This window comes from Paenibacillus sp. 37 (assembly GCF_008386395.1).
Taxonomy (GTDB): domain Bacteria; phylum Bacillota; class Bacilli; order Paenibacillales; family Paenibacillaceae; genus Paenibacillus; species Paenibacillus amylolyticus_B.
Genome location: NZ_CP043761.1, coordinates 1,499,459 through 1,614,801 on the forward strand (window position 1 = coordinate 1,499,459; position 115,343 = coordinate 1,614,801).

General features: G+C 46.6%; 105 protein-coding genes, 5 tRNA genes and 2 other annotated features (2 of these 112 running past the window's edge). Of the genes, 79 read left to right on the top strand and 31 right to left on the bottom strand.

Annotated elements, in window-relative coordinates; translation table 11 throughout:
- From galU to F0220_RS06700, 24 genes are all read left to right on the top strand, one after another.
- A protein-coding gene (galU, locus tag F0220_RS06585) for a UTP--glucose-1-phosphate uridylyltransferase GalU (protein WP_036611572.1) crosses the window boundary here: on the top strand, window positions 1–287 show its 3' end. It extends 616 nt beyond the left edge of the window; only the last 287 of its 903 coding nucleotides appear in the window; its start codon lies beyond the left edge, outside the window; the stop codon is at window positions 285–287.
- Window positions 284–982: a sugar transferase gene (locus F0220_RS06590; protein WP_036668903.1), complete on the top strand. Its 699-nt coding sequence runs from the start codon at window positions 284–286 to the stop codon at window positions 980–982. Before galU ends, F0220_RS06590 begins: the two co-directional genes overlap by 4 nt.
- A gap of 34 nt (window positions 983–1,016) precedes the next feature.
- Complete coding sequence (locus tag F0220_RS06595) at window positions 1,017–2,393, top strand: O-antigen ligase family protein (protein WP_091015441.1); 1,377 nt, start codon at window positions 1,017–1,019, stop codon at window positions 2,391–2,393.
- The gene (gene pssD, locus F0220_RS06600; protein ID WP_036611329.1) at window positions 2,390–2,848 is read left to right on the top strand and encodes a PssD/Cps14F family polysaccharide biosynthesis glycosyltransferase; all 459 of its coding nucleotides are present in this window, start codon (window positions 2,390–2,392) and stop codon (window positions 2,846–2,848) included. Before F0220_RS06595 ends, pssD begins: the two co-directional genes overlap by 4 nt.
- The gene (gene pssE / locus F0220_RS06605) at window positions 2,845–3,324 is read left to right on the top strand and encodes a PssE/Cps14G family polysaccharide biosynthesis glycosyltransferase (protein WP_105597656.1); all 480 of its coding nucleotides are present in this window, start codon (window positions 2,845–2,847) and stop codon (window positions 3,322–3,324) included. Before pssD ends, pssE begins: the two co-directional genes overlap by 4 nt.
- A gap of 37 nt (window positions 3,325–3,361) precedes the next feature.
- A complete protein-coding gene (locus F0220_RS06610) occupies window positions 3,362–4,429 on the top strand; it encodes a glycosyltransferase family 4 protein (RefSeq protein WP_149846361.1) in 1,068 nt (355 codons plus the stop codon).
- Between the two features lie 21 nt (window positions 4,430–4,450).
- Entirely contained in the window at window positions 4,451–5,395 is a 945-nt protein-coding gene (locus F0220_RS06615; protein WP_091015437.1) for a glycosyltransferase family 2 protein, read from the top strand.
- 11 nt (window positions 5,396–5,406) lie between these two features.
- Window positions 5,407–6,429, top strand: coding sequence for a glycosyltransferase (locus F0220_RS06620; RefSeq protein ID WP_105597658.1), 1,023 nt, complete (start codon window positions 5,407–5,409; stop codon window positions 6,427–6,429).
- Between the two features lie 43 nt (window positions 6,430–6,472).
- A complete protein-coding gene (locus F0220_RS06625; RefSeq protein ID WP_223199864.1) occupies window positions 6,473–7,378 on the top strand; it encodes a glycosyltransferase in 906 nt (301 codons plus the stop codon).
- Window positions 7,375–8,763 (top strand): lipopolysaccharide biosynthesis protein, encoded by a 1,389-nt coding sequence (locus tag F0220_RS06630; RefSeq protein ID WP_223199865.1) that lies wholly within the window; start codon window positions 7,375–7,377, stop codon window positions 8,761–8,763. Before F0220_RS06625 ends, F0220_RS06630 begins: the two co-directional genes overlap by 4 nt.
- Window positions 8,750–9,778 (top strand): polysaccharide pyruvyl transferase family protein, encoded by a 1,029-nt coding sequence (locus F0220_RS06635; RefSeq protein WP_091015431.1) that lies wholly within the window; start codon window positions 8,750–8,752, stop codon window positions 9,776–9,778. Before F0220_RS06630 ends, F0220_RS06635 begins: the two co-directional genes overlap by 14 nt.
- Entirely contained in the window at window positions 9,775–11,157 is a 1,383-nt protein-coding gene (locus F0220_RS06640; RefSeq protein ID WP_105597661.1) for a sugar phosphate nucleotidyltransferase, read from the top strand. The genes F0220_RS06635 and F0220_RS06640 overlap by 4 nt, the downstream gene beginning before the upstream one ends.
- A gap of 32 nt (window positions 11,158–11,189) precedes the next feature.
- Window positions 11,190–12,521: a UDP-glucose dehydrogenase family protein gene (locus F0220_RS06645; protein WP_105597662.1), complete on the top strand. Its 1,332-nt coding sequence runs from the start codon at window positions 11,190–11,192 to the stop codon at window positions 12,519–12,521.
- A 13-nt stretch (window positions 12,522–12,534) separates the two neighbouring features.
- A complete protein-coding gene (locus F0220_RS06650) occupies window positions 12,535–13,455 on the top strand; it encodes an LCP family glycopolymer transferase (protein ID WP_105597663.1) in 921 nt (306 codons plus the stop codon).
- Between the two features lie 39 nt (window positions 13,456–13,494).
- Complete coding sequence (locus tag F0220_RS06655) at window positions 13,495–15,636, top strand: WD40/YVTN/BNR-like repeat-containing protein (RefSeq protein WP_146117130.1); 2,142 nt, start codon at window positions 13,495–13,497, stop codon at window positions 15,634–15,636.
- A 10-nt stretch (window positions 15,637–15,646) separates the two neighbouring features.
- Window positions 15,647–16,231 (top strand): VanZ family protein, encoded by a 585-nt coding sequence (locus F0220_RS06660; RefSeq protein ID WP_105597665.1) that lies wholly within the window; start codon window positions 15,647–15,649, stop codon window positions 16,229–16,231.
- Window positions 16,232–16,315: 84 nt separating this feature from the next.
- A complete protein-coding gene (locus F0220_RS06665) occupies window positions 16,316–16,837 on the top strand; it encodes a hypothetical protein (RefSeq protein ID WP_105597666.1) in 522 nt (173 codons plus the stop codon).
- A 323-nt stretch (window positions 16,838–17,160) separates the two neighbouring features.
- Window positions 17,161–17,340: a hypothetical protein gene (locus F0220_RS06670; protein WP_036668929.1), complete on the top strand. Its 180-nt coding sequence runs from the start codon at window positions 17,161–17,163 to the stop codon at window positions 17,338–17,340.
- A 32-nt stretch (window positions 17,341–17,372) separates the two neighbouring features.
- Complete coding sequence (locus tag F0220_RS06675; protein WP_105597667.1) at window positions 17,373–18,281, top strand: ABC transporter ATP-binding protein; 909 nt, start codon at window positions 17,373–17,375, stop codon at window positions 18,279–18,281.
- On the top strand, window positions 18,274–19,065 hold the full coding sequence (locus F0220_RS06680; protein WP_105597668.1) for an ABC transporter permease: 792 nt from the start codon (window positions 18,274–18,276) through the stop codon (window positions 19,063–19,065). Before F0220_RS06675 ends, F0220_RS06680 begins: the two co-directional genes overlap by 8 nt.
- A gap of 176 nt (window positions 19,066–19,241) precedes the next feature.
- Window positions 19,242–20,315, top strand: coding sequence for an AI-2E family transporter (locus F0220_RS06685; protein WP_105597669.1), 1,074 nt, complete (start codon window positions 19,242–19,244; stop codon window positions 20,313–20,315).
- Between the two features lie 216 nt (window positions 20,316–20,531).
- Entirely contained in the window at window positions 20,532–20,927 is a 396-nt protein-coding gene (locus F0220_RS06690; protein ID WP_076291512.1) for a GntR family transcriptional regulator, read from the top strand.
- 23 nt (window positions 20,928–20,950) lie between these two features.
- Window positions 20,951–22,051 carry a DUF1648 domain-containing protein gene (locus tag F0220_RS06695; protein ID WP_105597670.1) on the top strand — a complete coding sequence of 367 codons (1,101 nt, stop codon included), beginning with the start codon at window positions 20,951–20,953 and terminating at the stop codon, window positions 22,049–22,051.
- 58 nt (window positions 22,052–22,109) lie between these two features.
- On the top strand, window positions 22,110–23,699 hold the full coding sequence (locus tag F0220_RS06700; protein WP_105597671.1) for an alpha/beta hydrolase family protein: 1,590 nt from the start codon (window positions 22,110–22,112) through the stop codon (window positions 23,697–23,699).
- A 125-nt stretch (window positions 23,700–23,824) separates the two neighbouring features.
- Here F0220_RS06700 and F0220_RS06705 read toward each other — a convergent pair whose 3' ends face one another.
- Window positions 23,825–25,183 carry a hemolysin family protein gene (locus F0220_RS06705; protein ID WP_076209623.1) on the bottom strand — a complete coding sequence of 453 codons (1,359 nt, stop codon included), beginning with the start codon at window positions 25,181–25,183 and terminating at the stop codon, window positions 23,825–23,827.
- Window positions 25,184–25,559: 376 nt separating this feature from the next.
- On the opposite strand from F0220_RS06705, the gene cls reads away from it, so the two are divergent.
- Window positions 25,560–26,999, top strand: coding sequence for a cardiolipin synthase (cls, locus tag F0220_RS06710; RefSeq protein ID WP_105597672.1), 1,440 nt, complete (start codon window positions 25,560–25,562; stop codon window positions 26,997–26,999).
- 348 nt (window positions 27,000–27,347) lie between these two features.
- Window positions 27,348–28,259: a YitT family protein gene (locus tag F0220_RS06715; RefSeq protein WP_036668942.1), complete on the top strand. Its 912-nt coding sequence runs from the start codon at window positions 27,348–27,350 to the stop codon at window positions 28,257–28,259.
- A gap of 55 nt (window positions 28,260–28,314) precedes the next feature.
- Here F0220_RS06715 and ligD read toward each other — a convergent pair whose 3' ends face one another.
- From ligD to F0220_RS06740, 5 genes are all read right to left on the bottom strand, one after another.
- Window positions 28,315–29,205: a non-homologous end-joining DNA ligase gene (gene ligD, locus F0220_RS06720; RefSeq protein WP_105597673.1), complete on the bottom strand. Its 891-nt coding sequence runs from the start codon at window positions 29,203–29,205 to the stop codon at window positions 28,315–28,317.
- Between the two features lie 39 nt (window positions 29,206–29,244).
- Window positions 29,245–30,195: an ATP-dependent DNA ligase gene (locus tag F0220_RS06725; protein WP_105597674.1), complete on the bottom strand. Its 951-nt coding sequence runs from the start codon at window positions 30,193–30,195 to the stop codon at window positions 29,245–29,247.
- Window positions 30,196–30,248: 53 nt separating this feature from the next.
- Window positions 30,249–31,346 (bottom strand): GerAB/ArcD/ProY family transporter, encoded by a 1,098-nt coding sequence (locus tag F0220_RS06730; protein WP_179198473.1) that lies wholly within the window; start codon window positions 31,344–31,346, stop codon window positions 30,249–30,251.
- Window positions 31,347–31,523: 177 nt separating this feature from the next.
- Complete coding sequence (locus tag F0220_RS06735; RefSeq protein WP_105597675.1) at window positions 31,524–32,393, bottom strand: VOC family protein; 870 nt, start codon at window positions 32,391–32,393, stop codon at window positions 31,524–31,526.
- Window positions 32,394–32,709: 316 nt separating this feature from the next.
- Window positions 32,710–33,624, bottom strand: coding sequence for a non-homologous end joining protein Ku (locus tag F0220_RS06740; protein WP_017690092.1), 915 nt, complete (start codon window positions 33,622–33,624; stop codon window positions 32,710–32,712).
- 248 nt (window positions 33,625–33,872) lie between these two features.
- Between F0220_RS06740 and F0220_RS06745 the strand changes: the two genes are divergently transcribed.
- From F0220_RS06745 to F0220_RS06775, 7 genes are all read left to right on the top strand, one after another.
- A complete protein-coding gene (locus F0220_RS06745) occupies window positions 33,873–34,169 on the top strand; it encodes a hypothetical protein (RefSeq protein WP_091015398.1) in 297 nt (98 codons plus the stop codon).
- Window positions 34,170–34,173: 4 nt separating this feature from the next.
- On the top strand, window positions 34,174–34,350 hold the full coding sequence (locus F0220_RS06750) for an H-type small acid-soluble spore protein (protein WP_026081228.1): 177 nt from the start codon (window positions 34,174–34,176) through the stop codon (window positions 34,348–34,350).
- A 266-nt stretch (window positions 34,351–34,616) separates the two neighbouring features.
- Window positions 34,617–35,099 carry a tRNA (adenosine(37)-N6)-threonylcarbamoyltransferase complex ATPase subunit type 1 TsaE gene (gene tsaE, locus F0220_RS06755; RefSeq protein ID WP_091015397.1) on the top strand — a complete coding sequence of 161 codons (483 nt, stop codon included), beginning with the start codon at window positions 34,617–34,619 and terminating at the stop codon, window positions 35,097–35,099.
- Window positions 35,099–35,950, top strand: a complete 852-nt coding sequence (tsaB, locus tag F0220_RS06760) for a tRNA (adenosine(37)-N6)-threonylcarbamoyltransferase complex dimerization subunit type 1 TsaB (protein ID WP_374954364.1) — start codon at window positions 35,099–35,101, stop codon at window positions 35,948–35,950. Before tsaE ends, tsaB begins: the two co-directional genes overlap by 1 nt.
- A gap of 238 nt (window positions 35,951–36,188) precedes the next feature.
- Window positions 36,189–36,710 carry a ribosomal protein S18-alanine N-acetyltransferase gene (rimI, locus tag F0220_RS06765; RefSeq protein WP_036668955.1) on the top strand — a complete coding sequence of 174 codons (522 nt, stop codon included), beginning with the start codon at window positions 36,189–36,191 and terminating at the stop codon, window positions 36,708–36,710.
- Window positions 36,707–37,762: a tRNA (adenosine(37)-N6)-threonylcarbamoyltransferase complex transferase subunit TsaD gene (tsaD, locus tag F0220_RS06770; protein ID WP_036611272.1), complete on the top strand. Its 1,056-nt coding sequence runs from the start codon at window positions 36,707–36,709 to the stop codon at window positions 37,760–37,762. Before rimI ends, tsaD begins: the two co-directional genes overlap by 4 nt.
- Before the next feature lie 323 nt (window positions 37,763–38,085).
- Window positions 38,086–38,444: a binding site (T-box leader), on the top strand.
- Window positions 38,445–38,511: 67 nt separating this feature from the next.
- Window positions 38,512–38,848 (top strand) — a binding site (T-box leader).
- Between the two features lie 332 nt (window positions 38,849–39,180).
- Window positions 39,181–40,740, top strand: coding sequence for a 2-isopropylmalate synthase (locus tag F0220_RS06775; RefSeq protein WP_105597677.1), 1,560 nt, complete (start codon window positions 39,181–39,183; stop codon window positions 40,738–40,740).
- Between the two features lie 651 nt (window positions 40,741–41,391).
- Here F0220_RS06775 and F0220_RS06780 read toward each other — a convergent pair.
- Window positions 41,392–43,350 (bottom strand): ABC-F family ATP-binding cassette domain-containing protein, encoded by a 1,959-nt coding sequence (locus F0220_RS06780; protein WP_105597678.1) that lies wholly within the window; start codon window positions 43,348–43,350, stop codon window positions 41,392–41,394.
- Window positions 43,351–43,629: 279 nt separating this feature from the next.
- Between F0220_RS06780 and F0220_RS06785 the strand changes: the two genes are divergently transcribed.
- From F0220_RS06785 to F0220_RS06830, 10 genes are all read left to right on the top strand, one after another.
- Window positions 43,630–44,268 carry a 5-formyltetrahydrofolate cyclo-ligase gene (locus F0220_RS06785; protein ID WP_105597679.1) on the top strand — a complete coding sequence of 213 codons (639 nt, stop codon included), beginning with the start codon at window positions 43,630–43,632 and terminating at the stop codon, window positions 44,266–44,268.
- Window positions 44,269–44,295: 27 nt separating this feature from the next.
- Complete coding sequence (gene moaC / locus F0220_RS06790) at window positions 44,296–44,787, top strand: cyclic pyranopterin monophosphate synthase MoaC (RefSeq protein ID WP_308737321.1); 492 nt, start codon at window positions 44,296–44,298, stop codon at window positions 44,785–44,787.
- A 37-nt stretch (window positions 44,788–44,824) separates the two neighbouring features.
- Window positions 44,825–45,310, top strand: coding sequence for a MogA/MoaB family molybdenum cofactor biosynthesis protein (locus F0220_RS06795; RefSeq protein WP_017690080.1), 486 nt, complete (start codon window positions 44,825–44,827; stop codon window positions 45,308–45,310).
- A gap of 208 nt (window positions 45,311–45,518) precedes the next feature.
- Window positions 45,519–45,767, top strand: a complete 249-nt coding sequence (gene tatA, locus F0220_RS06800; RefSeq protein WP_036668966.1) for a twin-arginine translocase TatA/TatE family subunit — start codon at window positions 45,519–45,521, stop codon at window positions 45,765–45,767.
- A gap of 78 nt (window positions 45,768–45,845) precedes the next feature.
- A complete protein-coding gene (tatC, locus tag F0220_RS06805; protein WP_091015386.1) occupies window positions 45,846–46,628 on the top strand; it encodes a twin-arginine translocase subunit TatC in 783 nt (260 codons plus the stop codon).
- A 400-nt stretch (window positions 46,629–47,028) separates the two neighbouring features.
- Window positions 47,029–47,310, top strand: a complete 282-nt coding sequence (gene groES, locus F0220_RS06810) for a co-chaperone GroES (protein ID WP_017690077.1) — start codon at window positions 47,029–47,031, stop codon at window positions 47,308–47,310.
- Between the two features lie 83 nt (window positions 47,311–47,393).
- Window positions 47,394–49,028, top strand: coding sequence for a chaperonin GroEL (gene groL / locus F0220_RS06815; RefSeq protein WP_036611259.1), 1,635 nt, complete (start codon window positions 47,394–47,396; stop codon window positions 49,026–49,028).
- A 204-nt stretch (window positions 49,029–49,232) separates the two neighbouring features.
- Window positions 49,233–49,670 (top strand): hypothetical protein, encoded by a 438-nt coding sequence (locus F0220_RS06820; protein ID WP_105597680.1) that lies wholly within the window; start codon window positions 49,233–49,235, stop codon window positions 49,668–49,670.
- A 113-nt stretch (window positions 49,671–49,783) separates the two neighbouring features.
- Window positions 49,784–50,026: a hypothetical protein gene (locus tag F0220_RS06825; protein ID WP_223199867.1), complete on the top strand. Its 243-nt coding sequence runs from the start codon at window positions 49,784–49,786 to the stop codon at window positions 50,024–50,026.
- Between the two features lie 132 nt (window positions 50,027–50,158).
- Window positions 50,159–50,506, top strand: coding sequence for a hypothetical protein (locus tag F0220_RS06830; RefSeq protein ID WP_105597682.1), 348 nt, complete (start codon window positions 50,159–50,161; stop codon window positions 50,504–50,506).
- Window positions 50,507–50,632: 126 nt separating this feature from the next.
- Here the strand turns inward: F0220_RS06830 and F0220_RS06835 are convergent, their stop codons facing one another.
- On the bottom strand, window positions 50,633–51,157 hold the full coding sequence (locus F0220_RS06835; RefSeq protein WP_181156151.1) for a hypothetical protein: 525 nt from the start codon (window positions 51,155–51,157) through the stop codon (window positions 50,633–50,635).
- Window positions 51,158–51,472: 315 nt separating this feature from the next.
- Window positions 51,473–54,592 carry a beta-galactosidase, LacZ type gene (locus tag F0220_RS06840; RefSeq protein ID WP_105597684.1) on the bottom strand — a complete coding sequence of 1,040 codons (3,120 nt, stop codon included), beginning with the start codon at window positions 54,590–54,592 and terminating at the stop codon, window positions 51,473–51,475.
- 93 nt (window positions 54,593–54,685) lie between these two features.
- Here F0220_RS06840 and F0220_RS06845 point away from each other — a divergent pair, with 93 nt between their 5' ends.
- From F0220_RS06845 to F0220_RS06900, 12 genes are all read left to right on the top strand, one after another.
- Entirely contained in the window at window positions 54,686–55,552 is an 867-nt protein-coding gene (locus tag F0220_RS06845) for a helix-turn-helix transcriptional regulator (RefSeq protein ID WP_223199868.1), read from the top strand.
- 240 nt (window positions 55,553–55,792) lie between these two features.
- A complete protein-coding gene (locus F0220_RS06850; RefSeq protein ID WP_105597686.1) occupies window positions 55,793–56,728 on the top strand; it encodes a helix-turn-helix domain-containing protein in 936 nt (311 codons plus the stop codon).
- A gap of 27 nt (window positions 56,729–56,755) precedes the next feature.
- Window positions 56,756–57,244: a DinB family protein gene (locus F0220_RS06855; RefSeq protein WP_105597687.1), complete on the top strand. Its 489-nt coding sequence runs from the start codon at window positions 56,756–56,758 to the stop codon at window positions 57,242–57,244.
- Window positions 57,245–57,433: 189 nt separating this feature from the next.
- The gene (locus tag F0220_RS06860) at window positions 57,434–57,721 is read left to right on the top strand and encodes a hypothetical protein (RefSeq protein WP_105597688.1); all 288 of its coding nucleotides are present in this window, start codon (window positions 57,434–57,436) and stop codon (window positions 57,719–57,721) included.
- Between the two features lie 172 nt (window positions 57,722–57,893).
- Window positions 57,894–58,586 (top strand): MORN repeat-containing protein, encoded by a 693-nt coding sequence (locus F0220_RS06865; RefSeq protein ID WP_105597689.1) that lies wholly within the window; start codon window positions 57,894–57,896, stop codon window positions 58,584–58,586.
- Window positions 58,587–58,705: 119 nt separating this feature from the next.
- Entirely contained in the window at window positions 58,706–59,230 is a 525-nt protein-coding gene (locus F0220_RS06870; RefSeq protein ID WP_091015365.1) for a GNAT family N-acetyltransferase, read from the top strand.
- 384 nt (window positions 59,231–59,614) lie between these two features.
- Window positions 59,615–60,460: a rhamnulose-1-phosphate aldolase gene (gene rhaD, locus F0220_RS06875; protein ID WP_105597690.1), complete on the top strand. Its 846-nt coding sequence runs from the start codon at window positions 59,615–59,617 to the stop codon at window positions 60,458–60,460.
- 326 nt (window positions 60,461–60,786) lie between these two features.
- Window positions 60,787–62,604, top strand: coding sequence for an APC family permease (locus F0220_RS06880; protein WP_091015362.1), 1,818 nt, complete (start codon window positions 60,787–60,789; stop codon window positions 62,602–62,604).
- Window positions 62,605–62,948: 344 nt separating this feature from the next.
- On the top strand, window positions 62,949–63,911 hold the full coding sequence (locus F0220_RS06885; protein ID WP_091015361.1) for a carbohydrate ABC transporter permease: 963 nt from the start codon (window positions 62,949–62,951) through the stop codon (window positions 63,909–63,911).
- Window positions 63,908–64,729, top strand: coding sequence for a carbohydrate ABC transporter permease (locus F0220_RS06890; RefSeq protein ID WP_091015359.1), 822 nt, complete (start codon window positions 63,908–63,910; stop codon window positions 64,727–64,729). Before F0220_RS06885 ends, F0220_RS06890 begins: the two co-directional genes overlap by 4 nt.
- A 350-nt stretch (window positions 64,730–65,079) precedes the next feature.
- Window positions 65,080–66,459, top strand: a complete 1,380-nt coding sequence (locus F0220_RS06895; protein WP_223199869.1) for an ABC transporter substrate-binding protein — start codon at window positions 65,080–65,082, stop codon at window positions 66,457–66,459.
- A gap of 580 nt (window positions 66,460–67,039) precedes the next feature.
- Window positions 67,040–67,252, top strand: coding sequence for an immunity 17 family protein (locus F0220_RS06900; protein ID WP_047842001.1), 213 nt, complete (start codon window positions 67,040–67,042; stop codon window positions 67,250–67,252).
- A gap of 252 nt (window positions 67,253–67,504) precedes the next feature.
- Here the strand turns inward: F0220_RS06900 and F0220_RS06905 are convergent, their stop codons facing one another.
- Both F0220_RS06905 and F0220_RS06910 read right to left on the bottom strand, forming a co-directional pair.
- On the bottom strand, window positions 67,505–70,093 hold the full coding sequence (locus tag F0220_RS06905; RefSeq protein WP_105597691.1) for a glycine betaine ABC transporter substrate-binding protein: 2,589 nt from the start codon (window positions 70,091–70,093) through the stop codon (window positions 67,505–67,507).
- Window positions 70,059–71,288: a quaternary amine ABC transporter ATP-binding protein gene (locus tag F0220_RS06910; protein ID WP_105597692.1), complete on the bottom strand. Its 1,230-nt coding sequence runs from the start codon at window positions 71,286–71,288 to the stop codon at window positions 70,059–70,061. The genes F0220_RS06905 and F0220_RS06910 overlap by 35 nt, the downstream gene beginning before the upstream one ends.
- Before the next feature lie 501 nt (window positions 71,289–71,789).
- On the opposite strand from F0220_RS06910, the gene F0220_RS06915 reads away from it, so the two are divergent.
- Entirely contained in the window at window positions 71,790–72,365 is a 576-nt protein-coding gene (locus F0220_RS06915; protein ID WP_105597693.1) for a GbsR/MarR family transcriptional regulator, read from the top strand.
- 127 nt (window positions 72,366–72,492) lie between these two features.
- Here the strand turns inward: F0220_RS06915 and F0220_RS06920 are convergent, their stop codons facing one another.
- On the bottom strand, window positions 72,493–74,124 hold the full coding sequence (locus F0220_RS06920; protein WP_223199870.1) for a helix-turn-helix domain-containing protein: 1,632 nt from the start codon (window positions 74,122–74,124) through the stop codon (window positions 72,493–72,495).
- Window positions 74,125–74,310: 186 nt separating this feature from the next.
- Entirely contained in the window at window positions 74,311–75,597 is a 1,287-nt protein-coding gene (locus F0220_RS06925) for a DUF5050 domain-containing protein (RefSeq protein WP_105597695.1), read from the bottom strand.
- A gap of 243 nt (window positions 75,598–75,840) precedes the next feature.
- Here F0220_RS06925 and F0220_RS06930 point away from each other — a divergent pair, with 243 nt between their 5' ends.
- Window positions 75,841–76,854 carry a Gfo/Idh/MocA family oxidoreductase gene (locus F0220_RS06930; RefSeq protein ID WP_149846363.1) on the top strand — a complete coding sequence of 338 codons (1,014 nt, stop codon included), beginning with the start codon at window positions 75,841–75,843 and terminating at the stop codon, window positions 76,852–76,854.
- A 32-nt stretch (window positions 76,855–76,886) separates the two neighbouring features.
- Complete coding sequence (locus F0220_RS06935; protein WP_188310557.1) at window positions 76,887–77,873, top strand: Gfo/Idh/MocA family protein; 987 nt, start codon at window positions 76,887–76,889, stop codon at window positions 77,871–77,873.
- Window positions 77,874–77,876: 3 nt separating this feature from the next.
- Here the strand turns inward: F0220_RS06935 and F0220_RS06940 are convergent, their stop codons facing one another.
- From F0220_RS06940 to F0220_RS06950, 3 genes are read right to left on the bottom strand one after another with little or no spacing between them, the layout of a single operon-like run.
- The gene (locus F0220_RS06940) at window positions 77,877–78,803 is read right to left on the bottom strand and encodes a MurR/RpiR family transcriptional regulator (protein ID WP_223199871.1); all 927 of its coding nucleotides are present in this window, start codon (window positions 78,801–78,803) and stop codon (window positions 77,877–77,879) included.
- Window positions 78,804–78,808: 5 nt separating this feature from the next.
- Window positions 78,809–79,642 carry an ABC transporter permease subunit gene (locus F0220_RS06945; RefSeq protein WP_091015342.1) on the bottom strand — a complete coding sequence of 278 codons (834 nt, stop codon included), beginning with the start codon at window positions 79,640–79,642 and terminating at the stop codon, window positions 78,809–78,811.
- On the bottom strand, window positions 79,635–80,540 hold the full coding sequence (locus F0220_RS06950) for an ABC transporter ATP-binding protein (RefSeq protein ID WP_091015341.1): 906 nt from the start codon (window positions 80,538–80,540) through the stop codon (window positions 79,635–79,637). The genes F0220_RS06945 and F0220_RS06950 overlap by 8 nt, the downstream gene beginning before the upstream one ends.
- Window positions 80,541–80,984: 444 nt before the next feature.
- Here F0220_RS06950 and F0220_RS06955 point away from each other — a divergent pair, with 444 nt between their 5' ends.
- Both F0220_RS06955 and F0220_RS06960 read left to right on the top strand, forming a co-directional pair.
- Window positions 80,985–82,820, top strand: coding sequence for an HSP90 family protein (locus F0220_RS06955; RefSeq protein ID WP_149846365.1), 1,836 nt, complete (start codon window positions 80,985–80,987; stop codon window positions 82,818–82,820).
- A complete protein-coding gene (locus tag F0220_RS06960; protein ID WP_091015337.1) occupies window positions 82,820–83,875 on the top strand; it encodes a hypothetical protein in 1,056 nt (351 codons plus the stop codon). The genes F0220_RS06955 and F0220_RS06960 overlap by 1 nt, the downstream gene beginning before the upstream one ends.
- 157 nt (window positions 83,876–84,032) lie before the next feature.
- On the opposite strand, the gene F0220_RS06965 is transcribed toward F0220_RS06960, so the two are convergent.
- The 4 genes from F0220_RS06965 to F0220_RS06980 form a co-directional block, all read right to left on the bottom strand.
- Window positions 84,033–86,243, bottom strand: coding sequence for a serine hydrolase domain-containing protein (locus F0220_RS06965; RefSeq protein WP_149846366.1), 2,211 nt, complete (start codon window positions 86,241–86,243; stop codon window positions 84,033–84,035).
- Window positions 86,244–86,293: 50 nt separating this feature from the next.
- Window positions 86,294–87,064, bottom strand: a complete 771-nt coding sequence (locus tag F0220_RS06970; RefSeq protein ID WP_149846367.1) for a DUF3169 family protein — start codon at window positions 87,062–87,064, stop codon at window positions 86,294–86,296.
- 1 nt (window position 87,065) lies between these two features.
- Window positions 87,066–87,275 carry a helix-turn-helix transcriptional regulator gene (locus tag F0220_RS06975; protein WP_017690042.1) on the bottom strand — a complete coding sequence of 70 codons (210 nt, stop codon included), beginning with the start codon at window positions 87,273–87,275 and terminating at the stop codon, window positions 87,066–87,068.
- A 174-nt stretch (window positions 87,276–87,449) separates the two neighbouring features.
- Window positions 87,450–88,700 carry an MFS transporter gene (locus F0220_RS06980; RefSeq protein WP_188310526.1) on the bottom strand — a complete coding sequence of 417 codons (1,251 nt, stop codon included), beginning with the start codon at window positions 88,698–88,700 and terminating at the stop codon, window positions 87,450–87,452.
- A gap of 123 nt (window positions 88,701–88,823) precedes the next feature.
- Between F0220_RS06980 and F0220_RS06985 the strand changes: the two genes are divergently transcribed.
- The 7 genes from F0220_RS06985 (at window position 88,824) to F0220_RS07015 (ending at window position 99,726) form a co-directional block, all read left to right on the top strand.
- Window positions 88,824–90,707 (top strand): ABC transporter substrate-binding protein, encoded by a 1,884-nt coding sequence (locus F0220_RS06985; protein ID WP_149846369.1) that lies wholly within the window; start codon window positions 88,824–88,826, stop codon window positions 90,705–90,707.
- 163 nt (window positions 90,708–90,870) lie between these two features.
- The gene (locus tag F0220_RS06990) at window positions 90,871–92,067 is read left to right on the top strand and encodes an outer membrane lipoprotein-sorting protein (RefSeq protein ID WP_149846370.1); all 1,197 of its coding nucleotides are present in this window, start codon (window positions 90,871–90,873) and stop codon (window positions 92,065–92,067) included.
- Between the two features lie 395 nt (window positions 92,068–92,462).
- Complete coding sequence (alr, locus tag F0220_RS06995) at window positions 92,463–93,650, top strand: alanine racemase (protein WP_149846371.1); 1,188 nt, start codon at window positions 92,463–92,465, stop codon at window positions 93,648–93,650.
- 259 nt (window positions 93,651–93,909) lie between these two features.
- Window positions 93,910–94,191: a CopG family ribbon-helix-helix protein gene (locus tag F0220_RS07000; RefSeq protein ID WP_017690037.1), complete on the top strand. Its 282-nt coding sequence runs from the start codon at window positions 93,910–93,912 to the stop codon at window positions 94,189–94,191.
- Window positions 94,192–94,194: 3 nt separating this feature from the next.
- Window positions 94,195–94,545 carry a type II toxin-antitoxin system PemK/MazF family toxin gene (locus F0220_RS07005; RefSeq protein ID WP_024630714.1) on the top strand — a complete coding sequence of 117 codons (351 nt, stop codon included), beginning with the start codon at window positions 94,195–94,197 and terminating at the stop codon, window positions 94,543–94,545.
- Window positions 94,546–94,779: 234 nt separating this feature from the next.
- Complete coding sequence (locus F0220_RS07010) at window positions 94,780–96,969, top strand: alpha-galactosidase (RefSeq protein ID WP_149846372.1); 2,190 nt, start codon at window positions 94,780–94,782, stop codon at window positions 96,967–96,969.
- Window positions 96,970–97,503: 534 nt separating this feature from the next.
- Window positions 97,504–99,726, top strand: a complete 2,223-nt coding sequence (locus tag F0220_RS07015) for a Tex family protein (RefSeq protein ID WP_223199872.1) — start codon at window positions 97,504–97,506, stop codon at window positions 99,724–99,726.
- Between the two features lie 180 nt (window positions 99,727–99,906).
- Here F0220_RS07015 and cmpA read toward each other — a convergent pair whose 3' ends face one another.
- Together cmpA and F0220_RS07025 are read right to left on the bottom strand one after the other, a co-directional pair.
- Window positions 99,907–100,050 (bottom strand): cortex morphogenetic protein CmpA, encoded by a 144-nt coding sequence (cmpA, locus tag F0220_RS07020; protein ID WP_017690033.1) that lies wholly within the window; start codon window positions 100,048–100,050, stop codon window positions 99,907–99,909.
- A gap of 183 nt (window positions 100,051–100,233) precedes the next feature.
- Complete coding sequence (locus F0220_RS07025; protein WP_149846373.1) at window positions 100,234–100,590, bottom strand: hydrolase/acyltransferase; 357 nt, start codon at window positions 100,588–100,590, stop codon at window positions 100,234–100,236.
- A 119-nt stretch (window positions 100,591–100,709) separates the two neighbouring features.
- On the opposite strand from F0220_RS07025, the gene F0220_RS07030 reads away from it, so the two are divergent.
- From F0220_RS07030 to F0220_RS07040, 3 genes are all read left to right on the top strand, one after another.
- Window positions 100,710–101,171: a SprT family protein gene (locus F0220_RS07030; RefSeq protein WP_036669054.1), complete on the top strand. Its 462-nt coding sequence runs from the start codon at window positions 100,710–100,712 to the stop codon at window positions 101,169–101,171.
- Window positions 101,172–101,264: 93 nt separating this feature from the next.
- A tRNA-Asn gene (locus F0220_RS07035) sits at window positions 101,265–101,340 on the top strand.
- A gap of 6 nt (window positions 101,341–101,346) precedes the next feature.
- Window positions 101,347–101,435, top strand: a tRNA-Ser gene (locus F0220_RS07040).
- 221 nt (window positions 101,436–101,656) lie between these two features.
- Here F0220_RS07040 and F0220_RS07045 read toward each other — a convergent pair.
- Window positions 101,657–102,355, bottom strand: a complete 699-nt coding sequence (locus F0220_RS07045; RefSeq protein WP_149846374.1) for an ArsR/SmtB family transcription factor — start codon at window positions 102,353–102,355, stop codon at window positions 101,657–101,659.
- Window positions 102,356–102,461: 106 nt separating this feature from the next.
- On the opposite strand from F0220_RS07045, the gene F0220_RS07050 reads away from it, so the two are divergent.
- Window positions 102,462–103,121, top strand: a complete 660-nt coding sequence (locus F0220_RS07050) for a flavin reductase family protein (RefSeq protein ID WP_149846375.1) — start codon at window positions 102,462–102,464, stop codon at window positions 103,119–103,121.
- 359 nt (window positions 103,122–103,480) lie between these two features.
- A complete protein-coding gene (locus tag F0220_RS07055; protein WP_149846376.1) occupies window positions 103,481–104,152 on the top strand; it encodes an MgtC/SapB family protein in 672 nt (223 codons plus the stop codon).
- 66 nt (window positions 104,153–104,218) lie between these two features.
- Here the strand turns inward: F0220_RS07055 and F0220_RS07060 are convergent, their stop codons facing one another.
- On the bottom strand, window positions 104,219–105,115 hold the full coding sequence (locus tag F0220_RS07060; RefSeq protein WP_149846377.1) for a Cof-type HAD-IIB family hydrolase: 897 nt from the start codon (window positions 105,113–105,115) through the stop codon (window positions 104,219–104,221).
- 4 nt (window positions 105,116–105,119) lie between these two features.
- Entirely contained in the window at window positions 105,120–105,896 is a 777-nt protein-coding gene (locus tag F0220_RS07065; RefSeq protein WP_149846378.1) for a DeoR/GlpR family DNA-binding transcription regulator, read from the bottom strand.
- Between the two features lie 307 nt (window positions 105,897–106,203).
- Here F0220_RS07065 and F0220_RS07070 point away from each other — a divergent pair.
- From F0220_RS07070 to F0220_RS07085, 4 genes are all read left to right on the top strand, one after another.
- Window positions 106,204–106,275, top strand: a tRNA-Glu gene (locus tag F0220_RS07070).
- A gap of 106 nt (window positions 106,276–106,381) precedes the next feature.
- A tRNA-Lys gene (locus F0220_RS07075) sits at window positions 106,382–106,457 on the top strand.
- Window positions 106,458–106,474: 17 nt separating this feature from the next.
- Window positions 106,475–106,557: transfer RNA gene (locus tag F0220_RS07080), tRNA-Leu, on the top strand.
- Window positions 106,558–106,726: 169 nt separating this feature from the next.
- Window positions 106,727–107,152: a helix-turn-helix domain-containing protein gene (locus tag F0220_RS07085; RefSeq protein WP_036610863.1), complete on the top strand. Its 426-nt coding sequence runs from the start codon at window positions 106,727–106,729 to the stop codon at window positions 107,150–107,152.
- Window positions 107,153–107,264: 112 nt separating this feature from the next.
- On the opposite strand, the gene F0220_RS07090 is transcribed toward F0220_RS07085, so the two are convergent.
- The 6 genes from F0220_RS07090 to F0220_RS07115 are packed head-to-tail and all read right to left on the bottom strand — an operon-like array spanning window position 107,265 to window position 112,048.
- The gene (locus F0220_RS07090; protein WP_223199873.1) at window positions 107,265–108,113 is read right to left on the bottom strand and encodes an urease accessory protein UreD; all 849 of its coding nucleotides are present in this window, start codon (window positions 108,111–108,113) and stop codon (window positions 107,265–107,267) included.
- 28 nt (window positions 108,114–108,141) lie between these two features.
- Entirely contained in the window at window positions 108,142–108,861 is a 720-nt protein-coding gene (gene ureG, locus F0220_RS07095) for an urease accessory protein UreG (protein WP_017690021.1), read from the bottom strand.
- A gap of 33 nt (window positions 108,862–108,894) precedes the next feature.
- Window positions 108,895–109,587 (bottom strand): urease accessory protein UreF, encoded by a 693-nt coding sequence (locus F0220_RS07100; protein ID WP_149846380.1) that lies wholly within the window; start codon window positions 109,585–109,587, stop codon window positions 108,895–108,897.
- Between the two features lie 36 nt (window positions 109,588–109,623).
- Entirely contained in the window at window positions 109,624–111,342 is a 1,719-nt protein-coding gene (ureC, locus tag F0220_RS07105) for an urease subunit alpha (RefSeq protein ID WP_149846381.1), read from the bottom strand.
- A complete protein-coding gene (locus F0220_RS07110; RefSeq protein ID WP_149846382.1) occupies window positions 111,339–111,728 on the bottom strand; it encodes an urease subunit beta in 390 nt (129 codons plus the stop codon). Before F0220_RS07110 ends, ureC begins: the two co-directional genes overlap by 4 nt.
- A gap of 17 nt (window positions 111,729–111,745) precedes the next feature.
- Window positions 111,746–112,048, bottom strand: a complete 303-nt coding sequence (locus F0220_RS07115; RefSeq protein ID WP_076209470.1) for an urease subunit gamma — start codon at window positions 112,046–112,048, stop codon at window positions 111,746–111,748.
- Window positions 112,049–112,309: 261 nt separating this feature from the next.
- Between F0220_RS07115 and urtA the strand changes: the two genes are divergently transcribed.
- From urtA to urtC, 3 genes are all read left to right on the top strand, one after another.
- Window positions 112,310–113,560 carry an urea ABC transporter substrate-binding protein gene (gene urtA, locus F0220_RS07120; RefSeq protein ID WP_149846383.1) on the top strand — a complete coding sequence of 417 codons (1,251 nt, stop codon included), beginning with the start codon at window positions 112,310–112,312 and terminating at the stop codon, window positions 113,558–113,560.
- Between the two features lie 181 nt (window positions 113,561–113,741).
- Window positions 113,742–114,647: an urea ABC transporter permease subunit UrtB gene (urtB, locus tag F0220_RS07125; protein WP_036610830.1), complete on the top strand. Its 906-nt coding sequence runs from the start codon at window positions 113,742–113,744 to the stop codon at window positions 114,645–114,647.
- Between the two features lie 21 nt (window positions 114,648–114,668).
- Window positions 114,669–115,343, top strand: partial view of an urea ABC transporter permease subunit UrtC gene (gene urtC, locus F0220_RS07130; RefSeq protein ID WP_149846384.1) — the 5' portion only. It continues 417 nt past the right edge of the window; 675 of the gene's 1,092 nt are visible here — the first part of the coding sequence; the start codon lies at window positions 114,669–114,671; the stop codon falls past the right edge of the window.

The window sequence follows — 115,343 nt, forward strand, 5'->3', positions numbered from 1 at the left end:
ACGTACTGAGTCCAGAGATTTTCGAACATCTGGAGCAACAAGAGATTGGTCAAGGGGGAGAGATTCAATTAACAGATGCGATTCAGCGCTTAAATGAGACACAAGGAGTGTATGCTTACGATTTCGAGGGAGTACGTTATGACGTGGGCGAGAAACTGGGATTCATTTTGACAACCATCGACTTTGCTCTGCAAAAACAGGAACTTAGAATTCCAATGCTGCAAGCTTTGCAACAGATTCTGGAAAAAGAGTCGGTAGAACATGTAGCCGGGGGGGAGTTTGAATGAGTCCATCTCCCCAAACGAAGGAAGCGGAGATCGTTATGGACCCAAGTCTGGGGTACAATGCATCAACGATGTCAGGACAAAATGCGGATAAAGTGTATCTATTTATGAAAAGAATGCTCGATTTGCTGGGTTCTTTCATAGGTTTGATCATTTTGTGCCCCTTGTTTGCGGTCATCGGATTACTTATCAAAATAGAGGCCCCGCAGGGGTCTGTTTTTTTTCGTCAGGTACGGGTCGGACAGAATGGAAAAGAGTTTCATATGTACAAATTCAGGTCCATGGTTGCAAATGCAGAAGATCTGTTGGAACAGCTGATTGATCAGAATGAAGTGAACGGGAATATGTTCAAAATGAAAAATGATCCCCGCATTACCCGGATTGGCAAGTTCATTCGGAAAACCAGTCTGGATGAGTTGCCACAGTTGTGGAACGTGTTCAGAGGAGAGATGAGTCTCGTTGGACCCAGACCGGCTCTGCCCAGAGAAGTGAAGAACTACACTTCCTACGACAGACAACGCCTTCAGATGATCCCGGGATGTACGGGATTATGGCAAGTCAGCGGACGGAACAGTGTTGGTTTTGAAGAAATGGTAGAGCTGGATCTGACGTATGCCCGTGAGCGCAGCATGATGGTGGATATCAAAATTATCTTCAGAACGTTCAAGGTGCTGGTAGGTTCGAAGGATGCGTTTTGAAACACGATTCTGGCTTTGAGGTGGCATAGCAGATATGCAAAAGACCGGTATACTTGCTGCATTAAATATGAAGTCGTTTAATATCATTCTTTTTTCGCTGGTAATTGTCTTCGCAGCAATCTATCTTCCGCTAGTCTCGGTTGTTGCACTCATAGCTGTGATTCTGCTGGGCGTTTATATTAAACAGCCCAGCTGGATTTTTATGATTCTCATCGTAAGTTTTTCTTTGTCCATTGACAAAATATTTAGCATTCATCTGGCAGGACTGGATTCGCTGTCCTTCTACAAGCTGGCGATACTGGGTTTTGTCGTCTCTCTTTTTTTACGCTTTGGTATTCGCAAAGAGTTGATATATCCTGCACTGGCGATTGGTTTTTTATTTGTGGAGAGTTATTTTCTATCGGATCTGCCCAGTAAGGTTAGTCCGCTCGATCCATTCAAGGCCTTTCTGGGAGTCATTGTTCCTTTTTTGTTGCTGATGCCCCATTTTTCAAGAGAAATCAGTCAACGAATTATACGTGTACTGGCATGGTTGCCGCTGTTCAGTCTGGCTGGTGGTTATATTCTGCAACTCGCCGGCATATTGTCCATTACTAACCTGGAGATGTCGGGTGTAACCCGGTTACAGGGAGCTAACATCGCCGCGCATCTGGCCATGTTGTGTTTTATCTCCATCTGCGTCTGTCTGATTCAGATCAAGCAAGGCCATCAGGTTGTTCTGTATTACATGCTTACCTTGACACATCTGGTCATTCTGGTCCAGACGGGAACAAGGGGGCCACTTATTGCGCTTATTCCGATTATTCTGGTCTATCTTTTTGATCAACTGAAAGCCTTCATCAAAGGCAGAGTCAGTGCCATTATTCCTCTCATTATGTTCGTTGTCGCTGTGGCCTATATGGTAATTGCGCAGTGGGACAATTATGAAATGAGGTCAGAGAGCAAAGGCCTGTCGGGAAGGGATGTAGCCTGGAATTATTTTATTGGCAAAGCAAATGAGTATCCGATCTTTGGACGTGGACTCGGCTCAACTCTTGTAGCAAATGATGGAAGTATTTTTTCTGGATTCGTTGTTCCTCATAATGAATACATTCGTTTTTATTACGATGGCGGGTTAGTTGGAGCCATCCTGTTATTTCTATCGCTGCTGCTGGTGTTTCGGGCTGTTTACTTCCGATTGGGCGGCATGATCAGGTTGTATTTTGCCGGTATGATTATCGGTTTCCTGACCTATTCCTTTTTTGATAATACCCTGTCCACGGTTCATCTGATTGCTCCATTCTGTATCTTCCTGAACGCGTTATATGCTACGGGAAATGGAGTTCATTCCAAGTCAGGGGCTGAAGCAGAAGTGGATATACAGATACAGCGAGCCAAGGACGTATCCTTTTCAAAGGAGATTAGAACATGAAGGTCTGTTTGATCAGTTCTACAGGCGGTCATTTTGATGAATTAACCAAAATTATTCCTGCGGTTGAAGAACATGATTATTTCCTGATTACCGAGAAGAATAAAAGCAGAAAAGTAGATTCTGCACAGGGCAAAGTGTACTTCTTAATGCAGCAAGAGCGTAAAAATGCGATGTTCTTGCTAATCTTTGTGGCTAATATTATAAAGTCGTTCTTTCTATATCTGCGTGAGCGTCCAAAGGTGATCATTACAACAGGGGCCGGTGCTACCTACCCTTTTTGCCTTATCGGTAAAATCTTCGGTGCCAAGCTGATTTATATCGAAAGTTATGCCAAAATCTATTCCTCCAGCGCAACCGGGAGATTGATGTACAAAATCTCGGATGAGTTCTTCATCCAATGGGAAACGTTGCAGGATAGCTATCCCAATGCTAAATACAGGGGGGCTTTATTTTGATATTTGCTATCGTTGGAACCCAGCGGTTTCCCTTCAATCGGATGTTTGAGCTTATTGATGAGGCGATTGAGGCAGGAATTATTGAAGAAGAGGTTGTTGCCCAATCTGGATATACCGAGTATCAGCCGCGAAATTTCACTGTGATTCCTTTCCTCACGCAGGAAGAGATGAATGAATATGTGGTGCGAAGCAGATGCATTATTTCTCATGCGGGTGTTGGCTCCATTACAAATTGTCTTGAACGTGGCAAGCCGGTTATCGTCATTCCACGCCGGAAAGAATGGGGCGAGCATGTGGATGACCATCAGCTTGAAATTTCCAAGGTTTTTCAGGATAACGGCTACGTGGCCGTCGCGGAGAGTCAGGCTGAATTGCAAAAGTTGGTTCCTTGCATAGAAGAGCTGACGTTCCAGCCCTATGTGAGAAAACAGTCTGATCTGATCTCATCCATTAAAAATTACGTGAATAGTCTGTAAGAGGTATGAAGATTAACCATGAAAAAAGGAGTCTATCATGAAACCAAAAGTATTGGTTGTTGGATCATCCTTGAAGGATATGGGCGGAATTGTGAGTGTCATCAAAAACATTGAGGATTCCTCCATCTCGGAAATGTATGCCATGCAGCGGGTCGAAACGTATATCACGGGCAGCGTGTTCTCGCGGCTGCTTATTTTTATACGGGGATTCATTCAATTCTGGATGAAACTGTACACGTTCAAGCCGGATATCGTGCATATTCATATGGCGAACAACGGGAGCTTTTATCGGAAGTCACTATTTCTGCTAACCGCACGAAAGTTGTTTCGAAAGTCAGTTATTCTGCATATTCATGCGGCCAGCTTTGATGATTTCTACAATCAATTTGCTCTGCAGCGCAAGTATTGTCACTACATTCTGAATCAGGCAGACAAGTTGATTGTCTTGTCCCAGACGTGGAAAGAATACTTTGCTACGATTGTGCCGGTGACAGCGATTGAGGTTCTTTATAACGGGGTCTTTGTCAAAGAACCGTTTGTGAGAGAACAACAAACAGCTGTTAATGCTCTTTTCATGGGCAGACTGGGTGAGCGAAAAGGAGTCTACGATCTGCTTCAGTCCATTCAGCAATTGAAGGCGCTAGGCGTTACAGCTACCTTTAATCTGGCAGGGGATGGTGAAGTCGAAGAAGTCAAAGCAATCGTGCAGCAGTATGGAATAGAGGATCGTGTCAATGTACTCGGCTGGATTAACGGAGAGCAAAAGGAAAAGCTCTTGCGGGAAGCGGATCTACTGGTCCTGCCTTCTTATCATGAGGGATTACCTATGGCCATACTTGAAGCAATGAATTGTGGCTTGCCCATTATATCGACCACCGTCGGAGGCATCCCCGAAGTGATTACATCCGGTCATAATGGGCTGTTAATCGAGCCGGGAGATGTGCACGGGCTGACATCAGCGCTGGAATATCTCATTACAGATGAAGAGATTAGAGCAAGAATGGGTTCATATAACAGAGCGATTATATCGGATAAGTTCGATATGAATCTACTCGTAGGCAGATTGTCAGGAATATATGATGCACTTCAAGTGAAGGTATCCTAGTGAACAGGAAAAGGTGATGAAATGAACCCCTTGGTATCTTGCATCATTACGACCCATAACCGGGCCAATTTATTGAAAAATGCGTTGAGAAGTGTACGTGAGCAAACACATCCGTATCTGGAAATTTTCATCGTGGATGATGGATCAGAAGATCAGACGCCAGAGATCTGTCAGGCATGGACCCGGGAAGATTCACGGATTCGGTACATCCGGGTTCCATATCCCAAAGGAGCCAACCATGCACGGAATGTAGGGATATCCCAAGCCAATGGCAAGTACATTGCATTCCTGGATGATGATGATGAATGGATGCCTGACAAAATAAAAACCCAGGCGGAAGTGCTGGAGCGTACACAGGAATCGTTTACCTTTTGCAGCAAGTATCTCGCATACACGAATGAGCAGCATCAGGTGGTCAAACGGAAATTGTCGGTGGAGCCTCGTGATGTTGTGCGGTATGAGGATCTGCTTACATTCAACTGGATTGGGGAAACGTCCAAAATCATGGTACTTACCTCACTGGCTCGTGAAGTTCGATTCGATGAAAATCTGACATCCGCTCAGGATTATGACTTTTATCTGCGCATATTGAAACGAGGCTACATCGCCGTGAACGTGAAAGAACCGCTGGTGGATATCAATATCCATAGTGGTCCACGAATTTCAACCTCTACAACGGCCAAGTACAAGGGCCAACGCAAGATTATATTAAAATACTACAATGACATGTCCAAGGAACAGAAGCGTCGTCAGTTACACCATTATCGAATGCTCGAATGGTCGAGAAATACACTTCGCAATAATGTTTATTTGAAAAAAGCACTGTCGCTGTATCCCTGGTGGAAAGATTGGGTGCTGCTCAAGCGTAATACCAAAATTATGATGCAAGGATTTTTAATGAGATTTCATGCAAGGCGCGCAGTTGGAACGTATACAGAGGAACCTGTGCGAATGAAACTAAAGTAAGAGGTGTCTGGATGGAAAATCCGACGGTGTATATGCTGCCCAAGATGATTGAGAACAATAAATTCAATGAGCTGTTATCCGATTCCATTGAGAACAAGGGATGGGAAGTAAAACAGTTTACCAAAAAAGATCTAATCAAACTGAGAAAAAATGATGTGCTGCATTTTCATTGGCCCAGCTTCTATTACAGAGGTTCATCCGTGCTGACAACAGTGATCAAATCGATTCTATATGTATTGATGATTTGTTTTGCACGCTTGCGCGGGGCCAAATTGTTCTGGACGGTGCATAACATCTGGCCTCACAACAGCGGTAAAACGCGGTTCGATTATTGGATGAGAAAAATACTGGTCCGAAATTGCTCGAAGCTGATTGTCATGGGCAAACCCCTGATCTCTGAGATCTGTTCGACGTTTGGGATTGATTCCAGCCGGATCGAGGTTATCCCACATGGACATTACAAGGGTGTGTATCAGGGAAAAGGCGTGAATATCCGTTCCCGGTTTGGCATCCCGGAGGATAGTTATGTGTATGCTTTCTTCGGTCAGGTGTCGCCTTACAAAGGCGTGGATGATTTGCTGGAGGCATTCAAGGATCTGGATTCCGAACAAGCCCATCTGTTGATTGCTGGCAAAAAGGTAAAGGATTATGACCTTGGAGATGAATTTCTCAAGAGTGGACACATCCATACCCATTTTCATTTCATTGAAGATGATGAATATTCGGACTATTTTGATGCGGTCGATTCGATCATTCTTCCATACAAGCAAATCGCAACTTCTGGCAGTGCGATTCTGGCATTGACCTTCAGCAAACCTGTGGTGGCACCACGGATCGGCTTATTGGAGGAATACCTGCCCGACGATTGTGCGGTACTCTATGAACCTTCTGATCCGGATGGATTGCTTAAAGCGATGAATATGATCCGTTTAAAACAATCGGAGTTTCAGGAAGGCAGTGGTTTTGTCAAAGCGTTAGAGCGGCTGGATTGGCCAGTGATTGCCCAAAGGACACTTACCCTGTACTCCAGTTAGTACAGATGAAAGGGTGGACCTAATTGAAAAATATGGGGATGAAATGATGAAGGTAACCGTCGCGATCTGTACGTATAACCGTGCACATGATGCGGTAGAGGCCATACGAAGTGCAATACAACAGAATTACGCAAGCAGCGACTATGAGATCATACTCATTGATAACAATTCGAAAGACAACACACGGGAAATCGTGCTTCAAACCATCTTGCAGCATGAGAACCATTCGATCCGGTATGTGTTGGAAGAAAAGCAAGGCTTGTCTGTAGCCCGTAACCGGGCCATTCACGAGGCGCGCGGCGAGTATATCCTGTTCCTTGACGATGATGCCTTTGCTTGCAGGGATTGGATTCGCCAGATCGTTAGTGTGTTTGAGATGAGTGAAACTATCGGGTGTGTCGGTGGCAAGATTGATCCGATCTGGGAAGTGCCTGAGCCAATGTGGATTCCACCGGAGAACAGGTCGCTATTCACCATTCTGGATTTTGCAGATGAAGTCACTGAAATGAAAAGCCCCTATATTCCATTTGGTGCGAATGTGGCTTTTCGTTTATCCGTCTTTGATCAACTGGCTCCCTTCCGTGAAGATCTTGGAAGAGTGGGGAACAACCTTCTCTCCAGTGAAGAGAGTGAGTTAATTGCAAGAATACGGACAAAGTTCAAGGTATATTACACCCCGTATGGGGCGGTACAACATAAAGTAGCCAAAGAGCGAACAACGAAGAACTGGTTTCTGCGCCGAATCTATTGGCAGGGTGTGAGTGATGCCATTCGTGATCAGGATCGTGGTGTTGTGCGTACGGCCAAACATGGCATCAAGCTGGCACAGGGGATCACAACTTCTCTGATCTACATTTATAATGCAGATCGGTTCACACGTCAGCTTGCCAAAGTATGTTACCGAAACGGCATGATTGTTGGGTCGCTTCGGCAAAACAGTAAGGGATGAGGATCGCTATGGCGCAAGTTGCACTTCGCAAAGTATTCAGAGGAAACGGCTTAATGAGTGCCATATTTCAGACAAGTGGAACCAATCTGCTGGTCATGACACTGACGATGCTGTCTTCCATTTTGACGTCACGCATGTTCGGCGTAGAGGGAAAGGGCGCATTCTCGGCCATTCTGTTCTGGCCTGCGCTCTTAACCGGATTGGTTGGATTTGGACTACCCACTTCTATCATCTATAACATCAAACAGAGCGCAACCGAGAAGAGTGCACAGTATGTGCGGTTAAGCTTTCTTTTTCAAGTTCCGGTGTGCATCATCATTGGCATTGTGGCCTGGTTTGGATTACCTTTCTGGCTCTCCAGCTTTCCGCCGGAGGTCGTGCAGATATCCAGATGGTATACGATTGCTACGGTTCCTGTACTTATTGTCATCAATCTCATATCAGCCCTCTCGCAGAGTCGGGAGAAATTTGCTGTATATAATGGCATCCGGTTAATGATCCCCCTGTTTAATGTAGGTGGGCTTTTTGTGTTATGGGGCTTGGGCATGCTGAGCATTCAGCTCGCGGCTGCGATCTATTTTGTAACCAGCTTCTCCGTGGTGGCGTGGGCCATCTATGCCAACCGTAATGAATTGAGACTGAGATGGTTCAAGGATCGGGTGGACCGGAGCTCAGCCAAGAAGCTTTTTGGTTATGGCAGCAAGGTGTATGGCGTTGAATTGTTAGGAACGCTGTATACCCAGTTCGATAAAATCATTATTTTGGCTTTGCTCACCCCGCGTGATTTTGGACTGTATTCCGTCGTATTTGCCTTATCCCGAATCTATAATGCCGTTCAGACGGCGATTAGCAATGTTGTTTTCCCAAAAGTGACCGGATTGCCTCAAGAGCAGATTATTCGCACGGTTGGCAGAGCCTTCCGCATCTCGCTCATGGTCATGATGATCATTGTGATACCCACCATGTTTGTAGGGAATTACCTGATGGGTCTTCTGTTTGGCTCCGAATTTTTGGAAGCGAGCGTCGCATTTTATATTTTGGCTGTGGAATGCATCATTGGTGGTGGCTCCTGGATTCTAGCATCCGCATTTAATGCACTGGGTCGGCCAGGGCTTGTGATGATCAGACAGTTGATTGCTTTATCGGTGACAGTGGCTTTGTTCTTTGTATTCACCCCGCTGTGGGGGCTCAACGGAATTGCGATTGCCTTATTGATCGGGTCCATTGTGCGAATGGTGGTTACTGTGGCCGCCATGAAAATTGTATTTAAGGTGAAGTTTGCCGCCATGTTCTATGACAAAGAAGATTTGCCGTTCCTCTATGAACGGTTAAACAAAAAAAGAAGAAGAGTCACCCAAGGAGGAGATGGAGATGCTGGGCACTAACAATATTCATCCAATGGAAGAGTTGAAGGGACATTTACGTCAGATTTTGAAGGTCATTCCACCGCGTACCGAAATCTATTATTTGGATTACCCGGTGCATAGCAACGGTGGCGACTTGTTGATTATGAAAGGTACTGAGGCTTTCTTCCGGGACAATGATATTCATGTACGTGCCAGATACAGCATTCTGGATTGCCCTTTGTCCCTCAAGGTTCCGGAAGGTATCACGATTGTGTTGCACGGGGGAGGTAACTTTGGTGATCTGTACCCTGCCCATCAGAAATTGAGAGAACGAATGATTGCCCAGCATCCGAATCATCGGATCGTCATTCTGCCTCAGACGATGTTTTACAAAAGTGATATTGAATTGAAAAAGACAGCCCAAGTATTCAATCGTCATAAGGATGTGCACTTTTTTGTCCGGGATACCTTATCTTATGAGATAGCCAGTAAAGAATTTCAACAAACAAATGTCTATCTGTCTCCGGATATGGCGCATCAGTTGTGGCCTCTTAAGTCCAAGAGCAAGCCTAGTGCAGAGATGTTGTATTTCTTCCGTAAAGACATTGAGAAAACTCAGAATCAGGTGCATTACGAATCCGTCAGTGGACCTAAGGCCACGTTTAAAGACTGGGAGACATTGTACAACCGGGTAGACCGGAAGATCATTCGCATGATTACATCCCGGTTAAAGTCAGGAAAAGGCAGCTCTTTCGCCCGCTGGTTGTGGTACAAATACTCTGATCGGATGGTACATACGGCCATTAAGGAATTCAATCAATACCAAACCATCACGACATCCCGTCTGCATGGACATATCCTGGCCTGTCTCCTGGATCAACCGAACATCCTGCTGGATAATTCATACGGCAAAAACTCAAATTATTATGCAGCTTGGACCAAGAGCAATCCGGCAGGCAGACTGGAGTCCAATCAGACCAGCGCATATAACAAACCAACCGAGACCGGCAAGGGAGCAAGTACGGTTGTGTTGTCGGATGGTGCAGCCCTATGAGAAGTATTCTGTTATCCGGCGGTTCTGGCAAGCGTCTTTGGCCGTTATCCAACGATTCCAGATCCAAGCAATTTCTTAAAGTTCTTCATGGGCCAGAGGGAAATCCGGAATCCATGGTACAGCGGGTATGGCGACAGCTGAATCATGCCGGACTTGCATCAGAGGCGCTTATCGCGACCAGTTTGCCACAGGTGGAGATTCTGACTTCTCAGCTGGGAGACGATGTCAGACTCGTTGTGGAGCCTGAGCGCAGAGATACGTTTCCTGCGATTGCGCTGGCAGCCTCCTATCTGTATTCCGTAGAGAGTGTGAGTCTGAATGAGACGATTGCAGTGTTGCCTGTAGATCCCTTTGTTGAAAAAGAATTCTTCGAAGTGCTGGCAACCTTACCGGAGATGCTTGATAAGTCTGGTGCTGATCTGGCCTTGATGGGAGTTGTGCCGACGTACCCGTCAGAGAAGTATGGATACATCATTCCGCAATCCCTATCTTCCAGTGAAAATAACAATGAATACGTGAATGTAGCGAAGTTCCAGGAGAAACCCTGCGAATCCGATGCGGTCCTCATGATTGAGCAGGCCGCATTATGGAATTGCGGGGTTTTTGCTTTTAAGCTGGGTTATTTGATCAATCTGCTCATTGAGATGGAACTGCCGATCCAGTATGACGAAATGCTGAAGCAATACGGTAGATTGAACAAGATCAGTTTTGATTACCAGGTTGTCGAGAAGGCAAATCAGATTATCGCTATTCCGTATAACGGTTTCTGGAAAGATCTAGGCACGTGGAACACACTCACGGAAGAGATGGGGAGCTCGGTAGTAGGAAAAGGGTGGATTACGGGAGATTCCCTGAATACTCACTTGGTCAATGAATTGAACATTCCGGTTGCCATATTGGGATTGTCGGATGTGGTGGTCGCCGTGAGTCCAGATGGCATTCTGGTCAGTGACAAAGAAGCCAGCCCACGGATCAAGGAAATCTTGAAGAATGAGGATCAACGCCCCATGTATGAGGAGCGTAGGTGGGGGTGCTACCGGGTTCTGGATTACACAAGAAACGAAGCTGGCGGCGAGGTTCTCACCAAACGAATCTGCATCAGTGCCGGGAAAAACCTGAGTTATCAATACCATTTGCTTCGCAATGAGGTATGGACGGTTGTATCGGGAACAGGGGAATTGATTCTGGATGGGCAGAGCCGAATGATCGGGCAAGGAGATACGGTGATCATTGACCGGAGTATGCTTCATTCCGTCAGAGCCGTTACGGAACTGGAGATCATTGAAGTACAGATCGGCAGCCAGCTGATTGAGGAAGATATCGTTAGAGTGTCTACCGAATGGCAGGATATTGTTCAGACATATGTGAAGCACGCGTAACCAACACATTAGAACATGGGGGAGATTATGGAATGAATATTACGGTGATTGGCACAGGGTATGTGGGTTTGGTATCGGGCGTATGTTTTTCGGAACTGGGAAATAACGTGATCTGTGTCGACAACAATGTGGAAAAAGTGAATATGTTAACGGACGGTCATGTTCCGATCTATGAACCGGGTCTGAAGGATATCATGAATGCCAATATGAAAGCAGGAAGGCTGTCATTCACCACCAACATTCAGGATGCTATCAGTCTTTCGGATATCATCATTATCGCGGTGGGTACGCCATCCCTGCCTAATGGTGAAGCTAATCTGAGTTTTATTGAGCTTGTCGCGCGAGAAATAGGTTCTTATATGGATAATTATAAAATAATAATGACTAAAAGCACTGTTCCTGTCGGAACCAACGATCGTATTCAGGAATGGATCAGCAGTTTGACGAATCATCCATTCGACATGGCATCGGTACCGGAGTTCCTGCGAGAAGGTACCGCTGTCCAGGATACGCTCTATCCTGACCGGATAGTCATTGGGACACATAGTGAGCGGGCAGTCGCCACGTTGAAAGAGCTGCATCAGCCATTAACCGATCAGATTATTGTTACGGATATTCGTTCGGCCGAAATGATTAAATATGCATCCAACGCTTTCCTGGCAACCAAGATCTCATTTATCAACGAAATCTCTAACATCTGTGAAAAAGTAGGAGCAGATGTCAGCCGCGTTGCCGAAGGCATGGGCTATGACAGACGAATCGGTGCCTCCTTTCTCAAGGCAGGCATTGGTTACGGAGGTTCCTGTTTCCCTAAGGATACACAGGCTCTGATTCAAATTGCAGGTAATGTGGATTATGACTTCAAACTGCTGAAGTCCGTGGTGGAAGTGAACAAAGATCAACGCTTCAACGTCATTCGTAAACTGGAAGACGCACTAGGCTCACTCGAAGGAAAGGAGATTGCCATCTGGGGGCTTGCTTTCAAACCGGATACCGATGACGTTCGTGATGCTCCGGCGATTGAGATCATTCAGCGTTTGCTTGAGCAGGGAGCAGTGATTCGGGCATATGACCCCATCGCTACCGAGAACTTCCGCAAAGAGGTGGATTCCCCATCCATTACGTGGGAAGAGCGTGCCATGAACGCGGCGGAAGGTGCTGATGCACTCTGCGTTCTGACGGAATGGAAAGAGTTCATGGAGGTTAATCTGACTGATTTGGCAGCACATATGAATCAACCCATCCTGATTGATGGAAGAAACATCTACGGAGAAGATCAGATTAAAGATACATCCTTCCAATACTACTCCGTTGGTCGTCCAGGTCTAACCAATATCGATGGAAGAAAAACGGCAGTCATCTAACGGAGGCCATAACATGAGACGCGGGATCAAAATAACATTAGGTGCCATTTCCCTTGTTGCAGTTGTCATGATTGGATATTCTGTGTACCTGTATTCGCATGTTAAATCAGCGGCGGATCAAATGTATGAACCCCGGGAACCCATCAAGCAGGTATCTATTGTCGACCAGCGGGGTGGGGGCGATTTCCCTGTGGACATGGAGAATGAAGAACCTTTTAATGCTTTGATTCTGGGTGTGGATGAACGTTCCAATGATCGGGGGCGCTCCGACACCATAATTGTATTAAGTGTTAATCCTGCGAAACAATCCGCACTTATGTTTAACATCCCCCGAGATACCAGAACGAATATTGTTGGTCACGGCACGGAGGATAAGATCAACCATGCCTATGCTTTTGGGGGCGTTAACATGTCTGTGCAAACGGTGGAACAATTGCTTGATGTTCCCATACATTACTACATGAAAGTGAATATGGAGGGCTTTGCACAGGTCATCGACATGGTGGGTGGAGTGGATGTGAATAACCCATTTGCATTTGACTATGAGGGTTACCGGTTCGAGCAAGGGAATATTCATCTGGATGGTGAAGCTGCTTTGGGATTTTCACGGATGCGTTATGATGATCCGAAGGGAGATCTCGGGCGGAATGATCGCCAGCGGGAGATCATCAAACAAGTGCTGAAGAATACGGTCCAGGTATCCAACGTGTTGCAACTGGAGACGTTGCTGGACGAAGTCAGTGCTCACGTCAGAACCGACGTTACCTTTGATGAGATGAAGCAGATGTTCTCCAAATATCGTTCGGTACTGGATCATATTGAATCCGTTGAGATTAAAGGCACGGGCAAAAAAATAGACGGAGTGTATTACTATATTGTGGATCAGTCGGAACGAGACAGGATACATCAGATGATTGAAGAACATTCAAAATGATCGGATAGGGCGGTGAACCAGATGCGTATCTCCAGGCTAATGAAATTGTCCCTGATTGTGCTACTAATGTATATGCTCATGATACCGGCAAGTACAAATTATGTTCAATCAGCTCAAAACTATCAATGGCATAATATACCTATTGGTGGTGGGGGGTACGTTACGGGGGTGGTCATTCATCCGACTGAGCCTGATCTGGTTTACGCTCGAACTGACGTTGGAGGAGTCTATCGGTTGGATGCAGATTCAGGAGATTGGATCCCACTACTTGATCATTTCGGAGATGAGGACAGCAATCTGTACGGCGTGGATGGAATTGCGCTGGATCAGCAAAACCCCAATGTCGTGTATATCGCTGCTGGGAAGTATGGGAACGTGGGGCCGAGTGATATTCTGAAATCCACAGATCGGGGAGAGACCTGGATTCGAACCGGACTTAATCTTCGGAATGAATCGAATGGAAATATCCATCGAGCCATGGGAGAGAGCATCGCGGTTAATCCCACGAATTCCAATTACCTGCACGTGGGTACACGATATGATGGATTGTACACTTCCAGTGATGGTGCAGCCACTTGGAGCAAGGTATGGGATGTACCTAGCGGGCTGTCCGGTGAGGGAATTCGGAGTGTAGCTTATGGATTGAATCCCGTGACCAAGCAAGGTCAAGTTGTGTATGCGGGGGTTCGCGGCATTGGTGTGTATAGCAAAGCACCAAGAAGCAATGGTCAGACCACTTGGCAACTTACCGGGAGAAGCCCCGAATATCCTGCGCGTATGACTGTGGCGAAGAACGGGACGTTGTATGTGACCACGGATAATCAAGGCGTTTACAAGTTCAATGGTGTGCAGTGGACGAATATAACACCCAGCCCCAGTTACTCATCTTATTATGGAATCACGATTGATCCCAATAATGATAATCACATCCTGGCAGCCGTTCGAACAGGCGGTGATAATCTGCCACTGTATCGTTCCGTTAATGGCGGACAGAGTTGGACAACAGTGAGCAAAACGCTGGTATCCAAACCGTCATGGTGGACACCCAACATGTTTTTCTCAGCGACATCCAGTATCAAGTTTGATCCGCATAATCCGGGTACCGTATATGCTACAGACTGGTTTGGCGTGTACAAAACGGAAAATATCAATGGTACCAATGGATTGACTGGCAATACAGCGAGTACTTGGGAAGCCATTACCGATGGTCATGAAGAAGTCGTCGCACTCACGGCATCCACACCACCTCAGGGTGTTTCATTCTTCAGTGGTTTAACGGATCAGGTCGGATTTAGACATGAAAATGTAACCGATGTTCCTCTTAATAAAATCCCGCTCGCGGGTATGCGAGAAATTGTAAGTATTGACTATCACGAAGCAAATCCGAATTACATGATATTTCTGGGAAGCAGCGACTGGTATGGTACGACCACACGTTTATTTGTCTCTTCCAATAATGGAGTTACCGTAACTCCAATGAATGTTCCGGCTGGCTCCAAACTGGGGAGGGTCGCCTACTCCGCCATTAATCCGAATGTAATTGTTTATTACCCCCAGACCGGTAATCCGGTCAGAAGCACGAATCGTGGCGCAACCTGGCAAAATATGAACGGTGCCCCTTTTCAGGCTATCGGGGGGAATATGGTCTTTGCCTATAATCATCCACTGGCTGCCGATCGCATCAATGGATATAAATTTTATATGTATGCTGCTGGTTATCTGTATCGCTCAACGGATGCAGGTGCCAACTGGTCCAAAGCCAATGCGGTTCGCCTTCCTGTTAATACGGATATCAATACAAGCTCCATTAAAGTCGAGGCTGCACCTGGTGTGGCGAATGCCGTATGGGTAAGTTTGGGAACTGATGGACTATATGCATCGACCAACTCGGGAAATACATTTTCCAAGATCCAGAGCGTACAGAATTCCAAATTATTTGCCTTTGGAAAGGCTCAGCTAGGCAAATTGGTTCCAGCCGTCTATGTATATGGCACCGTAAATAATGTGAAAGGATTCTTCCGTTCAGATGATATGGGGGCAACCTGGAACAATATAGGTCCTTTAGGTGATGGAATCGGGCTGGGCAATGAACCGCAGATTATGGCGGCAGACCGTCAAATCTATGGTCAGGTATATGTAGGTACAAATGGCAGAGGCATGTATGTTGGATCAATAGAATAACGATAGAGATATGAAAGTGGTGAAGATCAAAATGATGGAGGAGGGCTCCGGGCGCACGAGACAAAAGCATGTACGAAGAACGTACGGATTTCTCATTGCTCTGCTGTTGATTGTGATCTGGATTCTGGTCATCTGGTCCATGTCCACGCAATCCTCTCAACAGCAAGACATTCAGCCTTGGCTTCATAAATGGTCTCAAAAATTGCACATCGGTTTTACACTTCCTGATGTACAATTCACTTATGGGGAGTATGAGTATTCGCTGAAGCAGCGGCCGTATGATTTTGCAGAGTTCGTCTTTCGCAAGAGTGCGCACTTATTTGTATACGCTGTGCTCGCCGTGCTTGTGTACGGCGGGCTGCGGTACAGAAGAACATCCCTTGTGACCAGTATCGTTTCTGCTCTGGCTGTGGTGTTTGTCATAGCCTCCATTGATGAGTATATTCAGCAGTTCAGCCCGGACCGGACAAGCTCGATACGTGATGTTGGAGTAGACTTGCTTGGCGGCTGCTTTGGGATTGCCATATATGCAGGGCTTCAGTCCATGATCCGAAGGATCAGAAAGGGAAAGCGTACTTCCATTCGCAGCGAGTGATTTCCCAGGAAATTAGATGTATCGTTCAACTTCTACTTGTCTGACATCCATCATAAGTATGGAGTAGGACAAGGAGGACTGGACATGCTGCGAAGAAGGAACCGCAATGCTTTGCTCAAAAAGATCGGGTTCATCACGATCATTGTATTATTGCTGTGGTTGATTGCCAGAACCATTCCGTATTTGTTTCAGGCAGATACAACGGATGAAGCTGCTGCTGTTGCCGAAGAGTTTTACAAATATGAGCAGACGGGTGACTTCGGCAGTTCATGGGAACTCTTTCATCCTCTGATGAAAGAGCGGTTTCCCAAGAGTGCTTACGTACAGAACAGAGCACATATATTTATGCAGCATTTTGGCGTGGAAACCTTTGAGCTGGAGATGGATAAGCCGGAGCGCGAGTTCGATGTAACCGTGATCGATGGCGTTAAGCCATTTTCTGAAGCCTACAGAATCCGGGTCACCCAGAAGTACTCAGGTACCTTTGGCCAATTCAATATTGTACAGACCTGTTATCTGGTAGAGGATGGCGATGAGTGGACCTTACTCTGGTATTATCCAAATCAGAAAAATGAGGATGCCTCAAAGGTCGACAATAGTGACTGATCAGGAAATAATATCAACCCATACATTGAACCGAATTGTATCATTTACCTAACATGAGGCTCCATAAATGCGAGACTTTTGTCGCATTTATGGAGCTTTTTTTGCGTTTTTCTTGTTTTTATGGCGGTAAAGCCTTGACATTAGTCCCGGTGTCAAGTAAATTACGAGATAGATACAAAATGTATCAATTTTCAGCGTCTAACGACAAATAACAAGGAGTTCTAAGCTCCTTGTGAGGGGAAGGAATATCATTGATCGAAACGGGCCGCTTTTACTGTGTCAGTTGTGGGATGATTGTGTCGGTCACTAGAAGCTCTGTCGAAATGAAGGAAGAGGGCAATGGAGGCAATCACGTATTTCGCACCGGATTCTACCGGAGTGAAATGCCGCTTGGATGCTGTGAAGCGTGTGTAGTTGAAGCGAAACGTCAGGGGAAATCCCAGTTTGCGGGACAATATACTAAAGATTATGATACACTATGTGCATATGAGAAACGGGCATGAATGATATGCTCGTCCATGAAGGAGGGGATTGAATGCAGCAGGAGCCGGTCGTCCGGATTCAGGGCGTCAGCAAGATCATATCCTCCCGATCATTGGTCAGCGACCTGACTCTGGATATTTCTCCGGGGCAGGTTTTTGGTTTTTTAGGACCTAATGGCGCGGGAAAAACAACGACGATTCGAATGATGGTTGGACTGATGTCCATCAGTAAAGGTGACATTTTCATCTCGGGACACAGTGTGAAGAATGAATTTGAGAAGGCGGTAGCCCAGGTAGGCGCTATTGTGGAAAATCCGGAAATGTACAAGTTTCTGACCGGGTACCAGAATCTCGTTCACTTTGCCCGCATGTCGCCGGGAGTTACGAAGGAACGTATTGCGGAAACAATTGAGCGTGTGGGGCTCACAGCCCGTATTCACGATAAGGTCAAAACCTATTCACTGGGCATGCGCCAGCGTCTGGGGGTCGCGCAAGCGATATTACATAAACCGAAGCTGCTTGTACTGGATGAGCCGACCAATGGTTTGGACCCACAGGGTATACGGGAACTGAGAGATTATTTGCGTCAGCTCACCCAAGAGGAAGGCATTACGGTCTTTGTATCCAGTCATTTATTGTCGGAGATGGAGCTGATGTGTGATACCGTAGCCATCATCCAGAACGGAAAGTTGATTGATGTAAGAAACCTTCGGACTGAAGCAGGTTCGGATGCATTAATCGAAGTTGCTTTTGAGCTGAATGATGCTGATCGCGCTGCGGATCTGATTCAGGGTGCTATCGTACAGGGCAATGTCCTGGTGGTACGGGTGTCTCGTGAGCAGATTCCGGATATCAATGCCAAGCTGGTTAGCGAAGGGGTTCAGGTATACGGTATTCGTAACGTGACTCACACCCTGGAAGAACAATTCTTGCAGGTCACTGGGGGTGGAGGCATTGGGTAGTTTCGGTAATCTGATATTGAATGAGAATATGAAAATTTTTCGTCGTCCCCGTACCTGGATCATGTTATCGATTCTTGCGCTGATCTCGCTATTAATGCCAGTGTTACTGCGAGAAGGCATGGGATCCAGTGAAGTTTTGTACTGGGAAGCAGCTGTAACGACCATCCAGATTACGTTTTTCCTGAACACGATCTTCTGTGTCGTGATTGCAGCGGAATCGGTCGCGGGCGAATTTACCTGGGGAACCATTAAGCTATTGCTGATCCGCCCATGGTCACGAAGCAAAGTTCTTGCTTCCAAATATCTGACCGTCGTTGGCTTCAGTATTGTCAGTACATTACTGGTCATTGTGATGGCCATGCTAACGTCGTATATCCTTTTCTCGCATGATGCTCCGGGAGGAAGCAGTAGTCCAGCTACGAATGCTCTGACATTATGGGGATATTTGTACGTTGATCTGTTTATTACGCTTGCGATTGCCTTTATGGTGTCGTCCGTATTTCGTTCAGGTGCACTTGCGATTGGATTATCCCTGTTCATTATGTTCTCACAAAGTATCTTCTCACTCATATTCAATCCGGTCCGTTATGAGTGGGCCAAGTATGTCCTATTCAACAACATGGATCTTAGCAAATACATGACCTCCGGGGCGGATTTTGCGCTAATGGGTGGTCCAAGTGCAGGAATGACACTGGGTTTCTCCATTGCAGTTCTGGCGGTGTATTACGTTATTTTCATGGTGATTTCCTGGGTTGTATTCAGCAAAAGAGATGTGGCAGGCTAACGCCTGCTTCTTTTTTTTGCGTCCAATATTGTTTTGGAAAGAAAAAAAGTGTATATTCAGCATCGCCTGTGGCATGACTGTCATTTAAGGGTACTTAGTATCATAAGTAAATGACTAGATATACATATGAACGCCGCAGTCACTTTGGCAGAGCAGCGCATGGAGGGATCAGTTTCTTGATAAATAACAAGTTCTACCGCATATGCACAGCGATTATTCTCTTGCTGCTCATCGTGTATCTGGGGGAAAAAGTGAACTTTATTTTCAGCCCCCTGACCTCACTGATTCACATCATCATCATTCCGCTGCTGATTGCTGGTTTCTTCTATTATCTGCTGCGCCCGCTCGTCGATTATATGGAAAGGCATAAGATTAAACGTGCATTGTCAGTTCTGATTATTTATGTCGTAATTGCATTAATACTTGCAGGTTTTAGTGTGCTTGTATGGCCTTCCCTGCGTGAACAATTGATGAATTTCGTGGAGAATGCTCCAGCGTTGGTTACTTCACTCAGCGATCAGTTGAATGCACTTGAAAAGAGCAATTTTATATCCAGATACCTGCCTGATGATTCCAATCTATTCTCACGTTTATCCGATGTTCTGAGTCAAGGGATCACTCAGGTAACCGATTATGTCTCCGGGTTATTCTCCGTGGTATCCAATCTGGTTATTATTCTGGCAACGTTCCCGATCATGTTGTATTACATGCTCAAGGAAGGCAGCAAGTTTGGAACGAATCTAACCTTATTGTTGCCAAGACATTATCGGAAGGATGGGGAAGAAACCGTCCATGAGATCGATGAAGCACTAAGTAACTATATTGTTGGCCGGGTTATTGTTAATGTGGCCTTGGGGATTCTGATGTACATCGGTTTTCTCATCTTAGGTTTGCCTTATGCTTTGCTGCTGACCGTTGTATCCATCATTCTGAACTTCATCCCTTATGTGGGGGCTTTGCTGGCAGCTATTCCGGTTGTCATTGTTGCGTTTATTGAATCACCTTCGATGGCGATCTGGTCCCTGGTCATCATTGTAATCGCACAGCAAATTCAGGATAACCTGATCTCACCTTATGTCTATGGCAAGCAGCTTGATATTCATCCACTGACTACCGTTATCCTGTTGCTCGTGGGTGCTGACCTGGGAAATATCTTGGGTATGATCATCGTGATTCCCCTATATATGATTCTGAAAATTATAGTTCGCAAAATCCATTATCGGATTGTCGAAGATAAGACTGAAACTTAAATGGAATTTGAAATACAACGCTGTCATGTGCCACTACTAATGTTTGTTATTGAATCACATCGATAAGCTCAACAGGATAAGCCGCATATCAATGGTGAAGGGTCAGGTAAGTTTACCCTCGCCATTGGTATGCGGCTTTTTTTCATCCATATTGCTCACTCATGTTATATCTGTTATACTTGATATATAACAGATAACAAAAAAGAAGGTGAACCCTTGATTATTCAACTGGATATGCAATCCGAACTTCCCATCTATTCGCAACTTGTTTATCAAATTATTGAAGGCATTGCTAGTGGTGAGTTACAGCTAGGTGAGGCGTTACCTTCGGTTCGGAATTTGGCCGCAGATATCGGTGTTAACCTTCACACCGTCAACAAGGCTTACACACTACTCAAGCAAGATGGATACATTCTGGTTCATAGACAAAAGGGAGTTGTGGTAAACCCTGATGGAATGCCAGATTTAACAGATGATTTTTTGAAAAAGCAGCAAAGAGAATTAAGACCGATTATTGCGGAAGCGATATGTCGCGGAATGACCAAAGAGGAACTATCTGCAGTGTTAGACCAAATGTATGATGATGTGAAGATGGGTCACAACAAAGAATAAAGAATCAAGGGAGTGTGTTATGTATGCAACTATTTAGTATATTGCCTATCATTTTAATCTTTGCTCCATTAGCCTTACTGCTATCCTTTGCACCTTATGTGACAAGGGAAACAATCAGCTTTGGGGTTACGGTAAGTCAATATAATTATTACACACCAGTCTTACGTAAGCTCCGGAGAACGTTTGCTACAGTAAGTCTGATCGGAAACGGGTTGATTATTCTTACCTGTCTGTATATACTCCGATCTGCCAATGAAGAGTCTACCACAATGATCACCGGTGTTTGCACAATGATATTCATTGTGTACTGGGCCGCACTACACATATTATTTCATTTCAAGATGAAAAAGATAAAAGAAACACTTACAACTGTAGAAGTACCTCAAAGGGTTAAAATCGATACCACCTTCCGCCAAAATAAACTCACCTATTCCAACTATTGGTTTCTCGTTCACATAGCTATTATTGTAGCCATTGCGATCATTACAATCTTGAATTATAACGCACTACCTAACGTCATTCCGATGAAATATGATCTTCAGGGCAATGTCACTTCCAGTGTGCCCAAAACCTACCTTTCAGTATTGGCTATTAACCTTGTACAGCTAGGAATCATTGCACTGATGATGTTGGTGAACTGGAGTATTAAAACAAGCAAGCAACAGCTTACTCCATCAAATCCTGCCCAATTTGCTGCTGATCATATCCGATTCCGCCGTAAGTGGTCCCTATTTACGATCATAACAGGTTTGCTTCTTACCATCTTATTTGCCTTCATTCAGATAAATATGTTCGTTCCTAATCAGGTCTTGTTAACAGCGATTAGTCTGATCACCTCAGTGGCGATCTTATTAGGCGCTATATTGCTGTCTCTTACAGGCAGACAAGGCGGTGGAAAAATTAGGAACCATCAGGAAGATCGCGAACGGTCCAAGGAGCAGCCTGTGAATGACGATGAATATTGGAAACTTGGTTTTATTTACTTCAATCCCAAAGACCCTTCTTTTACCGTAGAAAAACGTTATGGAATAGGTTGGACGATTAACTTCGCTCGTCCACTATCTTGGGTCCTAGTGTTATTCATTATTGCTATTGTTGTTTTAAGCAGAGTTCTGAGCCAATAAATGCTCATAATTCTATGCATATAATAGATGAAATTAATTATTAGGAGGAGTTATTACAATGAACAATTGGAAAAAGCTATTACTTTCTCTTACTTTCGTAGGTCTCATTCTTCCGGTGACATCCATCTCAGAAGCTGCTGAAAAATCCGCTGGTAGTGAAAATCTTGTTCCTATTCGTGAGATTGCAGAACAGAATGGGGCAGAGGTATCTTGGCAACAAAAGACAGGAGAAATCACAATACGAAAAAGTGAGCTTACAATTGTAGTTAAGGTAGGAGAGAAACAGGCGATGGTGAATGGGCAAGCCATATCCTTAAACAATCCTGTTCAGTTAACGAAAGGAGTTACTTTTATGGATGGGGCATTTCTTTCCGAGACGCTGAAGGCAGCACCTGAGGATATATTCATTTCCCTTATTAGTGAGGGCGATGGCAAGGAGGCTGCCAAGTATGTTCATACCTCTGTGAGTGGAGTGTTGTCACCCACGTTGTTGAGTCAGCTGTGGGGAGCTTTAGAAGGACAAAATGGCAAAATTACAAGTGAAGCCATAGCTAAGCATGTAGAAGATAATACAGTGCATCGCAATGTTACCTATACGTTCAAAACAGAGCTGACTCGTTTAAATATTACGGTCAGAATGAATCATAACGGACTTGTGGATGATTTGCATATTGCCGCCACTACTCCAGAAGTGTATCAAAAACCAAGCTACGATGACCCATCTGCGTATACAGAACAAGACATTACGGTTGGTCAGGGTGATTTAGCTTTGCCAGGGACATTAACTTTGCCCAAGGGTGAGGGACCTTTCCCAGTTGTTATTCTGGTACACGGATCTGGGCCTAGCAATCAAGATGCTGCCATTGGTGGTGCAAAGCCGTTTCGCGATCTTGCGGTAGGTTTAGCTTCACAAGGAGTTGCTGTATTAAGATACGATAAGGTCACGTATGAGCATACCTATAAGGTCGCTTCTCAGCCTAAATTCACATTAAAACAAGAGAGCGTAGATCAGGTAAACGATGCAGTGGAATTGCTTAAAAAGAATGCACATATTGATTCTACAGCGATTTTTGTAGCTGGACATAGTCAAGGCGGGTTTGCAATGCCGTTAATCATTGCTGAGGATAAGCAGCATGATATTGCAGGAAGTATTCTACTTGCTGCACCAAGTAGTAGCTTTGTGGATGTGCTTACCGAGCAGCAGGACGAATTGGTAGAGCGGATGAAGCAGCTTGGTTTAGACACGGATGTCATTCAAGGGCAAGCTGATTTTTATAAAAATGTAGCTGCGATGGTTAAAGATCCACAATATTCTGTAGATCATCTTCCTGAGACGTTTCCACTTCAACCTGCTTATTGGTGGTTTGAGCAAAGAGATTATGTGCCTGCGGAACTGGCTAAAACACAAAATACACCTATGCTTGTTATACAAGGCGAAAACGATGTGCAAGTGTCTATGAATCAATTCCAAACCTGGAAATTGGCTCTTCAAGGTCATTCCAATGTAACGTACAATAGCTATCCAAAGGTAAATCATCTTTTAACCAGCTATGATGGACTTTCAATCGGTCAAGAGTACGCTGAGCCATCTAATGTCTCCAAAGCCATTATCGATGATATTGCGAAGTGGGTATTAAAATCAAACTAAAAACGGGAGTTACATTCTTGGGTTGAATGATAACTTGGAGAATTGACGGATAGGGCGAGATATAATAAGAAGAGGAGCACTTACCCAAATAGGCAAGTGCTCCTCTTCTTATTTATAAATTTGCTTTATTTAGACCAATTGGACTCTTTCTCGTCTTCATCTGTGTAATCAGACATGGTCAGTGGTTCCTTGGGAACAACGGCCACTTTGTAGAACCGATTTTTGTCTTTTTCCAGCAAAACAAAGATTAGATTTTCGAACTCATATTCTTCCTGTTCGTTCATCTCGGGACGGTGGCTGTAGAGCCATCCACCAATGGTGTCCCACTCATCTGCATCCAGGCTGGACATAAACATGTCGTTCACCTTCGATAAGGAAACCTTGCCATCCATAATGACATAGTTCTCATTGATGACTTGAATATCTTCCACTTCGTCTGCGTCGAACTCGTCGCGAATCTCACCAACAATCTGCTCAAGTACATCCTCGATGGTTACAATTCCGGAAGTTCCTCCATATTCGTCGACAAGTACGGCGATATGTACGCCATCCTTCTGCATTTTCTTGAGCAAGTCCTTCACAGGAGTTGTTTCGTGAACAGCCGATACAGGCTGAATCAGGGAGGATAGATCAACAGGTTCATCGTTTCCGTAAAGTTCCAGGAAGAATTGTTTCGTATTAATGATACCGATGATATCGTCTTTACTCTCATTCACTACTGGAAAACGTGTATATTGTTCTTCACGAATGATCTCCAGGTTTTCCTCGTTTGTTCTATTCACATAAAGGCAGACCATATCGGTCCGGGGTACCATGATTTCTTTGGCTAACATCTCATCAAAAGCAAAGATCCGGCTTACATAACCGAATTCGGCTTGGTTGATTTTACCACTTTCAAAACTTTCATTAATGATGATCTGCAACTCTTCTTCGGAGTGTGCATCTTCATGTTCAGAAGCCGGTTTGATTCCGAACAGTTTCACCAGTTGGTTCGCTGAGCCGTTTAACAGCCAGATAAAAGGATACATAATTCGGTTAAACCAGATGATAGGTGTAGACGTCAGCAGTGCAACAGTTTCGGCTTTCCGGATTGCAATCGTTTTTGGAGCGAGTTCACCAACCACAACATGCAGATACGTGATGGAAGCAAACGCGATAACAAACGATAAGAATGAAGAAACCGCCTCAGGAATTTGCAAGCTTTCAAACACAGGGTGGAGAATCTTCTCTACCGTCGGTTCACCCAGCCAGCCCAGTCCCAGAGATGTGATCGTGATTCCAAGCTGGCAGGCAGACAAATATCCGTCCAGATTGGCAACGGCTTGTTTAACAGCCAGCGCACGCTTATTTCCTTCTGCAATCATTTGGTCGATCCGGCTCGGTCGAACCCGCACCAGAGCGAATTCCACTGCAACAAAAAACGCCGAAAGTCCTATCAAAAAAGCAACCATTACTAAATTTAACGCATACCTCTCACTTTCCATTCACTGCTCTTCTCCTTTAGGTAATAAGTTTTTAACGATTATTATATCTAATTTTACGTAAGAAGACCACCTCCAGACAAAGAAATGAGGAAGAGTCTGGAAGGTGGAATGAGCAGATTGGCGTCACAATGCGAATCTGCTCATTCATTAAACTGATATGTAGAAGGTAACACAGTCAGAATATACAATGAACGAAGTAGAAATTTGAATTTCCAGAATCAAGTATTCCGTCTGCTTATGTAAAGTTTTATCTAAACAAACGTTACGAATAGGGGGTACATTGGGTATCTATGATTAGCCGTATACATAATCGTCAAAGCTGTGTAGGTGAGAGAAGGGCAAGGTCATAAAGCTTGCCACTTGAGGAGGAAGCCGAATGTTCTGGCTGGTCATTATATTACTCGTATTTATTTTCCAGGCAGCCACAATTCTTTTGCTGGAATTTCGTAATCCGGCTAAAGCTGTGGCTTGGCTGTTTATTTTGTTCTGCGTGCCTTTGATCGGTTTTGTAGTGTACTATTTCGTGGCGCAGGATTATAACAAACGAAAAAAACTCCGAAAGGGTGGATCGCGGATCTTCCGTGAAATGAAGGAAACGATCTGGGAACAGGCCCACATCATTGGAGATGTCGAACAGATGCCTGGCGATCGTTTCAGCCACCAGCATCGATTGTTTAACCTGTTATCCCATCTGTCGGAGAGCCCGATTACAGGTTGTAACCACAGTACGGTGCTCACAAATGGTGAAGAGGCATTTGCGGCAATGCTGAGAGAAATGGAAAAAGCAAAGCACCATCTGCATGTGGAATTTTACATTTTCCGTGATGATGTGATCAGTACGAAGTTTCAGGATGTCATGATTCGCAAGGCACAAGAGGGCGTGAAGGTTCGGTTTATTTGTGACGGTCTCGGCAGTCACAAGATGAGCTGGAGTTTTATCCGCAAACTGCAGGATGCAGGTGTGGAGTTTCATTATTTTCTACCGCCACTGATTGCAACGATTGACCGAAGAGTCAACTACCGGAATCACCGTAAAATTGTTGTTGTGGATGGACAGGTAGGTTTCGTGGGTGGCATTAATGTAGGCGATGATTATCTTGGACAATATCCAGAGGTGGGTTTCTGGCGGGATACACATGTGCAGATCGAGGGAGATGCCGTGTACTTCCTGCAAAGTACGTTCCTGAACGACTGGAAATTAGCTTCCGGTGAGCGAATTACCGAACCCCAGCTTGCGGAATTGTTTCCACCTCATATCTGTTGCGGGGAAGAACGAATTCAGATTCTGGCCAGTGGGCCGGATCAGGACTGGGATGCCATTCAGGAAATGTGTTTTGGGGCGATTTCGGTAGCCTGTGACCGGATTTACATTACCACACCTTATTTTATTCCTGATCCTGCCCTTTATGAGGCACTCAAAACAGCTGCTGTCAGTGGCGTTGATGTGAAAATTATCATTCCATATCAATCCGATTCAAAGCTTGTTCATTTGGCATCTCTTTCTTATGTAGAGGAACTTCTGCGAGCAGGTGTTGAGTTCTTCCAATATCGCAAAGGTTTTGTACATGCCAAAGTGATGATTGTGGATGAGTTGCTTGCAACGGTAGGCACGGCCAATATGGATATGCGCAGTTTTTTTTGCAATTTTGAGTTGACGGCTGTCCTGTTCGAGTCCTCTCCGATTCAGCGTTTGATCACTGACTTTGAACGTGATCTCGGGGAATGCAGTCAGATCGATGGGGAGGTATTTCAGAAGCGTTCACGACGGCAAAAAGGCGCAGAAATGCTTTCTCGGATGCTTTCACCGCTTCTTTAGCCGATTTAGGGCAGATTTCTGAAGATAAGTTCACTTTTTGTGAATTTATCTTCTTTTTGCTGAGTATTTTGCGCAAATTTGATCTTTTATGATATAATAGATATATAAATCATGTCTTGGCGAAGGAGGGGAGTCTGCGGGAAAACAGGCTCCCTTTTGCTCTCTTTTGAAAGTGAAAACCGGGATGAATAATATTTTGAATCCATTTTATATCGCCTTTAGATGCTTGCGCTGTATAGCCAGGGTACATATAGAACGCAGTTTGCTGTTCTCCATATGTAGATTCACCCTGAGTATTTAAATGATTTATAAAATGGATTCACACACTGATTTAACGGGGGGGATACCATGTCCAATGTAACGGTGAAAGAACTAACAGCCAAGCAAGCTGACCGCGGGGTCAAAAGCTCGGTGTTTACATTAAAGCTGCTGCAACGTATTGTGATGATTCTGATCGGTGCTGCACTAATGGCTGTATCGCTTGAAGTGTTTCTCGTACCGAATGGTGTTATTGATGGTGGGATTACGGGGATTTCAATTATGGTGTCAGAACTTACACATCTGCCACTCGGCGTATTCCTGACCTTGCTCAACTTGCCTTTCCTGATTCTGGGTTACAAGCAGATTGGTAAAACATTTGCGTTATCCACGCTGCTGGGGATCGTGGTCATGTCCATCGGGACTTCGTTATTGCACCATGTTCCTGCATTAACACCAGGGGAGCCTTTGCTCGGAGCTGTATTTGGCGGATTGATCCTGGGTGTGGGTGTTGGACTTGTCATTCGGTCTGGCGGTTCACTGGATGGTACGGAGATTGTGGCCATCTTGCTTAGTGAGAAGTCACCGTTGTCTGTAGGACAGATCGTATTGTTCATTAACGTGTTTATTTTCGCAGGTGCAGGATTTGTATTCGGTTGGCCGAATGCCCTGTATTCCATGATTGCATATTATATTGCGATGAAGATGATTGATATTGTGAATGAAGGACTTGACCAGTCCAAATCGGTATGGATCATTAGTGAGAAATATCGTGATATTGGTTCAGCCCTGACAGACCGTCTTGGTCGTGGTGTAACTTTCCTGGATGGAGAGGGCGGATTCAGCGGGGACGAGAAAAAGATCATTTTTGTCGTGATCACCCGTTTGGAAGAAGCGAAGCTGAAGACCATCGTTGAAGATTGGGACCCGCAAGCCTTTGTGGCTATCGGTAACATTCATGACGTGAAGGGCGGACGTTTCAAGAAAAAAGGTATCCATTAGCGATTGATATATACATGAATGATAATAGCCGACACCCTTGTGATGAGGGAGTCGGCTATTTTTTCTTCAAATGTTTGAGAATGTGTTCAACGGGTTGGGGTTCAACAGCTGCGATTAAATCACCGGTTTGGTTCAAGCGTTCAATAATGTTCATCAGATGATAATCCTGGATGGAGACGTTGCTTCGAACCTCATCCCAGGTAAGGGGTGTAGAGACAGTGGCGCCAGATTTGGCACGTGGTGTATAGGGAGCGGCAAGGGTCTTGCCTCCATAATGCTGGAGATAGTCAAAATAAATGCGGTCTCCACGGTCCTTTTTGAGTCGTTCCAGTGTGAACAGATCCGGGTGCTTTTGAGTGACATATTTGCCTACAAAATAACCAACCTCTCTCAATTCATCAAAGGTTACCCCTTGCACGATGGGAACGATGATCTGAACTCCTGTTGCGCCCGAAGTTTTGGGAATGGACCTCAGACCAAGGGAAGTCAGGGTTTCGCCAACGATGAGTGCAGCTTGCATAATCCGGGGCTCATGTTCCTGAGAGGGGTCCAGATCAATCATCCATTCACTGGGCAGATGGCTTCCCACAGTATGCAGAGAAGGATGAAATTCAAGTGCGGCCAGATTGCCAAGCCATAACAATTCGGGAAGTCCATTCATGACCACATAGCGGATGCCGTCGTGAACTTCAGTGTGCACATAATCTGGGACAGGCTCAGGGGCATTCTTTTGATAGAAAAATGTTCCTCCAGCGCCGTGGGGATATCTTATCGTGGTGAGAAGTCGATTGCTCGTATACGTGAGCAGATAAGGAGCCAGAGCGGCCAGCTTTTGCAGATAGATGGCTTTGGTAACACCCGCATCCGGCCATAACAACTTGTCCGGGTTTGTGACCGTCAGTTCTGTGCCTTCTATTATGATGGTTCCCTGGATCTTGGGGGCCATATGGAACACCTCCTATACGTAATCTATATACGAACACATTCATTGAAGAAGCTGATTCGCCAGGCAATCCTCACGGGTTACCTCTGCGAAGGTCTGAATACTGGGATGGCGTAGCGTGTTATGGTGAGTCAGCTCCATATATTGCACTTTGACTCCTATTCGTGGTTCCACCCAGGTGGTCTCTGCACTGCGCTCGGGTACATTATGGAAAGGTCTGTCCTGCCTGATCAGAGGCTCGACTTGATGTGTGAGTTCCCGCCAAGTATTGGAGTTCAGCTTGCCAGTCCCGACATGACCAATATAGACAAAGTTTGGCCCATCATATACACCGACCGCGACGGCATTCACAATACCGCTCCGGTACGTGACTCCCCCGATCATAGCATATACATCATGCATGATTTTGACCTTCTGCCAGCGCTGATCCTTGCCCTGTATGCCATAACTGCTGGTGAGATCCTTGCAGACAATGCCTTCCATCTGATGTTGCCTCATGACCGTAAGCAGGGAAGCGGCATCAAGCGTATTGGTGACCTCCTGAACATCGGGAGCGGTGTTAAGGACCTCGTGCAACAGGCGCTGTCGATCTGCCAAAGGCTGATCCGTCACCCATTTCCCCTCATAAAACAGGATATCAAATACCATATATGTGACCGGAATCTGATGTATGGCTTGGGCAATACCTTCGGGTCTGCTCATCCGATCCCGTCGAAGAACGTGATAAAACGAAGGTTTTCCGGTGTCTGGGTCCAACGCAATAACTTCTCCATCCAAAATATAAGAGGAGCCTGAACATAGATTGCGTGGTGTTACCAGCTCGGGATACTGTGCGGTTCGATCATGTAATCTGCGATTCACCAGGCGCAGCTCCTGCCCGTCCTCATAGGCAAGCATACGGACTCCATCCCACTTGACCTGGGCAATCCATTGCGGCCCTGTGGGCAAAGTATCTCTGGAGATGGGTTCGAACGGAATCAAAGGTTTGAACATGGGGAACTCCTCTCTCGTATCAACCAATTAGCGCAGGTTAATTCGGAATTTAGTTATATTTTTTGAAAACGGGATTTCATATGATGCACCAAAATGAGCAGTAACGGAAGTGCTATGCCACAGGTCAGATCCCAATCAATCCAATAGGGAATAACGACCTTGAGATAAAAGTGCTCGTTCGGAGAGATTAGAATAGACATGGCGAGAATAAGCATGGCACCCGGCAGGATCAGAGAACGGTGACTGGACAAGCGAAACAGGTGAGCGACGCCCAGGACAAAACCGTAGAAGAACAGGGTGGCTTTGAAGAAAACAGCGATAATCCAGACCGATGCTATGAAGGCTTCGATGCGTTGCACAAAGTTTCCGATATTGATCTTCTGTGAAAGGTTGAATGAAGCGAACCAGTGATGCTGGGTCATCCATGGTCCCATAACGAGCAGACACATACTTAGCGTCAGTGTGAGTAACAATCCGCCAATCATCCCTGCTAACAGGATGTCCTTCTCCAGATGGGGCTCATTTTTGGTGTATGGAAAGAGCATCATGAAGATGCATAGTTCACAGTAGGGATATGTGAGTACAGCAACAAAACCTTTGAATGGATCAAGAAACCCTTGTGCCAGCACAGGTTGGATGTTGGCCAAACGTACATGGGGGATTAGACACACCGTCAGAATAAGCAGGAACAACACGATCAGAGGAAGAAAGACCTCTGCAGTTTTACCAATGCTCTCCAGACCCGACAGAAGCCCCCAGACAAGCGCACACATAAAAACCAAATGCAGAATCAGTAATGGAGATTCCGGCAAGATCTGGGTAGACATAAAATCGCCAATCTCCCTAATGAACGTTGAGGTACTGATCAGGAAATAAAAGAGATAAAAAGAGCCAAACAAGGTCCCGATCCAGGGTCCCAGTGTTCGAAGGGCATTTTGAATCAGATTCAACCGGGGATGCAGTTTGTAGGCAACAAGCATAATGAAGAGTATGCCAAGGCCCCCTGCGACTCCCAATAAGGCTGATAACCAGGCATCCTGATGAGCGTAGGATGTGATCATGGAAGGGAAGACCAGAATCTGCTCCCCAATTGTACACAGGAACATGAGTGAAGCGAGCTGTCTAACAGTCAAACGTCCCTTTTCGATCATGAGGTATCTCCTTAACATATCTTGTCTATGTATTGGTTAGAATGCACCAATTGTGCCAGTTTTATAAAAGCCAACTCAAAAAGCCCGTGCAGCCGATCTCTCTGTGATGTAGAGAAATCAGTTACCCGGGCTTACTAAAATGAGGTTAAGCAAACATATTGTAACGCCTAAACAAAATCAGTTCGCAGTTGTCAAACGTATACGAATATTTTGTGGGTCTACCGTAAACCAGGTACCCTCCACTTGTGTAACGACTGCGCCGGATTGACGCAATTGATCAAGTGCTTGTTCCACGTGATCCTTTGTGGCGTACACAATGGTGAAGTAGTCAATTCCTGTAGCGTTATCTGGATTAACAGGTGCATTCACTCCTGCCCAGATATTCAATCCCAGATGATGATGATAGCCGCCTGCGGATACAAATAGTGCTGACATGTTGGCGAAGTTACCCACGATATCGAAACCGAGTACGCCGGTGTAGAAGTTGCGGGCTTCTTCCAGGCTGCGGACGTGGAAATGTACGTGACCAATAACGGTGCCAGCAGGCAGGCCCTGCCAAGGTTCATTCTCCGATATGGCAAACAGGCTTTCCACATCAACAGGATCACTTGCCATTACGTAGTTATTGTCGCTATCCCGTTTCCAGGTATCACGTGCACGGTCAGCATAGATCTCAATCCCGTTCTGATCGGGATCGGAGATATAGAAGGCTTCGCTGACCAAGTGATCGCCTTGGCCGATATCGATACCGGATGCAGCCAGATTACGAAGAGCAAGACCCAAGGACTTACGGTCAGGCAGCAGGATGGCGAAATGGTACAAGCCAGCGTGTGAGCGTTCCGGCAGGGTAATTCCATCCGTCAGTTCTTCCAATCGCAGCAGGGACTGTTTCCCGTCGGCTGTGAGTGTAGCCACTTTGCCACTCCGCTCCAGCAATTTCAATCCAACCACATCGGTATAGAATTTAATCGAACGGTCCAGGTTCATAATTCGGAGACTCACTTCACCCAGATGGGTTGTGGCAGGGATTTGATACGTTGTATTCATGATTGTTTCCTCCTGATCATAGATAATATGTGTTCTCGTTTGATTGTTTATATGCGTTGAAAACGGATTATTAAATGACATGCTGTTGAAGAAGAATTGCAGGGTGACTGTATATTCATAAATAAGTTACTTTTCATAAGTTAATATAAAATATAAATCTGCTTTCGTCAATCGCATTTTACAATTATAGCTGGAGTTTTATTGACAAGAACTGCTTCAATAGTTCTGAAAACAAAAAAATCCGACTGTGAAGCCGGATCGGAGTAAACCTCATTACATGAGTTATATAACGTAATCGGTCTTGCCTTAGCGACATTCAAACTTTTGGTTTGGGTGTCGCTTTTTTTCTTTTGGCTGGTGCAGCGGGTGTATCGGATTCTCCTCCGGCAACCGCTTGAGCAGGCGTTTTTCGTGGCGCACGTTTCTTAGGCTTGGCCGTTGTTGTCCCAGGGTCAGCCGGAATAGGCTTCACGGCCTCGATACTTGCCTGCAAGGCAGCCATCAAATCCATCACATTGGCTTCAGGTTTGGCTGGAGCAATCTTGATTTCTTCGCCTGCCACTTTGTGCTGGATAAGATCCAGCAGTTTGCTGCGGTAGTCATCGGTGTATTTACCGGGTTCAAAAGGTGTGGACAATTGATCAATCAGCAGCTTTGCCATCGTGAGTTCCTTTTCATTCACGTTCTGCACTTCCGGCAAGTTGGGCACCTGGGAGACAGGACGAATCTCGTCCGGATAGAAAATCGTCTCCATGGAAAGGCAATCTTCCAGCACACGTATGGCAGCCAGACTGCTTTTCGAGCGAATGGAGATTTTGGCGATGCCAATTTTGCCGGTATCCCGCATCGCGTTCATCAAGAGCTGGTAGGCATTTCCACCAGCCTGATCGGGAGAAAGGTAATATGTTTTCTGAAAATATATTGGGTCAATCTCGGTCAAGTCGACAAAATCCAGGATGGTAATGGTTTTGCTGGTGGAATCATTTAACGCTTCCAATTCATCTTTCTCGAAGAGTACGAACTTTCCTTTTTCATATTCATAGCCTTTGGTAATCTCTTCCCACTTCACGTCCACTTCACAGGATGGACATTGACGAACATAAGCGAGCGGGCTGCCGCAGACTTTATGGATATAGCGCATCGAGATGTCTTTGTCTTCGGTAGCCGAGAACATTTTGACAGGGACATGCACAAGGCCAAAACTGATTGCGCCTTTCCAGACGGTATGCATAGGTCGGCTCCTTTCGAAAGGTTGTTCAAAAATTCCATCTTCTCGGTACTAAAACCGGACTTTTTGAACACGGATTTATATTCAATAGTATGGGCATCTGGCGCAAGGGATAATCGTCTTGTAGACGAACAATTCGTATGGTTCGGCAAGAGTCGGGGATGATAACAGAAACATGCTTGGATTTCGACAGGAAGATGAGCATGGGATAGGTAGTTATTCTCGCAGCACATATGCCGGGAGGTGCAATATTGAAAAACAGACGTGATGAGGAAGAAGCACACAAGCATGCATTTTCTCCGTATCCTCTTGCCAAAGCCGAAAGTGCTGAAGAATTCTATACACCTGCTGCAGCTGTAAACTGGGAAGCGGTCACTTCGGAAGAATTGCCCCTTGATCGGGAGTCGTTCATGCTCGACATTGACCGGATGGTGAATGAAGGGTTAGGCGGGGGGCAGGTTACGGAAGATAACGGTTATATTGGTGATAGCACAACAGACACCATGATTAGGGAAGACCACGAAGATCCGGAAGGGGAGTATGAATAAGATGATGGATGCGAAGCGCGCCAAAGCGATCTATGATTCCAAAGATACCATTGCCGTTACGCTGGAGGGAGATCCAGTCTGGATCGAGAATGTGGATGAAGCCAATGGCATGGCAACCGTTCAGGTTGGCAGCAGACCGGGAAATACCCAGACGGTTCGTGTGGACCGCTTGGAGGAGTAGATACAAGTAGCATATAGTTATTGAGCATTCGAGAATGAATAAAAGCTGAAATATATGCATATCACGGCCGGTACCGAGAGGTGCCGGTTTTTTGGTTTTTACTAATAGGTGTCTGAAACTTCGAAGGAAGCGAGTTTTGAGACATGACTAATCATGCATGTTATATTTCCGCTTGCCTCCTTGGATGTTGCGGGGGAAGAAAGGGACCGATATAATAAGGTTCAAAGTGAACTCAGGCGGCTGGACCGCCAAAGGTGGGGCGAATATTGAATCAGACGCACGAGCAGTGGGTGTATCAATCCCATGGCATTGCAGATACAGAAGCACTTGCTTTCGCACTCGCCAGACAGGCAAACGCCGGCATGGTGATTGCTTTGGATGGTGATTTGGGCGCGGGAAAAACGGCATTTTCACAGAAATTTGCCTGGCATTTGGGTGTACGTGATGTGGTAAGTAGTCCTACATTCACACTAATCAAGGAGTACGAAGGGCGTCTACCTTTATATCACATGGATGTATATCGCATATCGCTGGAAGAAGCGGATGAGCTTGGACTTGATGAATATTTCTATGGAGCCGGAGTCAGTCTGGTGGAGTGGTCGAGTATCATTCCCGAATTGCTGCCGCAAGAGCATTTGCATGTGCAGATTGAAACAACGGGCCTGGAGGATCGAACGATTACACTGGATGGGTACGGCGAGACTTATGCAGCCATGTGCCGACAGTTCAGACAGAATGGAGTCAAATGATGATGGAATATTTACAAAAAGAGCCGCGTCAGCGGTTTTTGGCGTTGGATACATCCACCGCAGTGATGGCAGCTGCGATGATGGAAGATCATGCGCTTCTGGAAGAACGCAATGAACGGGCTGAGCGTAACCATTCGGTACACGTTGTACCGGTGATGGAGCAGCTGCTGGCCGCCAGCAACACACAGCCTGGGCAACTTGACGGCATTGCCGTTGGCCTTGGCCCAGGCTCGTACACGGGCATCCGCATTGCGGTGACCGCGGCGAAGACACTGGCCTGGGCGTGGGACATCCCCGTAGCCGGGGTGTCCAGCCTTCAGGCCCTCGCCTGGGGCGGCTGGCACAGCGGCCTAGCCGCCAAGGCAGAAGCTGCGGCAGAGGAAGCCGCAGCAGGGGCTTGCGGAACGCCATCCGCGGACCAGGGCAGCACAGGTGCTGCCCCTGTCCACTGGATCGTTCCGCTTGTGGATGCACGGCGCGGTCAAGCGTGCACCGCGCTGTTTGCCTCCGCCGGGAGCGATGCGCCCCGGCGTTTGGCGCCTGATGCCATCCGCAAGATGGACGGATGGCTGGAAGCCCTCGCCGCCCGCATGGCGGAGGCGGCGCCGGAAGAGCGGCCCGCAGCCGTCTGGATCGTCGGCGAGACGGGCCCTCATGCTGCGGCAGCCGCGGAGCTTCGCTGCCCCGCAGGAACGGCACTCCAGCTCGTACCTTATGAGCTGGAAGGCCGCTGGGTTGGGCGCCTTGGCGCCGCCGCGCTGCTTGCAGGTCAGCGTGATGACGTGCATGCATTGGTGCCGAACTACACCCAGTTGTCTGAAGCGGAAGCCAATCTGCTGCGCAAAGGCTAAAAGAGGTTGTTCAAAAAGTCCGCTTTTGATTACGAAGGATACCTGGTGGCATCATCAGCATCGAATATGGAATTCAGCCGAAATAAGCGGGGGGCTTACGAAGTATGTTTCCTTTGGAAACATTGTAGTTGCTCACGTAGTTTTCCTACGCTCCGCTACTCCATTTCTAGCTTCATCCCATCTTCTCGGTACTGAAAACCGGTCTTTTTGAACACGCACTAAAGGGGAGGGGAAGCAGATGGACAATGTGGCGAATAATAAGCAGGAAGCAACGCTTCAGTTCAGGTTCATGACACTCGCGGATATTCCCGATGTGATGGAGATTGAACATGAGGCCTTTACCCTGCCCTGGACGGAAGAAGCATTTCAAAATGAATTGACACACAATCATTTTGCTAAATATATGGTGATGGAATTAGAAGGAAAAGCCATTGGCTATGCAGGTATGTGGACCATCATGGATGAAGCCCATATTACCAATATTGCAGTCAGAGGCGCGTATCGTGGACGCAAGCTTGGTGAAAAGTTACTGGATGAATTAATGAGTACAGCGGCTTATCTCGGGATGGAACGAATGACGCTGGAGGTAAGAGTCTCGAACAGCATTGCTCAGCGTTTATATCAGAAAAAAGGGTTTGAATCGGCGGGTCTTCGTAAAGGGTATTACTCCGATAATGGGGAAGATGCGATGATTATGTGGGCGAACTTGCCGTCTGCAGGCCGGAGCGGCGAAGAGGAAGGAAGCGTACTGGATTCATGAACGAACTTAATGAAAAAATAAATTCTGCACCATCCTACATTTTGGCGGTGGAGACAAGCTGTGATGAAACATCGGTAGCTGTTGTTAAGGATGGGAGAGAAGTGCTGTCCAATCTGATCTCAAGTCAGATCGAGACGCATAAGGCATTTGGTGGAGTGGTACCTGAAGTGGCTTCACGCAAACACGTTGAAGTCATTACGTTGATGCTGGAACAAGCGATCGAACAGTCCGGCATTCGTCCACGTGATCTAAGTGCAATCGCCGTAACACAGGGGCCTGGGCTTGTCGGAGCACTGCTGGTGGGTATCGTTGCGGCCAAAACGATGGCGATGGCACTGGGCAAACCACTCATTGGCACACATCATATTGCGGGGCATATCTATGCCAACCGACTTACTCATGAACTGCAATATCCAGCGATGGCACTGGTCGTATCCGGTGGACATACAGAACTCGTGCATATGGAATCCGAGGGCAAGTTCAAACTGATTGGTCGTACACGTGATGATGCCGTAGGCGAAGCGTATGACAAAGTAGCACGTGCATTGGGTTGTCCTTATCCGGGTGGCCCGCATGTGGACCGGATGGCGTCTGAAGCGGAGGATGTAGTGCCATTACCACGGGTATGGCTGGAAGCGGGTTCGTACGATTTCAGTCTCAGTGGTCTGAAGTCTGCTGTACTGAATGTGCTCAATCAGGCCAAAATGCGCGGAGAAACCTTGGAGCCGTCTGCGGTTGCACGTGGTTTCCAGGAAGCTGTTGTTGAAGTGTTGGTGGAAAAAGCCGTTAGAGCAGTTCGTGAATATGGTTCACGACAACTGTTATTATGCGGTGGTGTTGCAGCTAACCGGGGGTTACGCTCGGCATTACAGGAGCGATGCACGAAGGAAGGGCTTGAACTGTTAATCCCGCCAATGGAATATTGTACGGATAACGCGGCCATGATAGGAGCGGCTGCATATCTGAAATGGCAGCGGGGAGAAATTGCTGAATTTGATGCGAAGGCAGATCCAGGACTTTCCTTGGAGGAATGGTCCGTTCAGTCCTTATAGAGGTTGTTCAAAAAGCCCGCTTTTGATTACGAATGATGCCTAGCGGCATCATCAGCATCGAAGATGGAATTCAGCCGAAATGAAGGGGGAGGCTTACGAAGTATGTTTCCTTCGGAAACATTGTAGTTGCTCACGTAGTTTTGACTACGCTCCGCTACTCCATTTCTAGCTTCATCCCATCTTCTCGGTACTGAAAACCGATCTTTTTGAACACGCACTTATAGTTTATATAAACAGGCTGTTTGAGATTAAGAGTTGACAGCCTGCATGTGAAGAATGTATATTAGTTACAAATTTAAACAGGAAGTTATTTTCCTGAACTGATAAACGCGATGAACAGGAATAGTAAGGTCAATCCCGGTCTTAGAGAGCTGCGGTATGGTGCAACGCAGTCGAAGGAAACCTGAAACTCACCTGGAAGCGGAACGATGGAACACGGTGACTCCCTGGGAGAATCCGAAGGCCGATCATGGCCCAAAGTACATGGTTACGGGTTGCCTCCGTGAATGGGCCGTTGTTGGTAGGACCGTTATTACAAGGATCAACTGACGATAACTGAGGGGGCTTTCAGGCTGCTTCAAGTGATCCGGATATGCGAAAGCATTCAGGGGTTGTCTTGAATGAACAGGAAGGAAGTCAACAAGAGTGGTACCGCGAAGGTGAACAGCCTGTCGTCTCTTGCATTATTGCATGAGGTGGCAGGCTTTTTTTGATTTTCAAAATAAAGATGAATGAAGATAGGTCATATTATAAATGTGATGAACGGGAGCAGTAGAACGATAAAGCGCTCAGAGAGCTGCGGGGTGGTGCGACGCAGTGGCTGGAATCATTCGAATCTCGCCCGGGAACGGAGTTGTGGAAGCGTGGGGACGATATCAATCGTCCAGTTGTCCTGATGGACAACAACATGTGTTACACAGCAACGGTTAACCCCCGTTATAGGGTGTTTCTCCGAATTCCATTGTTGTCGTGCGTGTACGCACATCCAGCGGATCGGAGACGACGAGGTGGATGGAGTCCGGCGCAAGCCTGGCCCATCAAGCGAGAGTGGTACCGCGGAGGGGATAATAACCCGCCGTCTCTTATATGAGATGGCGGGTTATTTGTGTTTGCTGCCGGCAGCAGGGTGGGCATGGGAAGAACCATATGGGGATTGAAAAGTCAGAGGATCAGGGTGTAAGTCGACGTACACTCTGTCATGAGGGTAAGCGGGATATACAACGAACGAGTAATGAACATTGAACAACAAGTATAGGCACTAAACATTCATCAGGCTTTAATGATCACTCAGGACTAAGCTACAAACAACATACGCATTTACAAACAAAATATATAACAACTCGGCGATTAGCGGATGTTCTTGTGGCACGTGGATCGTAACGAAACTATTTATAAAAATTTGATGGAGGTTGATGGATATGACAACAACTAATAACAAACGCATGATTGAAATTTTTGATACAACGCTGCGTGATGGAGAACAGGCACCAGGGGCAAGTCTGCAACCCGAGCAAAAGATTGAACTGGCACATCAACTGGCTTCTCTCGGTATCGACGTCATTGAGCCTGGATTCCCGATCTCCAGTCCAGGTGAGTTCGCGGCGGTTCAGGCGATTTCGAGACAGTTGCAGAACGTGGAGATCTGTGGATTCGCACGTGCGGTCAAAGGTGATATTGATTCAGCTGTTCAAGCAACAGCGGATGCAGCACGGCGCCGAATTCACCTGTTTATTTCTTCTTCGGATATTCATATTGAGCATCAACTACGCCGTCCGCGCAGTGAAGTGGTGGCTACCGCTCGTGAGATGGTATCTTATGCACGCCAGTTCACGGACATCGTAGAGTTCACAGCCATGGACGCTGCTCGTACCAAGATGGACGATTTGATTGAAATGGTTGAAGTCGCCATTGAAGCTGGAGCGACCATTATTAATCTGCCGGATACGGTCGGTTATGCCCTGCCACATGAGTATGGCGAGATGTTCCGCCGGGTGCGTGAGGGCGCAAGAGGCGGCGATCAGGTTCGTTATAGTGCTCACTGTCACAATGATCTGGGCCTGGCCGTAGCCAATAGTTTGGCTGCGATTGCCAATGGGGCTACCCAGATTGAAGTGACCATCAATGGTATCGGAGAACGGACGGGGAACTGTGCACTGGAAGAGCTGATTATGGCGCTGGAGACTCGGGGAGACGCAATTGCTGCAACGACGAACATTAAGCTGAATCAGCTGTATGAGACTTCACGTCAGATCAGCCGTGCGATGCACTTCCCGATTGCGTACAACAAACCAGTGGTGGGACGTAATGCATTCCAGCATGAATCCGGCATCCATCAGGATGGTCTGCTGAAGAATCGGAGCACCTATGAGATTATGGACCCGGAAGCGCTGGGTATCCCACGCAGCATGATTATTCTGGGCAAACACTCCGGTCGTCACGCCCTGAAGGACCGGGTTCGCAAATATGGTTTTGAGCCGGATGAGCAGCAGATGGAGCAATTGTATGAGGTATTCAAAGAAACCGCAGACCAGCAAAAAGTGGTCAGTGACGACCAGTTATTACAGATGGTTAGCCAGACCATGAATATTCCTGCACAGGACTATGAACTGGTTGAATTGCAGGTGACGGCGGGCAGTATGACGGATCGAATGGCCGCCGTTCGCATTCGCACAAGCGCTGGAGAACATTCTTACTCTGCTGTTGGCGGTGGACCCGTGGATGCAACCATCCGTGCGATTGGTCAAAGTATTTCCGATGATATTGCATTTGTAGATATGGAGATGCATGCCTTGAGTGGTGGAGAGGGTGCAAGTGCAGAAGCTGTAGTTACCGTGGAGCGTGCAGGACGTGAGTTCCGGGGAACAGCAACACATAATGATATCGTCATGGCTGCCGGTTTGGCTTATGTAGCGGCTTGTAATGCTGCTGGGCTTAAGGCGGAGTCTTCCGAACAGCATGAACAAGAAGCACATGCGTAAAACATCTTTTGCCAGATCGCATCTACAGCGGCAATAGTAGCAATTGCAATTTGATTTAAATATGCATGGCATATAGTAAATAAATGACGGGCAGGCCTTGAATGACAAAGGTCTGCTTTTGTCTTATTATGGAGGAACATTGAGGAGTGAAAGGATGCATTTGTCAAGGTGTGACTATAGTTATCCACATATCCAGTAAAAATTGTGGGTAACTAGGATAAAGCCAAACCAGTATAGTTTTCGAAAGGAAAAGGGTTTAGGGGATAGAATGACTCTTTACTATCCACAAAGTTGTGGATAAAGTGGATAACTTGGTGGATAAATATGGTTTTTGTGTACAAAAGGCTATTCTACCGCTGTATAATTAAGCTTATTAATGTGCTTGCTATCTTGCTTTCTTGTGGATAAGTGTGAGGGGCAGATGGATAAAAATATTTCTCTTCATTCGAGTAAATTTGACAAAAGTCAAAACAGCTCCCCTAACCTCCCTATGTTAGAGTTCAATCTCAAGGAACATAAAGAACATAAGGTGCATAGCTTCAATACTCATCCTCAACAAACAAAAGCTGATCCCAATAAGGAATCAGCCGGTGGTACAACTATACTTGCATGGAGCCGATCAAGCCATGATCTGAGTCTGTACTATTCGTACTATTCCATAGCTAGTTCTTCCCAGTCCTCGTATGCCTTGGTGAGTTCTGCTTTGTGTTCCTCCGATTGTTGCTGGAGTTCTTGCAGCTTCATATAATCCTGATAGATTTCAGGCAGAGCCATCTGTGTCTCAAGTTCGGTAATCTTCGTTTCCAACTCCGCAATCTGTTGTTCCAGAGCTTCCTGCTTGCGTTGCCGGTTACGCTCTTCACGCTTCGCCTGTTTTTCCGCTTCGAATGAAGCCGCTCCGGATTTTTCGGTTGTGGCTGTGTTCAGATCGGATTTGGACGAGTTCTTGGACGAAGCCTGACGTGCCTCAGCAGCTTCACGTGCGATGTCCTCAAGCTCCTGTTTTTTCTCCACATAATCATCATAATTTCCGAGATAGTGTTCCGTTCCACCTGGATGAAGCTCGACAATGCGTTCAGCCATTTTGTTGAGGAAGTACCGGTCATGGGAGATGAATAGCAGGGTGCCTTCATAATCCATTAATGCCGCTTCCAGCACTTCTTTGGCAAACAGGTCGAGATGGTTCGTAGGCTCATCCAGAATGAGCATGTTGGCTTCCTTCAGCATCAGCTTGGAGAGAGAGACACGTGCTTTCTCACCGCCGCTGAGGGAGGAAATTTTCTTGAGCACATCGTCACCGCTGAACAAAAAGTTCCCCAGTACGGTCCGAATGCGTGCTTCTTCCATCCCGGGATAGGCACTCCACAGTTCTTCCAGAACCGTGTTGGACGGATTGAGCCCAGTCTGTTCCTGATCATAATAGCCGATCTGCACTTTTGTTCCCCATTGGATCTCCCCGGTCACCGGACGTAAACTTCCAGTGAGGCACTTCAGCATGGTGGATTTACCTATACCGTTTGGACCAATCAGAGCAACCGTTTCCCCGCGCCGCAGATCGAAGGATACGTTGCGGAACAAAGGAGAAGCCTCGTCATAAGCGACGGACAGCTGATCCACTCGAAGCACTTCCTTGCCTGACATCACGGCAGTTTCGAAGGAAAAATGGGCTTTTTTCAGATCTCCCATCGGTTTATCAAGCCGCTCCATTTTGTCGAGGGCTTTGCGGCGACTTTGAGCGCGTTTGGTCGTCGACGCACGGACAATATTTTTCTGAACAAAATCTTCCATCTTGGAGATTTCACCCTGTTGTTTCTCATATTGCTTCATCTGAGTTTCATACTCGGCAGCTTTGAGCTCCATATAACGGCTGTAATTGCCCGTATATTTTTTGGAGCGGTGACGTTCGATCTCAACGATGGTTGTTACGAGTCGATCAAGGAAGTACCGGTCGTGGGATACCACGAGCAGTGCGCCTGAATAACCTCTCAGATAATCTTCCAACCAAGTAAGGGTGGCGATATCGAGATAGTTGGTAGGCTCGTCCAGCATGAGCAGGTCGGGTGCCTGAAGCAAAATACGAGCAAGGGCAAGGCGTGTCTTCTGCCCGCCGCTCAGAGTAGCAATGGGGGTGTCTGGCGAAAATTCGCCGAATCCCATCCCGTGCAGTACGCTGCGAATACGGGTTTCCATTTCATAACCGCCATGGTCCTTGAACCAATCGGAGCGTTTCGCATAACGTTCCAGCAGGTCAGCATACTTTTTCTCATCTTCCATCTGGGCAGGGTCGGCAATATCGCGTTCCATCTGACGCAAATCAGCTTCAGCCTGTGTCAGGTGAGCGAAGACGTTCATCATTTCTTCCCAGATGTTACGGTCGGATTGCAGCCCGCTGTTCTGAGCGAGGTAACCGAGCGTTGTTTCTTTGGACTTGAAAATCTGTCCTCCGTCATAGGACATTTCACCGGCTACAATTTTGAGCAAAGTGGATTTCCCTGCACCGTTTACGCCAACGAGGCCGATGCGCTCGCGTTCTAATATTTGTAAGTTCACGCCGTCCAGGATTGGATCGACACCAAAACGTTTGATAATTCCGGATACTTGCAGCAGCATAAAATTAAGTTCCTCCATAGGTCCAGTTCTTGATATGACAACTATATCCCAGTTTACATGAAATACAGAGCAATTGCACCGATTGGGAACGCATGGGGTATGTAGTCTTTTTGATCAATCAATGATAAACTGAAAGAAGGCATGTTATTACATGAGGATTTTGCAGAAAATGAATCATTTTAACCATTTCAACAAGATGACAACTGGTCATAACATATAAATTGTTTTTAATGAGAGCTTTTTTCTACCTTCCCTATCAACAGGAGGTTATTCAAGGATATGCAGGATCATGCGGAACTGAAAAGTCAGCTTCGATCCAGACTGAGACAGAGCCGTGATCTGATGGATGCAAGCATGCATCAGCAGGCGATGACTAAGATTAACGCTGGAGTGAAGCAGGAGCTGGAGCGCCTTAGACAGGCCAAGAGCAAGGTTGTGAACAAACCACTCGTCATATTCAGTTATTTGTCCTATGGAAGCGAAGCGTCCACAGCTTTTCTGTTTCAAGAGGGCTGGAATCATGGAGATGTGATGTTTGCACCAAAAGTCTTGGCGAATCCACCTCGAATGGAGTTACGGCGGGTGGCCGGAGAACAAGATCTGGAGCCAGGCATATGGGGGATACCGGAACCCAAGGATTCCTGTGAAGTCCTGACGCCTGATGATTGGCCGGATATCGATCTCGTATTGGTACCGGGACTTGGTTATGATCTCCATGGCGGGCGTATTGGTTATGGTGGCGGTTATTATGATCGTTTTGCCGAGACGCTTGCAGCAACATGTGCGATGACGGGCAAGAAACCGTTGATGGCTGCGATGGTATTGCCGGGTCAGTTACAAGAGGATATCCCGATGGACCTGCTCGATCTGAGGATTGATCTGTTGATAACAACCGAAGGTATATTACATATCGAATAAAGGGTTGTGATGTGATTGAGTTCAGAAGTGAACAACGGCCAGGCTTCGGGTGGAAAACTGACCCATTTTAATGAACAGGGGCGGGCCCGGATGGTTGATATTTCAGGTAAGGAAATTACCGTACGTACGGCTGTGGCCGTAACGAAAGTGACGATGAATCCAGATACACTGGAAGCGATTCGGGAGGGCCGAATCGGCAAAGGTGATGTTCTGGCTGTGGCTCAGATTGCCGGGATTCAAGGCGCGAAGAAAACGTCGGATTGGATTCCGATGTGCCATCCGCTGGCACTGACGGGTGTGGATATTCGTTTTCATGATAATGGAGTGGATGAATTACACATTGAAGTTACTGTCAAAACCGAAAGCAAAACGGGTGTTGAGATGGAGGCGCTCACGGCTGCCTCAGCTGCAGCACTGACGGTCTATGACATGTGCAAGGCCATGCAAAAAGATATGATTATCGGTCCAACCATGCTGAATTCCAAGAGTGGTGGCAAAAACGGTGATTACAGCCGATAGGCAATATTTATTTTCATAGAGGAGAAGGGTGATCTTTATGGTGTGGAGAACAGCAATCCTGACAGCCAGTGACAAAGGAGCCCGCGGGGAACGTGAGGATACGAGTGCACAAGTCATTCGGGAGCTGGTGGAAGAAGAGCTGGGTGGTCAAATCGTGGAGTACCGTATCGTTCCGGATGAACCCGATGAGATTATTGCGGCTTTGATTGAGATGACGGATTATTTTCACGCCGATCTGGTACTGACTACCGGTGGAACGGAGCTGGCCATTCGTGATATTACTCCGGAAGCGACCCGGCGCGTAATTGAGCGGGAAGTTCCCGGGATGGCAGAGGCCATGCGGTACAGTGTAATGAGCAAAAACCGTTCTGCAATGCTGTTCCGCGGGGTATGTGGCATTCGTGGACGTACGCTGATTGTTAATCTGCCAGGTACACCAAAGGGTGTGCACGAACATCTGGCTGCCATTATGGATCAGCTTCCGGAAGCGCTGCTGATGGTTACGGGTCAGTTCAAGCAATAATCGAGCATGGACTCTGGGGCAAGATATCCGATTAGCCATGACTGTTGTTAGATTGTTCTAGTGACATCTCTTATTTGTGAATTTTGCGGGTTATGTAAGTGGTTACATCTATGGTATGATGGGCTTAAATTAAGAACGCAGCAGAGACATCTTTGAACATCTGGCCGAGTATGTGCATCTTCGAAGCTTGAGACGAGGAGGAATATCAATGTTTAGTTCCATTGGACCTACGGGTTTTATTTTGCTGGCCGTGATTGCATTGTTGTTGTTTGGACCCAACAAACTTCCGGAACTGGGACGTGCAGTTGGGCGTACCTTCCGTGAATTTAAAGAAGGCGCTCGCGAGATTATCTCTGAGGATGACTCGTCCAATCGCAAAGAGCAGGAGAAGGCGAAACCGCTGGCAGCTGAGAGCACACCTGCAGACAAGCCTGCTGATAAACGCCTGCCGGAATAATCTTGACGGCAATGAAAGAGAAATCCCTTCCTGCCGGAAGGGTTTTGTATTTTAAGCTGGCAATAATGGGGGGCAGGCATGACGCAGCAAATGGAAGAAATGTCGATTACGGAACATCTGAGCGAGCTGCGGAAGCGGCTGATCTATGTACTAAGCATTTTTGTGCTGGGACTGATTGCAGGATTTTTTGTGGCGGACCCGGTATACCAATATCTGACCAAGTCAGAGTCGGCAAAAGGTTTTGTGTTACATGCCTTCTCGTTCTGGGACGGGATTGGCATCTATATGAAGATTGCAGGGTTGTTCTCACTTATTATTACACTGCCGTTTACGGTGTATCAGATCTGGAAGTTTGTTAGTCCAGGGCTAAAGCCGCGCGAGCGAAAAGCAACGCTGAAGTATGTGCCCTATGTGTTTCTTTTATTTCTGACAGGTATGGCTTTCTCGTATTATGTTATTTTTCCGATGGCACTTGCCTTCACAACAGCGATAACGGAGAAGATGGGGCTTGTGGAGACCTACGGGATGAAGCAGTATTTCAGCTTCCTGTTTGGCATTGTGCTGCCTGTGTCCCTGTTATTTGAACTTCCTTTACTTATTATGTTTCTGACAGGACTGCGGATTCTGAATCCAATTCGTCTTCGCAAGATGCGCAGAGTTGCTTATTTTGTTCTGATCTTCATTGCAGTGGTCATTACACCTCCAGACTTTATATCCGATCTGCTGGTGATGATTCCTTTGCTCCTGTTATATGAGATCAGTGTGTTATTATCCGCAATCGTATATCGCAAGCAGCTTGCAGCCGATGAAGAGATCGAATCCCGCTACGTTCGTGCCGAGGATAAGAAACATGTGGGCTGAATAAGGATAAGCTGTAATGTGCCCGGAAAAGACGTTCTGTTCTTATCCGGGCTATTTCTGTAGACTGCCGACCACCACGACAGGACAAGCAGGCATATTATGTTCAACAATGGATACAATGGGGAAGGGACTGTCTGTTAACGTTGCAGAAGGGTTAAACAATTTCGTAGAATAAGATTAGTGAATTGCAACATAGAACCAGGCACAGCGGGTGTAATTTGGCTATGTTTGTGTAAATTCAACGTAAATTCTCGCAGGAATTCGTCAAAAGGACTTGAAATCATGCTTCAAGTTGAGTATCATAAAGTTGGTTGTTAGCACTGAACACTGTCGAGTGCTAATACATATGGCTACAACCTACAATGTAACGTTATATAATTTCAAAAGGAGGCTATTTTTCATGATCAGACCTTTAGGTGAACGCGTATTGGTAGAACCACTGGAGCAAGAACAAACAACTTCTTTCGGGATCGTACTCCCGGACTCCGCCAAAGAAAAACCGCAAGAGGGTAGAATCATTGCAGTTGGTGCTGGAGTATTGAAAGACGGCGTACGTGTAGCTCTGGAAGTGAAAGAAGGAGATCGCGTTATTTTCTCCAAATATGCCGGTACAGAAATCAAATTCGAAGGTAAAGAATATTTGATTATGAAAGAGAGCGATATTCACGCGATTCTCGACTAATTCAAATTTAATCGGATAACCGAACCATATAGCACGACATAGCACGACCATTTTCCAACAAAAACTAGGGAGGTTTTCTTAACATGGCTAAAGACATTAAATTCAGTGAAGACGCTCGTCGCTCCATGCTTCGTGGTGTGGACGCATTGGCTAATGCAGTAAAAGTAACACTCGGTCCTAAAGGTCGTAACGTGGTTCTGGAGAAAAAATTCGGAAGCCCGCTCATCACTAACGATGGTGTAACCATTGCTAAAGAAATCGAACTGGAAGATGCATTCGAGAACATGGGTGCACAACTGGTTAAAGAAGTAGCAACAAAAACCAACGATGTTGCCGGTGACGGTACTACAACAGCAACTGTATTGGCGCAAGCGCTGATCACAGAAGGTCTGAAAAACGTAACTGCAGGCGCTAGCCCAATCGGTATCCGTAAAGGGATCGACAAAGCGGTTAAAGCTGCGGTTGCTGAATTGCAATCCATCTCCAAACCAATCGATTCCAAACAATCCATCGCACAAGTTGCAGCAATCTCTGCAGCTGACGAAGAAGTAGGCGAATTGATCGCTGAAGCTATGGAAAAAGTAGGTAAAGATGGCGTAATCACTGTAGAAGAATCCAAAGGATTCGCTACAGAGCTTGAAGTGGTTGAAGGTATGCAATTCGACCGTGGATACATCTCTCCTTACATGATCACAGACACGGACAAAATGGAAGCTGTTTTGGACAATCCGTACATCTTGATCACAGACAAAAAAATCTCCAGCACGCAAGACATCTTGCCATTGCTTGAGAAAATCGTTCAACAAGGCAAACCGCTGGTATTGATCGCTGAAGATATCGAAGGCGAAGCATTGGCTATGCTGGTTGTTAACAAATTGCGTGGTACATTCAATGCTGTAGCTGTTAAAGCTCCAGGATTCGGTGACCGTCGTAAAGCAATGCTGCAAGACATCGCTGCCCTCACTGGTGGCCAATTGATCACGGAAGAACTGGGTCTGGACCTGAAATCCGCTGTTGTGGAACAACTGGGTACAGCTCGTCAAATCCGCGTAACCAAAGAAAACACAATCATCGTTGACGGTGCTGGTAACAAATCCGATATCGATGCACGTGTTAGCCAAATCCGTACACAACTGGAAGAAACAACTTCCGAGTTCGACAAAGAGAAACTGCAAGAGCGTCTGGCTAAATTGTCCGGCGGTGTAGCAGTAATCAAAGTTGGTGCGGCTACTGAAACAGAATTGAAAGAACGCAAACTTCGCATCGAAGATGCCCTGAACGCAACTCGCGCAGCGGTTGAAGAAGGTATCGTATCCGGTGGTGGTACAGCGCTCATGAACGTATATAGCGCGGTTGCGGCTGTAGCTCTGTCCGGTGACGAGCAAACAGGCGTAAACATCGTCCTGCGTGCTCTGGAAGCACCAATCCGCACAATCGCAGCTAACGCTGGCGAAGAAGGTTCCGTAATCGTGGAACGTCTGAAAAAAGAACAAACAGGCATCGGCTTCAACGCTGCAACTGGCGAGTGGGTTAACATGATCGAAGCTGGTATCGTTGACCCTGCGAAAGTAACTCGTTATGCATTGCAAAACGCGGCTTCCGTAGCTGCAATGTTCCTGACTACTGAAGCAGTTATCGCTGACAAACCAGAACCTGCAGGTGCTGGTGGCGGAATGCCTGACATGGGCGGTATGGGTGGAATGGGCGGCATGATGTAATAAAGGTGTAAAAACCTTTAAAGCATCATGTGCCTGGCAGAGTGAATTCTCGTTACGATGTGACGAGAATTGGTGAAGCAGTCACTGATACAAATTATAAATAATACAAAAACCACTTCTTGGAAATTATTAGGGAGTGGTTTTTGTGTTGTTGAGTATTTGCATAATCAAAATTAGTATCAAGAGATATGGAGGGCATATATCATGAAACATATTAGAAAAATGATATTAGCAGTTTTGGTTTCTATTGCTGTTATTATCTTAATTTATAATTTCACTTCTAATTCTGAAGGGAGATTAGCAACCGAACCTAGAAGTACTCCATCAACTCCATTAACAGTAATCAATAATGAGGATTTCGCAGGTACTACAAATACGCATCGGTTTAATATTCCGGCAGGATTTAGTTATGTGAAAGTGAGTTTTAAAAACAGGGGTTCGAAACGCTTCACATTTACGATCAATGAAAGATCTACTAGTGGAACCGAGATAACGTCTGGCAGTGTCCCGGCAGATGGAAAAGAGCATACATATTATAGTGACAAAGCGTTGTCGACGGGTTGGTATTATGTGAGTACCTCTTCTGCTCAAGGGATGTCTGGCACATTAGATGTTTCTCTGGGAACTGATGCTTATAAATGATTTGGGAATCGCTCTAAATGTAGATTTGGAGCCCTGAGATTGAAACCTTGTTTCTATGATTTCGTATGTACAGGGATACATAGAAGGTTTATTAGGAACTATTTGAGGAGGAAATGATTTTGAAAAAGGGTACGAAGTGGACATTATGGATTCTGGGCTTGATGCTCGCTACAATATTTATCAATTTCTTCATGAATCTATATAGCTTTGCTTATGCACTGATTACGGTGCTGTTACTTGCCTTTATGGGCTGGGGATTCTTAGCGAAGTTAAAGAACGATGTCCGTCAGCATGAAGACTATCATAGAAGAGAGCACGAATCTGCGATCGATGACATCGATAGATATACAAGATAGGTAACACATACATGATTTTTCACACGTAACCTCGCTTAGCTCTGATCTGATAATCTAGCCAATTGGTTTATCAGCCGTTTTTCGAGATTGATTTTTCAATTTATGGTTATTTTATTATATTGGAGGGATTTTATGAAATTATTTAAATTGCCATTGATTCTTTGTACTATATTACTTTTATCTATTGTCTCAGCTTGTAGTGCGGATGATAGGCTACACGGAAAGAGCGATAACTGGGATGTGTCTCTTCAGAGATCAACAGGGAACTATAGTATTACTTATATAGGTGATGAAAAGCGTATAAAGGATTTTGTGTTTGACCTTACCGGCAGTAATATAGACCAACAGGGGAAAGCGCTGGAAGAGCAAGAGGTTCCGTTCAGTATGTCGGGTACGGTTACTGAGGCGGAGAAAACGAAAGACCCGATTACCTTTAAAATAAGTTGGAACAATCAAAGCGAGACTGTAACTTTTGAGTAACTCTCGCATGGTGGAGGCGTTCATCATTGGTTTGGTGGCAAACACTGAATCATTCCTATAGTACATACCACACGTTAGGCCGTTCCTTCATGGAGCGGCCTTTTTACCTTTTTGCACAATCGCATCTTATTTCGCAACAGTTATTTCAAAAGTAGAGTGTTCATGATCTTGTACGCTGAAGCGATATTCCAATCCGTTGCGAACTGTCGCCCCATCAAAATCAGACTGATTCACGTCGCGATCCAATAGACGCATATCCTGAATGACATCTTGTGCATCGTTATACGAGTACTCACTATTGGTTGTGAGAATGAGTGTGGCGATAGCAGTCATATAAATTCCACCTGTTGGTTTACGCGTATCGCCAGTTGCGTATAACCTGAATTCCTGAATGCTCTTATCTGCATTCACTGCACCAACCAAACGCAACTCGTCATTGAATACATACTCGAAAGTACCAGTGCCCTGCTCGGAAGAGTCTTTCATATCCAAGCGGGTAATACTCAAACCATTCAGTCGGTATTTGCCCACGGCGCCATTAAACTTGTTTTTAAATTCATCGGTAGTCATGTGGAGGCCCGAAAGTTTAATCTGGGGTGTAGGGGTCTGATCTATTTCAGACTGAGTAGAGTTCGAAGATAAATTCAGCATCCCATATAAACCTATTGAAGCAATCGCAAAACAGGCCGTCGTTAGAAAAATAAATCTGATCGGTAACCTATTACCTTTGCGAATAGATAAGATCATCAGAATAAGAAATCCCAAAAATGCGATAAATCCAAGAATGAAGAGGGTGATAAACAGATATTGCAAATTCTCACCTCGTAATAGAGTAATAGCTAATAAAGATCTTTTCTTGCACCTCATTCATTATAATGTTCCCATGGAAAACTTCAAACACTCACTACTCACTGCCCCAACAAAAAAAAGCACTGCCGGCATGCTGCCAGCAGTACTTGCTTGATGTTATACAGGTCTTACCGTAAAGGTGAAGTGATACGCTCGGTTGGCTGGCAAGGTGTATTCAGCATGGGTACGTGCGCCCCAGCTATCGTCTCCGCCGACACCCATTTGCTTGTAATTGATGCGAGCGACAGTCTGTGTACTCTGAGGTAATTTGTAAACATGGTCGTTTGCTTCCAGTTCCTCCGGTGTCCACGGCAACGCATTGATTTCAAATGGTATGTTGGCTTCAACATGAAGGCCACTTTGACCATCCGCTGACGTAATTTCGGCAAAGCGTACATCCGTTTTGTTACCACACTCTTGTGGTTTCAGATATGGAACAAATTGATCTCGAACCGCACCTGTGTAATAGCCAAGACGTGCACTGGTTAGACGGTCTGCGTAGTTGTCATGCGGACCTCTGCCGTACCAGGATATCGTATCCAGGCTGCTATTCAGTTGCAGCAGCATACCAAATTCCGGTAGATCGGGTAGGCCCTCGCCTGGAATAAGAGTTTGGCTGATTTCGAGCACGCCATCCGGACTAATTCGGTACGTAATAGACAGCGTACATCCCGGATGTTGATCCCACGTATAATCGCTCGTCACTAGAATGCCTTGCTCGTCTGCATGGTGTTCAAAGCGAATTAATCTGCTGGTAGCGTGAGCATCTCTCCAGAAGGCAGAACGCTCATTCAGGCGGTTCCCCATATCATTGTCTGTCATGGCTCTCCAGAAATTCGGGCGGACAGGTGCCAGCAATTGCTCCTGATTATTGATCTGATAAGACGTCAACGCGCCAGTAGTCGGGTTAAAGCTCAACGTGACTTGACCTATAGCTACTTTCAATTCATCTTGCAGATCCTGTACCTGTGGCGAATTGTCTTGTCCTTGGTGTACCAGTTGGATTGGACGCAATCGCGGAGATACCACGAACTGATCCCAGCCGATTTCATGACCTGTTCCTGCCCATTTGGTTGCAACTTTGGTTACCAGAGATACAGTCAATACCGCTTCTTTGAACAGATCGGATGATGGTGTGTAAGGGATACGGACTTCAGTCGATTCGCCAGGAGGTACCGCGATGTCCAACGTGCCGTTCTCTACAGACACGCCATTATGTGCTAGTGTCCATACCAGTGAGTATTCGCTCAGATCCGTGAACAGGAACTGGTTTCGAATGCGCAGCAAGCCTTCTTTGACGTCAATGGCTTCCATACGAACGTTCTGATAACATTTCTTCACTTCTTCCAGCTTCGGTGTAACTGTCTTGTCGGCCAGAATCAGTCCGTTTCCGCAGAAATTGCCATCATGAGGAGATTCACCGAAATCGCCGCCATAAGCAAAATATTCTACACCGTCTGCCGTAGTGGTACGAATGGACTGATCGACCCAGTCCCAGATGAATGCACCCTGCAACACATCATATTTATCGAACAAATCCCAATACAGATGCAGACCTCCACAAGAGTTACCCATGGCATGGCTGTATTCGCAGATAATATAAGGTTTCTTCGGACCCTTCATGCGCGCGTATTGCTCCACATCTTGTGGGCTGATATACATTGTGGATTCAATATCACTTGCCGAATCAGAAGGGCGATAATGGAAAGTCCCTTCATAATGAACGAGACGGGTCGGATCGACTTGTTTCAGATAATCGTACATGGCGATGAAGTTATCGCCGCCGAAGGATTCATTACCCAGAGACCAGATAATAACGGACGGATGGTTTTTGTCCCGTTGGAACATCGAGTTACAGCGATCTATTACGTTACTACGCCATTCCGGCTTACTTGCGGGAATATTGTTTTCATTCATTTCCTTTTGCCCATAATCCCAGGTACCGTGAGTCTCCAGATTCGTTTCGTCAATGACATAGAGGCCATATTCATCACACAGTTCGTACCAGAGTGACTGATTCGGATAATGGGATGTACGCACAGCGTTAACGTTATAGGATTTCATCAACTCGATGTCACGGATCATGTCTTCCCGACCAATGGCTCGACCCTTATCCGGGGAAAATTCATGACGATTGACGCCCTTGAACACAATGCGTTTGCCGTTGATTTGCATCAGGCCATCCTTCAGTTCAAACTTGCGGAATCCGATCCGGCTGCGAACAGCCTCCAGTATTTCGCCCGATTCATTCTGAATGGACAGCACAAGTGTATATAGATGGGGGGTCTCGGCGCTCCATAGAAGCGGATTGATAACCTCTGCTGACAACTGGAATGAAAGTTCATCCTCGCCCTGGAAAGTGACCGCCGCAGTAAGTGGTTGCTTCAGTACAGTCTGCTGTTGTGCATCATAGAGCTGTGCCTGAACGGACAATCCGGCAGTCGTCTGCACCGCATTATGATTGAATAATTTCACATCCAACAGCAGCTCCGCATCCTGATAGGCATCATCCAGTTCAGTGCGAACAAAGAAATCGGCGATCTGAACCGGGGAAGGTGAATGCAGGTATACACCACGGAATATGCCGCTTAGCCGCCAGAAATCCTGATTTTCCAGCCAGCTCGCATCACACCAGCGATATACCTCCACAGCCAGCTTGTTTTCACCTTCCGTCAGATATGAGGTGATATCAAATTCTGCGGGTGTAAACGTGTCTTCGCTATAACCGACGAGTTCCCCGTTGACCCATACATAGAAGGCAGATTCAACGCCCTCAAAGTGCAGCAGGACAGGCCGGTCTTTCCAGTCCGCAGGAACAGTAAACGTGCGGATGTACGAACCCACCGGATTATAAGTTGTTGGTGCAAAGGGTGGCTTCAATTCAGGCTCGCGCTCGACCCACGGATACGTCATATTCGTATATTGAGGATAATCGTAACCTTGTAGCTGCCAGTTGGAAGGAACAGCGATCTCGTCCCAGTCACTGGCGTCATAGTTGTTCTCATAAAAGGATGCAATCCGTTGCTCCGGTGTCTCCGCAAAGGCAAACTTCCATGGACCATTCAGTGATTCGTACCATGGCGATGCGCTGGAATCATTGGACAATGCTTCTGTTATAGATGGAAACGCTACCATAGACGCATGTGCGGGTAGACGGCCTACTTGAAAAGTCTCGGGATTATTGTTCCATTCCGGGTATCCATTTGCCGGAGGGGTGTATACCAGTTTGTTTCGCATAACAGCAACTCCTTCTGAAATGTTATAATATTGTCATTATAGAATTGAATGATGACTTAGAGAATAAAGAATATTGCCCATATATATCACAATATGAAACTAACACTGAAGAAAGTGGTGTACTGGATGGATACCCGGATTTTTTTTGGTAAAACAGAAGAAGCTGCTCGCCTGCCGATCTATATGACCACGGTTGGTTACTGGGAACACCAATATGAAACCGAGCGTCCAGAGGGATTCCCGGATTATCAGATCCATCAGATTATTAGTGGCCAGGGGAGACTGATTATACAAGACGAAGAGTATATCGTCGGACCGGGTGACGTTTTCTTTCTGTATCCTGATGTCCCGCATCGATATATGCCCATCAGTGATCGTTGGGAGTTGGCTTGGGTCTCGTTTCAGGGGAGAGAGGCCAGCCAGTTATTATCTTATGCGGGAATAACCGGTTCACGCGTGTGCAGACTCAGAACAGCCACGCTGTTACGTGGCCTGGAGCAACTTCTGGTTAGAGGAGAGAATGGGGATACCACGGATTACGCAGATTACGATGTGGAATGCTCCAAACAATTATATGCCCTGCTGCTGGATCTGAAGCCACTGCTCATCGCATCCGCCAATTATAATGATGAACTGGAGCGCTTGAAGCCTGTGCTGCGTTATATCGCAGAGCATCTGGATCGTTCACTTTCGCTGAAGGAACTGGCCGATGTGGCTGTAGTATCTCCCCAATATTTGTGCAGGCTGTTTCAGAAGGCGCTCCATATCAGACCTGTATTTTACGTGAACCAGGAACGGATCAATCGGAGCAAACAACTTATGTTCAGTGAGAGAGAGCTCCGAATATATGAAGTTGCTGATCGAGTGGGTTACGAGAACGCCAGTTATTTCTGTGCGATGTTCAAAAGGCATACAGGCATGAGTCCCGAACGTTTTCGCAAACTGCATGGACTGAATTGAAAGTCTGAATCTTGTTCTTTATTTTGAATTTTGATCTGTTATTCATCCCAATTTCAGTTTTTATTAAGGTTGGGAAGGTAAGATAAGTCTTGTAAACCCCTTCTCGTGTTAAATAGATGTGTGACTGGCCCTATCGGATTGTCCTCCGGTAGGGCACTTTTTTTCTTCATTTCTGCGGTTGGTGGTATGATAGATGAATACATATTGTGTAACCAACTCTAGTGACCGGAGGATGGAATTGTGGATCATAGTCTGCACCCGTTGTTTAAGCCGATTCAGATGAATGGAACGTACCCTAACAGTTATTATGTTGAGAAAATACCTGCTGCCGGTCTGATGGCTTATGTGGCCTGTTATTGGGAATCTGGATCTCTTCCGAACTCGCATGCGGATGTTACTTCGGGTGAAGATCGAGAGCCATCGGTGATGACTGTGCCTGCTCGGGTATTGCCGGATGGTTGCACGGATATGCTGATTACATACGACCCGGTCTGTCAAGAGCACTCCTATGCTTACTGTGGCAATTATACACTGCCGTTCGCTCTACCTGAGCCAACCGTTCATGGTCCTCCTGCTGGAGACTACACCTTTGGTGTCCGGTTCTTCCCGGGTGGAGCGCATGTCTTCCATGGCATGCCTCTGGAGTGGTTTACGGATAAGCGAATTACCCTTCAGGAATGTTGGCCGGAGAAGCTGAACGAGCTTCAGGAACGGATGGCCGAAACGAATAGTTTTGCAGAGCGAGTAGAGGTTATGAATGCGTACTTGAGTCCGTTGCCCTTACAGGCAAGCACATCTGAGAACAATTTGATGAAAAACGTGCTGCACCGCATCTTTATAGATGGGGGACGTATGAGTGTTCAAGAGCTGGCGATGCGTGAAGTGATCAGTGAGCGGCAGTTGCATCGCAAGTTCTCGGAATGGGTCGGAATCAGCCCCAAACGATTCAGTGAGGTGGTTCGTTTTCATCGTGTGCTGAGTGATATTCATCAGGGGAACACGGCAGACTGGGCAATGATTGCCCAGAATCATGGTTTTTTTGACCAAGCCCATCTGATTCGGCAATTTCGCAAGTTTTATGGAGAGACTCCGTTGACGGCAGCCAGAGAACACGGCAGGATGTTGTCCGATTTGTACAATAGATCTGTAGCACCTTCGGTTATACTGAAGTCGTGAGAATAAAAGATAAGGGAGACATCATATATGAATGGAACATTGCAGATTCGGGATCACTTGTTAAATGAGTTGGAAACAGGAGTAAGGACGGGGGCTTCGTTAATTCGCTTGATCCGTTCGGAGGATTGGTCTTATCGTCCACAGGAGAATATGCGTTCATTGGTGGAGCTTGTACATCATTTTATCCAGATCACCGCATCGGACCTTGCCATCATGCAAGAACAAGGTGAAGCTGAGGTTGGGCTAGTGGAGAACAGTCTGTCCGGGAACCAGGATATTGAGAAGCTGGAAGCAACATTGTGGAGTAATTTCGAATCCTACAAAGCCTATATCACGGGATTAAGTGAAGAAGATTATTTGAACCGCTCTACCAAAGCTTTCTATATGGAACACGGTCATTTGCAGGCGCAATGGCAGATTGAAACGTTGACACATGTGTTCCATCACCGTTCGCAGCTCTATAACTATCTCAAGCAGCAGGGTCATGAATTGAATTTCTACATGCTGTATGCGTAGTTAGACTTGTACTATTAAAGTAAGCTGAGTTGGCTCCACCGGATGGTCCGGTGGGGCTTTTTTTGCGTACATTCGTCTATCAATCTATGAAGTCTATTAAAATTGGACATTATGACGCTGGTAATTCACCGTTGCTTTAATAGATTTCAAGCATAGAATACCGTATCAAAGCAAAAGGAGGTGATTTCAATGGCCATCCTTTTACCACAACAGTTTTATAATTTGGCAGCAGGTGTGGGCAAATCCTACTATGAGAATTTGGCTGGGGGCACTAATGCCAGCGCTACAGTGAACAACTTTGGACCTTTTCCCGTATCTCTCGTGATCACACGTGTGAATGAACCAGTAGTCACTTACGTTATTCCTGTAAACAGTAGCCTTACCATTTCGGCAGGTGGAGTTCTGGTCTTTGCATTGTTAGCAAACCTCGGAGGCGCAGCTTCCGGAACAATTCAATTCGCCGTAGCAGAATTTTAATTGGTGTAATACAGTAGATTGGCCTCTGCCGGACAGGTTGCCGGCAGGGGTTTTTCTTTTTGATGTGGAACCTTCTGGATAAAAAATGATATTATATTAGAGTCATAATTGTTGATTAATAGGTTGTTATAAGAATGAATTTCTTGAAAAGCGAGAAAGAAGGGGAGATTTGATGTTTAGAAAGTTGTTCATCTGCATTTTGGGGGCAACCTTAGGATTGTCTGTAATCTTGTCACCACATGTTGCTCAGGCGACGACTGAGATGACCACCCTAGAGTATGGCAATGGGGCTACATTTTATGGAGAGACCAAAAATGGAAAACCTCACGGGAGTGGAACCATGACCTGGGGAAAAACCAAAACCTATAAAGGAAGCTGGGCCCAAGGGAAACGTTCAGGACATGGCACATATAAAGTGATAACACGCGCTGAGGACAGAATTATAGAGTCCAAGTATGACGGGAACTGGAAGAACGACAAGAAAGATGGTCAAGGTAAACTTGAGATTAACGAAATAGCTTTGACTGGAGAAAGGCTGGAATCACGAATCCAAACAGGAACATTTGCCAAAGATCAGTGGATTGCAGGTTATGATGTACGAAATGGAGAATATGATCCGCCATATTATTTTGCTTACAAAGATTCGAAATTAAGATTTGAAATCTTAGGTTATGTCGGAGACATTTTGAATGATCTGAAGAAGGGTTATATATTCTCGTTTACATATCAAAAGGGAAAAGTATATAAAAGTGTTGGTGTTGGAGATGAGTACAATCCTAAGCAATTTAGTTCTTTTATAAAAAGCATAGAAAAAGAGATCAAGCCTCACATTAATCAATTCGAGAGATTGGCTAAGCAATTATAAGTGTTATTACAAGGAATGAACATATACAGATTATAAATGTTGTTTACCCCGACGGTCATTCGATTAATTTAAGGTATAGGCGGCACGCAGATTTGTGTTGGCATACAGGAGGTTAGTGGATGATGAACAGAACAATCTTATTTGAAACCGAGCGGTTGGAATGTGCGACGTGGAATGAAGGAGATCGTGCGCTGGCGTTTGCATTGTGGGGCGATCATGAGGTTGCCAAGTGGATTAGCAGCAAGGGATTTCTGAGTGAGGATGAAGTAGAAGCGCGATTAACACAGGAGATTCAAAGGCAAAAGGAAGCGGGTGTGCAATATTGGCCGCTCTTTGAGAAAGAGTCGGATGTGTTTGTCGGTTGTTGTGGCCTGCGTCCGTATTCTCCAGAAGAGGAGATCTATGAATTGGGATTTCATCTAACCCGGGATCACTGGGGCAAAGGGTATGCGCAGGAAGCGGCGCGGGCGGTGATTGGTTATGCCTTTGACAAAATGAACGTGAAGGCACTGTTTGCCGGGCATCATCCGGATAATGAAGTGTCACGTCACATCTTGATCAAGCTGGGATTTGAGTATACAGGTGATGAACGTTATGAACCGACAGGAAAGATGCATCCATCGTATATGCTCCAAAGTTCTTAAATCTTCTTCGGAGTATGGACAGGCCTCAGCGTATCACACTTAACGTGAATCCGATTCAAAGAGGTATGTGCTCCTTACTGGGTCAGCTTGCTTTTCATGCTTTTTTTATTTCGCTTTCAGCTTCTATTAAGGTAGCGGAGGTATGATAAATCTTGTAAACCCCTTCTCGTGTTAAATAGATGTGTGACTGACCCCGCCGGGCGCCGGTGGGGTATTTTTTTGTTTTATTTTCAAATAAACAAAACTAAACAAAAATAAGTAAAAGGTTATTTCTGTGTTTTTTATTGACTAACAAAGATAAACAAAGGTATAATGAATGTGAAATAAGGAACTTACTATGTACGTGGCAAGCCAATTGATTTTCAATATAAGGAGAGATTGATCATGAACGTGACCCTTACGAATGACACAACAAAGGCTGCAGGTTTCGATATTCCATTTGTTCGAGAGATGGCCGAGATTACACAGCATATGTGGAAAAATGGCTGGGATGAGCGCAATGGTGGTAATGTCAGCTATCTGCTGGAGGAAGAGGAAGTAGCTCAATATATCGATATCCATCATGTGATTCGCAAGATCAAACCGGCATTTTCGGTGCAGGAGCTGGCAGGCAAGTATTTTATCGTGACCGCATCGGGCAAATATTTCAAAAATGTACTCGCTGATCCGGAGAGTAATCTGGGGTTGCTGCGTGTATCGCAAGATGGACAGGAGCTGGAAGTGCTCTGGGGATTGAAGTCGGGGGCCAATCCAACAAGTGAGTTGCCTACGCATTTCATGAGCCATATCGAACGTTTGAAATTGGACCCGAACCACCGGGTTGTCATGCACAACCATGCCACTCATGTATTGGCTATGACGTTTATCCACGAGTTGGATGAAGCAAAATTCACGAAGACGCTGTGGCAAATGTGCACGGAGTGTGTGGTTGTATTCCCGGATGGCATTGGCATTATTCCATGGATGATTCCTGGATCTAACGAGATTGGCCGCGAAACGGCTGAGAAAATGAAAGAATACCACGCGGTCATCTGGCCGCAACATGGCATCTTTGGAACAGGTACAACGATTGATGAAGCTTTTGGTCTGATTGAGACCATTGAGAAGGCAGCCCAAGTATATATGCTGGTTGCTGGTCACGAGATCCGGCAGAGAATTACGGATGAGCAACTGACCACACTGGCACAAGCGTTTGGTGTTACTCCTCGTCACGGCATTTTGGACAGATAAATAGAAGCTGAAGAAAGAAGCTGCACAGGTCTGGACAAGGCAGATGCAGGAAAATTATATTGCTGTACAGTCAACGCATAGATCAAGGAAGTGGTCTTTGGTTCATTGAACCGAAGGTCATTTCCTTTTTTTTGACGAACAAACGTCATTTTGGTTCAAAAAAGTTCAAATTGCTGAACAAGAATGGCTTTGTTATCGATTATTGAATCGTAGAATGCATTATCACGCGCTGGCGAAATTCGGGTGAAATGACGTATTGTCAACGGCTCTGCGATTTTGCATAATAACAATGCTTCACAGATGAGAGATGGAAGGAAGTTATGATCATGCTTGGCAAAATGAAGAGAATCTTAATAGGCAAGCCAATGAAATCGGCTGAACTGGATGGAGAAAAATTGGGGAAATGGAAGGCACTCGCCATCCTGTCCTCGGATGCCCTATCGTCCGTTGCCTACGGTACGGAACAGATTTTGCTGGTGCTTGTTGCGGCCGGATTCGCCGCCCTGTGGTATTCTGTTCCGATTTCCATCGCCGTGCTGGGATTACTCGTCATTTTAATTTTTTCCTATCGCCAGACGATATTTGCTTATCCAACAGGGGGCGGCGCTTATATCGTAGCCAAGGATAACCTGGGTACAACATCCAGCCTGATTGCCGGAGGATCTCTGCTGGTCGATTATATTTTGACCGTTGCGGTAAGTTCGTCCGCAGGCACGGATGCGATTACATCGGCTTTTCCTATGCTGCATGACTACAGTGTTGTGATTGCTCTGATTATGATTGTTTTTCTAACCATTATGAATTTGCGGGGAGTGACGGAGTCAGCGTCTGTGCTGGCGATCCCCATATATCTGTTTATTTTTTCGATTGCAATTCTGATTATCTCGGGTGGAATCAAGTTTCTTGCCGGGGGGATGGAAGCAGCTGCACCAGAATTCGGAACAAGTCTATCCCATGTGAGTATGTTTCTGTTATTGAAAGCATTCAGCTCCGGTTGTTCGGCCTTGACTGGCGTGGAAGCGGTAAGTAACGCGATCCCGAACTTCAAGCAGCCTGCCGAGAAAAATGCCGCGGGTACATTACTGCTTATGGGTTGTATATTAGGAGCCATGTTCATCGGCATCACCTTACTGGCTTATGGGTACGGAGTGAAGCCTGATCCCAAAGCAACGGTCATTTCCCAGATTGCTGAAGCGACGTTTGGCAGGGGCACGATGTATTTTATCATTCAGGGTGTAACGGCACTGATCCTGTTCCTGGCTGCCAACACAGCATATTCGGCTTTTCCGCTACTATCCTTCATGATGGCGAAGGACAAATACATGCCGCATGCATTTATGGTCAGAGGAGACCGCCTTGGTTTCTCGAACGGGATCATTTTCCTCAGTGTGATGTCTGCGCTGCTGGTGGTCGGGTTCAAAGGAAATACGGAAAGCCTGATTCCGCTCTATGCGGTAGGGGTGTTCATTCCATTTACCCTGTCGCAGCTGGGTATGATGATTCGCTGGATCAAAGTCAAGCCGTCTGGCTGGCAGATGAAACTGCTCGTTAATACGATCGGTATGCTGACTACATTATCGATTACCCTGATCTTTATTTTCACCAAGTTCACACAGACATGGGTCATCTTTATCTTTTTGCCACTCGTTGTCTATGTGTTCATGCGTATTCACCGTCACTATTGCAACATTGCCGATGAGCTGCGAATTGACATTCAGGTGGAAAAACCAGCCCACAAAGGCAATACCATTATCATTCCTGTTGCAGGCATTACCCGGGTCGTCATGAATACGATCAGTTATGCGCAGACGATGTCGGATCACGTGGTCGCGCTGTATATTGGATTCGATGATGAGGCCATACGCAAGATGGAGCAGAAGTGGGAAGAGTGGAATCCTGGTGTTCGTCTGGTCGTGATCAAATCGAGATACCGCAGCATTATGGGGCCGCTGAAGAAATTCATTGATACCGTAGAGTGGAAAACGGCTGAGACCGATCACATCACCGTATTGATTCCGCAATTCATCACCAAGCACTGGTGGCAAAATGTACTGCACAACCAGACCAGCTTCATGATCCGGGCCTATCTGATCAATTACAAAGACGTGATTGTCACCACGGTGCCATATCATCTTAATCGTTAACTCGAACGGTTCAACGCTTCACCCCGTTTGGAAGATTTACAGATTATTGTAAAATGAGTCGCGTTCTTTAATAGGTATACGTTCATATTCCATTTACACATCGAACCGCAAGGATATCTCCAAAAAGGAGAGTTCTTGCGGTTTTTTTGTCGTGAAATCTGGTCTGGATACCGCTTTCGAATGGATGCACATTTGCGTAAAGTCCCTTGTCCATGATTAACGTTACGTTGATTCAGAATGAATTTTGCTGTGACATTCGACTCTTACACTAGATAACGTGGTGCTGAAGTGGATGTAACATTTCACACACACTGAATGCGTGAAACAAGGGGGAAGAAAATCCGATGAGTGAGCTTGATAACCGGATCAGCTTGCCCGCGGCCAAACGGCGTGTATCAGGTACGAGTGAGCGCCGGGCAACCTCGCTGCGTGTGCAGCGAATGCGGGAGAATCTGCTGGCCTATGGTTTCCTGGCACCATCGCTGCTTTTGTTTGCAGTGTTCCTGTTTTACCCGATGTTTAAGTCCGTGTACCTCAGTCTGCATTCCACAGATCCGACGGGACAGATTGCCGCTTATGTAGGACTGGATAACTTCAAGGCAGTTTTCCAATCAGGACTGTTTATGCAAGGGATGAAAGTGACGTTACTATTTGTGCTGTTTACAGTCCCCACGGGCATGCTGGCTGCTCTGATTCTGGCTGCACTGACCCACAACCGGTTCAAGGGAATGCGTGTGTTTCAATTTGTGTTCTCTCTGCCCGTGGTGTTATCTGTGGGCTCGTCAGCGGTGATCTGGAAGTTTCTATTTCATCCGACCCTGGGCATGCTGAATTATCTGCTTGGCAAAGTAGGCATTGACCCAATTCCCTGGCTTACCAGCCCGGACTGGGCACTGATCTCGATCTCCATCATGACAATCTGGATGAACCTCGGATTTAACTACATTATTCTATCTAGTGGTTTGGCAGGCATACCGGATGAGATCTACGAGAGTGCCAAGATTGATGGTGCAGGAGCATTGCTTACGTTTCGTAAAATCTCAATGCCGCTACTGTCACCAACGTTATTTTTTGTTACGGTCGTATCGATCATTGGTGCTTTTCAATCGTTCGGTCAGATCAACATTCTAACCCGGGGTGGCCCGATGGACAGTACAAATGTTTTTGTATATTCCATCTATCAGGAAGCCTTCGTTAATTTCCGCTTTGGTACAGGTAGTGCACAGGCACTGATCCTGTTCGTGGTAATTATGCTGCTGACCCTGATCCAGTTCAAATGGGTAGAAAGGAAAGTGCATTACCAATGAGTGCGACATGGACCAAAACGCTGTTATATGGATTACTGACGATCTGTGCAGCGCTTGTGCTGTATCCGGTGATGTACACCTTTTTCATGGCTGTCATGACGCCGGAAGATGCGAGTGCTTATCCGCCGCATATCATTCCGAATTCCATCGATCTGTCCAACTTTAGCGAAGTATTCGATATTGTTCCGATCGGTCGATTTATCGGTAATACCTTCCTTGTCGCAGGACTGACAACAATTGGTCAATTGATTACAGCGAGTATGGCAGCCTATGCTTTTGCGAAAATGCAGTTCAAAGGCAAAAACGTCATCTTCAGCATGTTTGTCGCAACGATGATGATTCCATGGGAAGTGACGATGATTCCCAATTACCTAACGGTTCGCAGTTGGGGCTGGCTGGATAGTTACCAGGGGCTTACGGTGCCGTTTCTGGCAACGGCGTTTGGTACATTCCTGCTCAGACAGTTCTTTATGCAGCTACCCAAGGAGTTGTTCGAAGCAGCGAGGATCGACGGTTGTGGCCATATCCGCTATTTCATATCGCATGTCCTGCCATTGTCCCGTCCAGCACTGGGTACACTGGCAATCTATTCATTCTTAAGCATGTACAATTCGTATCTCTGGCCGCTGCTGGTGACAAATACACCGGAGATGAGAACCGCACAAATCGGGATCTCGATGCTGGAGTTCCAGGAATCCACAGCATGGAATCTGGTATTTGCCGGAACCGCAATGGTGATTCTACCATCCTTACTTCTCCTGATCTTCGGACTGAAACAGCTTGTCCGCGGAATGGCCGCAGGCGCGTTGAAGGGGTAAAAGGGGGGAGTAGAGTAAGTTTTAATACTATTTAATTGAAGTAAAAGATTCAGAAAATTTGAATTAACCTTGTATCTTCGTACAAGATCTTAAGGGTTGGATACCAGGAGCGAATAAAATGAGGCTCGCATTTTCAATAAGTCTCTTGAAGAGCTGCAAAAGTAGTGAAGGAGAAGAATCGATTCTGAAGAAGCGAAGCGTTCGCCTTTATCACCGGATTTTCCCCTTTGAGAGGGAATGAAAAAAATCCGGGGATAACAGCGATCAAAAGAACGATTCATATCCGGAACGGCCATCTTGCAGCACCTATGCACTTATTGTTACGCGAGCCATATAAAAGGAGAGCGATTATGAACGGATTTCGTATGAAAAAAAGAGGAACATTTGCATTAATGCTGGCTGCACTCATGTTGGTTATCTCCGCTTGCGGAACAAAAGCTGAAACAAGCAGCCCGGCGAGTGGCGCTCAAGCAGAAGCTGCTGCCGCTGCCGCCGAAACAACACAACTGACGTGGTGGCATTCCATGTCTGGCGCAGGGGAGAAAGCCATTAACCAACTCGCTTCCGACTTTAACGCCAGCCATCCGGACATTCAGGTGAAACCCATCTATCAAGGGAAGTACGATGAGAGCTTGAACAAACTCAAAGCATCCATGGGCTCAGACAGCGGTCCAGACATTATCCAGGTCTATGAGATTGGTAGCAAGTTCATGATTGATTCAGGCATGATTACGCCGGTACAACAGTTCATAGACAAGGATCAGTTCGATCTGTCCCAACTGGAACCAAACATCATCCGTTATTACACCATCGATGGCAAATTGAATGCCATGCCGTTTAACACATCCAACCCGATCCTGTATTACAACAAGGATATGTTCAAAGCAGCTGGTCTGGACCCGGAGAACCCGCCGAAGACGTATGAAGAGTTTGAGCAGGCGGCGAAAGCACTGGCGAAAGACGGCAAGCCAGGTGCGTCCATGGCGATCTACGGCTGGTTCATGGAACAGTTCTTTGCAAACCAGAATGCAGATTATGTAAACAATGGTAACGGAAGAACCGAAGCAGCTACAGAGTCTCTGTTGAATTCCGAAGCAGGCGTGAAGACATTAACGTGGTGGAAAAAGATGATCGACGAGAAAACCCTCTCCAATCTGGGGCGTAGCACAGACGATACAACAGCAGCATTTACCGCTCAGCAGATTGGTATGACTCTGGATTCCACGGCTGGCCTGCGCAAAATCGTAGAAGGTTCAGGTGGCAAGTTTGAACTGGGAACAGGTTTCCTACCTCGTCCAGCAGATGCCAAAGAAGGCGGCGTTGTAGTGGGTGGAGCGAGCTTGTACATCATGAACAACAAATCGGAAGCACAACAACAAGCGGCATGGGAGTTCATCAAGTACTTGGCTACACCAGAGGTACAAGCGAACTGGAGCGTTGCGACAGGATACTTCCCTATTACGACAGCAGCCTACAATGAGCAAGTATTAAAGGATAATATGGCGAAGTACCCGCAATTCCAGACAGCAGTCGACCAATTACACGCTTCAGCAGATTCGACAGCAACATCCGGGGCTTTGATGGGCGTATTCCCGGAAGCTCGACAACTTGTCGAAGGAGCGATTGAAACCGTCCTGAATGGACAAGGTACACCACAAGAAGCATTGGATGCAGCAGCTAAACAAATTACAGACAAGATTGCGCAATATAACAGTACGGTGAAGAAATAATTGTAGGCTAATCTCAGAATAAAGATGCGGCGATCATTCCTGATCGTCGCATTGTTGTAATTTTATGATATCCTCTGAGACCTAAGACGGATTTTTCTTAATGTACAACCTGATTGAACAAATGATTGCAACATTGATAAGATGATGAACATTAACAGGTTATGTCTGATTATAGGCCGAGTACAAAAGTATATCTTAAAAGAGTGAGGGGTTGTAGGTCGAAATAAAAGATATTTAATTAACATGTGTCAGTAGTTCGATTTTATATACCACGGATAGGCCTAAAGTCGAGATGACGATTTATGTAAAAAATCCTCCTACGCGCTAACAATCGGCAAAACCTACGAATAATTGCAAGATGTATTCATCCTCCAGACGAGATATGGCTTAGAAAGATTTCACGAAAATCAGCGGGTATTGTAGAAATTAGTTCTCTATAGGCAAATGAATATAATATGTTTAACTCCCTAGAACAGTTTGCAGACTCCCATCTGCAAGCTGTTTTTTCTAGTTAATGCCTGTTAATTTTCACCAAGTGAAGGTATAGTAGACAGGATTATATTGAAGGAGTGTAGACGACATGCAAGATCAACCCGTTTTAATCGCACTATTTGCCATAGCGGCAGGAATTTTTAGTTTGCTCGGAGGTATCAACAATTGGGACTGGTTTATGAAGAGCTTTAGAGCAGGAATTTTTGTGAAGACCATTGGACGGCAGGGCGCTAGAGTAGTATATGGTATTCTCGGTGTAGTCATGATTGTCATTGGTGTACTACTGTTACTGATCGGATAGTTACTGGGATAAACGAACTCACCAAGTATCATCTACATACGATGTTCATGAGCGAAGGCAAAGTAAGAGGATATGTGAGAAGAGTCAAATGAAAAAAGCGTTTGAATGCTTAAAGTAGCAGTATGCAGTGTGACCAGGATAGAATATCAAATCAAATAGCATGCCTGAAAAAAACATAGCCATAACAAAAAGACCACCGAAAAATTTCGGTGGTCTTTTTACCAAATTCAGGTTTATTCATCTCAATCTGGTTTAATTATCTTTTAAGTCTTCAACAGAATTGATATCCATGTAAGTCGGAACAACCAGACCTTGTTTAACTCCTGTCATGCTGACAGCGATATCTTCAATCTGGTCACCATATGTCTCCCAGTAGTCCCCATGTGTAAGCGGGAGCCAAACGGCTGGAGAAGCATCAATATCACCTGCTGCCAAGCCTGCCCACATTGGACCAGCTTCGACTTGCAGTGCTTTGACTGTGTAACCGAGATCCGTCTCAAGCACATACTTCATCAGGTTGGTACTCGCAATTTCAGAGTCCCATGCAACATAACCGAGACGTAAATTGTCACCTTTAACCGGGGTTAACCCCTTGGTCCATTCTTCAATTTGGTCCGGATGTTTTTCTGCATAAGTCTTGGCAGCTTCTTCAGGCGAAACGCCCTTTTGAATGTCTACCATGATTTCACTCATTTGATCCGCAGTCCAATTAAAACGAGAGAAGAACTCATAGGCAACGGGATGATCTTCTTTGATTCCCTTACGTCCAACCGTGTGAACTTCCTCTGCATCGCCGAAAATTAAGTCGGGATCGTCCAAATACTTCAGATCATACTGATTGAACATCCAGTGCGGAGTCCAACCCGTAACGATGATGGGTTCTTCATTTTTATAAGCTTTGTCCAGCGATGCAGTCATCGCGGCTCCGGAGCCTTCGATTAGATTCCAGTTTGACAAATCATAATGCTTAATGGCGTTTGCTGTGGCCTTCATCAGACCTGCACCTGGATCAATACCAACGATTTGGTGATTAACCTCTTCGCCCACATTAGCACTTGCCGATGGAGTGGAAGAAGCGGCACCTGTCTCCAGATCTGCAATCGAATTGACTTCAGTCATGTAACTAGGAACCACGAGGCCTGTACGTACACCTGTCATATTGGCCCCCAGATCGTCCACCTGGTCTTTGTAACGTTCCCAGTAGTCTGCGTGTGTCAATGGCAGCCAAGCTGCTGGAGAGGCATCTACGTCGCCTGAGGCAACACCCGTCCACATGGGTCCGGCTTCGACTTGCAGAGCGTTAACTTTATAACCCAATTCGTTTTCCATCACATATTTCAGCAAGTTCGTACTTGCGATTTCGGAATCCCAAGCCACATAGCTCAGTTTGAATGCATCACCGTTCACTGGAGTCAGACCTTTGGTCCACTCAGCAATCTGATCGGCATGTTTCTCAGCATAAGCTTTAGCTGCTTCTTCTGCGGATGTGCCATCCTGGATAGCAGTCATCATTTCACCCATGTCATCCGAGGTCCATTGGAAACGGGACAGGAATTCAAATGCAACAGGGTGATCTTCTTTCAGACCTTTACGGGCGATGGTGTGAATTTCTTCAGCATCACCGAAAGATTTCTCCGGATCTTCCAGATATTTCAGATCATATTTGTTGAACATCCAGTGTGGAGTCCAACCTGTAATGATAATTGGATCTTCATTTTTGATCGCTTTGTCCAGCGTGGCCGTCATGGCTGCACCAGAGCCTTCAATCAGAGTCCAGTCAGTCAATTTATAGTCTTCGATCGCTTTTGCCGCGGACTTCATGATACCAGCCCCTGGATCGATACCGATAATCTGATAGTTTACTTCTTGACCTACAGCATTGGCTGCTGAATTGTTGCCACCAGCCGAAGTTGTACCACCAACGAAGTATTGTGAGAAACCAGCTACAAGCACAAGGAATGTTGCCGCAGCAGTGATCCATGCTTTTTGCTTGGCTGTAATGCGTGAGTTCTTTTTACGACCTGGCATAAACACATTTTGTGTAAAACGGTCCAGGACAATCGCGAGTACAACAACGGCCAGACCGGCTTCGAAACCTTTACCGATTTGAAGCTGTGTTACAGCACGATAGACTTCCGCACCAATACCTTGTGCACCGATCATGGATGCAATAACAACCATGGACAGTGACAGCATGATGGTCTGGTTAATACCGGACATCACGGTAGGCAAAGCGAGTGGAAGTTGTACTTTGAACAACTTTTGCATGGAAGTTGAGCCGAATGCATCAGCTGCTTCAACCAATTCGCCAGATACCTGTCTGATACCCAGGTGAGTCAGACGAATCGTTGGCGGAATCGCAAATATAACGGATGCGATAACACCTGGAACGACACCAAGACTAAAGAATGTAACCGCAGGCAGCAAGTAGACAAATGCAGGCATCGTCTGCATGAAGTCAAGCAGCGGAGTAATGATACGCGCCGCAGTTTTACTGTATGCGAGCCAGATTCCGACAGGTACACCAAGCAAGATTGATACCAATCCTGAAGTGATAACCAGACCGAGTGTGTCCATCGATTGGGACCAGTAGCCCAAGTTATCAACGAGCAAGAACCCGATAACCGTAAATAGTGTAAGTGGGAGTCGACCTACAATAAAAGCAAGAACACCTAATATCGCAATGAACAGGAGCGGATGGGGCAACATAAACAGCCCGGAGAAATATCCGACAACCGCTTGAATAACGGTGGAAATTACATTAAACAATCCGGAGAGCGAGGAGCTCATCCAGTCAACGATGGATTCAATCCACGACGCTAGTGGTATTTTGGGAATCATTCACAAGTTCCTCCTTTACTGCAACTTCACCGCTAAGTGCACCCAGCAGGGCACCGCGGACGATAACACCTTGCAGACGGCCATTCTCACCAACAACAGCGAGAGGCACATGGGCTGAACTTACAATCTCGAACAATTCATGAATCAGGGTCTCAGGCGACACAGTAGGCCCGTCCGTGATCAGAATGTCTTTTAATACTTTGTTTTCACGCATCGCACGAGAAGCGTCTTCTGCTGTAATGACACCAAGCAGCTTCTTCGAACGGTCAATGACAAACAGGTTGGAAACGCCACTTTCGCGCATTAATTCGAGGGCAACACGAGGACCACGATCAAGCGTAATTGTTTCAGGGCGACGCATTACGTGAGATGCTGTAAGGACCTTGGACAGATCCACGTCTTCGACGAAGCGGGCCACGTATGAGTTGGCCGGTTGAATCATGATTTCTTCCGGTGTACCGATCTGCACAACTGCGCCGTCTTTCATGAGGGCAATACGATCGCCGATGCGCAGCGCTTCGTCCAAGTCATGGGTAATGAAAATAATGGTCTTTTTCATTTTATCCTGAAGCTCGATCAACTCATCTTGCATATCACGGCGAATCAATGGATCAAGAGCACTGAAGGCTTCATCCATCAGTAGTACTTCCGGGTCATTGGCAAGTGCACGCGCCAAGCCGACACGTTGCTGCATCCCGCCACTGAGTTCATCTGGCATTTTGTCTTCCCAGCCTTTAAGGCCAACCAACTCCAGTGAAGTTTTCGCCTTCTCCCGGCGTACTTCCTTATCCACTTTTTGTATTTCCAATCCATACTCCACATTATCAAGAACGGTACGGTGCGGGAACAACGCAAACTTCTGGAAGACCATGCTAATCGTTTTCCGGCGCACTTCGCGCAATTGTTCTTTGTTCATCTTGCGTAGATCCTTACCATGGACCAGAATTTCTCCGGATGTTGGTTCAATCAAACGGTTGAACATCCGAACCAGTGTGGATTTACCACTCCCGGACAGTCCCATAATAACGAAAATCTCGCCTTCTTTAATGTCCATGTTGACCCGGTTGACACCAACCGTTATCTGTTTTTCTTTGGCCAACTTTTCTTTACCCCAACCTTGCTCCAGTAATTGCAGACCTTGCTCGGTTTGGGGGCCAAACAATTTACTTACGTTTTTCACTTCAAGTATGGTCATGTTTTCACCCCTTCTGATGTGTTGTGCACTTCGAACGGCTTTCAGCATCCATAAGCCCATACACTTATGCGCCCAGCCACGAAATCCGGTAGTTGTTGCTTCGCTTCCCGTCTTTCTGGGTAACGAGTTTAATACTAACAATACTTAACCAGTATATCAACCGAATAAACAGTACATAATGTTTGTACAGTAAAAACTGTACAAAGTTTCTCGTCCAAATACTCCGTCATTCTCCTTATTCTGGCTAATAAGGCAGCTTTACATTTGACATTGCTTTTCCTACAATAGAAAATGAGCTGAATTGAAGCTGAATTTTTTGGTTAAAAGATAGTCATAGGCAATTGTAGCCTGGTAAAGTTCCCATTTTCATACATTGGGTGAATGAAAGCCCTCTGGCATATATGATGTCCGGCCGAGTGCTTTCCCATGTAAGCAGGACTTTTAAAGTGTTGCAATTATTTCGCCAAAGACTGTGGAATGTTCAGAATGGAGGTTGCAAGCATGGGCTTGGACCATTTACAAGAGGAACAGCAGGCAACCGTGCTGAAGATTCGTAAGCGCGTCATTGAAGCCATTGGACGTAATATGGATCTCTACGGGGTTACGCTGTCTACGGGACACTTATATGGATTGCTATTTTTTGCAGACAAACCAATGACCCTTGACGATATGGGACGGGAAATGGAAATGAGCAAAACGAGTATGAGTACAGGTGTACGAACACTGCTGGATTTGAAAATGGTAAATAAAGTGTGGAGCAAGGGCTCCAGAAAAGACCTATATGAAGTGGAATATGACTGGCATCAGACATTTACGGATTATTTTGCAATTAAGTGGAGAAAAGCCGTGGAGAGTAACCTTCAGATTCTGCGCAAATCGATTGAAGAACTGAATCGACTAGTCGATGATTTGGATGAAGAGGCGGATGCTGAACTTATCCACATCCTGATGGAAGACAAACACAAAGTTTTGCAAGCGGAAGCATATTACAAATGGTTGGATCGGTTGATTGATACCATGGAAAATGAAGAGATATACAAGCTGGTTCCGAAGGAAGAGATTAAGGAACATTCATAATGACATGCGAAGGGCCCTTTCCGTTATAGGAGAGGGCCCTTTGGCCTGTGCAATATCTTACTGAATTATAATGAAGGAACACGATGTAAAAGATAATCTTGCCCATCGTATCAACCTATGTTCACATCTAATGTCCGATCAGACCTGCCTGAGGAAAGACTACAGACTGCTGAGTAATCTGTTCCAGTTCATTTAGAATCTGCAGATGTCCAGCCGGAGTCCAGCATAACTGTTGCCAATTCGAGATATCGTGAACGTTACCATACAATACAGCAGGGGATCGATTCCATGATGCCGTTTGTTTCATGCGTCGGAACAGCTTTTCACTGACAGGCTGGAGCGAAGCACGATGGATTAACAGGTAATCCGTGTCAAGTACGGGGATACTATCCGCTGCATACTCATTTCTGGGACTTTCGGGAGATACAAGCTGAGCAGGCTGGAGTCCCAATTCAGCATACAATAATTGATTTAATGGATGCTCGCCAGTTCCTTGTAAACGGATGAACTGATTCGTAACCTCCATCAGAGCCAACCGTTTTTGTCCGAAATAGGGTTGCAGGTTCAGGCTTGCTTCAAGCTTGCGAAACACAAGTTCTTTGAAATTTAGCAACGCTTGCTTCTCACGTCCGACCAGTTCGGCTATGCGAATATGGTTCTTTTTCCAGTCATCAGTGGACTCCAAGATGATGGTGGGTGCAATACTTTTCAGGTGATCGTAATAGGGCTCGTGGTAAAAGTCACCGATGATCAAGTCTGGCTTCGCCTGCCGAAGTTGATCGAATTGTTTGGTTAATCGGCGTTCTTGTTCATATTCATCCGATTCTCGGTCAAACAGACCTTCACCTTCCAGCACAGCTACCGGGCGCAGTCCAAGCGAGGCCAAGTTCTCATGGAATCCCATAATGGATGCCGTAGCTACGCGAAGTTGATCTCTTTTCATATATACGCTGGGAGCAATCCCCAAGGTTTGTTTGAATTTGCGGCTAAAATAATACTCATTGCCATACCCGACAGATACCGCGACGTTTTTGAGGACACAGGATTCCTCTGTCAGCTGTTTCTTGGCTTCGTCTATACGTAAACGATTCAGGTAATCGGTCGGTGACATGCCTTTGGCCTTCTTGAAACTGCGTGAATAAGAGCTTGGTGTGAGTCCAGCAATCTTGGCAAGCTGATCCATGCTGATTCCTTCACTCATGTAACGTCGCATATACATAATACTGCGTTCCAAGGCAGGGTCTACTTTCTCATGATTGGCTTCCAGCCGGTTCTCTGAGAGAAATTGCAGCAGTTCATGCAGCTGGCTATGTATGCTGATAAAGTGATCCGGTTGAAGACCTCGATAGGTTTCATACAGTTGTTCCAAACGTAATACAGCCTCCTGCTCATGACGAACCAGCAACCTGCCCGTCTGCCAATCCAGCGGGAAGGCGGGTGATGAGGTCATTTTCCATTCACCGCGCACTTGATGCAAACAAACCGTATCCATGCTTAGCAATATACATTCGGTCACATTCGAGCGCGCAGCGGCCTCAATGGTTGTTCCTGGCTTCAGTACAAACAAGTTGCCCGCTTGCGCCGTATAGACTGTATCATTCAGGACCAGAACACCGTCTCCTTGCAAAATAAGACAGAGCATGGGCCGTGACACCGTCTTGCCTTGCACACGGAAATTCTCCCCACGACGCACACGGCACATGGAGGAGAGGAGTGGTAGAGATGAGGTTTCAGCAACGAAGGGAAACTGTTCAGTCATACGGACCATTCTTTTGTCTCATTTTCTTAATGATAACAATTATCATTCTCATATGGAAGATGTTTTTTAAAAATAGTTTTCGACAACCCAAAAAGGATTACCAAGAGCCACTAGGGCTACCAGGTAATCCTTTTTGTTATGGATAAGTCCGTAGAATGAGCTACATGCTTGAATCAACATTATATGTTAGTACGGTGTTACCAACAGAATATTGTCGAGGAAAACGTCACTCATTACTTTTTTTCCTGTTCCACCCGTTTGCACGTGATACAAGCGATATTGATCTTTGGCATTGATGTAGAAGAGACCCGCAACATCATCTCTGATATGGAATGCATCCCATTCGTCCCCGGTAAGTTTCGTTACCTTGAGAGCTGTATTGACCGAATAGAGTCCGTTGTTGCCCGAAATGTATGCAGCCGTAGATGTACCATTGGTCAATTGATTCGCAACATACGTTACATTTGTCAGGTTCAGGTTGGCGGATTTGGTCACTTTGTTGCCCGAGACCGTTTTGGCATAAGCCTTTTTGTCTGCATCAATAAGGACAACCTTGTCTGTACCTAAGGCACTTACTTCACGAACGCTCTTGTTATGAAGCTGAAGTGTTTTGGCTGAAGTTGTTAACGCAAACGCTTTGCCTTTGGCATAATTGTAATCCTTATTGCTGTCGAGAACGATTCCTTTGTTATACACGTAAAGATTGTTTCCCCAACCACCGGAATATACAGCATTCACATCCAGTTTGGCTTTGGGATTAACAGCGGTCGCTTTACCAGTGTTGTAGTTCACCTTATACATGACAACAGCATTGGTGGAATAGAAATCCTCGTACGGGTCTGTATTTACCATCAGTTGCAGTTCGTTTTTGGCTTGATTTGTAAAATAACGTCCTTCCACTGCGCCTGCGGCAATCCGCTGCACAGCTCCAGAACCGTTGGACGTTTTGGACACGATCCACGTGTTTCCATTAACCAACGCATTATAGTAGGCACGCCCTTTGGTTACCAGGAGGAATGGGAAGTCGGTATCAGCCTTGTCAGCAATCTTTGTGACAGCTGAAGCGTCACTATTGCCATTCGCGCGATAAATGGTACCTGTAGCATCCAGATAATAGATGAATCCGTTATCCGTATAATAGCTGAGTACATCTGTAGCAAATGTCTCTGCCGCATCGCTGGACCCGTCATTTGGAACCCGAAGCAATGTTGTGGAAGAAGCAGTCTGCGTGTAGTAGAGATAAGAGCCTGCCCCGTGCAAGTCCACACCTTGGAAATCAATTAATACTTCTGTTGTATTGCTGCCATCCGCGGAAACTTTGTACAAAACTCCGTCGGACTCATAATACACTGTGGATTGGCTAAGTGAAGCTGCCTGGGCTGCGGTTCCACCTCCCAATGTCATTGCTGCAATGAGTGTAAATAACAGCAATGTACAGATGGTGCGTTGCAAGTATGTATACCTTGTTTTCATTCGTTCATCGTCCCCTTCGTTCTTCTATATGTATGTCGTTAATTCCTTATGTTATATCGGTAAACTATGGAAGATATGTTAGATCTCAAACATGAAAAAAAGAAGAGAATGAAATTGAATTTCATAGTCATTCAAACCTGAAATCGAATTGCGAATGATGCTGCCAATCCGGTTCCAAATGATTCTCCGCCTGACTTGATCGTGATAACATAACATTCAACCAGAGCAGAGGAGTGAGCGATCATGTTAATGAATGTGGCGATCATCGGATTTGGAAACGCAGTGGTGAATTATCATTTGCCTTATCTGGACAAAAAAGAAAACATCAAGGTGAAGACGATATACCGTCGCGAGGAAGATCGGGTTGGCGATACAGAACGTGAGTTACTTTATCCCGAGATTACTTTTACAACGATTATCCAAGACATATTGCAGGATGATGAGATTGAATTGATTGTTGTCGCTACCCATGTGGATAGCCATATAGAATACGCCAAGCTGGCCTTGGAACACGAGAAACATGTGCTGGTGGAGAAACCATTTGCCTCCACTTCTGCGGAAGCCAACGATATTTTTGAACTAGCCACTCGTAAAAATCTCATCGCCATGGCAAATCAAAATCGCAGATTTGATGGTGACTTCCTGACATTGAAAAAAGTGATTGAGGGCGGCAAATTGGGGAATATTGTTGAAATCCAGTCCCACTATGATTATTTTCAGCCACAGTACGCGAGAAGTGGATTTGGATTGCTGCATGGTTTGGCTGTACATACGATCGATCAGTTAATCTCCATCTATGGCGTAGCTGACCGAATTGATTATGATGTTCGGAGTTTGATCGCGCCAGGTGAATCCGATGATTATATCGATATTGATTTTCGTTATGGACGAATGAAGGCCACGATTAAGTGCAGTCTGCTTGTGAAGATCGAACATCCAAAATTCATTGTCCACGGTAATCGAGGGAGCTTTGTTAAATACAGCAGTGGGCATCAAACGAAAAATGGAGATGGACGAACCAGGGTATCCATTCAAGCTGAACCGGAGGATAACTGGGGGACGATTAGTTATGTGGACGATGAGGGAACATCACATACGGAGAAAGTCCCTTCGGAAGCGACAGACTATGGCATTTTATATGATCAACTGCTTCAAGCCATTCGACATCACGGTGATAAACCGGTCAAGGATGAAGAGGTTTTATATGTATTGGATATTTTACATGACGGAATCGAAGCAGCGAAGAGAGCCAACTGACAAACAACCAACGACAGGAGCGAAACGATATGATGAATATAGCAACGATTGGTACAGGGTCTATTGTGGATGCCATTTTAGCTGCGATCAATGAATTGGAAGATGTTACTTGTACAGCGATGTACTCCCGGAAGAGAGAGACAGCACAGGAGCTTGCGGGTAAGTATGGGATCGGTACAATCTATACGGACCTGAAATCCCTATTATCAGATACAAATGTAGATCTCGTATATATTGCTTCACCAAACAGCATGCACTACGAACAGGCCTATCAGGCACTTCAACATGGCAAACATGTCGTCTGCGAAAAACCGTTCACGTCCACGCTTCAGGAAGCAGAAACGCTGATTGCACTTGCAAAAGAAAAGAATCTGTTGCTGTTTGAAGCCATCTCCAACATTCATCTGCCCAATATTAAAGTCATACAGGAGCAGCTACCAAAGCTTGGTCCGATCAAACTCATCCAGTGTAACTACAGTCAATACTCGCGCAAATACAATGATCTGCTTGCAGGGGAAACACCGAACGTATTCAATCCACAATTCTCTGGTGGAGCGCTGATGGATATCAATATTTATAATCTGCATCTGGTCATGAATCTGTTTGGGAGTCCGAATACCGTATCGTATACCGCGAATCAGCATGCAAACGGCATTGATACGTCAGGAGTTGTGGTTCTCCAATATCCGGAGTTTATTGCGGAATGTGTAGGTGCCAAAGATACAAACAGCATGAACTTTGTGCTCATTCAGGGCGAGAAAGGTTATCTTCAGGTTGTGGGAGGAGCAAACGGTTGCCGGGAGATCAAGCTTCAAGTCGGGAATGAGCCTGCTGAGGTGTATAATGCCCAGAGCCAATCCAATTGGCTGTACTATGAGTGGGAAGCGTTCAGGGACATCCATGAGAATGGGGATTACAAACGGTGTTACGAACTACTCGAACACAGCCAGTCTGTAATGAGTGTACTCATGAGTGCGCGCAAGAATGCCGGGATTGTATTTGCAGCGGACCAGCTTTAATCGTTAATACGTATCGCTAATGCTCCCCATGTACAACATGTCGAAAATGTAGAGTATCGAGACCATCGAAGACATTTTGGATAGCCTTAATTGTTCATTGTATCCATAAGCCAGCAACGTTTCATCACAATGTCTGGACAGGGTTGAATGGTTGTTGCCCGTGACCGCGATGACTTTCATCTGTTTGTTGCTTAGCACTTTGGCGGCTTCAATCATGGATTGGTTCTCACCTGTGTGAGATATAACAAAAGAGAGCGTCAGGCTATTGGGATTCATCGTGTTCAAATAATGCATGTTCGGACTGTTATGAGCAATCGCAGATATGCCGAGTTCATTCCACTTGGCACAAGCCTGTTGAGCCAGATAATAATTCATATCACTGCCATAGACATCAATGCGTACAGATTCTTTGACCCAACTCGCGATTCGTAGCAAAACAGGAGCATTTAACATCCGGCGCGTATCATCCAGCGCCTGCTGGTACAGGTAAGGAACAGAGTCGATGGCAGCCAGCACGTTGCCTTGTTCTGCAATTTCATGATCCTGCGTTTGCAACGCGGAAGGCATGCGTTGATATTCAAGAGCAAGCTTTAACTGAAAGTCTGGGTACCCCTTGGTACCCAGCTTTTTGCATAGACGAACAATGGTGGATGAGCTTGTATAGGTCTGTTGAGCCAGTTCATGGGCTGTAGAATCAAATACAACTTCGGGATTGTTCAGAATATAGTCCACAATATGTTTCTCCTGTACCGTTAATTGTGAAGCATATTTTAATTTTTGAAGTAGTTTGGATTCCATACAGTTGTTCCATTCCTCTCTATAATCATCCCAGAGCATATTTCTCCAAACATCATAACCTGCGCTTATTGATTTCTCAATCTGCATAACCGAGCCCAGTGTAATCTGTTGAATTTCCTCGCTACACTCCACATCATTCAGATCTGACTTTCCGCCAGTTGCTGACGACTATTCCACGACGTGACCAGACGAAGGAGAACCACACTAATGAGCATGAGCACAGCTCCAATCATGAGTAACATCCAAGGACCAATCAGCAGCATGCCACTGGCTTGACCAGCGACTAAGGCGATGAGGGGAAGGACAATTAATCCGCCAAGCTGATAGGCTTCCTGGAACCCACGGACCTTGGCCGAGATGAGGACGTTTAATAAAATGACCATAAGACTGCAAGCGGGAACAACCCAGACCACAAGTATGATCCAGTTCAGATTGGGAAACATCAACGTTCCAAACATGGGGTACATCAGAATATTGGCAATGATTCCATAGATCAGGAAAGTAACCCAGGATAATAAAATGGAAGGGATCAGGGCAGCTAGCACTTTGCCTTTAAAAAGAGTGTTCATACTGATCGGTGTGAATAACAACCCTTCCAGCGTCTTACGTTCCTTCTCACCAGCGAAACTATTGGCTGTCAGAATGCTGGAGGCCATCACCGGAATGATGAGAAACAAGGGAGCGAACATATACATGGCCAAGTAATAGACAATACGATGATTATCTGTAGGCATGGAAGCAAGCTGGGGAATCTGTCCACCATGGGTTAACGCATCCAATGATTCGAGTAGAAAGCTGATGTTGCCCAGAGAACGAAGTTCCATTCTGGAGGCCGCCCACAGGAGGGCGGAGGGCATAATGATTCCAATAATCAGTGGAACGATCAACATGGGCAACCAGAGCTGAACGCTGGCTGTGACGGACCGGATATCTTTACGTACCAGTGCACGTATGGCTTGGCGGTTATTCATGGTGGTGTGCCTCCCTTATGGCAAAATAGATACTTTCCAGATCACTGCCCGTGATGCGGGCCTGATAGACTTGACCATGCTCCGTTAATTGCCTTAGCAGTAATGGAATATCTTCACGCGATGTAAGCTGGAATGTCGCTTGATGTGCGGAGATTATTTCAGGTGTAAAGTTGGTTGCCGTGTGCCATCCATCGGACATGTCGGCTTCTACTTCGAGCTTCGGAGTGGACAGGTACCGGCTAACAATCTCCTGTTCCGTGCCTTCCTCCACGATGCGCCCCTTTTCCATGAAAATATAATGATCACAGACGGCTGACAGTTGGGACAGCACGTGGGATGAGACCAGAATTGTCATCTTTTCTTCCTTATTTAACTGACGGATAATGCGCAGCACCATCTGAATTCCATCCGGATCCAGGCCATTGGTGGGCTCATCCAGAAACAGGATGGAAGGACGATGCAAGAGTACTCGTGCAAGGCCCAAGCGTTTCTTCATGCCTGTGCTATAGGTGCCGACTTTTCGATGCTGATAATCCTGCAACTCGAACAGAGTTACAAGCTCTTCGATTCGTTTCTGGGCATGCTTCAGGCCAAAAACATCTGCGAAGAAAGTCAGATTGTCACGCCCGCTCATATTTTCATATAATCCACTTTGCTCGGTAAGAGTGCCACACATGGCCAGTACTTTCTCTGCCTCACAAGCGGCATCCAATCCGTTAATGGTTACCTGTCCACCGGAAGCGCCCAAGACCCCATTCATGATACGGATCAGTGTAGTTTTGCCCGAACCATTAGGTCCAATCAACCCGGTGACACTGCCTTGTTTAACTGTGAAACTGACATCATGTAGTGCTTGATGCACCTTGAATTGCTTGGATATGTTACGTACTTCGATCATGTATATTCACCGTCCGATCTGAGTTTGGAGATTATACGTGCGGTAGGCTGATATCGTTCAAATGGACGATAAAAAAGATGTTTTCCTCCTTCAATAGTCCCGAATGCAGGATGCACATTTACCCTGAAGTCTGCCTGAAATCGGGTCTCAGGTTTGTTTTCACTCTGCCTTGTAACATGTATCCTTATTTTAGGGTAGAACATCCGTTTCATTGCTATTCATAATGTGGTAATGAAAGATAAGGCCATACGTCTCATGAATGCCTGAAATATGCATATACGCCGGTCTTGGTTATCCAGGGCCGGCTTGACGTGATGTTTTGGCGTGCCTGTCACGGGGAACGTCTGTTTCTAACGATTACATAATGAATTCGTCTAACACATCCATACGAATATATCGTATGGGTACATATTGTGTTTGGACGTAGAGGAAGGTGAGTGAGTCATGACAGCATCCAATGAATATCGATTTCAAGTGAATCTGAGCGGGATGATCCAGATTTTATCCAACCATCTATATAGTAGTCCCAAGGTGTTCTTGCGTGAACTCATGCAAAATGCAACAGATGCCATCACGGCACGCAAGGAAGTGGAGCCGGGATATCAGGGAGAAGCACGAATCGAGCTGACAGGAACCGGTGATCAATTGACGATGATGGTGGAGGACAACGGAGTTGGCCTGACCGAAGCGGACATCCACGAGTTTCTGGCGATGATTGGACAATCCTCGAAGCGGGGACAACAGGCACTGCTGGATGGCGAGACATCGTTTATTGGGCGTTTCGGTATTGGTCTGCTCAGCTGTTTCATGGTAAGTCATGAGATCGTTATGCTGACTCAATCGATTAAGGGTGGTCCCTCGATGGAGTGGAGAGGTAAGCCGGATGGTACATATACGATTAGACAATTGGACACACAGTTGTCCCCCGGAACGAAAGTATATTTGCGTTGTACACCGGATGCAGCACATTATTTTGAAACGGAGTATGTGAAAGAAGCTTTATTTTACTACGGCGCTTTGCTTCCTTATCCGGTTACGTTGATACATGATGGGGTGCAGTCTGTTGTCAATCAGGATTCTCCGATCTGGCTTACACGCCCGGAACTTGCCCGTTCTTGCCGAGCGGAAGTGCTTGCTTTTGGTGAACGTCTGCTTGGGGAGAAGTTCCAGGATTTCATCACGCTTACAACGGCTTCCGGTCGTACGGGAGGCATTGCTTATGTTCTGCCCCATGCGGTGAATCTGAATGCCAAGCGTTCTCACCGGGTATACCTGAAGCGAATGCTGATCTCGGAGAAAGCCGAGAATATTTTGCCGGAGTGGGCGTTCTTTGTGAAATGCCTGATCTGGACTGATGAGCTTCAACCGACGGCATCAAGAGAACATTTCTATGAAAATGAAAAGCTGGAAGAGGTGCGCTCCGAGCTTGGAGACGTTCTGCGTATGGGGCTGGCTGACATGGCTGAGAATCAGATCGAACGTCTGCAGAAGCTGATTCGCCTGCATGCCCTTTCGATGAAAGCACTGGCCGTTCAGGATCAGGCGTTCTACGCGATGATTCACCGCTGGCTGCCTTTTGAGACGACGAGAGGACACCGGGAACTGGGTGAACTGATTGATGAAGGGGATACGCTGTATTACACCGGCTCCATTGATGAATACCGCCAGATTCACCATGTGGCTTCAGCACAGTCCATGCTGGTCGTCAACGCAGGTTACATCTATGATAAGGAACTGATGGCGATGCTGCCTGTCATACTGAACAATGTACAGACCGAGCGGATTGAGCCAGATGAAGTATCGATGACATTCACGGATGTTGCACCTGCTGAACGTAACCAGTATTATGATGCGCTGCGTTTGGCAGATTCGGCATTACAACGCTTCCGCTGCCGGGCAGAGGTGAAAGGATTCAAGCCATCGGATCTGCCGGTGTTGTTTACCCTTTCGCAGGAGTCATCCACGCTGCGTGCGCTGGAAAAAGCAAGCGAAGAGAGCACAGATTTATTCTCCTCTGTTCTCGGTTCGTTGTCGGCAGGCATTAATTCGGCAGGGTACTCGACGTTGTATCTGAATGTAAACAATCCCATCATTAAACGGGTGCTGACTTCACCAGATAATCAGATGACACCGATTGCTATAGAAATGTTGTATGTCAACGCACTGATGATGGGCCATTACGCCATGAACAAGCAGGAACTTGAAGTGTTGAATCAGGGAATTGTACGGTTTATTGATTGGGGTTTACGCGCAAATATGAACCATGAGGGAGATGCCTGATGAAGACAGAGATGGATTTTGAAGATTTGATGGAAGAGGCCTATCAACTGCCTAATGGTCCTGCAAAGCTCGGTTTTTTGGAGGAAGCAGCGCGAGTAGCCGATGTGAATGGTATGGTTGAGGAGGCGTACGAAGCACGCTCCGAGATTGTGGATGCAGCCACCTTCTGTGGATATCCGATGAAAGCTTTGATCGCTTTTTCCTGGCAACTTGGCAAGTTCGATCAGCAACCAGAGCTGTATGATGAAGAAACGTTATTATGGTCATATAAATGGATTCTCGGTAAAATGCCTGACTTCCCGGAAATATCACGTGACAAGATCATGGAGCTGCTGGAGGACTTCGGAGCACGGTTCAAGTCTTATGGTTACAGTGAGCGTTCTTACTGGTACTATCGTTTCCGCATCTTTATGGATTTCGGAGAGCTGGAAGAATCAGGACGCAGTTATGACAAGTTCAGAACATTAGACCGCGACTTCATGAGTGACTGTGAGGCGTGTGAGCAGGATGAGATTATGCGATATTTCTTGTTAAAAGGAGACGATGAGAAGGTGTTGGAAGTGGCACAGCCTATTCTGAAAGGGCGTATGAGCTGTGCAGAGATTCCGCATCTGACTTTGTCTGAAATTTTGATGCCGCTATATCGGTTGGGACGGACTGCGGAAGCAGATAAACATCAGACCAAGGGATATCGCCTGATCAAAGGCCAGAACGATTTTGTGCAGAGTTTTGCAGAGCAGATGGATTATCTCACACGTACGAATCCGGCAAAAGGAATTGATATCCTCGAAGAAACACTGATGCTCGCAGCCGATCATGAAGATGCTTACGCCAAAATGATGTATTATGCGAAGGCAGCTCCGTTATTGCGGCGTTGGGCGGAAGAAAAAGAGTCGGAAGGGTATCGCATGCGCCTGCCAGCGTCCTTCTCGTATGAAGGCGATCCAGGCGACTTGCTCAAGCTGGCCGATTACTTTGCGGAGCATGCTCAGACCGTTGCGGCCAAGTTTGATCAGCGCAACGGGAACCGTCATGTATCTTCGTTGATCGAATAGAGATGGATATAATTCGGTAACATGTAACTGATAGCTATTATAACGTAAGAAACCTAAAGAAACAGGCTTGTTCATGAAGGATCATTCCCTTCTGAACAAGCCTGTTTTTTTGCATCATGAGCATTATAAATCTAATCGGTATGAAGATGTTTTATTTTTATTGTGCTGAAGCCGCAGAAGGGACCGGCGCTGGTACTGGAACCGGTGCAGTTTCAGATGTCTCCTCTACAGCTTCGGCTTCTTCAGAAGGTTCTGCTTGCGGCTGCTGAGCAGCCATCAGTTCAGCGACGATTTGATCTGTTGGTTGGGTAAGCAGCGCATACATGATCGCAGCCTCTTCCTGACGAATCAGAGGTTTGCGGGAAAGGAAATCAACGGATCCATCTTCAAGCACTTTTACCTCAGGTCCATGGATACCAAGCTTCGCCATCATCTGAACGGCTGGTACAGCCCATGGGTCCGTATGTCCCGCAAGTTTGACATCCGTGAACAGTTCACTAGGATATTGCAATTGCAGAATTCTCCACATCATGACCATGGCTTCCTGTCGGATAATGACTTGATCCGGCATAAACTGCTGTTTGTCCTTGCCAGTAATCATACCCATTTCATATCCAAGTTGGATATATCCGGCTGCTGCATGGTCTGCCCAGTCAGTGCCTGCAGGGGGCGGTGTTTTGCTAGGCTTCAAACCACTCAGTTTAAGGGTGTTCTCAATAAATTCAGCTCGTGTCACAGCTGATTTCGGTTGGAAAGACTTGTTAGCATCATTCTCATAATATCCAAGAGATTGGATGGCATAGATTGCTTCAGCATAAGGACTGTTATCACGAACATCCCGGAAGCCCATAGGCTTTTGCCCTTTTTTCTCATAACCCATGGGGTTGAGGTAAGGTTCTTTCATATAGATGGTTCCATCAGCATTTTTCTTAAATGCTGTGAATTGACCGGTCAATTCATCTTTGAAGAGATTATCTTCCACTTGAATCAGGTTGCGTTGACCCAGAAAAACGTCCGAAATGCTCAGTTGTCCAGGCTCTGTACCGTCATTTTTCAAGGAGCTGACGATCGTGCTAATTCGCAGATCCGCGTACAATCCGTTGAAGCGTTGCAGCTCAGCTGCGGATTGCGGCGTGTATGCCTTGAACTGTACAGGCTCTGCATATTGCGGGAAGAAACTTTGAATGAATGCCGGGTAGAACAGATTACGAAGTGCTCCATTTTGATTATACGTCAGGAAAACGCCTGTATTTTGCTCGGGAATAAGGAAGAGATAAGAGCTGAATCCGGTCAGGTCGCCTCCTTTTGTAATGATACTTGGACTACTTCCTGCTCCGGGAAGCTGAAATGCAGCTTCGAATCCATACGTGGTGTTTGGTAACAGTGGATGAATGGAAGAACGGTACTGTTCCATGCTTTTCACCGTGGATTCCTTGAGAATCCGCTCGTTGTCCTTCACGCCATCATTCAGAAACGCAATCATGAACTTCCCGATGTCCTCAGCAGTGGACAACATGCCACCTTGAGGCATTGGTGTTGGAGAGATGGTGTACAGATCAAGCGGATTGTGTGCCGCATCATAACCTGTAGCTAGCTGCTTTTGGAACTTTTTGTCCAGCATGAAACTGCTGTTATCCATTCCCAACGGTTTGAAGATATGTTGTTGCATGTAGGATTCAAAAGGCTCGCCGCTTACATTCTCAACAATCATGCCAAGCAGCAAAAACGAGAAGTTATCGTACATGTAGGCGCTACCAGGCTCGCGAACGACAGGAGGCATGTGTTGCTGTGCGTAATCCTCCATCGCTATGTACTTGTCGAAATCAGTATGGATGTCTTCCTGCTGCGGATCACGGATCTCGAATCCGGTCGTGTGTGTCAGCAGGTTCTCCACAGTTACAGGTTTGTCAAAAGGATTATCGAATTCGAGCCCTTTCACATAGGTCTGAAAATCAGCTTGCAGATCAACCTTGCCTTGCTCTACCAGCTGCATTACAGCTGCTGACGTGAACGTTTTGGAGACAGAGGCTACACGGAAGGCAGTCTTTTTCGGATCGATCGCTGTTTTGCTCTCCACATCGGAGAATCCGTATCCTTTTTCCGCCAGAACTTTGCCATCCTTCACAACAACAACGGAGGCTCCCACATAATGGGGCTTTGCCTCAGGTGAATCGAAGAATGAATCCAGAAAAGCTGTAGCCGATTCAGTTGTCAGCGCTTTCGTCTTTCCCTGTTCAGCAGCTACTTGAGTTGCAGTCTCCGCCTGAACCGCGGCGGGTACCCATAGACTGAGAGACAGAACCACAGCCATAAAAGCTCCTGTTAGGGAGGTGAACCTGAAACGGGTCTTTCGTTTGGATAAATGCATGCAAACACTCCTTTATGAAAATATTTACAAAATAGTTACCTACCCATGTATTACTGATTACTCGCACGATAGGTTTCACGATAATAGATTCCAATGTTGGCAATCCAGATTACAGAGAGCATTACGATGGGGAATGGAGCGAAGGTGAATAGAACCGAATACAGCACCATAGAGACCATTCCAACACCAAGAAGTACATTCATCATCTGAAAAGAACGATAGGCTGCGCGATACACGATCCATTTCTCGCCTTCATCCAGCTTCTCAAAATGATCTTTCTTCATATTGCGCGAGTTCAGATCCAGAGTGCGTTCAGGATAATAACGGTTGTATCGCTTCACAGTCAGAGTTTGCACGACCACAACGATGATAATAGAGATACATGAAGCAACTAAATTCAAGAGGTTGAACAGTTCTGGAGAATTCGGCATGGTTCGGTTGGATGCATACAAGGACAAAGCAAGTGCTGCCCAGGTAAACGTAAGGATAACGCTGAATCCGCTGAGGATCATCGCTTTTCCGAGGGAGCGCTCTGCGGGAGAGATGAGTGAATCGGAATCTCCATAAGCATCAACTTCCATGGGAGGGACAGATGGCGTGCGGGAGAGACTGAAGATGTTCCACAACGTCATAACTACCACAAAAGCCGCCAGAATTGCGAATAAAAGATCATAGTCATAATACACAGACAGCGTCCAGTTCAAGTCAGAAGGGAGTTTACTGACTCCGCTAGCTCCGAGAAAACCAACTACAGCACCACCTGCTGCATACAAGGGAAGACGCAACCGCTTTTTAATGGACGAGGATGATGAATTTTTCATTTTAATCTCCACCTTTCAGTTCAAAGATTTTTTCGACAGGTTCACGAAATACATGTGCTATTTTTAGTGCCAGAACGACCGACGGAGAGTAATCTCCACGCTCAATCAGGGCAATGGTTTGACGGGATGCACCAATGAGTTTGGCCAGTTCTGCTTGGGATAGCCGGTCTCTGGCTCGTAACTCCCGAACGTGATTGTGTAATTCTTCCACTTGCTCACCTCCATGAAATTAATGTACATGATATTTGACTAAATGTAAACTATAATATACAAAATGTTAAAGATAATTTACTTCTAAACGTTGATAATGGACATGAAAAAGAGAGCCTGCTGGGCTCCCTTGGATGATTATTTTGTTGTCGGAAAAGTTGTCGGAAAAGTGAAATCAAGATGCATCTGCACACGGCAGATGTTGATTCTGTTCCTCTGCCTTCCGAAGTAACATTCGGAAAAAGACGAGCGCTCCAAGCCCCATCAGGATATACAGACCAGCCATCGCATAGGAGGGCAGAAAGGCTCCAATGGTTAACCCGAGACTGCCGAGAAGGGCAGCAGCGTTGTAACTCAACCCGTCAGCAGCCATATAGGCAGCACGGTCCGAATCTGGAATCATACCCGCGAGCATGACCTGACGAACAGGGGCGTACATCAATTCTCCAACGGTTAGCAGTATAGCGGATGAGATGAGTAACCAGGCCCAGTTGCTGAAAGCAAGTACGGTGAAACCTGCGGTATAGAGGAGCATACCAACAGTCATGATAGATCGGGACTGGAAGCGACCTATCCATCTGGAGAATGGAATGGCAACCAAGGCGACCATTACGGTGTTGATGACCATGATCAGGCTGAACATATGCAGACCTGAGATATCAGAGCCGAACAGTTGGGCGGTGAATTCATTTTTTAGACGAACAGCGATGTATTTATCCAACTGAAATTCCAGGGAGACTGCAAGTACAGTAGCCGTGAAAAATATCATGAAACGTTTGTCCTGATAGACCGCCCAGTACGTTTTCAGTATGTTCCTCTGGATGGGAGCATCGACATAACCAAGTACGTGTTTATCCATTGTTTCACGAATCATAAAGATCAAAATAAACAGGGTAGCTAGGCTTTCGAGGCATACCAGACTGAACAATAGGAAACGAAATGATTCGAAAAATAGTCCGCCCATCAGTGCGCCAAAGGTTACAGCCACGTTTGTTGTCCAATATTGCAATCCATATACATAATGCCGTTCATGTTCACTGCTCACGTCGACAATCATGGCATTAGCAATCGGCACGGTGATCCCTGAACTTAGACTGCTGAGCAGAAACATGAGACAAGTGACAATGATCGAATCCATCCACGGCGAATTGGCGATGGCCAAACAAAGTAGAGCGATGACCTGGAGACTTTGTGCAATCACCATTAACTTCTTCCGTCCAATTCGATCAGACCAATATCCTGCCCACAATCCCACAATCATGGAAGCTACAATATTTACCGTTAGCAATAACCCCGCCAAACTTGCGCCAATCTGAATACTCAGATAGATCGCCATGAATGGAATGATGGACTTCTGGGTCAGATCGGTGAAAAAATCAGTAATGATACGTATCCTGATGTTAGGGTGCAGATCGGCGTATTTCATAAGTCGTTTTTCTTCCTTCCCACTGGTCATGTTGATGTTACTGAGTATAATGGAGGAAAACCTGAAGAAAAACTGTAGAAGCATCCGGATGGATTTCGTATTTTAGCAGAAGGTAGGGCATATATGGACGTATCAGAACATTACATTCAACTGCGATTAAACTTTCCACATGTACATGATGAACAAGAAGTAAATACAACAGTAGGTGAACTTGCCGATCTATTATGTTGTACCATGCGCAATATGAACCTCATTATGAACAAATTCAAGGAGAACGGGTGGGTCAGATGGAACCCGCAGCGCGGCAGGGGCAAAAAATCGATGCTGGTATTTTGTGTCCCGTTGCTTGAAGTGGCGCGTGAACGATTTGACCATTTCCTGGATGGGAACAGGATGGAGGACGCCTATGAACTTGCCGCCACCTTACCAATTACGATGAGAGAACATCTGATACAGCAAATGCAGCATCAATTTGGTCTGCGTTCGAATAAAGGGGACAGAGGACGAGTGGATACATTGCGGATTCCACGGAATATCCCTTTTAAGACATTGGATCCCACGCAGACGGCCATGTGGGGAGAAGTTTTTATTGTTGCGGAGGTTTTTGATTGTTTGGTTCGCTATAATGCTGAACACCAGGTCTGTGAACCGAGTCTTGCTGTGGCATGGGAGAGTCATTCGGAGGGGAGGGAATGGACTTTTTATCTGCACAAAGGTATACCCTTTCATCATGGCAGGATATTGGATGCAGAGGACGTGAAGTTTACCTTTGATCGCATTATCTCTGACAATAGTAACCCGTGCAGGCCTCTGTTTGGATCTATTGAGCGCATAGAGACGTTGGACGAATTGACTGTACGTTTTGTGTTAAACAAGCCTAACTTCATGTTCCCGGATCTGATGAGCAGTATGTCTGCATCGATCTTGCCGAGAGATGTGGAGATGAATCCGCTCCATCCGATTGGAACAGGACCTTATCGGTTGACACGTCATGATTCCAAGCTGCTTGTGTTGGAAGTATTCCCTTCCTACTTCCGAGGCCGAGCCTATATTGACCGCGTTGAAGTATGGCAACTTCCCCACTCTGGGAGGGTGGAGTCCGTCATCAAGCATAATATATTTCCGGATGCGGAGCCTCGTGCCGTGCAGCATGAGATGCAGGGTGGCATGTATATGACGTTTAATATGCAAAAGGAAGGGCCACAGCATGATGTGAATTTTCGCCGGGCTGTTCAACAGCTATTGAATGCGCAGGAGTTGTCGCAAGCGCTCGGAAGCACGAACACGCAGGCTGCTTATAGTTTGATTCGAGGACGAGTACAGCAACCTTTAAAGGTGGGTTCAAATCAAGGGGAGCCATGGAAACAGCAATCGGAACAACTGGATGGTTCGGTCACACCTGTATCTGAACTTTCCGTGGAGACCTCACTGGCGCGGGCCTCAGCATTCTTGCGTCATAGCTCTTATCAAGGGCAGAGTTTAAGTCTGTGGGTGGAAGAAGGCGAGAAGATGGAGGCAGATATGGTCTGGTTTGCAGAGAGAAGTAAACAGATTGGCCTACATATCAACATTATGCAGGGAGATCCGATCCATGCAGTCTATCAAGATGGGTTCGGGGATTGTGATCTGATCTATACAGGAGAAATCTTCAATGATCATGTCGTGCTGAGTCTCGTGACGATGTACACCTTCCAGAACACGTTATTCCTGATTGCGATGAATGATTACTGGAGACATGAACTGGAACAGGAATGTGGACGAGTGGTGATGATCCAGGAACCAGCGGAGCGGTTGAATAGATTGATTCGGCTAGAGGATCGACTGATTCAGGAGGCATTGCTTCTGCCCACATACAGCTTCAAGGAAGAACACGCCCATCATGATTCGTTGCGAGATTATCGTCTTGCGGGGTATGGTCTGCCTGATCTGCGCAGATTGTGGGTGAAGAGAAGACCTGGTGCCGAAGAAGAGGATGTGAGTTATCCGGTGTATATTCCGTTGTGGTAGGACTATGCAAGCGTAAAAATGCCGTATTAACGGACTTCACCGATTGCTTGTCAAACTAGTCCGCATATATCGAACAAGTCCCTCATAACATGTACTAATCAAGTAGGGGTTCTGCTGCAAGCACAATCCTGAAGTGAAAACATGTGCTAAAGGGGATGATGTCATGCGCCGAATATCATGGATGCTTGCCATGGTATTGGTCTTATCGGCCTTACTTGCCGCCTGCGGGAAGAAGGATGCGGCAGCTGTGGTCAAAGATCTGAACGAAGTCGTAGGAGAGATGGAAAGTTACCAGGGGGCAGGCGTGATGACGCTGCATACCGGAGATACGCCGCAGCAGTACAAGGTCGAGGTATGGCATCAGAAGCCTTCCTATTATCGTATTGCGTTAACGAATGCCAAAAAGGATGTAACACAGATTGTACTGCGTAACGATGAAGGCGTGTTTGTTCTGACGCCGAGCCAGAACAAAAGCTTCCGTTTTCAGAGCAATTGGCCAGATAATCAGGGACAGGTATATCTCTATGAAACATTGATTAGGAGCATTACGGGGGATACAACCCGCCAGTTTGCGGATGAGAAGGAAAGCTATGTATTTGATGTAGCTGCCAATTATAATACACACGCACTTGTCAGACAGAAAATCTGGCTGAACAAAAGCGATTATGCACCTAAACAGGTGGAGGTATCCGACTCCAATGCCAATGTTGTGGTCGATGTGAAGTTTGACTCCTTCAAATTCGGGACTGAATTTGAGAAAGATGCCTTTGACATGCAACGTAACATGACAGCAGCTTCAGAAGAAGGCGGCCAAACAGGAACGGATTCTGGTGTAACTCCTGCGGAGCAAACAGGTGAGGGCGGTAAAGAACCTGCCAATCCTCAGACAGCGCCTGAACCTGATGGAGCCGTTACTGATGGACAGTCGGGTGTAGGTGGTGACACAGAGCAGCAAGGTACAGAGGGTGCTGCAACTGGTCAGGAAGGCGAAGAACCAACACTCGCAGAGCCGGAAGGCGCAGACAGCTTCGGCGTAATTCAGCCGACCTATGCGCCAGAAGGTGTGCAGCTCAAGGATGATCAGATTCTGGAAGAGGCGGGGGACTATTCGGTTATGCTTCGTTATGAAGGAACATATAATTACACGATATTCGAAGCCAGACCACAGGATCGAGCCGTATCGCTTGCTCCATCCAGTGTAGTGGATCTTGGATTCACACTGGGAATGATCAGCGGAGATGCATTGAAGACACTGACATGGATGACAGATGGTATAGAATATCGGATCACCAGTGCCGACCTGCCTCAGAACGAAATGGTACGCATTGCAACATCGATGCAGGAAGAGTCAGGCAAATGATTTTTGAACAAATGAACGAATAGTAGCATAAACATAAGGAATGCTAAGAAGCATCGGAGACCCGTTCTCCGGTGCTTTGCTTTGATGTAAGACAGGTATTCATCTGACGCCGTTTTTCTTACTCGATACACCCAATAATGCAAAATGCGCTTCTACGCAGAGGGAACCGGGTAAATAATCGATATAAGCAGATTTTGCTGGGGTGGGAAAGTGGAATTTAGCCCTGCCAATCTCGCTTATTGGTCTTCTTCTGTGTTCGCATTTGTTCCTCAAACGGCGCACCTTACATCTGTTTTTGAATGCGAAACTTCGGTTCATTTGACAGTCACATGCTGGAGCATTACGATGGAGTCTGACGTGAGCCGGATTAAGATGATTAGAGAAGGTGACTTAACGTGCAAGGACAATATCGGCCGACCCAAGCGGAGATCAATTTGGATCATTTGTGTACTAACGTAGAAGCTTTCCGCGAGGCATTGCCTCAGGGCATGAAATTCCTCGCCTGTGTGAAGGCCAATGCCTATGGACACGGAGCGGTGGAGACGGCTAGGGAACTGGAACGAGTGGGTGTGGATTACTTAAGTGTGGCTTTTCTTGACGAAGCTCTGGAACTGCGACAACATGGGATTACGATTCCAATCTTGGTACTGGGTTATACGCCGCCTGAAGGGATCGCTGTTGCATGGCAACATGATGTGACCGTCACACTGTTCAGCAGGGAAGTGCTTGACGCCATTCGACATCTGGATGCGAGCACATTCGCTAACAAACTGAAGGTTCATATTAAAATCGACAGCGGCATGGGCCGATTAGGTCTGTTGCCTGGCGATGAGGCATTGGCTTTCATTGAGGAAGTAGCTTCGCTCAATCAGGTGATGCTGGAAGGCATGTTTACCCATTTTGCCAGAGCAGATGAAGAAGACAAAACCTATACACTGGAGCAGTATAGACGGTTCCAAAGCGTGGTTCATGCGCTCAGGGATCAGGGATGTTCCATCCCGATTATACATACGGCGAACAGCGCCGCTGCCATTGATACACCGGAATTGTCCTATGACATGGTACGTGTGGGAATAAGCCTGTACGGACTGTATCCTTCGGCTGAAGTGAATCATCAGGTGGTGAAGCTGTCCCCGGTATTGACGCTGAAGACAAAAGCGGTTCTGGTCAAAACACTGCCACCCCATTGGGGGATCAGTTACGGAACCCGTTATTTTACGCAAGGGTACGAACGAATAGCGACACTGCCGCTCGGATATGCAGACGGATTCTCCAGAATGCTGACAGGTAAAGCACAAGTGCTTGTACGCGGCCGCCGCGTCCCTGTCGTCGGTACAATCTGCATGGATCAGTGTATGGTGTCGTTACAATCTTTCGCGGAAGAGGCGGAAGAAATTCAAGTCGGCGAAGAGGTTGTCCTCATCGGTCATCAGTCTGGTGGCGTTATAACCGCAGACGAGGTGGCATCCCAGCTCGGTACGATTGCTTATGAAGTGATCTGCATGATGGCGCACCGCATTCCACGGGTATATACCCGCGGGGGAGCAGTAGTCGCCAGAATCAATCCACTTTTGACATCCTGACAGCTAACTGGACGTCATTACCAATAAACTTTTTTTCAGAACAGAAGGAAAACTGTCGGAGCATCTCGAATTATGTATGACAGTAAGGATTTAATTCCTGAATTGAGATGTTTGGTCTGTACGAATATTGTTCCCCGTGTTTATAATGGAGTACAGCATACTTGATATACTCGGGGCATATATATTCCTTTGTATAAAAGTTCTGGAAAAACGTAATACTGGTTCACAATGGCGAAAGGTTTGTGGGGGTGGAAGAAAGGTGGCCAACTTGCAGAACACCAAGCGGATCATGATCAGTTTACCTGATTATCTTTTGCAGGAAGTGGATGGCATCGTAGCGCTGGAGAATTCCAACCGCAGCGAATTGATTAGGCAGGCTATGAAGCTGTATTTAACGGAGCGTAAGAAACGTTACATCCGTGAAACGATGCAGCGAGGGTACATGGAGATGGCAAAAATTAATCTGACCATGGCATCCGAAGCCTTTCATGCGGAGGAAGATGCGGACAGCACTCTGGACCGCTTAGTTAGCGGGGTGTAGACATTGATCGTAAAACGTGGTGACGTTTTTTTTGCGGATCTTTCTCCCGTTGTCGGTTCCGAGCAAGGTGGAGTCAGGCCGGTTCTGGTGATCCAGAATGATATCGGCAACCGGTTCAGTCCAACTTGTATTGTGGCGGCTATCACCGCCCAAATCCAGAAGGCAAAGCTGCCAACGCATGTGGAAATTGATGCGGCGGCACACGGCTTTGACCGGGACTCGGTTATTTTGCTCGAACAAATACGGACGATTGATAAACAGAGGCTGACTGACAAGATTACCCATCTGGACGAGGAGACCATGAAATTGGTCAACGAAGCCTTACAGATCAGTCTTGGTTTAATCGATTTTTAAGGCAGTAACCAGCGTCTTGTACGCTGCACTGCCGTCCGTTGGCAATGGATGTTCCTGTAAGGGAACACACTGAATTCAGACTGTAACCAAAAGAGCGTATGACATCCTTCGGGCTGTTATGCGCTCTTTTGATTAAAGCTTGATGAAAGCGTAGAACATTGGCGATCTTTTCGCTATAATGAACCTGAGAAACCGTTTACCCGAAAGACCTATATATAGAGGTGGAGGAGACATATGAGCATTTACATCAATCAGGAGAAACTTCAATTTCATTTACAGACCCGTGAGGCCAGTTACGTATTTCAGGTACTGCCTTCAGGATATTTGGTGCATTTGTATTATGGCAAAAAATTACGCGACACCGATCTGAGCTGGTTGCATGTTCGGACAGAACGAGCGTCCTTTAGCCCTAACCCGGTGCCAGAGGATCGTTCGATCTCATTTGATACATTGGCAGTGGAACTCCCCGTGTATGGCACGAGTGATTTCCGTAATCCTGCAATCCAATTGGAACTTGAGAATGGCTCGACGGTTTCGGAGTTTACGTATACAGGCCATCGATTGGTCAAAGGAAAGACAGCGCTTACTGGTTTGCCAGCAACGTATGTTGAATCCGATGAAGAAGCAGAGACGCTGGTTATTGAGTTGGAAGACCGCGTTGCAGGCATCAAAATCGAGCTTTCTTATACAGCCTTTACGGCATTTAATGCAATTACACGCTCCATGCGTATCGTTAATGAGAGCGCTACCGCTGTGAATGTGGTGCGTGCGCTCAGTTCTTCTGTTGATTTCCCGCATGCGGATTATGAATTGTTGCAATTGTCAGGAGCTTGGACACGGGAACGTGATATCGTGCGCAGACCGCTTGCGTCAGGCCTGCAAGGCATCGAGAGTCGTCGCGGTTCAAGCAGTCATCAGCAAAATCCATTTATTGCGCTGATGACACCAGGTACGGACGAAGATCAGGGTGAAGTCTACGGATTCAGTCTCGTCTACAGCGGCAGCTTCACCGCACAGGCTGAAGTGGATCAGTTCCACACCACCCGTGTATCGCTTGGGATCAACCCGTTCGAGTTCAGCTGGAAGCTGGAGCCACAGGAAGCTTTCCAAACACCGGAGACCGTTATGGTGTATTCGGCTGCAGGGTTGGACGGCATGTCACAGTCCTACCACGAATTGTATCGGGAGCGTCTGGCACGTGGCAAATTCCGTAATGCGGAGCGCCCGGTATTGGTTAATAACTGGGAAGCGACTTACTTTGGTTTTAATGCGGACAAGATTGAACAGATTGCTCGCGCTGGACAGAAGCTGGGTATTGAGCTGTTTGTCTTGGATGATGGTTGGTTTGGACACCGGGACAGTGACAACTCCTCGCTGGGTGACTGGATTGTCGATAAAAACAAATTGCCACAGGGACTGGATGATCTGGCTAACCGCGTAACAGGCCTGGACATGCAGTTCGGATTGTGGTTTGAGCCTGAGATGATCTCACCAGACAGTGAGCTGTACCGTGCGCACCCAGACTGGTGTCTGCATGTGCCTGATCGTCGCCGGACAGAGGGACGTCAACAACTGGTACTCGACTTCTCTCGTCAGGATGTACGTGATGAGATTGTACGCATGTTGACAGACGTACTTGGTTCTGCACCAATCACTTATGTGAAATGGGACATGAACCGGAATATGACGGAAGTGGGTTCCGCATTGCTTCCGGCAGACAGACAGCGTGAGACTGCGCATCGTTACATGTTGGGGTTGTATGACGTCATGGAACGAATCACTTCGGCGTTCCCGAACATTCTGTTCGAGAGTTGTTCAGGTGGTGGTGGCCGCTTCGATCCAGGTATGCTGTATTACATGCCACAGACGTGGACAAGTGATAACACCGATGCGATCTCCCGCCTGCGGATTCAATACGGTACGAGTCTTGTGTATCCGGTAAGTTCGATGGGGTCGCATATCTCAGCGGTACCGAATCATCAGGTCAACCGGATCACTTCTCTAGAGATTCGGGGACATGTGGCGATGTCGGGCAACTTCGGGTATGAGCTGGACCTGACGAAATTCACGGAGGAAGAGAATGACATCGTGAAAGCCCAGGTTGAGCTGTACAAGGAGATTCGTGGAACGGTTCAATATGGAACATTCCGTCGCTTGCTCAGCCCGTTTGAAGGCAATGAGACAGCTTGGATGTTTATTGCACCAGACGGAAGCGAAGCTGTTGTATTCTACTTCCGTGTGCTCTCAGAGCCTAATGCGCCACTTCAGCGCCTGAAGCTGAAAGGATTGGACCCGAATGCGGATTACCGTCTGAAAGGCGGATCAGAGACCTTTACCGGCGATGCTCTCATGTATGGCGGTATTTCGGTAGGCAGCACATCAGGTGACTATCTGAGCGAGATGTTCCGGTTCGAGCGCGTCTAGATAAGTGAACTGCATTTTATTTACACGGATACTACGATGACAGAACAACCTTCCAATCGCTGTTATCCCCGGATTTTCCCTTTTCTCAAAGGGAAAATCCGGGGATAGCGTATGCTTCCGATGTAGCTTTCTTTCAGAAAGCTTTTAGGCGAGTGTATGCTTTCGAAGTAGCTTTCTTACAGAAAGCTTTTAGCTTCGCTTTTTCAGGTTTTTTCTGTCCTCTCCGTTATCGTGTAAATGAGCAGTTTCACTTATTAGATTGCTATTTTATTTAGAGTTTTAAAAAAAGGAAAGACCGAGGAGCGTCGTGATGACGATTTTCGGTCTTTTTTTGACGTAATGGGGAAGGCTGGAGGATGACATCATTCTGTCAGAACTTGTATGCTTGCGGATTGATGGAAATCTGGACGTGATTCTGTGATAATATAGGGTAGAGTGGAAGAAACAAATGGTTCAACTATACTGTAATTACAGCAGCAAAGCTGCCCTGAAATGATTGTAACGAACGATTCAGGAAGGAAAGAGGGATTTATTTTGTCTGAACAGGAAACGGTTCTGGAACCCAATGAAGAAACAATAAAGGCAGAACGCCATGAACGAATCATCAAACAGGTAGCCAAGGAACTGTCACTGTCCTTGAAGCAGGTCCGTACAACGTCGGAGCTTCTGGACGAAGGCAATACGATTCCATTTATCGCCCGCTACCGTAAAGAAATGACTGGAGAGCTGGATGAGAACCAGCTGCGATCGATTGAAGAACGCATTGTTTATCTGCGCAATCTTGAGGATCGCAAATTGGAAGTCATCCGTATTATAGAGGAACAGGGCAAACTGACCGGAGAACTGAAGCAATCCATAACCCAAGCGGTGAAGCTGCAGGAAGTGGAAGATCTGTATCGACCTTACCGTCAGAAGCGGAAAACGCGTGCCAGCGTGGCAAAAGAAAAAGGTCTTGAACCCCTTGCTGTATGGATCTGGGGTCAACCGAAACAAGGAGATGCACTCCAGGAAGCTGCGAAATATATCAATGCTGAACTGGGTGTAGAAGATGCGGAGTCGGCGCTTCAGGGAGCCAAAGACATTCTCGCGGAGAATATCGCAGATGATGCTGCCATTCGTGCCTGGATTCGTCGGTATACCTTGGATCACGGGATGTTGACTTCAGAAGCGAAGGATGCTCAAGAGGAGTCCGTGTACGAAAATTATTATGATTACCGCGAATTAGCCAAAAAGATGCCTCCACACCGGATTCTCGCGATTAATCGCGGGGAACGTGAGAATATTCTGAAAGTTGGCCTGGACGTACAGGCAGAACCGGCCCATCGTCATATGGAAGGACAGATCATTCGAGGTGCTTCTGCCGTGCAGGATATCCTGCGTGATGTGATTGAAGATGCATACAAGCGGCTTATTGCGCCTTCCATCGAGCGTGAAGTTCGTGGAGAACTGACTGAAAAAGGTGAAAATCAGGCCATCTCGGTATTCTCGGCCAATCTGCGTAATCTGTTGCTTCAACCGCCAATTCATGGCAAACGTGTCCTCGGTGTAGATCCGGCTTATCGCACGGGCTGTAAACTGGCTGTTGTAGATGATACGGGCAAGCTGTTGGAAGTGGCTGTGACCTATCCAACGCCACCACACAACAAGAAACGTGAAGCTGCGGAAGTATTCCATCGCATGATCAAGCAATATGATATCGGACTGATCGTCATTGGTAATGGTACCGGATCACGTGAGACGGAGCAGTTTGTTGCCGAGATCATTCAGGAGAACGGTGATGAAAGTCTTGTGTATCTGATTGTTAACGAAGCAGGGGCGAGTGTGTATTCTGCATCCAAGCTGGCCCAGGAAGAGTTCCCGGATCTGGATGTTGCGGAGCGCAGTGCAGCTTCCATTGCTCGCCGGGTACAAGACCCGCTGGCGGAGTTGGTTAAGATTGATCCAAAAGCCATTGGTGTGGGTCAATATCAGCATGACGTTTCCCAGAAGGTTCTGGAAGAAAGCCTGAAGGCTGTTGTCGAATCCGCAGTTAACCATGTGGGTGTGGACGTAAATACGGCATCACCTTCATTGCTGTCATATGTTGCCGGAGTTAACGCTACGATTGCCAAAAACATCGTGAAATACCGTGAAGAGAATGGCCGGTTTACGAACCGCCGTCAGCTTCAGAAGGTGCCACGTCTGGGTGCCAAAACCTATGAGCAGTGCGTAGGCTTCATGCGTATTGGTGAGGGCGAGAACCCGCTGGACCGTACACCGATTCACCCTGAGTCTTACAAGGTAGTGGATCAGCTGTTCAAGGAGCTTCAGGTTGCACTGGACAAGCTGGGCAGCAAGGAACTGTCGGTATTACTGTCAGAGCAACAGCCAGAACAATTGGCCGTGAAACTGGACGTAGGTGTGCCTACATTGCGTGACATTCTGGACAGCTTGCAGCGTCCGGGGCGTGATCCGCGTGAAGAAATGCCGTTGCCAATCTTCCGTACAGATGTATTAAAAATTGAGGACCTGGTGGAAGGCATGGAGTTGCAAGGTACGGTTCGGAACGTTATTGATTTTGGTGCCTTTGTTGATATTGGAATTAAGAGTGATGGGCTTGTCCATATCTCACAGCTCAGCAACGGATATGTTAAACATCCGATGGACGTTGTGTCTGTCGGGGATAATGTAACGGTCTGGGTTATGAGTGTGGATACCAAAAAAGACCGTGTCGGCCTGACGATGAAGAAGCCTGCTTCTGCGCAACAGTCTTCTTAAATAGTAGGATTGGAGAACAGCCTTCCCTAACCAGGAAGGCTGTTTGTTGTCGACAGTAATAGTGCCGTTATCCGTTCTAATTCCTCTAGTAAGGACGGTGGGCAATATGTGCATTTTCTTAAAGTGCGTGTTCAAAAGGGCATCTTTCGTAATCCAAAGCAGACTTTTATGAACAACCTCTTAAAGTTCGTTCTCCGCGCTGCGTGGTGTGCCATTTGCTGGTTTGTTACGATAAAAGAACCAGCATTCGTTCAGCAACTTGATTTGCCGGCTGTCCTTTTTGTGAAATGCACGCATCAGTTGATTGCAAAGCCATTGAGGCAAGGGTATCTCCTCCTCTTGCATAATTCATCTGTACGTTAGCATATGTGGCAATAGCCTGGACTGTGCGGGATAAGTGGAGGCCTCCGACAAATCAATGTCTCGTTGACTCAAAAAAAGCACAAATCCCAATTTAGGGAGATGTGCTTTTCGTTCTCATCATTATAAAATGATAACTGCGGTGAATTAGAGAGCTTCCATCTCTTCTTCATACCATTGTTCCAATTGGGCCTGAAGAGCCCGGATTTCGGTAAGCAGAGAAATCAAAGGATAATGGCTTTCACGTAGTGCTGCAAAAGATTCTTCAAGCGCATTGATATAATCAAGGCCGCCGATGATAGTAAGATTTTCGTTTAGGAGATCGAGGCTGTCACATTCGGCGATCGCCCAAGGCAGGACAGGGACATCTGCTGCCGTGAGTTTATCAATTTCCTTGTGTAGGCGCAGATTGAGCGCACTGAGTTGATAGGCGTAATCTGCCGGCATTTCCACAAACTGCAAGTGTTGTTCCTGCTGCAGGATGATATAGCGCATTGTAGGCATAACGAGTAATAATCTCCCCTCATACATTCTACTTGACAGTGTAGCCTACGAAACGGTTAAAATTCAAGTATTATGCCGGAAAAACAAATGCTCCGAGGGGGTGCAAGGAGAAGATACCGATGGAAAATGAGGAATTGCAACAATGGATTGAACAGGTATCACTGGATCATTTCGGAGTACCGTTCACCCATGAAGCGTTGTTTAACAGTCGCCTGACCACGACGGGTGGGCGTTACATGCTCAAAAGTCACCGGATTGAAATCAATCCGCATCAACTCGAAGCCTATGGGCGAGATGAGGTTGAAAAAATCATCAAGCATGAGCTGTGTCACTATCATCTGCATATTCGTGGGCGCGGTTATCAGCATCGTGATCCGGAATTCAAGGCTTTATTACAGAAGGTAGGTGGTTCGCGTTACTGCCAATCCCTTCCTGACGGTAAAGGCAGAAAGCCGCTGCCCTATCGTTATAAGCTGGTGTGCAAGAGCTGTGGTACGGAATATTTGCGTAAGCGGAAAATAGATCCGAAGCGTTACCGTTGTGGTCGTTGCGCGGGAAAACTGGGGCTTCAGAATATCTGATGTGAGTATCGTTCAATGTATTAAAGAAAGTGATGGAAGGCATGTTGACTTGGATTATTAATCATGATAGATTAATCTTATTCAAGTTAATTTTCCCTGATAGCTCAGTTGGTAGAGCACTCGACTGTTAATCGAGTTGTCACAGGTTCGAGCCCTGTTCGGGGAGCCATTTCTTGGAGAGATACCCAAGTGGCTATAAGGGGACCCTCTGCTAAGGGGTTAGACTGCGTAAGCGGTGCGAGGGTTCGAATCCCTCTCTCTCCGTTCTGAATTAAACTTCTCTCCAAAGGGATGAGAACCCTAAAGGTTCGTCGGAGCATAAGCTTCGTTAGCAATACTCCGCAGTCTCGAACGAAGTGAGAGTAACCCTCTCTCTCCGTTCCGATTGACAAAAAATCCTCTTCACATTAGATCGGTTAACGGTCAGTGTGAAGGGGATTTTTTGCGTTTACTGATCTTTGGTTATCCCTCGTGTACGCTTCTGCTTAAAGTGAAATGTTCAACACCTCGTATAAACCTTTCTTGCCTGCTTCCGTTACTTCGACAGAGCGACTTCCTGTTTTTTGACGAATCCAGTCCAGTTCCGATAATCGATGTCTGAGTTGTTCCCCAAGCATGCCTGAGAGATGATGACGGCGTTCGCTCCAATCCAGACATTTGCGAGCGATGGCACGGCGTGATCCTGGCTTCATCTGAAGTTTAATTCCAAACGTAGTGAACCACTGTATTCCTTTCTCTGTAACTTGATAATCCTTGCTGTGTGCCTCTTCGGGCTCTGAAAGATACCCCTTCTGTATTAAGGCTTCACAGAGCGAGATTCCCAATTTCCCGGCCAGATGACCATAACAGGTCCGTGCATGACTCAGTTGTTGAAGCTGATTGGATTGTTTGAGAGAACGGATCTGTACAGGCGGGGCAATACTGGCCATCGTTTCAATCAGATTAGCAATTTCCTTGTTTGCAAGACGGTAGTATCGGTGACGGCCTTGCTGTTCAACTTCCAATAATCCTCCTTCTACGAGTTTGGCGAGATGACTGCTTGCCGTCTGGGGCGTGACGCCTGCCATATGAGCAAGCTCTCCTGCGGGCAAAGCCCGACCATCCAGTAAGGATGACAGAAAAATGGAGCGACTTGGATCAGCGATTAACGACGCAATAACAGTAATATTCGGATATACATTCATACTTCGATCATATCTGAACTATTACTGTATTACAATTCTGTTGTATCGTCCCATACGGGTCAGATGGAGCTTATAAACGAATGGATTGGAACAGGAGAGGTACAAGATGAACAAGATAATGAAAACGGACGCTGCTACTGAGCAGTTGAACAAAATTTCCGCAGTGGTACGACATGAAACGATTAATCCCAGTATTTTATATTATGGTACGCCTGTATTGCTGCTAAGTACATTAAATGAGGATGGGTCAACCAACTTGTCTCCACTGTCCTCATCTTGGGCGCTGGGGGACTGTCTCGTTCTCGGCCTAGGTACACAGGGCAAAGCCTATGAGAATCTGAGTCGACATCCGGAGTGTGTGATTAATTTACCAGATGCGACCATGTGGAGAAAGGTTGAGGTATTGGGTCGTTATACGGGAGTTAACCCGGTTCCTGAGGAGAAAAGGCAGATGGGCTATGAATACTGTCATGATAAATTCACTGTAGCTGGACTGACATCCGAATGCTCGGTTCAGGTGGTTCCAGATAAAATAGTTGAATGTCCACTCCAGATTGAAGCGGCTGTACAACACATACGTATTCCCGAACATACACCGTTCATGGCGATTGTCGAAGTGAAAGCGTTGAAGGTGCATGCGCACACAAGGCTAATCTCTGGACCGAACAAGATTAATCCAGAGGAATGGCATCCGCTGATATATAATTTCAGACATTATTTCGGATTGGGCAAGAGACAAGGGGGAAATTTCCGGGCAGAGAATTAACGTGAGTTGAGGCTTTTTATTATATAAGTTGAATTAATCATTTACACGATAACGGAGAGGCAGAAAAAACCTGAAAAAGCGAAGCTAAAAGCTTTCTGTAAGAAAGCTACTTCGAAAGCATACACTCGCCTAAAAGCTTTCTGGAAGAAAGCTACATCGGAAGCATACGCTATCCCCGGATTTTCCCCTCTAGGAAAAGGAATGGAAAAAATCTGGGGATAACAGCGATTGGAAGGTTGTTCTGTCATCGTAGTGCTAGTGTAAATAATCTTTAGTTCAACTTATGTAGTCAGGGAAAGATTGGGTAATAGTAAAGATAGACTAATGTAAGCATATACATAATGAAAGAGGTGATGTGCATGGAAGTGGAATATTTGATGCGTGTACTCATAGCTGGAATATGTGGTGTGCTGATCGGATATGAGCGCAAGAATCGAATGAAAGAGGCAGGAATTCGTACTCATTTTGTGGTTGCTGTCGGTGCAGCCCTGATGATGATTGTGTCGAAGTATGGATTTCAAGATCAGGCTGGCTGGGCCAATCTGTCTCTTGACCCTTCAAGGATTGCTGCACAAGTTGTTAGTGGAGTGGGGTTCATTGGAGCAGGGATGATCTTCACACAACGGCATACGGTCAGGGGATTGACCACAGCGGCTGGGATATGGGCTACGGCAGGCATGGGACTTGCTGTGGGTTCAGGTCTGTATTGGACGGGTGCAGGCGTGACACTGCTTATTGTCGTGGCACAGATGTTACTGCATAGACCCACACGCTGGCTGGTATCCGCCCGAACAGAGACTTTAACCATCCATCTGCAAAATGAGGGAGAGGCCCTGAAGACTGTTTTGGCACTGCTGGGACAGGAGAAGATCTCGGTCATCGGATTTAAGACTGAACAGCAAACAAGCGCAGACTCCGTGGAAGAGACTGGGCTTGAGTTCACGTTGCAACTACCGGGTTCATACCGGGGCGAGCAACTGATTATTTTGTTACAGGACGTGCCTCACGTTCGATCTGCGGAGTTGAAATGAAACGAAGAGAAGCTGCATGGATCAACAGGCGACCATGCAGCTTCAGTATTTAATTCCGGTGCGGGATTACTGCCCTTCTCCAACAATCGTTTCCGGACGGGATACCGGTCTACCTTCAAGCAGGCACTCGATGGCATGGGCAACACCGTGCTCCACATTGGTCAGCGTTATGGCTTTGGCTAATGCCTGGATTTCGGGTTCGCCATTACCCATGGCGATGCCGAGTCCTGCCATTTTTAACATGGAGACATCGTTGAAGTTATCACCGATCGCTACTGTATCTTCCATGGAGATGTTCAGGTGAGCCGCCAGTTTGGTGAGGGCATTACCTTTGGATACGTCCGGGTGCTGCATTTCGAAGTTGTGCTCAAAGGATACAACCATAGCGACATCGGAACGGGAAGCGAAGTGTTCTCGTCCTGTCTTTACTTTGTCCGGATTCATGGAGAAGGCCATAATATTATAGATGTAGGCTTCTGCCGGAATTTCGAGGTGACTGTTTACGCGGTGGTAGTCTTTTTTGTCATAGTGTTTCTTGATGGAGCGAATCATGCGTGCAATGTCCTCACCAGGGTTTGAACCAAGAACACGTTCCATCTCGGCGAGCAAGGTCTCATGACTGCTACGCGGGGCATAGATGCCTTGTTGCGTTGAAGCCTCATAATAGACATCATGATCTTCCAGCCACTGCATGACGGAAGCTGCTGTGTCACGCTCGAGCGGAAGATGGAATAAACGTTCACCGTCTGCATCATGAATTGTCGCTCCGTTGGAGCCGATAATCGGGGTTTTGATTCCGCCTTCGCGGCTGATTGTCACAACATCGGAATAGACGCGTCCTGTTGCAATGGTAACTTTCATACCGGATTGCTGGGCCTTATGGATAGCTGCGGCATTCTCCGGGCTAATCTGGCTATCTATGTTCAACAAAGTTCCATCTAAATCTGTGGCAAATAATTTCATATATTTACAACTCCTTATCATCTGTAGGTTCAGGAATGAGAATCTCAACCTGTTGTTCGGCTAGAAAAACAAGCCATTCTTTGGTTGGCCATTGGTCCGTAATCAATACATCCACCAATGACCAGTCGGCAAAACGATAACCATAACGTCTATCAAATTTGGATTGATCTGCAAGAACAATGACTTTCTTGGCAGCTTTCATCATTTGGTGTTTAATTTTACCTTCCTCTTCGGAAGCACTGAAGCCGTCCATGGTGATACCGCCAATTCCGATAAAGGCTTTATCTACATAATAGTGGGAGAGTGTCTCGATCACAGAGGTACCATAGACATAGCGTTGTTCCTTATCCACTTTGCCACCGAGCAAACGAATCTGGACAGCCGTGTGATTGGAGAGAAGATCAGCGGAATGAATCGAATTGGTAATGACGGTACAGGATTTGCCGTCTAAGTTCTCGGCACAGGCCTGCACGGTCGTGGAAGAATCCAGAATAATGATCTCGCCTTGTCTTACAATAGCGGCCGCGAGTTTGCCAATGGCTCTTTTTTCCTCAGATACATCGAGTAAACGGTCTTTGTAGGATCTGAACTTTTGCGGAGGAGGGGGGAGAATTGCACCGCCACGTGTTCGGATAATGGCATCCTGTTCCTCAAGCTTGATCAGATCCCTGCGAGCAGTATCTCGTGATACATCAAACAAAGTGACAATATCATCAGCTGAGATGCGATTGTGTTTGTGAAGATGTTCAACAATGAGCTGCATTCGTTCTTCTTGAAACAAACATGTCACCTCCAAGGGTATGGATGACCGTACTTATACTGATACTTTAATTATAAGTTTTCTTAATGTGATTTGCAATGTTATAAGTGAACGTAAGTTTTTGTAAGTGTTTTGATGGATGGTTTACATTGTTCCTGTACGGGGATGACACTGGCATGAATGGGGAGGTGGCTAATAAAGGGGCTCTAAAGAGCAGTATACAATGGACAAAAAGGCTTGAAAAATAAATTTTAAAAAAAGTATTGCAAGTTCAAATTGCCCTGTGGTATACTCATTCTTGTCGCCAAGAAAGACAACTTGTTATTAAGGCCCGTTGGTCAAGGGGTTAAGACACCTCCCTTTCACGGAGGTAACAGGGGTTCGAATCCCCTACGGGTCATATCTTCACCACCTCATGAGATCTACATTTTCGATGAGTAATCCTCAAAGTCATTGCTCTTATAGACAAGAATGAAGCATGGCACATCCGGTGAAGTTTACAGCAAGAGCCATTAGCTCAGTTGGTAGAGCACCTGACTTTTAATCAGGGTGTCGAAGGTTCGAGCCCTTCATGGCTCACCATTTTTACAATTGAATATGCGGTCGTGGTGGAATGGCAGACACGCTATCTTGAGGGGGTAGTGGGTGTATACCCGTGGAGGTTCGAGTCCTCTCGACCGCATCACAGCAACAATATAAGATAGACTTCTATGATCATTCATGGGAGTCTATCTTTGTGTTATACGATATACCTCATCCTGTTCCGGGCATATAAAGGCTGAGCATTCAGGAATAATGTGGTATAATTCAAGCAGATGAGTTGATTATTACGGTTGGAAGGCGGTTCTTGTATGCAGTCGATCTATGAGCGAATTGAACACCTGATTGCCGAACGAGGAATGACCAAGAAGGCTTTCTGCCAACAGCTGAAGATTAGCACAGGCAATCTGGGTGATTGGAAACGTGGCAAGTCTATTCCGAGTACGAATAAACTAATTGAGATTGCTTCGTTTTTTGATGTGAGCCTCGACTGGCTCATGATTGGACGTCCATCGAAGGAAGCGATGGTTCGGGAAAAACGGGAGGATTATTTTTTTGACGTTTTGCGGCAATTGAATTGCCAAGAAAGTGAATTATCGACTGTGGAACAGTCTTTTATCAGCGAATATATTGAGTTCACCCGTTACCGCAAATCGAAGGAAAGTAAGGATGCAGGCGACTATCGCTACAAACCTGAGAACAAATCAGAGAACGATTCTGAGGAAAACGAAGCGTAAGTGATATGAGCAGCATCCATAGACTGAATGTACAAAAACCTCTGGACTAATCCGAACACACTCGGAGACAGTTCAGAGGTTTTTTTGTATTAACGATGCATGCTTCATGCCCTTATTTGCGAAAGACAAGAGTTTCTTTGCCCAGCAGATGGGGGCGGAGTGTGTTCCAGATATGAAGACACTGCTCCTGAAGCTCCCAAGCTGCCATGCCAAGGAGTCGAACGCCGATGCCTCCGGTTGCCAGCAAACTTGCACCTGCGAGCATTCGTCCATCGGGTGGCAGCACGGATCGGACTCGCTCCAACTCCGCAGTACCGAGCCCTGGGGCGATCATCCATAACGCAGCAGTATGTGTGTAGTGAAGGAGAGACGCTGATTGTTTGGGGTCATCGGTATCCGGTTCGAGTCCGAATCGATCCCAGACAGCCAGTTGCTCTCCTTGCCATATCTCCGTCAAGCTGCGGTAGCGTTCGAACTGGAACGCTTCTCCCCGATGAATCCGTCCGGCAGACCAGATATCTGCATAGGCAAGAATGGCCTGTTCTTCCAGCTCAAAGGTTACAGCGAGTGAAGAAGAACTTCCCTTGAAGGGAATGACGCATTCCGGGAAGTATTCCAGCGTGGCTCCTTTTCCCAACAGAAAGTGATGATTAACGGATGAGGGAAGGGAAGGTGTAGGATGAAGCCTGGTCGCTGATGTACTGCTCAGCATGACATGCGTGCCTTCACCTAATTCCCACTCGGAATGATAATGATCCCCGTTAAGGACTCCGGGAGAGACGTCTGACGTGTACACACATAATTCGCTTCCGCCTCCGGCAGGTCGAAAGGATCGGCTAAACCGGAGCGGTGCGCTGTAATAACGATCAGTCATGACCGTCCGGTCACCTTGAAAGGCAAAGGTGGCCCGAAGCTCGCTGCGGCGTGTGACGGGCGCACCTGCACTTTCATTCCGATTCATCTCTGTCCCCTTGGGGACAGAAGATGAATTAATGCGAGTGAGTGCCATGTTCATGGCTGTGTGAATGCAGATGTGCAGCGGAAGCATCGTCATCCATATACTGATGTTCAAGCCAGTGGACAATCTCGGATACACCTTCACCGCTCATTAGATTGGACATGACATAAGGACGGCCTTCGCGTACCCGCTCGGTATCATTTTTCATAACTTCCAGGCTTGCTCCAACGTAAGGAGCGAGGTCGGTTTTGTTGATTAACAGCAGATCTGAACGTGTGATGCCGGGACCGCCTTTGCGAGGAAGTTTCTCCCCTTGGGCAACGTCGATAATGTAGATGAACACATCGGCCAGTTCCGGACTGAATGCAGCAGAGAGATTGTCGCCGCCGCTCTCGATGAAGATCAGTTGCAGATCCGGGAAACGTTCAATTAACTCATCAACCGCTTCAAAATTCATGGAGGCGTCCTCACGAATAGCGGTATGCGGGCATCCGCCTGTCTCTACGCCGATAATACGCTCTGGTGCCAATGCATTCTGACGCAGCAAAATCTCGGCATCTTCCTTGGTATAAATGTCATTGGTGATGACAGCAAGGCTATAACGTGTACGCAGTGCCTTGGAAAGCTTCTCCACAAGGGCTGTTTTACCTGAACCTACCGGTCCGCCAATTCCAATTCTCATCGGACGACTCCGATCAAATGCCTTACGTTCCCACTCCGGATGATGCGTATGATTAGCTCCTCCACACATAACAATTCCTCCTTGGTTATATAAAAGTTGATGTTAAGACATAAACAGCCGCGCGGGTAAGGTCTCATGCCGCATGGCGTAGATTTCCTGGGCGATTCCGAAGCTGTGCATATCTTCCGGGTCATTGTCCCGCATGAGAGCCCATTCCGCTTCGATATCATCAAGCAGTTTCTGAATCAACATCTGTGCTTCGGTTTGTCCGATGGGCAGCAGGCGAAGTGCGCTGTTCACATAAGCGTTCACCGAGGTATACAGATGCCCGGTAACGGCTTCATCCAATTCAATCTCCAATTGATAGTTGATATAACCGTGAATGGTCGTGATGCCGCAATACGCGCCGTATTCCCGGATGGCCTCATCAATCAGGGAAAAGTCCATCCATGGATAGAGTGAGCGGGCCAGCTTGAGCAGTCGCTTTCCCATTTTGTGGCCGCTTTCCCTGAGTTCCCGAGGGGAGCGCTGGGCGTGGACACGTTTATCATACAGGGCAAGTAGAGCGGCATCTTGCTGTTTTATCGCCAGATAGACGCCTTTGATGGCAAGACCATCTAGTCGTACAAGACTGGAATGAAGCTGGCTACGAATAAACTGTTCAAGCTGCGCGGTATTTTGCACGGTGCCATCATGCGTGTAAGCTTCCAGACCGAAGGAATGGGAGAAACCACCGATGGGCAGGGCTGAATCCAGCAGCTGAACATAACGGAGTAGCTTTGTGCCACTCTTCATTATGAGTGCCCCCTTATCAGCTATTCCGTATTCCTATCAAAACATAAAGTACCGCTGTGCCATAGGCAACTCGTCTGCGGGTTCACAGGTGAGAAGCTCGCCGTCGGCGCGTACCTCATAGGTCTCGGGATCGACTTCAATGACAGGGGTGACGTCGTTGTGAATCATGTCTTTTTTGCTGACCGAGCGGCAGCCTTTGACGGGTTCAACCCGCTTTTTCAGGCCCAATGACTCTTTGATCCCCGCATCTGCTGCGGCTTGGGAGACAAAGGTGATCGATCCGCTGGCAATGGCGCTACCATAAGCTCCGAACATGGGTCTGCCAAATACGGGCTGAGGTGTCGGGATGGACGCATTAGGATCACCCATCTGGGCAAATGTAATCATGCCACCCTTGATGACAATCTCGGGTTTAACTCCGAAGTAAGCTGGTTTCCAGATGATTAGATCTGCCAGCTTTCCAACTTCCACCGAACCGACGAGGTGTCCGATTCCGTGTGCGATAGCTGGATTGATGGTGTACTTGGCGACATATCGCTTGATCCGATCGTTATCGGAGGGGGAATCCAGGTTGAGTTCAAGTTTGCCGCGCTGTTTTTTCATTTTGTCGGCTGTCTGCCAAGTGCGGATAATGACTTCACCCACTCGGCCCATGGCCTGTGAATCGGAACTGATGATGCTGAACACGCCAAGATCATGCAAAATGTCTTCGGCTGCGATTGTTTCGGGACGAATCCGCGAATCAGCGAAAGCCACATCTTCCGGGATGGAAGGGTCCAGGTGATGACACACCATCAACATATCGAGATGCTCTTCTACAGTGTTGCGTGTGTACGGTCGTGTTGGGTTGGTTGATGAGGGGATAACGTAGGACTCCCCAGCGGCCCGAATAATATCCGGTGCGTGTCCGCCACCAGCGCCTTCCGTATGGTACGTGTGGATCGTCCGGCCGTTGATTGCGGCCAGGGTATTTTCGAGAAATCCGGTTTCGTTCAGGGTATCGGTATGGATAGCGACTTGAACATCATGTTCACCCGCGGCAGTCAGGCAGGCATCGATAGCGCTCGGGGTAGTTCCCCAATCCTCATGCAGCTTCAGACCGATGACACCCGCTTCAATCTGTTCGATTAAAGGTGCGGTGCTGGAGCTGTTGCCTTTGCCGAGGTAACCGATGTTCATGGGAAAAGCTTCTGCGGACTCCAGCATCCGGTGAATGTGCCAGGCCCCTGGTGTGCAGGTGGTGGCTTTGGTTCCTGTTGCTGGTCCTGTTCCGCCGCCAATCATGGTCGTGACCCCGGAGGATAATGCAGTCTGAATCTGCTGTGGACAGATGAAATGAATATGGGTATCAATGCCGCCAGCGGTTACAATCATGCCTTCACCGGCGATGATTTCGGTGGAAGCACCGATGACCAGTGCGGGATGAACACCATCCATTGTATCCGGGTTACCGGATTTGCCAATGGCGCAGATGTGACCATCTCGAATGCCGATATCCGCTTTTACAATGCCCCAATGATCGATAATGATAGCGTTAGTGATGACAGTATCAGGGGTGCCGTCGCTACGCAGAGCTGTAGTAGACTGGCCCATCCCGTCGCGGATAACCTTGCCGCCCCCAAACTTGCTCTCATCTCCATATACGGCATAATCATGTTCAATCTCTGCCCATAGTTCGGTATCCGCAAGTCTTACGGCATCGCCGGTTGTTGGTCCAAACATGGACGCGTATTGTTCACGGCTCATTCGTTTCATGAAGGTTCACCTCCATCTTGTATGGGAGGGGAGAACGTCTTCAGGAATGCCTCCAGTTTCACTGGATCGGGGGCTTGATCCGCAGAGCCTTCGGTTAATCCGTTGAACCCGTGAATCTGGCGTTTGCCGCCAAAGGTCGTGAGTTCAACAGGTTTCTCTTCACCGGGTTCGAAGCGAACTGCGGTGCCTGCCGGAATGTGTAGGCGATGTCCAAAAGCTGACGTGCGATCAAAGTCCAGTGCTGCATTAACTTCATAGAAGTGAACGTGAGAGCCGACTTGGACGGGGCGGTCGCCGCGGTTAAGGACAAGGAGGCGTATGGTTAAACGATCCGGATGACAGATGATGTCGTCATCTGGCTTCAAACGGTATTCACCAGGAATCATGGTTTCTCCTGCCTTTCTCAGCGTATAGGTTCATGTACGGTAACCAGTTTTGTACCGTCAGGAAATGTGGCTTCTACCTGTACTTCAGGAATCATATCGGGAACACCATCCATACAGTCTTCGCGTGTCAGGATGGTGCCTCCGTATCTCATTAATTCGGCAACACTCATTCCATCCCGTGCTCGTTCCATCAGTTCGGAGGTCAACAAGGCGATGGCTTCGGGAACATTCAACTTGAGTCCGCGTGCTCTTCGTTCACGGGCGAGGTTAGCGGCCACGGTAATCAGGAGTTTTTCCTTTTCCTGCTCAGTCCAGTGCAAGGTAATCCGACCTTTCGCTTATAATGTCTGATATGTTCATGGATCATATTGTATGTTAAATATACTCACACAGGGTGAATCCTTTGTCAATAAGCTTCGAGACATATTAGCAGTATGCATGAAACGAGTAGGCATGAAATAAAATTATGTAAGCTATATTGACATGAAGAGAGGAACCCTCCATAATTTGGATCAACGAACATTTCGGACTCAAATGACCTTAATGTTCGTCAATAGACTAAAAAAAGGGAGTGTAGGCTATTGAAGAAGAGGTCGGTCAAGTTATGGAGTATTTTGCTGGGTGCGGTCATTGTGATGACAGGATGTGTGGAGGGCACTGCGCCGCCTGAAGCTTCGGGTTCAGGTGGTACAGGAGAGCCGGCTGCATCTGGTGATACGATTAAAGTTGGCATTCTTCACTCTCTCAGCGGAACAATGGCGATCAGTGAGGTATCTGTTAAAGATGCGGAGATGCTTGCAATCGAAGAGATCAACGCCGCGGGCGGGGTTTTGGGTAAACAGATCGAGCCTGTAGTTGAGGATGGCGCTTCGGATTGGCCTACTTTTGCGGAGAAGGCTGGAAAGTTACTGCAACAGGATAAGGTCGCTGCTGTATTTGGTGGATGGACCTCTGCCAGTCGGAAGGCTATGCTCCCGGTGTTTGAACAGAATAAAGGTCTATTGTTTTACCCGGTGCAATATGAGGGATTGGAATCGTCGCCAAATATTTTTTATACAGGAGCAACAACCAATCAACAGATCGTTCCATCCGTAACCTGGTTACTGGAAAACAGGGGCAAGACGTTTTATCTGCTCGGTTCCGATTATGTATTCCCAAAAACGGCCAATCAGGTCATTAAGGCACAACTCGCAGCAGAAGGCGGCGAAGTTGTGGGTGAAGAATACACACCGCTGGGACATACCGATTACAGTACCATCATTAGCAAAATCAAGGCTGCGAAGCCGGATATTGTATACAATACGCTGAACGGAGACAGTAATGTAGCTTTCTTCAAACAATTGAAGGATGCGGGAATCTCTTCGGATCAGATGACAACCCTCTCGGTAAGTGTGGCGGAGGAAGAAATCCGTGGTATTGGCGCGGATGTACTGAAGGGACATCTGGCTTCGTGGAATTATTATCAGACAACCGATACACCTGAAAATGCTACATTTGTTGCCAAGTATAAAGAAAAATACGGTGCTGATCGAGTGACAGCTGATCCGATTGAAGCGGGATATGTGGCGGTTTATCTCTGGAAGGCGGCAGTGGAAAAAGCAGGATCAACCGACGTGGAGAAGGTGAAGGCAGCTGCCAAGGGTCTGGAATTTGATGCCCCGGAAGGTAAGGTAACCGTGGATGGAGAGAATCAGCATATCTACAAAACCGTACGGATCGGTGAGGTGCAGGAAGATGGGCAGTTCAAGGAATTGTGGAATTCTGGTGAGCCTGTCAAGCCGGACCCTTATCTGAAAACGTATGAATGGGGAGCTTCCCTCAGCGCTAAATAACATAGAAACCTCGCAATAAAACAGGCAACTCGCTTCAAAGCAGCTGAAACATAAACGAGGGTGTGACAACACACCCCTTCACGGTATTGCGGTAAAGCGTTACTGTGATATGAAATGTGAGGCTGGTGCGAATTGAAGTCATGTGAAATATCGAGACTCACGTATGGAGGAGGGGATAGCGATGGATATGTTTATCCTGCAGATGTTCAATGGTCTGAGTATTAGTTCAATTCTGTTGTTGATTGCACTCGGTCTGGCGGTAACGTTTGGGTTGATGAATGTCATCAATATGGCTCACGGTGAACTGATCATGATCGGTGCATATGCAACGTATGTAACACAAAATTTGTTCATGTCCTATGCTCCAGCAGCGTGGTTTGGTGCCTATTTTGTTGTGGCTCTGCCGATTGCGTTCATTGTAGCGGCTCTGATTGGCTGGTTGCTTGAAGTGGTGTTGATCCGGCATCTGTATGGCAGGCCGCTTGATAGTTTGCTTGCGACATGGGGTGTAGGCATGATGCTGCAACAACTGGCCCGTACGATATTCGGAGCACCCAATGTGGGAGTATCCAGTCCGGCTTGGCTCAACGGGGGATTGGCGATCTCGGATGGCATTGTATTTCCGTACAAGCGAATTTTCATTATCGCATTAGTTGCGGTTGTGCTGCTGTGTATGTATCTCTATATCTATCGAACATCATCCGGAAGACGAATGAGGGCTGTAATGCAGAATCGGAGTATGGCAGGGTGCCTTGGAATTTCGACCCGGCGGGTGGATGGCATGACCTTTGCGATTGGTTCGGGCATTGCCGGAATTGCTGGTTGTGCATTAACGCTCATTGGTCCGATTGGCCCTTCACTTGGTACGTATTATATTGTGGATGCATTCATGGTCGTTGTTCTGGGTGGCGTAGGGAAATTGGTTGGAACTGTGTGTGGTGCACTGGGAATTGGGATGTTTAACACGCTGTTCGAAACCTATACCTCTGCCTCCATTGGCAAGGTGCTGGTATTTGTATGTATCGTTGCTTTTTTGCAATGGAAACCACGTGGCTTGGTCGCAATGCGTACACGGAGTCTCGATTAACGTGAAAAAGGGGGTTAGTTCATGTCCGCTTTACTCAAGACTGGCAGTCTGAAAATGAGGATTATCTGGGCGGTTGTACTGATCATGATGTGTCTTGCTCCACTGATCTCCACGGAGTTTCGTCTGAGTCTGTTAGCCAAGTTTTTGGCGCTGGCAATCCTGGCCATTGGTCTCGATCTGATCTGGGGATATGGGGGTGTGTTGAGTCTTGGGCATGGAGTGTTCTTCGGTCTGGGTGGGTACGCGATGGCGATGTATCTGAAGCTTCAGGCCAGTGGAGCAACGCTCCCTGACTTCATGGGATGGAGTGGCCTCAGTGGTCTGCCGTGGTTCTGGGAACCGTTTCGCTCTTTCCCGGTGGCGCTGTTATTGGGGATAGTCCTTCCGGCATTACTTGCCTTTGCGCTGGGATGGTTTACGTTCCGTAACCGGATCACCGGTGTTTATTTTACCATCCTGACTCAAGCCTTGGTTCTTATTACAGTAACGCTCTTTGTTGGCAAACAGGAATGGACGGGTGGAACAAATGGCATTACCGGATATAATTCGATCTTTGGTTTTACACTTCATTCCGCTGGAACGACGATTGCTCTCTACTATATAACGCTTGCTGTCCTGGTGATCGCTTATATGCTCTGTCGTCGAATGGTGAATAGTCGGTTCGGTCAAGTGCTCGAAGCTGCGCGTGATGGAGAG

Coding starts and splice junctions, on each gene's coding strand:
- ureG (WP_017690021.1), bottom strand. CDS start 108,861: ATGTGTGGAGGAGCTAATCATACGCATCATCCGGAGTGGGAACGTAAG.
- F0220_RS06700 (WP_105597671.1), top strand. CDS start 22,110: ATGAACAATTGGAAAAAGCTATTACTTTCTCTTACTTTCGTAGGTCTC.
- groL (WP_036611259.1), top strand. CDS start 47,394: ATGGCTAAAGACATTAAATTCAGTGAAGACGCTCGTCGCTCCATGCTT.
- F0220_RS07045 (WP_149846374.1), bottom strand. CDS start 102,355: ATGAATGTATATCCGAATATTACTGTTATTGCGTCGTTAATCGCTGAT.
- F0220_RS06870 (WP_091015365.1), top strand. CDS start 58,706: ATGATGAACAGAACAATCTTATTTGAAACCGAGCGGTTGGAATGTGCG.
- urtB (WP_036610830.1), top strand. CDS start 113,742: ATGGATATGTTTATCCTGCAGATGTTCAATGGTCTGAGTATTAGTTCA.
- F0220_RS06900 (WP_047842001.1), top strand. CDS start 67,040: ATGCAAGATCAACCCGTTTTAATCGCACTATTTGCCATAGCGGCAGGA.
- F0220_RS06650 (WP_105597663.1), top strand. CDS start 12,535: ATGAGACGCGGGATCAAAATAACATTAGGTGCCATTTCCCTTGTTGCA.
- ligD (WP_105597673.1), bottom strand. CDS start 29,205: ATGGCCCCCAAGATCCAGGGAACCATCATAATAGAAGGCACAGAACTG.
- F0220_RS06950 (WP_091015341.1), bottom strand. CDS start 80,540: ATGATCGAAGTACGTAACATATCCAAGCAATTCAAGGTGCATCAAGCA.
- F0220_RS06910 (WP_105597692.1), bottom strand. CDS start 71,288: ATGACCATACTTGAAGTGAAAAACGTAAGTAAATTGTTTGGCCCCCAA.
- F0220_RS06980 (WP_188310526.1), bottom strand. CDS start 88,700: ATGAAATACGCCGATCTGCACCCTAACATCAGGATACGTATCATTACT.
- F0220_RS06620 (WP_105597658.1), top strand. CDS start 5,407: ATGGAAAATCCGACGGTGTATATGCTGCCCAAGATGATTGAGAACAAT.
- F0220_RS06635 (WP_091015431.1), top strand. CDS start 8,750: ATGCTGGGCACTAACAATATTCATCCAATGGAAGAGTTGAAGGGACAT.
- F0220_RS07060 (WP_149846377.1), bottom strand. CDS start 105,115: ATGAAATTATTTGCCACAGATTTAGATGGAACTTTGTTGAACATAGAT.
- F0220_RS06595 (WP_091015441.1), top strand. CDS start 1,017: ATGCAAAAGACCGGTATACTTGCTGCATTAAATATGAAGTCGTTTAAT.
- F0220_RS06675 (WP_105597667.1), top strand. CDS start 17,373: ATGCAGCAGGAGCCGGTCGTCCGGATTCAGGGCGTCAGCAAGATCATA.
- tsaB (WP_374954364.1), top strand. CDS start 35,099: ATGATGGAATATTTACAAAAAGAGCCGCGTCAGCGGTTTTTGGCGTTG.
- F0220_RS07055 (WP_149846376.1), top strand. CDS start 103,481: ATGGAAGTGGAATATTTGATGCGTGTACTCATAGCTGGAATATGTGGT.
- pssD (WP_036611329.1), top strand. CDS start 2,390: ATGAAGGTCTGTTTGATCAGTTCTACAGGCGGTCATTTTGATGAATTA.
- F0220_RS06695 (WP_105597670.1), top strand. CDS start 20,951: ATGCAACTATTTAGTATATTGCCTATCATTTTAATCTTTGCTCCATTA.
- F0220_RS06960 (WP_091015337.1), top strand. CDS start 82,820: ATGAAGACAGAGATGGATTTTGAAGATTTGATGGAAGAGGCCTATCAA.
- F0220_RS06775 (WP_105597677.1), top strand. CDS start 39,181: ATGACAACAACTAATAACAAACGCATGATTGAAATTTTTGATACAACG.
- F0220_RS06785 (WP_105597679.1), top strand. CDS start 43,630: ATGCAGGATCATGCGGAACTGAAAAGTCAGCTTCGATCCAGACTGAGA.
- F0220_RS06640 (WP_105597661.1), top strand. CDS start 9,775: ATGAGAAGTATTCTGTTATCCGGCGGTTCTGGCAAGCGTCTTTGGCCG.
- F0220_RS06630 (WP_223199865.1), top strand. CDS start 7,375: ATGAGGATCGCTATGGCGCAAGTTGCACTTCGCAAAGTATTCAGAGGA.
- F0220_RS06925 (WP_105597695.1), bottom strand. CDS start 75,597: ATGAAAACAAGGTATACATACTTGCAACGCACCATCTGTACATTGCTG.
- F0220_RS06905 (WP_105597691.1), bottom strand. CDS start 70,093: ATGATTCCCAAAATACCACTAGCGTCGTGGATTGAATCCATCGTTGAC.
- F0220_RS07010 (WP_149846372.1), top strand. CDS start 94,780: ATGAGCATTTACATCAATCAGGAGAAACTTCAATTTCATTTACAGACC.
- rimI (WP_036668955.1), top strand. CDS start 36,189: ATGGACAATGTGGCGAATAATAAGCAGGAAGCAACGCTTCAGTTCAGG.
- F0220_RS06845 (WP_223199868.1), top strand. CDS start 54,686: ATGAAACTAACACTGAAGAAAGTGGTGTACTGGATGGATACCCGGATT.
- F0220_RS06795 (WP_017690080.1), top strand. CDS start 44,825: ATGGTGTGGAGAACAGCAATCCTGACAGCCAGTGACAAAGGAGCCCGC.
- F0220_RS06915 (WP_105597693.1), top strand. CDS start 71,790: ATGGGCTTGGACCATTTACAAGAGGAACAGCAGGCAACCGTGCTGAAG.
- F0220_RS06835 (WP_181156151.1), bottom strand. CDS start 51,157: ATGCTGAATTTATCTTCGAACTCTACTCAGTCTGAAATAGATCAGACC.
- F0220_RS06840 (WP_105597684.1), bottom strand. CDS start 54,592: ATGCGAAACAAACTGGTATACACCCCTCCGGCAAATGGATACCCGGAA.
- F0220_RS06895 (WP_223199869.1), top strand. CDS start 65,080: ATGAACGGATTTCGTATGAAAAAAAGAGGAACATTTGCATTAATGCTG.
- F0220_RS07030 (WP_036669054.1), top strand. CDS start 100,710: ATGGAAAATGAGGAATTGCAACAATGGATTGAACAGGTATCACTGGAT.
- F0220_RS06935 (WP_188310557.1), top strand. CDS start 76,887: ATGAATATAGCAACGATTGGTACAGGGTCTATTGTGGATGCCATTTTA.
- F0220_RS06740 (WP_017690092.1), bottom strand. CDS start 33,624: ATGCATACCGTCTGGAAAGGCGCAATCAGTTTTGGCCTTGTGCATGTC.
- F0220_RS06780 (WP_105597678.1), bottom strand. CDS start 43,350: ATGCTGCTGCAAGTATCCGGAATTATCAAACGTTTTGGTGTCGATCCA.
- F0220_RS06665 (WP_105597666.1), top strand. CDS start 16,316: ATGCTGCGAAGAAGGAACCGCAATGCTTTGCTCAAAAAGATCGGGTTC.
- ureC (WP_149846381.1), bottom strand. CDS start 111,342: ATGAAACGAATGAGCCGTGAACAATACGCGTCCATGTTTGGACCAACA.
- F0220_RS06660 (WP_105597665.1), top strand. CDS start 15,647: ATGAAAGTGGTGAAGATCAAAATGATGGAGGAGGGCTCCGGGCGCACG.
- F0220_RS07085 (WP_036610863.1), top strand. CDS start 106,727: ATGCAGTCGATCTATGAGCGAATTGAACACCTGATTGCCGAACGAGGA.
- F0220_RS06955 (WP_149846365.1), top strand. CDS start 80,985: ATGACAGCATCCAATGAATATCGATTTCAAGTGAATCTGAGCGGGATG.
- F0220_RS06615 (WP_091015437.1), top strand. CDS start 4,451: ATGAACCCCTTGGTATCTTGCATCATTACGACCCATAACCGGGCCAAT.
- F0220_RS06985 (WP_149846369.1), top strand. CDS start 88,824: ATGGACGTATCAGAACATTACATTCAACTGCGATTAAACTTTCCACAT.
- F0220_RS06670 (WP_036668929.1), top strand. CDS start 17,161: ATGAAGGAAGAGGGCAATGGAGGCAATCACGTATTTCGCACCGGATTC.
- F0220_RS06830 (WP_105597682.1), top strand. CDS start 50,159: ATGAAATTATTTAAATTGCCATTGATTCTTTGTACTATATTACTTTTA.
- cls (WP_105597672.1), top strand. CDS start 25,560: ATGTTCTGGCTGGTCATTATATTACTCGTATTTATTTTCCAGGCAGCC.
- F0220_RS07050 (WP_149846375.1), top strand. CDS start 102,462: ATGAACAAGATAATGAAAACGGACGCTGCTACTGAGCAGTTGAACAAA.
- F0220_RS06855 (WP_105597687.1), top strand. CDS start 56,756: ATGAATGGAACATTGCAGATTCGGGATCACTTGTTAAATGAGTTGGAA.
- F0220_RS06880 (WP_091015362.1), top strand. CDS start 60,787: ATGCTTGGCAAAATGAAGAGAATCTTAATAGGCAAGCCAATGAAATCG.
- F0220_RS06990 (WP_149846370.1), top strand. CDS start 90,871: ATGCGCCGAATATCATGGATGCTTGCCATGGTATTGGTCTTATCGGCC.
- F0220_RS06965 (WP_149846366.1), bottom strand. CDS start 86,243: ATGCATTTATCCAAACGAAAGACCCGTTTCAGGTTCACCTCCCTAACA.
- F0220_RS07100 (WP_149846380.1), bottom strand. CDS start 109,587: ATGAAGAGTGGCACAAAGCTACTCCGTTATGTTCAGCTGCTGGATTCA.
- groES (WP_017690077.1), top strand. CDS start 47,029: ATGATCAGACCTTTAGGTGAACGCGTATTGGTAGAACCACTGGAGCAA.
- F0220_RS06970 (WP_149846367.1), bottom strand. CDS start 87,064: ATGAAAAATTCATCATCCTCGTCCATTAAAAAGCGGTTGCGTCTTCCC.
- F0220_RS07025 (WP_149846373.1), bottom strand. CDS start 100,590: ATGCCTACAATGCGCTATATCATCCTGCAGCAGGAACAACACTTGCAG.
- F0220_RS06920 (WP_223199870.1), bottom strand. CDS start 74,124: ATGACTGAACAGTTTCCCTTCGTTGCTGAAACCTCATCTCTACCACTC.
- F0220_RS06860 (WP_105597688.1), top strand. CDS start 57,434: ATGGCCATCCTTTTACCACAACAGTTTTATAATTTGGCAGCAGGTGTG.
- F0220_RS06655 (WP_146117130.1), top strand. CDS start 13,495: ATGAAATTGTCCCTGATTGTGCTACTAATGTATATGCTCATGATACCG.
- F0220_RS06890 (WP_091015359.1), top strand. CDS start 63,908: ATGAGTGCGACATGGACCAAAACGCTGTTATATGGATTACTGACGATC.
- tatA (WP_036668966.1), top strand. CDS start 45,519: ATGTTTAGTTCCATTGGACCTACGGGTTTTATTTTGCTGGCCGTGATT.
- tsaD (WP_036611272.1), top strand. CDS start 36,707: ATGAACGAACTTAATGAAAAAATAAATTCTGCACCATCCTACATTTTG.
- F0220_RS06705 (WP_076209623.1), bottom strand. CDS start 25,183: ATGGAAAGTGAGAGGTATGCGTTAAATTTAGTAATGGTTGCTTTTTTG.
- F0220_RS06730 (WP_179198473.1), bottom strand. CDS start 31,346: ATGATCGAAAAGGGACGTTTGACTGTTAGACAGCTCGCTTCACTCATG.
- F0220_RS06825 (WP_223199867.1), top strand. CDS start 49,784: ATGATTTTGAAAAAGGGTACGAAGTGGACATTATGGATTCTGGGCTTG.
- F0220_RS07090 (WP_223199873.1), bottom strand. CDS start 108,113: ATGAATCGGAATGAAAGTGCAGGTGCGCCCGTCACACGCCGCAGCGAG.
- F0220_RS06625 (WP_223199864.1), top strand. CDS start 6,473: ATGATGAAGGTAACCGTCGCGATCTGTACGTATAACCGTGCACATGAT.
- F0220_RS06945 (WP_091015342.1), bottom strand. CDS start 79,642: ATGAATAACCGCCAAGCCATACGTGCACTGGTACGTAAAGATATCCGG.
- F0220_RS06610 (WP_149846361.1), top strand. CDS start 3,362: ATGAAACCAAAAGTATTGGTTGTTGGATCATCCTTGAAGGATATGGGC.
- F0220_RS06885 (WP_091015361.1), top strand. CDS start 62,949: ATGAGTGAGCTTGATAACCGGATCAGCTTGCCCGCGGCCAAACGGCGT.
- F0220_RS06930 (WP_149846363.1), top strand. CDS start 75,841: ATGTTAATGAATGTGGCGATCATCGGATTTGGAAACGCAGTGGTGAAT.
- F0220_RS06820 (WP_105597680.1), top strand. CDS start 49,233: ATGAAACATATTAGAAAAATGATATTAGCAGTTTTGGTTTCTATTGCT.
- tatC (WP_091015386.1), top strand. CDS start 45,846: ATGACGCAGCAAATGGAAGAAATGTCGATTACGGAACATCTGAGCGAG.
- F0220_RS06590 (WP_036668903.1), top strand. CDS start 284: ATGAGTCCATCTCCCCAAACGAAGGAAGCGGAGATCGTTATGGACCCA.
- F0220_RS07110 (WP_149846382.1), bottom strand. CDS start 111,728: ATGATTCCTGGTGAATACCGTTTGAAGCCAGATGACGACATCATCTGT.
- F0220_RS06715 (WP_036668942.1), top strand. CDS start 27,348: ATGTCCAATGTAACGGTGAAAGAACTAACAGCCAAGCAAGCTGACCGC.
- F0220_RS06735 (WP_105597675.1), bottom strand. CDS start 32,393: ATGAATACAACGTATCAAATCCCTGCCACAACCCATCTGGGTGAAGTG.
- F0220_RS06645 (WP_105597662.1), top strand. CDS start 11,190: ATGAATATTACGGTGATTGGCACAGGGTATGTGGGTTTGGTATCGGGC.
- F0220_RS06750 (WP_026081228.1), top strand. CDS start 34,174: ATGGATGCGAAGCGCGCCAAAGCGATCTATGATTCCAAAGATACCATT.
- F0220_RS06865 (WP_105597689.1), top strand. CDS start 57,894: ATGTTTAGAAAGTTGTTCATCTGCATTTTGGGGGCAACCTTAGGATTG.
- F0220_RS06725 (WP_105597674.1), bottom strand. CDS start 30,195: ATGTTCAAACCTTTGATTCCGTTCGAACCCATCTCCAGAGATACTTTG.
- rhaD (WP_105597690.1), top strand. CDS start 59,615: ATGAACGTGACCCTTACGAATGACACAACAAAGGCTGCAGGTTTCGAT.